This is a genomic window from Streptomyces malachitofuscus, from assembly GCF_055571035.1.
Map to the genome: position 1 here is coordinate 1 of NZ_JBVIGA010000032.1, position 83221 is coordinate 83221.

Annotated in this window: 72 protein-coding genes and 1 riboswitch; of the genes, 39 read left to right on the plus strand and 33 right to left on the minus strand. The window is 72.7% G+C overall.

All coding sequences use genetic code 11. The annotated features are described in order from the left end of the window. Positions 1-323 precede the first annotated feature (323 nt). The gene (locus tag ACZ44S_RS34245; RefSeq protein WP_466936351.1) at positions 324-854 is read left to right on the plus strand and encodes a DoxX family membrane protein; all 531 of its coding nucleotides are present in this window, start codon (positions 324-326) and stop codon (positions 852-854) included. Between the two features lie 7 nt (positions 855-861). On the opposite strand, the gene ACZ44S_RS34250 is transcribed toward ACZ44S_RS34245, so the two are convergent. Both ACZ44S_RS34250 and ACZ44S_RS34255 read right to left on the minus strand, forming a co-directional pair. Beyond that, on the minus strand, positions 862-1074 hold the full coding sequence (locus ACZ44S_RS34250; protein ID WP_466936354.1) for a hypothetical protein: 213 nt from the start codon (positions 1072-1074) through the stop codon (positions 862-864). Continuing rightward, positions 1061-2377 (minus strand): PspC domain-containing protein, encoded by a 1317-nt coding sequence (locus ACZ44S_RS34255; RefSeq protein WP_466936357.1) that lies wholly within the window; start codon positions 2375-2377, stop codon positions 1061-1063. The genes ACZ44S_RS34250 and ACZ44S_RS34255 overlap by 14 nt, the downstream gene beginning before the upstream one ends. Positions 2378-2556: 179 nt before the next feature. On the opposite strand from ACZ44S_RS34255, the gene ACZ44S_RS34260 reads away from it, so the two are divergent. Further along, the gene (locus ACZ44S_RS34260) at positions 2557-3849 is read left to right on the plus strand and encodes an ATP-binding protein (protein ID WP_466936360.1); all 1293 of its coding nucleotides are present in this window, start codon (positions 2557-2559) and stop codon (positions 3847-3849) included. Then, on the plus strand, positions 3846-4577 hold the full coding sequence (locus tag ACZ44S_RS34265; RefSeq protein WP_466936363.1) for a LuxR C-terminal-related transcriptional regulator: 732 nt from the start codon (positions 3846-3848) through the stop codon (positions 4575-4577). The genes ACZ44S_RS34260 and ACZ44S_RS34265 overlap by 4 nt, the downstream gene beginning before the upstream one ends. 22 nt (positions 4578-4599) lie before the next feature. Here the strand turns inward: ACZ44S_RS34265 and ACZ44S_RS34270 are convergent, their stop codons facing one another. Beyond that, complete coding sequence (locus tag ACZ44S_RS34270) at positions 4600-5652, minus strand: C40 family peptidase (protein WP_466936366.1); 1053 nt, start codon at positions 5650-5652, stop codon at positions 4600-4602. Between the two features lie 344 nt (positions 5653-5996). On the opposite strand from ACZ44S_RS34270, the gene ACZ44S_RS34275 reads away from it, so the two are divergent. Continuing rightward, complete coding sequence (locus ACZ44S_RS34275) at positions 5997-6350, plus strand: hypothetical protein (RefSeq protein ID WP_466936369.1); 354 nt, start codon at positions 5997-5999, stop codon at positions 6348-6350. Positions 6351-6393: 43 nt separating this feature from the next. Here ACZ44S_RS34275 and ACZ44S_RS34280 read toward each other — a convergent pair whose 3' ends face one another. Beyond that, a complete protein-coding gene (locus ACZ44S_RS34280; protein ID WP_466936372.1) occupies positions 6394-7569 on the minus strand; it encodes a C40 family peptidase in 1176 nt (391 codons plus the stop codon). Positions 7570-8047: 478 nt separating this feature from the next. Between ACZ44S_RS34280 and pcrA the strand changes: the two genes are divergently transcribed. Further along, positions 8048-10531 (plus strand): DNA helicase PcrA, encoded by a 2484-nt coding sequence (gene pcrA, locus ACZ44S_RS34285; protein WP_466936375.1) that lies wholly within the window; start codon positions 8048-8050, stop codon positions 10529-10531. 31 nt (positions 10532-10562) lie between these two features. Here the strand turns inward: pcrA and ACZ44S_RS34290 are convergent, their stop codons facing one another. Both ACZ44S_RS34290 and ACZ44S_RS34295 read right to left on the minus strand, forming a co-directional pair. Then, the gene (locus tag ACZ44S_RS34290; protein WP_466936378.1) at positions 10563-12155 is read right to left on the minus strand and encodes a M23 family metallopeptidase; all 1593 of its coding nucleotides are present in this window, start codon (positions 12153-12155) and stop codon (positions 10563-10565) included. Between the two features lie 178 nt (positions 12156-12333). Then, positions 12334-13203, minus strand: coding sequence for an esterase/lipase family protein (locus ACZ44S_RS34295; RefSeq protein WP_466936381.1), 870 nt, complete (start codon positions 13201-13203; stop codon positions 12334-12336). 395 nt (positions 13204-13598) lie between these two features. Between ACZ44S_RS34295 and ACZ44S_RS34300 the strand changes: the two genes are divergently transcribed. Next, positions 13599-14015: a cobalamin B12-binding domain-containing protein gene (locus ACZ44S_RS34300; protein ID WP_190161176.1), complete on the plus strand. Its 417-nt coding sequence runs from the start codon at positions 13599-13601 to the stop codon at positions 14013-14015. A gap of 134 nt (positions 14016-14149) precedes the next feature. Here ACZ44S_RS34300 and ACZ44S_RS34305 read toward each other — a convergent pair whose 3' ends face one another. Together ACZ44S_RS34305 and ACZ44S_RS34310 are read right to left on the minus strand one after the other, a co-directional pair. Continuing rightward, complete coding sequence (locus tag ACZ44S_RS34305) at positions 14150-15778, minus strand: DUF5691 domain-containing protein (protein ID WP_466936384.1); 1629 nt, start codon at positions 15776-15778, stop codon at positions 14150-14152. Positions 15779-15878: 100 nt separating this feature from the next. Further along, the gene (locus tag ACZ44S_RS34310; protein ID WP_466936387.1) at positions 15879-17243 is read right to left on the minus strand and encodes an SWIM zinc finger family protein; all 1365 of its coding nucleotides are present in this window, start codon (positions 17241-17243) and stop codon (positions 15879-15881) included. A 132-nt stretch (positions 17244-17375) separates the two neighbouring features. Here ACZ44S_RS34310 and ACZ44S_RS34315 point away from each other — a divergent pair, with 132 nt between their 5' ends. From ACZ44S_RS34315 to sucD, 6 genes are all read left to right on the plus strand, one after another. Next, complete coding sequence (locus ACZ44S_RS34315; protein ID WP_466936390.1) at positions 17376-18473, plus strand: ATP-binding protein; 1098 nt, start codon at positions 17376-17378, stop codon at positions 18471-18473. Then, positions 18470-20833 (plus strand): DUF5682 family protein, encoded by a 2364-nt coding sequence (locus ACZ44S_RS34320; RefSeq protein ID WP_466936393.1) that lies wholly within the window; start codon positions 18470-18472, stop codon positions 20831-20833. The genes ACZ44S_RS34315 and ACZ44S_RS34320 overlap by 4 nt, the downstream gene beginning before the upstream one ends. A 29-nt stretch (positions 20834-20862) precedes the next feature. Beyond that, the gene (locus ACZ44S_RS34325; protein ID WP_466936396.1) at positions 20863-22026 is read left to right on the plus strand and encodes a VWA domain-containing protein; all 1164 of its coding nucleotides are present in this window, start codon (positions 20863-20865) and stop codon (positions 22024-22026) included. A 154-nt stretch (positions 22027-22180) separates the two neighbouring features. Next, a complete protein-coding gene (locus ACZ44S_RS34330; RefSeq protein ID WP_466936398.1) occupies positions 22181-23122 on the plus strand; it encodes a hypothetical protein in 942 nt (313 codons plus the stop codon). A 932-nt stretch (positions 23123-24054) separates the two neighbouring features. After that, a complete protein-coding gene (gene sucC, locus ACZ44S_RS34335) occupies positions 24055-25233 on the plus strand; it encodes an ADP-forming succinate--CoA ligase subunit beta (RefSeq protein WP_351997486.1) in 1179 nt (392 codons plus the stop codon). 21 nt (positions 25234-25254) lie between these two features. Next, the gene (sucD, locus tag ACZ44S_RS34340) at positions 25255-26139 is read left to right on the plus strand and encodes a succinate--CoA ligase subunit alpha (protein WP_466936401.1); all 885 of its coding nucleotides are present in this window, start codon (positions 25255-25257) and stop codon (positions 26137-26139) included. An 81-nt stretch (positions 26140-26220) separates the two neighbouring features. Here the strand turns inward: sucD and ACZ44S_RS34345 are convergent, their stop codons facing one another. Further along, on the minus strand, positions 26221-27411 hold the full coding sequence (locus ACZ44S_RS34345) for a helix-turn-helix domain-containing protein (protein ID WP_466936404.1): 1191 nt from the start codon (positions 27409-27411) through the stop codon (positions 26221-26223). 96 nt (positions 27412-27507) lie between these two features. On the opposite strand from ACZ44S_RS34345, the gene ACZ44S_RS34350 reads away from it, so the two are divergent. Next, positions 27508-29274 (plus strand): cell division protein PerM, encoded by a 1767-nt coding sequence (locus tag ACZ44S_RS34350; RefSeq protein WP_466936408.1) that lies wholly within the window; start codon positions 27508-27510, stop codon positions 29272-29274. Positions 29275-29308: 34 nt separating this feature from the next. Here ACZ44S_RS34350 and ACZ44S_RS34355 read toward each other — a convergent pair whose 3' ends face one another. Continuing rightward, complete coding sequence (locus ACZ44S_RS34355) at positions 29309-30097, minus strand: hypothetical protein (RefSeq protein WP_466936411.1); 789 nt, start codon at positions 30095-30097, stop codon at positions 29309-29311. 383 nt (positions 30098-30480) lie between these two features. Here ACZ44S_RS34355 and purN point away from each other — a divergent pair, with 383 nt between their 5' ends. Together purN and purH are read left to right on the plus strand one after the other, a co-directional pair. Further along, a complete protein-coding gene (purN, locus tag ACZ44S_RS34360; protein WP_466936414.1) occupies positions 30481-31119 on the plus strand; it encodes a phosphoribosylglycinamide formyltransferase in 639 nt (212 codons plus the stop codon). Next, the gene (gene purH, locus ACZ44S_RS34365; protein ID WP_466936417.1) at positions 31116-32678 is read left to right on the plus strand and encodes a bifunctional phosphoribosylaminoimidazolecarboxamide formyltransferase/IMP cyclohydrolase; all 1563 of its coding nucleotides are present in this window, start codon (positions 31116-31118) and stop codon (positions 32676-32678) included. Before purN ends, purH begins: the two co-directional genes overlap by 4 nt. A gap of 49 nt (positions 32679-32727) precedes the next feature. Here the strand turns inward: purH and ACZ44S_RS34370 are convergent, their stop codons facing one another. Continuing rightward, positions 32728-33477: an ALF repeat-containing protein gene (locus tag ACZ44S_RS34370; protein ID WP_466936420.1), complete on the minus strand. Its 750-nt coding sequence runs from the start codon at positions 33475-33477 to the stop codon at positions 32728-32730. A gap of 334 nt (positions 33478-33811) precedes the next feature. On the opposite strand from ACZ44S_RS34370, the gene ACZ44S_RS34375 reads away from it, so the two are divergent. Then, positions 33812-34840, plus strand: a complete 1029-nt coding sequence (locus ACZ44S_RS34375; RefSeq protein WP_466936423.1) for a MarR family transcriptional regulator — start codon at positions 33812-33814, stop codon at positions 34838-34840. A 104-nt stretch (positions 34841-34944) separates the two neighbouring features. On the opposite strand, the gene ACZ44S_RS34380 is transcribed toward ACZ44S_RS34375, so the two are convergent. Then, positions 34945-35535: a hypothetical protein gene (locus tag ACZ44S_RS34380; RefSeq protein ID WP_190161193.1), complete on the minus strand. Its 591-nt coding sequence runs from the start codon at positions 35533-35535 to the stop codon at positions 34945-34947. Positions 35536-35830: 295 nt separating this feature from the next. Between ACZ44S_RS34380 and ACZ44S_RS34385 the strand changes: the two genes are divergently transcribed. The 9 genes from ACZ44S_RS34385 (at position 35831) to ACZ44S_RS34425 (ending at position 48027) form a co-directional block, all read left to right on the plus strand. Beyond that, positions 35831-36685 (plus strand): bifunctional methylenetetrahydrofolate dehydrogenase/methenyltetrahydrofolate cyclohydrolase, encoded by an 855-nt coding sequence (locus tag ACZ44S_RS34385; RefSeq protein WP_466936426.1) that lies wholly within the window; start codon positions 35831-35833, stop codon positions 36683-36685. After that, positions 36675-37190 carry a DUF3017 domain-containing protein gene (locus ACZ44S_RS34390; protein WP_466936430.1) on the plus strand — a complete coding sequence of 172 codons (516 nt, stop codon included), beginning with the start codon at positions 36675-36677 and terminating at the stop codon, positions 37188-37190. The genes ACZ44S_RS34385 and ACZ44S_RS34390 overlap by 11 nt, the downstream gene beginning before the upstream one ends. Positions 37191-37736: 546 nt before the next feature. Further along, complete coding sequence (locus ACZ44S_RS34395) at positions 37737-38891, plus strand: helix-turn-helix domain-containing protein (RefSeq protein ID WP_466936433.1); 1155 nt, start codon at positions 37737-37739, stop codon at positions 38889-38891. A gap of 411 nt (positions 38892-39302) precedes the next feature. Next, complete coding sequence (locus ACZ44S_RS34400; RefSeq protein ID WP_466936436.1) at positions 39303-40292, plus strand: malate dehydrogenase; 990 nt, start codon at positions 39303-39305, stop codon at positions 40290-40292. A gap of 277 nt (positions 40293-40569) precedes the next feature. Further along, positions 40570-42090 carry an aldehyde dehydrogenase family protein gene (locus ACZ44S_RS34405; RefSeq protein WP_466936439.1) on the plus strand — a complete coding sequence of 507 codons (1521 nt, stop codon included), beginning with the start codon at positions 40570-40572 and terminating at the stop codon, positions 42088-42090. Between the two features lie 146 nt (positions 42091-42236). Continuing rightward, complete coding sequence (locus ACZ44S_RS34410; protein WP_466936442.1) at positions 42237-43778, plus strand: GMC family oxidoreductase; 1542 nt, start codon at positions 42237-42239, stop codon at positions 43776-43778. Next, positions 43775-44854, plus strand: a complete 1080-nt coding sequence (locus ACZ44S_RS34415; protein ID WP_466936445.1) for a quaternary amine ABC transporter ATP-binding protein — start codon at positions 43775-43777, stop codon at positions 44852-44854. Before ACZ44S_RS34410 ends, ACZ44S_RS34415 begins: the two co-directional genes overlap by 4 nt. A 70-nt stretch (positions 44855-44924) precedes the next feature. Beyond that, on the plus strand, positions 44925-46943 hold the full coding sequence (locus tag ACZ44S_RS34420; protein ID WP_466936448.1) for an ABC transporter permease: 2019 nt from the start codon (positions 44925-44927) through the stop codon (positions 46941-46943). Between the two features lie 106 nt (positions 46944-47049). Beyond that, positions 47050-48027 (plus strand): ABC transporter substrate-binding protein, encoded by a 978-nt coding sequence (locus ACZ44S_RS34425; RefSeq protein ID WP_466936451.1) that lies wholly within the window; start codon positions 47050-47052, stop codon positions 48025-48027. A 91-nt stretch (positions 48028-48118) separates the two neighbouring features. Here ACZ44S_RS34425 and ACZ44S_RS34430 read toward each other — a convergent pair whose 3' ends face one another. Further along, positions 48119-48619 (minus strand): carboxymuconolactone decarboxylase family protein, encoded by a 501-nt coding sequence (locus ACZ44S_RS34430; RefSeq protein ID WP_466936454.1) that lies wholly within the window; start codon positions 48617-48619, stop codon positions 48119-48121. Between the two features lie 46 nt (positions 48620-48665). On the opposite strand from ACZ44S_RS34430, the gene pdxR reads away from it, so the two are divergent. The 5 genes from pdxR (at position 48666) to ACZ44S_RS34455 (ending at position 54158) form a co-directional block, all read left to right on the plus strand. Next, the gene (gene pdxR / locus ACZ44S_RS34435) at positions 48666-50066 is read left to right on the plus strand and encodes a MocR-like pyridoxine biosynthesis transcription factor PdxR (RefSeq protein WP_466936457.1); all 1401 of its coding nucleotides are present in this window, start codon (positions 48666-48668) and stop codon (positions 50064-50066) included. A gap of 113 nt (positions 50067-50179) precedes the next feature. Continuing rightward, entirely contained in the window at positions 50180-50824 is a 645-nt protein-coding gene (locus tag ACZ44S_RS34440) for a dihydrofolate reductase family protein (protein WP_466936460.1), read from the plus strand. Positions 50825-50962: 138 nt separating this feature from the next. Then, positions 50963-51301 carry a hypothetical protein gene (locus ACZ44S_RS34445; RefSeq protein ID WP_466936463.1) on the plus strand — a complete coding sequence of 113 codons (339 nt, stop codon included), beginning with the start codon at positions 50963-50965 and terminating at the stop codon, positions 51299-51301. Positions 51302-51308: 7 nt separating this feature from the next. Continuing rightward, the gene (locus ACZ44S_RS34450; protein WP_466936466.1) at positions 51309-52493 is read left to right on the plus strand and encodes a glutathionylspermidine synthase family protein; all 1185 of its coding nucleotides are present in this window, start codon (positions 51309-51311) and stop codon (positions 52491-52493) included. A gap of 79 nt (positions 52494-52572) precedes the next feature. Then, a riboswitch (ZMP/ZTP riboswitch) is annotated at positions 52573-52677 on the plus strand. A gap of 32 nt (positions 52678-52709) precedes the next feature. Further along, the gene (locus ACZ44S_RS34455) at positions 52710-54158 is read left to right on the plus strand and encodes a glycine hydroxymethyltransferase (protein ID WP_466936469.1); all 1449 of its coding nucleotides are present in this window, start codon (positions 52710-52712) and stop codon (positions 54156-54158) included. A 62-nt stretch (positions 54159-54220) separates the two neighbouring features. On the opposite strand, the gene ACZ44S_RS34460 is transcribed toward ACZ44S_RS34455, so the two are convergent. From ACZ44S_RS34460 to ACZ44S_RS34470, 3 genes are all read right to left on the minus strand, one after another. Next, complete coding sequence (locus ACZ44S_RS34460; RefSeq protein ID WP_466936472.1) at positions 54221-54949, minus strand: hypothetical protein; 729 nt, start codon at positions 54947-54949, stop codon at positions 54221-54223. Between the two features lie 160 nt (positions 54950-55109). Continuing rightward, the gene (locus ACZ44S_RS34465; RefSeq protein WP_466936475.1) at positions 55110-55985 is read right to left on the minus strand and encodes a hypothetical protein; all 876 of its coding nucleotides are present in this window, start codon (positions 55983-55985) and stop codon (positions 55110-55112) included. Then, a complete protein-coding gene (locus ACZ44S_RS34470) occupies positions 55978-56538 on the minus strand; it encodes an RNA polymerase sigma factor (protein WP_466936478.1) in 561 nt (186 codons plus the stop codon). Before ACZ44S_RS34470 ends, ACZ44S_RS34465 begins: the two co-directional genes overlap by 8 nt. Positions 56539-56669: 131 nt before the next feature. On the opposite strand from ACZ44S_RS34470, the gene trpS reads away from it, so the two are divergent. Together trpS and ACZ44S_RS34480 are read left to right on the plus strand one after the other, a co-directional pair. Next, positions 56670-57683: a tryptophan--tRNA ligase gene (gene trpS / locus ACZ44S_RS34475; protein ID WP_466936481.1), complete on the plus strand. Its 1014-nt coding sequence runs from the start codon at positions 56670-56672 to the stop codon at positions 57681-57683. A gap of 187 nt (positions 57684-57870) precedes the next feature. Beyond that, positions 57871-58449, plus strand: coding sequence for a 2'-5' RNA ligase family protein (locus ACZ44S_RS34480; protein WP_466936484.1), 579 nt, complete (start codon positions 57871-57873; stop codon positions 58447-58449). Positions 58450-58464: 15 nt separating this feature from the next. On the opposite strand, the gene ACZ44S_RS34485 is transcribed toward ACZ44S_RS34480, so the two are convergent. Next, complete coding sequence (locus ACZ44S_RS34485; RefSeq protein WP_466936487.1) at positions 58465-59220, minus strand: decaprenylphospho-beta-D-erythro-pentofuranosid-2-ulose 2-reductase; 756 nt, start codon at positions 59218-59220, stop codon at positions 58465-58467. Positions 59221-59228: 8 nt separating this feature from the next. Continuing rightward, entirely contained in the window at positions 59229-60596 is a 1368-nt protein-coding gene (locus ACZ44S_RS34490) for an FAD-binding protein (RefSeq protein ID WP_466936490.1), read from the minus strand. Positions 60597-60729: 133 nt separating this feature from the next. Between ACZ44S_RS34490 and ACZ44S_RS34495 the strand changes: the two genes are divergently transcribed. Genes ACZ44S_RS34495 through ACZ44S_RS34510 form a run of 4 tightly spaced genes read left to right on the plus strand, consistent with a single transcriptional unit; the run spans position 60730 to position 63534 of the window. Next, positions 60730-61263, plus strand: a complete 534-nt coding sequence (locus tag ACZ44S_RS34495) for a phosphatase PAP2 family protein (protein WP_466936493.1) — start codon at positions 60730-60732, stop codon at positions 61261-61263. Beyond that, positions 61260-62195, plus strand: coding sequence for a decaprenyl-phosphate phosphoribosyltransferase (locus ACZ44S_RS34500; RefSeq protein WP_466936497.1), 936 nt, complete (start codon positions 61260-61262; stop codon positions 62193-62195). The genes ACZ44S_RS34495 and ACZ44S_RS34500 overlap by 4 nt, the downstream gene beginning before the upstream one ends. Then, positions 62192-62629, plus strand: a complete 438-nt coding sequence (locus ACZ44S_RS34505) for a GtrA family protein (protein WP_466936500.1) — start codon at positions 62192-62194, stop codon at positions 62627-62629. The genes ACZ44S_RS34500 and ACZ44S_RS34505 overlap by 4 nt, the downstream gene beginning before the upstream one ends. Beyond that, complete coding sequence (locus tag ACZ44S_RS34510) at positions 62617-63534, plus strand: YihY/virulence factor BrkB family protein (RefSeq protein WP_466936503.1); 918 nt, start codon at positions 62617-62619, stop codon at positions 63532-63534. Before ACZ44S_RS34505 ends, ACZ44S_RS34510 begins: the two co-directional genes overlap by 13 nt. On the opposite strand, the gene ACZ44S_RS34515 is transcribed toward ACZ44S_RS34510, so the two are convergent. Further along, complete coding sequence (locus ACZ44S_RS34515; RefSeq protein WP_466936506.1) at positions 63482-64756, minus strand: D-alanyl-D-alanine carboxypeptidase family protein; 1275 nt, start codon at positions 64754-64756, stop codon at positions 63482-63484. The genes ACZ44S_RS34510 and ACZ44S_RS34515 overlap by 53 nt on opposite strands. A gap of 79 nt (positions 64757-64835) precedes the next feature. Here ACZ44S_RS34515 and ACZ44S_RS34520 point away from each other — a divergent pair, with 79 nt between their 5' ends. Continuing rightward, positions 64836-65087 (plus strand): SCO4848 family membrane protein, encoded by a 252-nt coding sequence (locus tag ACZ44S_RS34520; RefSeq protein ID WP_190161219.1) that lies wholly within the window; start codon positions 64836-64838, stop codon positions 65085-65087. 24 nt (positions 65088-65111) lie between these two features. Continuing rightward, the gene (locus ACZ44S_RS34525; RefSeq protein ID WP_466936509.1) at positions 65112-66440 is read left to right on the plus strand and encodes a metallophosphoesterase; all 1329 of its coding nucleotides are present in this window, start codon (positions 65112-65114) and stop codon (positions 66438-66440) included. Positions 66441-66552: 112 nt separating this feature from the next. On the opposite strand, the gene ACZ44S_RS34530 is transcribed toward ACZ44S_RS34525, so the two are convergent. The 4 genes from ACZ44S_RS34530 to ACZ44S_RS34545 form a co-directional block, all read right to left on the minus strand. Continuing rightward, positions 66553-67875, minus strand: a complete 1323-nt coding sequence (locus ACZ44S_RS34530) for an MFS transporter (protein ID WP_466936512.1) — start codon at positions 67873-67875, stop codon at positions 66553-66555. Then, positions 67872-71165, minus strand: a complete 3294-nt coding sequence (locus ACZ44S_RS34535; RefSeq protein WP_466936515.1) for an AfsR/SARP family transcriptional regulator — start codon at positions 71163-71165, stop codon at positions 67872-67874. The genes ACZ44S_RS34530 and ACZ44S_RS34535 overlap by 4 nt, the downstream gene beginning before the upstream one ends. Before the next feature lie 181 nt (positions 71166-71346). Then, positions 71347-71544, minus strand: coding sequence for a hypothetical protein (locus ACZ44S_RS34540; RefSeq protein ID WP_466936518.1), 198 nt, complete (start codon positions 71542-71544; stop codon positions 71347-71349). A 15-nt stretch (positions 71545-71559) separates the two neighbouring features. Next, positions 71560-72432 carry an alpha/beta fold hydrolase gene (locus tag ACZ44S_RS34545; protein WP_466936520.1) on the minus strand — a complete coding sequence of 291 codons (873 nt, stop codon included), beginning with the start codon at positions 72430-72432 and terminating at the stop codon, positions 71560-71562. A 63-nt stretch (positions 72433-72495) separates the two neighbouring features. On the opposite strand from ACZ44S_RS34545, the gene ACZ44S_RS34550 reads away from it, so the two are divergent. Beyond that, positions 72496-73029 carry a cysteine hydrolase family protein gene (locus ACZ44S_RS34550; protein WP_466936523.1) on the plus strand — a complete coding sequence of 178 codons (534 nt, stop codon included), beginning with the start codon at positions 72496-72498 and terminating at the stop codon, positions 73027-73029. Between the two features lie 16 nt (positions 73030-73045). On the opposite strand, the gene ACZ44S_RS34555 is transcribed toward ACZ44S_RS34550, so the two are convergent. From ACZ44S_RS34555 to ACZ44S_RS34600, 10 genes are all read right to left on the minus strand, one after another. Beyond that, on the minus strand, positions 73046-73435 hold the full coding sequence (locus ACZ44S_RS34555; RefSeq protein ID WP_466936525.1) for a PPOX class F420-dependent oxidoreductase: 390 nt from the start codon (positions 73433-73435) through the stop codon (positions 73046-73048). Continuing rightward, on the minus strand, positions 73432-74949 hold the full coding sequence (locus ACZ44S_RS34560; RefSeq protein ID WP_466936528.1) for an FAD-dependent monooxygenase: 1518 nt from the start codon (positions 74947-74949) through the stop codon (positions 73432-73434). The genes ACZ44S_RS34555 and ACZ44S_RS34560 overlap by 4 nt, the downstream gene beginning before the upstream one ends. Continuing rightward, entirely contained in the window at positions 74946-76514 is a 1569-nt protein-coding gene (locus ACZ44S_RS34565; RefSeq protein WP_466936531.1) for an MFS transporter, read from the minus strand. Before ACZ44S_RS34565 ends, ACZ44S_RS34560 begins: the two co-directional genes overlap by 4 nt. A 60-nt stretch (positions 76515-76574) precedes the next feature. Beyond that, the gene (locus ACZ44S_RS34570) at positions 76575-77612 is read right to left on the minus strand and encodes a beta-ketoacyl-[acyl-carrier-protein] synthase family protein (protein ID WP_466936534.1); all 1038 of its coding nucleotides are present in this window, start codon (positions 77610-77612) and stop codon (positions 76575-76577) included. Further along, positions 77599-78390: an HAD family hydrolase gene (locus tag ACZ44S_RS34575; protein ID WP_466936537.1), complete on the minus strand. Its 792-nt coding sequence runs from the start codon at positions 78388-78390 to the stop codon at positions 77599-77601. Before ACZ44S_RS34575 ends, ACZ44S_RS34570 begins: the two co-directional genes overlap by 14 nt. A 2-nt stretch (positions 78391-78392) precedes the next feature. Further along, a complete protein-coding gene (locus ACZ44S_RS34580; RefSeq protein WP_466936539.1) occupies positions 78393-79367 on the minus strand; it encodes an aldo/keto reductase in 975 nt (324 codons plus the stop codon). 17 nt (positions 79368-79384) lie between these two features. Further along, a complete protein-coding gene (locus tag ACZ44S_RS34585) occupies positions 79385-80617 on the minus strand; it encodes a beta-ketoacyl-[acyl-carrier-protein] synthase family protein (protein ID WP_466936541.1) in 1233 nt (410 codons plus the stop codon). Then, the gene (locus ACZ44S_RS34590; RefSeq protein ID WP_190161231.1) at positions 80614-80853 is read right to left on the minus strand and encodes an acyl carrier protein; all 240 of its coding nucleotides are present in this window, start codon (positions 80851-80853) and stop codon (positions 80614-80616) included. Before ACZ44S_RS34590 ends, ACZ44S_RS34585 begins: the two co-directional genes overlap by 4 nt. A 94-nt stretch (positions 80854-80947) precedes the next feature. Then, positions 80948-81967: a beta-ketoacyl-ACP synthase III gene (locus ACZ44S_RS34595; RefSeq protein ID WP_466936543.1), complete on the minus strand. Its 1020-nt coding sequence runs from the start codon at positions 81965-81967 to the stop codon at positions 80948-80950. Further along, positions 81964-82947, minus strand: coding sequence for an AfsA-related hotdog domain-containing protein (locus ACZ44S_RS34600; protein ID WP_466936545.1), 984 nt, complete (start codon positions 82945-82947; stop codon positions 81964-81966). Before ACZ44S_RS34600 ends, ACZ44S_RS34595 begins: the two co-directional genes overlap by 4 nt. Between the last annotated feature and the right edge of the window lie 274 nt (positions 82948-83221).

Consider the following 83221-nt stretch of genomic DNA (forward strand, 5'->3'; position numbering starts at 1 on the left):
GGTGCGGGGCCGGGGCGGGGGTGTCCGTCCTCGGACTGGCGCGATGGGGCTTGTTGGTGGGGGTGCGGGGTGCGGACGCGCCAGCCACTGCGGGCGAACACCCCCGTCCCGTCCCCTCCCCGCCGTAGGCGTAAGCGCCGGGCTGCGCAACCGACCCCCCCGGTCGGCACCCACGTGCGGCACTTCGCCGGCGCCGGTTGGGAAGCTCCGCCCGCACGGGACACGCAGAAAAACCCTGTGCACAGGGTTGAGCCGCGCCAGATGGTCGTACGTATGGTCTTTGGAGGAGGCCCGGGCACGGCAGTGAAGGGCGGCACACAGCGATGACCCACGGTATGCGCGCGCACACGCACTCACCGCACTTCGACGGCGACAGGGACTGGCGGGACCTCGCCTCCCGCTATGCCCTGATACCCCTACGGCTCTTTCTCGGCATCACCTTCATCTACGCCGGCCTGGACAAGCTCACGGACAGTGCCTTCATGAAGGACTCCGGCGCCGGTTCCATCGGCGACATGATGCGCGGCGTCCGGGACTCCTCCGCCATCCCCGCGATGGTCGACATGGCGTTGGAGAGCCCCGTCGCGTTCGGTTACGCCATCGCCTTCGGGGAGCTGGCCGTCGGCATCGGCACCCTGCTCGGTCTGCTCACCCGCCTCGCCGCGCTCGGCGGTGCGCTGATCTCCCTCAGCCTCTGGCTGACCGTGAGCTGGGCCGCCGAACCGTACTACTACGGCAACGACCTGCCGTACCTCATGGGCTGGATCCCGCTGGTGCTGGCGGGTGCTCCGCTGTTGTCCGTGGACGCCGCGCTCCGGGCGCGGCGACGGCGTCGGACGGGCGACTACCGGTAGCTCCTCGTCAGACCGGGTGCGCCCTGCCACGGCGGCGGCGTACGAGGCCGGTCAGGAAGCCCACCGCGCCGGCCAGGCAGAGGCCGCCCGTGACGACGGGGATCACCACGAACCACGGGGTTTCCCAGGCGCCGCCCGCGTCGCCGGCGTAGATCACCGCGGCGAGGGTGAGGGACGCCCCGGCGATCAGCCTGCCGGGCTGGAACTCATGACGCAGCACGGCTCACCTCCGCCTGTCCCGCACCGACCTGGAGCTCGATGTCGAGCGTGCCCGCCTCCGTGGCGCCGGGGGGCGGCTCCAGGGTCACCTCCTTGTGCTTGCCCGGAGCCACGTCCACGTCCTTCCGCTCGTCGCCCGGCAACTGGATGTCGCCCACGCCCACGTCGATGCTCAGCTTCACGGTCACGTCCCTCGGCACGATCACATGGATCCGGCCCAGACCGACGTCGGCCCGAGTCGTCACGGTGTCGTTCACGGGGACGCGTACCGCGGACAGGTCCAGCTCGCCCTCGCCCGCCCCCAGGTCGTAGGCGGGGCGTATCTGCGCGACCGAGGTGGGCTCCCACGTGGTGCGTCTCCAGTCGGTGCCGATGTCGCCGGGGATCGCGGCCGAGCCGGCGAGCAGGCCCGCCGTGATGACCGCCAGGATGATCGATCCCGCTCCGGTGCGGCCCAGGAACGCGCTCACGGCCACGCCGACGCCGAAGACGGCCAGCGCGCAGGCGAAACCGGTCTGCAGGCTGGTGCCGAGAGGGTGCGCCTCCCAGGTCAGGCCGGTGCCGAGACCCCCGGCGAGCAGGGCGAGCAGAAAGATCCGGCCGCCGATTCCACGGGGGCCGCGCGGCTTCGACGGCCGCGGTGCGGGGGCCTTGGCGCGGGTGTCGAGGCTGATGTTGACGGCGGCGGCGATGTCCAGGTCGCGGGAGTCACGGGGCCCCCACAGATAGCCCGTCCCGCCGACGTGCGTGCCGTCCTTGACGATGGGGTCGCGCCACCAGGAGGGGAACGCGGTGGGCGCCGGCGGTGCCTGGGGCTCCGGCGGGGCGTCGGCGGCGGCCTGCGCGGCGATGTGGTCCGGGCTGGGGGCGCCGCGCCGCCGCGACCAGTACCCCGCGCCGGCGAGCAGCAGGGACAGTATGACGGCGAAGCTCAGCACGCCGTCGTTGCTCAGCATGGTGAGGAAGACGCCGCAGCCGACCAGTGCGAACAGCACGGCCGTCAGGGTGTGGCCGTCGACCCGGCCGGTCAGCAGCCGGCGGATCTCGTTCTCCTCCTCGTCGTCGTAGGGGACGAAGAGCCAGGCGAAGCCGTAGAAGATGAGGCCGATGCCGCCGGTGGCGGACAGGACCGCGAGGGTGATCCGGAAGATCACCGGGTCCATGTCGCACTGCCGGCCGAGCCCCGCGCACACCCCGCCGAGCATCTGGTGCCGGCGGTCGCGCCGGAACCGCTCGCCGGAGTCCGGAGGACCGGATCGGTCCCGCGGCGCGGCGGTCGCCCCCTCCGTCTGGTGATCGGTCATGGGTCCATGGTGACGGGCGAGTCGCCGTGGCGGCAGTCGGTACGACCCTGGCCGGACCCTGATATCGGTCCCTGAGGGCGGACCGGGGAGCGTTCGACGGGGGAGGGGCGCGGAGATCAGGGGAGTCTCCGGGGCCGACCCTGATGCTCCGGCACTGCGGGCGTGTGACCATCGGTGGCATGTCGGAAGCCGCAGCAGCGCCCCTCGCCGAGCCGCGGCCGCCGCGCAAGCTCTACCGCAGCAGTGACGGACGCTGGCTCGGTGGCGTGGCGCGGGGGCTCGCCGGGCATCTCGGGCTGCCCGTCATCTGGGTGCGCCTGGTCTTCGTCGGCCTGTTCATGGCCGACGGTCTCGGCGCCCTGCTGTATGCCGCGTTCTGGTTCTTCGTACCGCTCGGTGTCGGCGGCGTGGACGCGCAGAAGCCGCCCTCGCTGGTGACCGCCGAGACCTCGCCGGACGGCCGGCGCAGACTCGTCGCCCGCAGACCGGACAAGGGACAGATCGTCGCCCTGCTCCTCATGGTCGTCGTGGCGATGGTCTTCGTGGGCAATGTGAACCTGAGCAACGGCGCCAGGGCCTACCTCTGGCCGACCGTTCTGGTCGGCGCGGGCGTCGCCCTGGTGTGGCGGCAGGCGGACAACGCGCGCCGGGCCCGCTGGATGGAGGTCGGCCGGCGCCGCCGCACGGTGACGCTGCTGCGGGCCGTGGCCGGCGTGCTGCTGGTGACGGCGGGCGCCTCGGGCATCTTCGTCCTGCGGGGCTCCGGCAGCCACCTCGGCTCGGTGCTCCAGGCCGCCCTCGCGGTGCTCGTGGGCATCACGCTGCTCGCGGGCCCCTACCTCGTGCGCATGACGCAGGACCTCTCCGAGGAGCGCCTGATGCGCATCCGGGCGCAGGAGCGCGCGGAGGTCGCCGCCCACGTCCACGACTCGGTGCTGCACACCCTGACCCTGATCCAGCGCAACGCCGACAACGCGGGCGAGGTGCGCCGCCTGGCCCGCGCCCAGGAGCGCGACCTGCGGGCCTGGCTCTACAAGCCCGAGGGCAACGGCAAGGAGGAGGACGACGAGCCCACCACCCTCGCCGAGGCCGTGAAGCGCAATGCCGCCGAGGTCGAGGACAAGCACGGCGTCCCTCTGGAGGTCGTGGTGGTCGGCGACTGCCCGCTCGACGACAGAATCGGCGCACAGATGCAGGCCGCGCGGGAAGCAATGGTCAACGCGGCCAAGTACGGTGGCGAGGGAGGCGCGGTTCAGGTCTACGCCGAAGTCGAGGGAAGGACGGTGTTCGTGTCCGTCCGGGACCGGGGCCCGGGCTTCGACCTGGACTCGATACCCGCCGACCGCATGGGCGTCAGAGAATCGATCATCGGCCGCATGGAGCGCAACGGCGGCACGGCGCGGCTGCGCGCGGTGCCCGACGGCGGCACGGAGGTCGAACTGGAGATGGAGAGGGCGGAGAAGACGTCATGAGCGAGCCGACCGAGGCGAACGGGACACAGGGGGCCGAGTCCGCGGAGCCCGCCGGGAGCACCGCCGGCCGTCGTGTGCGCGTCGTCCTCGTCGACGACCACCGCATGTTCCGCACGGGGGTCCAGGCCGAGATCGGGCAGACCGCGCAGACGGGTGTCGAGGTGGTCGGTGAGGCCGCCGACGTCGACCAGGCGGTCACCGTCATCACCGCGACGCGGCCCGAGGTGGTCCTGCTCGACGTGCATCTGCCCGGCGGCGGCGGTGTCGAAGTACTGCGCCGCTGCGCCCCGTTGATGGGGGACACGGAGCGGCCGGTCCGCTTCCTCGCCCTGTCCGTGTCGGACGCGGCGGAGGACGTGATCGGGGTGATCCGGGGCGGTGCCCGCGGCTACGTCACCAAGACGATCACCGGGACCGACCTGGTCGACTCGATCTTCCGGGTCCAGGAGGGGGACGCGGTCTTCTCGCCGCGCCTGGCCGGCTTCGTGCTGGACGCCTTCGCCTCCACGGACGCCCCGCCGGTCGACGAGGACCTCGACCGCCTCACCCAGCGCGAGCGGGAGGTGCTGCGGCTGATCGCCCGCGGCTACGCGTACAAGGAGATCGCCAAGCAGCTGTTCATCTCGGTGAAGACGGTCGAGTCCCATGTCTCCGCGGTGCTGCGCAAGCTCCAGTTGTCCAACCGGCACGAGCTGACCCGCTGGGCGACGGCGCGCCGGCTGGTCTGAGCCGTCACCTCGCGCGGGCCGCTCAGCTCACGCGCGTCGCGCCCGCGAACGGCATCTCGTCGATCGGGGCCACGCGTACGGGGGCCGAGGGGTTCGGGGCGTGGATCATCCGGCCGTCGCCGACGTAGATGCCGACGTGGCTGATGCCGGAGTAGAAGAAGACCAGGTCGCCGGGGAGTAGTTCGGCGCGGCCGACACGACGGCCGGCGTCGATCTGGGCGTAGGTCGTGCGGGGCAGGGAGACACCGGCGGCGCGGTACGCGGCCTGGACGAGGCCCGAGCAGTCGAAGGCGTCCGGGCCGGTGGCGCCCCAGACGTAGGGGCTGCCGAGCTTCCGGTAGGCGTAGGCGACGGCCTCCGCGGCGCGCGGGCCCGGGGCCCGGGAGGTGGCGGAGCCGGGGGCCGTCCGGCCGCCGCTGGGGTCCGCCGAGGCGCGGTCGGTGCCCCCGGTGAGGCCCGCGCGCTGTTCGGGGGACAGCCGGGCGAGCAGTCGACGGGCGGCGGTCAGCTTGCCGGTGATCGTCTCCTTGTGACGCTTCATCTCGGCGCGGCGGGACGTCAGCGACTTCGCCTCGACCCGTGCCGCGCCGCGCAACTGCTCGATCTCCCGGAGCTGTTTGCGTACGCGCCCCACCTCCGCCCGGTGGCGGGTGCCCGCGCGTTCGGCGAGGGCGGTGCCGTCCAGATAGCCGTCCGGGTCCTCGGACAGGACGAGTTGCAGGGCGGGGTCCAGGCCCCCGCTGCGGTACTGCGCCGCGGCGACCGAACCCAGGGCGGCCCGGGCGTCGTTGAGCCGGTCCTTCCTGCGGGCCGACTCGTCCTGCAGATCGCGCAGCCGCCGCTGGGCGGACTCCGCCTTCTCCTTCGCGCCGTTGTACTTCTCGGTGGCGGCCTCCGCCTGGCGGTGGAGCCGGTCGACATCGGCCCCGACCTGTTCCGGCGCCGGACGGGGCGCGGCCTGTGCCGGCCCGTCGAGGCCCGTCGCGGTGGCCGCGCCGGCGAGGGCGACGGTGGCGACCGTGCGGGCCGTGTGACCGCCCGCCGAGCGCTGTCGGGACCTGCGGTGCGCTGCCACCTCGACTCCCGTCCTCGTGCACGACCGCCCCGGGCGGTCCGGCGGCGGGGTGCACAGGGGGAGCCGTCCGCCGCCGGACCTCTTCGGCGGTGGTGTCCGGCTGCCGCCCCTGGTCCGGGCGGCGATGGAGAGCCGGTCACCTGGGGGAGGACGCTAGGCCTCGCCGCGCGGCCGGGGTAACGGGTTGTGCGGAAGTGGCGCCGGCGGACCGACAAGTGACCGTAAGTGACCGGTACGGCACTTCGGCTTCGTCGTCTTCACTCTGGGTGATGACCGATGTGGTGGACCGGGAGGAGGCGAGGGTGCCGGAGTGCTATGAGGCGCGTGTGGCTAGGCTCCGGCCCATGGACGTACTCATCCACCTCTTCGTCGGTCTGCACATCATCGGCATCGCGTCGCTGCTCGGCGGCTTCCTCACCCAGATGAAGGCGATGGGCGAGGGCACCGCCCGCTTCAGCCCCGCGATGCTGCACGGTGCGCTGACGATGCTGGTCACCGGTGTGGCCCTGGTCGGTCTCAACCAGGCGCAGGACTACTCCGTCGACAACGTCAAGATCGGCGTGAAGCTGGCCCTGCTGATCGTGATCCTCGGCCTGGTCTATGTGAAGCGGGACGACGAGAAGGTGGACAAGGGCCTGTTCGGACTGGTCGGCCTGCTGACCGTGACGAACGTCTTCATCGCCGTGCTGTGGACCTGACCCCCTGGAGCGGGGACACACCCGCCTCCGGCCGCCGGGCCGGTCAGGCGGGGCGCACCACGCTGTGGATCGAGGACTCCCCGTCGTAGAAGATCGACTCCTCGCGGACGTAGGTGCCGGGCTTCGGCGCGTGGATCATCATGCCGTTGCCGATGTAGATCCCCACGTGGGTGACGTCGTCGTAGAAGAAGACCAGGTCACCCGGCTGAGCCTGGGAGACGGGGACCGTGGTTCCCGCGTCGACCTGGTCGTAGGTGGTGCGCGGGATGGTGACGCCGGCGGCCTTCCAGGCGGCCTGGGTGAGGCCGGAGCAGTCGTAGGAGCCCGGGCCGGTGGCGCCCCAGACGTACGGCTTGCCGATCTGCGCGCGGGCGAAGGCGAGGGCCTTCTCGGCCTTGGTGGCGTACGAGGAGTCCGTGGACGTGGACGGCGGGGTGGTCGAGCCGGAGGATTCCGAGGTGCCCGTGCCGCCGCTCTCCTGCTGAGCGGCCTCCTCCTGGGCCTGCTGCCGCTCCGCCTGCTGCCGGGCGAGCTCGGCGGCCTTGCGGGCGGCCTCCTCCTGCTTCTTCTTCTCGATCGCCGCGAGCCGCGCCTTCTCCTCGGCGGTCAGCTTCGACATCAGCTCACGCGCGTCGGTGAGCTTCTTCTGGACGGTGGCCTTGGCCGTCTTCAGATCGCCCTGCGACTCCGTGAGCGTCTCGAGGCCCTTGGTCGCCTCCCGGCGCTTCTTCATCGTCTCGGACTGCTCGGTGACGTAGTCGTCGACCGCCTCCTTCTGGCGGCCGGTCATCCGGTCCATCACCTGGCGCTGGTCGAAGATGTCCTGCGGCGTGTCCGCGAGCAGGAAGGTCGCGGTGTCGGGGACGCCCGCGCCGGTCCGGTACTGGGCGGCGGCGAAGGAACCCAGCTCCTCCCGCGCGTCGTTCAGCTTCTGGGTGCGCTTGGCCACGTCGTCGAGGAGGGTGTCGACGCGCTTGCGCTGCTTGGTGGTCTTCTCCTTGGCCGCGTTGTACTTCTCGGTCGCCGACTCCGCCTGGCGGTAGAGGTCGTCGACCTTCTTCTCGACCTCCTCCAGGCTCGGCTTGTCGTCGTCCGACGGGGCGGCGTTCGCCGTCTGGGAGAGCAGGGCGACGGAGGTCAGGGCGGCCGTTGCGAGGGCCGGGGTCCGTATGCCTGCCACGCGGGTGCCGGGGGTGCGCGACTTGCGGTGCGACGCCAAGGGAGGCGACTCCTTCCAGTGCTCCGCCTACCGGGTTAGCGGTGGGGGTCCCTCCCAGGCCGTTCAGGCTCTGGGGGAGGGTTCGGGCGGTGGTGCTTGGAAGGGTTGCCCTACGGCCGCTCCGCGAGGGAGTGGGCCGATTCACCCCATGTGTCTCGGTGGGTCCCCGGCTCCGGCTGCCACGGCGGACAGTGACGGACTCGGCGGGGGCCGCGCGGCCCGGCGAGGTTCGCCGGTGGGGGTCGTACGGCCCGCCCGCACCGTAGCCAACTCGTGTGGCGCCTGTGAAGGTTGATGGGTGATATGCCCGATACATTTTTGTGACCTTGTGCGGCGGGTCACTCAGGGTGAGGTGGTCGTGCCGGGGGGTGTGCGGTCGGGCGGTGACCGGGGGCCCGGCGGGTGTGCGGCCGGAAACCGGGGGATGTTCCCGGGGCGGGCCCGGGTTGTCGGTGGGGCGCCCTAGACTCGGAGAGCGATGAGCAGCCTCTTTGACGACAGCTTCCTGGCGGACCTCCAGGCCCAGCGGGGCCCCGCGGACGAGCCCCCGCCGCCGCCCGAGGACGATCATGTGCCGGAGACCGTTCCGGACGATCTGTTCGGCGGGAAGTTCGACGTGCCGCCGGACCGGGACACCCACTACCGCGACGGCGCCCCGCGCCCGGTGATCGACGCCGCCGCACTGCTGGAGGGGCTGAACGACAACCAGCGTGCCGCCGTCGTGCACTCCGGCAGCCCGCTGCTCATCGTGGCCGGCGCCGGTTCCGGCAAGACGCGTGTGCTCACCCACCGCATCGCCCACCTGCTCGCCGAGCGCGCCGTCCACCCGGGCCAGATCCTCGCGATCACCTTCACCAACAAGGCCGCGGGCGAGATGAAGGAGCGCGTCGAGCATCTCGTCGGCCCGCGTGCGAGCGCCATGTGGGTCATGACCTTCCACAGCGCGTGCGTCCGCATCCTGCGCCGCGAGAGCAAGAAACTCGGCTTCACGTCGTCGTTCTCGATCTACGACGCGGCCGACTCCAAGCGTCTGATGGCCCTGGTCTGCCGCGACCTGGACCTCGACCCCAAGCGCTTCCCGCCGAAGTCGTTCAGTGCCAAGATCAGCAACCTGAAGAACGAGCTGATCGACGAGGAGGATTTCGCCGCGCAGGCGAGCGACGGCTTCGAGAAGACCCTCGCCCAGGCCTACGCGCTCTACCAGTCGCGGCTGCGCGAGGCGAACGCCCTCGACTTCGACGACCTGATCATGACGACGGTCAATCTGCTGCGCGCCTTCCCGGACGTGGCCGAGCACTACCGCCGCCGCTTCCGGCACGTCCTGGTCGACGAGTACCAGGACACCAACCACGCCCAGTACGCCCTGGTCCGCGAGCTCGTCGGGAGCGCCTCCGAGCACCCCGTCGACGTGCCGCCGGAGGCCGAGGTGCCGCCCGCCGAGCTCTGCGTGGTGGGTGACGCCGACCAGTCGATCTACGCCTTCCGCGGTGCGACGATCCGCAACATCCTCCAGTTCGAGGAGGACTACCCGGACGCGACGACGATCCTGCTGGAGCAGAACTACCGCTCCACCCAGACCATCCTGAGCGCCGCCAACGCCGTCATCGAGCGCAACGAGTCGCGCCGCCCGAAGAACCTGTGGACCAACGCCGGCTCCGGCGCGCGGATCACCGGATACGTCGCCGACACCGAGCACGACGAGGCGCAGTTCGTCGCCGACGAGATAGACCGCCTCACGGACGCGGGCGAGGCCAAGGCGGGTGATGTCGCCGTCTTCTACCGCACCAACGCCCAGTCCCGTGTCTTCGAGGAGATCTTCATCCGCGTCGGCCTGCCCTACAAGGTCGTCGGCGGGGTCCGCTTCTACGAGCGCAAGGAGGTCCGGGACGTCCTGGCCTATCTGCGGGTGCTCGCCAACCCGGAGGACTCGGTGCCGCTGCGCCGCATCCTCAACGTCCCCAAGCGGGGCATCGGCGACCGCGCGGAGGCCATGATCGACGCCCTCGCCCAGCGCGAGAGGATCAGCTTCCCGCAGGCCCTGAAGCGCGTCGACGAGGCGTACGGAATGGCCGCCCGGTCGTCGAACGCCGTGAAGCGGTTCAACACGCTGATGGAGGACCTCCGTACGGTCGTGGAGTCCGGCGCGGGGCCGGCGACGGTCCTGGAGGCCATTCTGGAACGCACCGGCTATCTCGCCGAGTTGCAGGCGTCCACCGACCCGCAGGACGAGACCCGCATCGAGAACCTCCAGGAACTCGCGGCCGTCGCCCTGGAGTTCGAGCAGGAGCGCGGCGAGGGAGAGCCGGTCGCCCTGTCCGACTTCCTGGAGCAGGTCGCCCTGGTCGCCGACTCCGACCAGATCCCCGACGAGGACGAGGACGGCTCCGGCGTCATCACGCTGATGACCCTGCACACCGCCAAGGGCCTGGAGTTCCCGGTCGTCTTCCTGACCGGCATGGAGGACGGCGTCTTCCCGCACATGCGCGCCCTCGGGCAGACCAAGGAGCTGGAGGAGGAGCGGCGACTGGCGTACGTCGGCATCACGCGCGCGCGGGAGCGGCTGTACCTCACCCGGTCGACCCTGCGCAGCGCGTGGGGCCAGCCGTCGTACAACCCGCCCTCACGGTTCCTGGAGGAGATCCCGGCCGCCCACCTGGAGTGGAAGCGGACGGGGCCGAGCGCGCCCGTGTCCTCCGGCCCGGCCTCGGGTGTGGCGGCCTCGCTGTCGTCGTCCCGCTCCCGCTCGTCCGCGTCGGGCGCCTCCGGGTTCGCCACCCGGCGGACCGCGGAGAAGCCCGTGGTGGCGCTGGCGGTCGGGGACCGGGTCACGCACGACCAGTTCGGCCTCGGCACGGTGGTCGCGGTGAAGGGCTCGGGGGCGAACGCGGAGGCGACGATCGACTTCGGGGACACCAAACCCAAGCGTCTGCTGCTGCGGTACGCGCCGGTGGAGAAGCTGTAGCCGCAGGCGGCGGCCCGTCGTGGGGAGGACCCTACGACGGGTCGAGGCCGTGGCTGCGCAGCCAGGCGAGCGGGTCGATCGCCGCGCCGCCGCCGGGCCGCACCTCGAAGTGCAGGTGCGGGCCGGTCGAGTTGCCCGAGTTGCCGGAGAACGCGATCTGGTCGCCGGCCTTCACGGTGGAACCCGAGGGGAGCTGGTAGCTGGAGAGGTGGCAGTACCACGTCTCCGTACCGTCCTTCGCCGTGACGATCATCATGTTGCCGTAGGCGGCGTTGTACTGCGTGCGGACGGTGCCGTCGGTCGCGGCCAGCACCGGGGTGCCGTACGAGACGGGGAAGTCGATGCCGGTGTGGACGGACATCCAGTTGATGCCGGACTGGCCGTAGTAGGCGCTGAGGCCGTGCCGCGCGACCGGGAGCGCGAACTTCGGACGCAGCCGCTCCTTGCGGGCCGCCTCCTCCGCCGCCCGCCTGCGTTCGGCCTCCTGCTGCGCCTTGAGGTCGATGCGCTCCTGGGTGCGGCTGGCCCGGTCGGCGAAGTCGTCGGCGCCGGCGGCGAGGCTCTCCAGCTGGGTGTCCAGTTTGACGTTGGCGGCGGACGGTTTCACCGGCTGGGCGTCGGCCGCGGTCGTCTTCGTCTCCGGGCCGCCCTCCTCGGTCAGATTGCCGACCGAGGCAGCGGCGATGCCGGCGACGCCCATCACGCACGCCGAGGGCACGGCGACCGTCAGCAGCGCGGAGCGCTTGGCGGGCGCACGGCGGCGGGAGCGGGACCCGGCGCGTGATGCGGCGCGCGGCTGCGGGACGGGCAGGACCTCCTCCTGCTCGTCGAGCAGGGCCACCGCGGGCAGTTCGCCGGTGTCACCCGGCTCGCCGGGCGCGGGCTCGTCGGCGGCGGCCGACTCGTGGGTGTCCTGTTCGTACGGGCTCTGCTCGTACCCGTCCTGGCCGCCGTACGTGTCGTGGCCGCCGTCGGAATTCCACTGCGTGGCGTCGTAGACGCCGCTGTCGAAGGTCTGTGCGCTCCAGTCCCAGTGCTGCGTGCGGTCCGCGGGGTCGTCGGCCTGGTCCGGCTGGAGCCAGGCACCGGCGTCCCACTGGCCGCTCGTCTCGGGCGAGGTGCCCTGCGCCGGGATCGCCGACATCGGCTGATGGCCCGTGGTCCAGGCGGTCGCGTCGTAGCCGCCGGTGTCGTACGCGGCGGTGTGCTGGGCCGCGTACGCGTCGTACTGCCCGGTGTCCTGGCCGGCCGTGGGCCACTGCCCGGAGTCGTAGGCGCCCGTGTCGTGGCCGCTGCCCGGGAGGTCTCCGAAGAGGGGGTCGGTGGCGAAGCTGCCGGTCGTGTGGCCGGTGCCGTAGTGCGTGGCGCCGAAACCGGTCGCGTCGTAACCGCCGTAGGCGGTGAAGTCACCGTACGGGGCTTCCTGCGTGCCGTACGACGCGTAGGGCGCCGAGACGGCATCGGAAGCCGGAGCCGGGGCCATGGTCCCCGACGGGTGACGGTCGTTCACCAACTTCTCTTTCGCCTCGACAACAGGGGCTGCCAGAGCAGTGCGGCGACTGTACCCGGCGGTACGCGGGCACGACAATCTTCCCCAGGTTTCGCGCGCGCAGGAAACGGGCATTCGGTCGTGTTTTGGGGGACGGCGGGCGCGGTCTTGGCTCTTTGTTCGAACTCTGTTCGAGATTGTGGGTGTGTCGCGGCCGTAACTCGGCCGTGTCGGACCGTTGTTGTTCGGATGTGGAATCTTGCGGTGCTCGTGTCACGGCGGACGGGTCTCGGGCGTGTCGCGCCGTGCCGTCCTACGCCACCGTCAGGCCGTTCGCGCGGCCGGTGGACGGCTCGCCGGGGTGCGCCGTGTCCAGCGCCTGCCGTATACCGGTCGCCACGGCGGGGTGCACGGGCAGGGCGAGGTGGCCGACGCCGCTCACCCGGACGTTCACCGCGGTGAGGTCCGGGTGCTCGATGCACGCCGCGTCCAGCGGGTCCATGATGTGGTCGAGGTCGCTCCAGAAGGCGACGAAGTGTGTACGGCAGCCGGGCGAGGGCAGCGAAAGCTCCTCGAGCACCGGTGAGCCGGGGCGCATCTGGCGCACGATGGGGTGCGCGTTGGCCAGCGGCGCGACGCGCGTGCCGGAGTGCGGGGTGCCGAGCGTGACGAGCGTCCGCACCCTGCTGTCACCGCCCAGTCGCTGGACGTAGTACCGCGCGATCAGCCCGCCGAGGCTGTGTCCCACCACGTCCACCTGATGGCTGCCCGTGCGCTCGCACACCTGCTCGACGTGCCGTCCGAGCAGTTCGGCGGCGATGCGGATGTCGCAGGTCAGCGGGGAGTAGTTGAGCGACTCGATCTGCTGCCTGCCGTGCTGGGACAGGCTGCGGCGCAACAGGACGAAGACTGAGCGGTTGTCGATGAAGCCGTGCAGCAGCACGACCGGGGGTTTGGCCTCCGTCGGCAGCTGTGCGGCGTTGTCCGGTGCCGGCAGCGCGGGGCGGCCGGGGCCCCGCCGCTCCTGGACGATCCCGGCGGGATAGAGCAGGAGGTGGCCCGCGAGGATCGCCAGCTCCAGGGCGGTCGCCTTCAGCAGGGCCAGGGAGAGATCCGCCAGCCGGGCCGGCAGAAGGCGCCGGCAGACCGGCAGAAAGGGAAGTGCTGCCTCGGTGACCTTCATGGCCGACCTCCTGTCGGCACGCGGAAGGACAGCCTCGTCCCCCGTGTGCCCTCATGGGATGTCGCTACGAAAGCGGTCGACGGCGCGCGCGTGCTGTGCGTAGAGGGGGCGCAGTGGTGCGTCGACCTCGGTGCGAATCCCTTATGCGCATGTTCCCACCGATGCCCATGAGTCGCACGAGCACACGGTGTGCGGGCCTCCGGGCCCGGGAACGCTGCGCGATGAACGTGTCCCACCGTGTGATTTCCCCCTCCCTGTACCCCGCGAAACTGCCGGTTGCGGGATGCTGGAGATAACGTTCGTTCACTTCTCGGGCCGGTTCGGGCCGGGGTGTCCGTGCGATGTGTGCGGTACTTGTCGGTACGGATGGATGTAGTCGCTTCATGGAGGCAGTGATGGGTGTGGCAGCCGGACCGATCCGCGTGGTGGTGGCCAAGCCGGGGCTCGACGGCCACGATCGCGGGGCCAAGGTGATCGCGCGGGCGCTGCGCGACGCCGGTATGGAGGTGATCTACACCGGGCTCCACCAGACCCCCGAGCAGATCGTCGACACCGCGATCCAGGAGGACGCCGACGCGATCGGGCTCTCCATCCTCTCCGGGGCGCACAACACGCTGTTCGCGGCGGTCATCGAGCTGCTCGAGCAGCGGGACGCGGCGGACATCCTGGTCTTCGGCGGCGGCATCATCCCCGAGGCGGACATCGCTCCGCTGAAGGAGAAGGGCGTCGCGGAGATCTTCACGCCGGGTGCGACCACGGCGTCGATCGTGGACTGGGTCCGCGCCAACGCCCGCCAGCCCGCGCAGGCGTAGGGCCGTCCCGCCGCGTTGGCGCCGGTACGGGTCGGGGGTGGGCCGTGCGGCCCGGCGCCCGCGGGGTGCCGGCGCGCCCACCCGTGCCCTCCCGCCGGCGCGACTGCCCGCGGTGGGCGTGGCCCGGTCGGGGGTCATGGGGCGGGCGGGGCCAGTTCCGCCAGCATGGCCGCGCGGAGGCGCAGGGTGGTGACCAGGCGCTGGAAGGCCTCCGACCAGTAGCCCCCGGCTCCCGGTGACGCGTTCTCCGGCTCGTCCGGCACCGCCAGGAGCGCGTCGAGGCGGCCGGCCTCGGACGGGTCCAGGCAGCGTTCGGCCAGGCCCATGACTCCGCTGAAACTCCATGGATAACTCCCTGCGTCACGCGCGATGTTGAGCGCGTCGACCACCGCCCGTCCGACCGGCGCAGCCCAGGGCACGGCACACACTCCGAGCAGCTGGAACGCCTCGGACAGGCCGTGCGTCTCGATGAACCCGGCCACCCACTGGGCCCGTTCGGCGGCGTTCAGCGTGCCGAGCAGCTTGGCCCGTTCGGCCAGGGACACCGCTCCGGGGCCGCCCGCCTCCGGTGCCGAGGGGTTCGCGAGCAGCGCCCGGGACCACGCCGCGTCCCGCTGCCGTACTGCCGCCCGGCACCAGGCCGCGTGCAGTTCGCCCTGCCAGTCGTCCGCCACCGGCAGGGCCACGATCTCCCGGGGTGTGCGCCCGCCGAGCCGCCGCGACCAGGTGTCCAGCGGGGCCGCTTCCACCAACTGGCCGAGCCACCAGGACCTCTCGCCCCGGCCCGCCGGGGCCTTGGCCACCACACCGTCGCGTTCCATACCCGCGTCGCACTCGTGCGGCGCCTCGACGGTGATCGTCGGTACGTCCCCTGTGTGGTCGACGGCCACACAGGCACCCGCTCTGACCGCCATGCGGTGAGCCAGTGCCGAGGCGGGCAGCGCCGACAGCAACTCCGCCGCCGTCGCCCGTACATTGCGGCTGCGGTCGCCCAGGGCCTGTTCCAGGAAGGGTTCGTCGTCCGGGCCCAGACCGGTGCGCAGCGAGTCCAGGAACATCAGCCGGTCCTCGGCCCGCTCCGTGGCCCAGGTCGACTCGAGCAGTCCGCGTGCGGCGTCGGGCCGGCGAGAGCGCAGCGCGGTGAGAAGGGCGACCCGTTCGGCGAAGAGGCCCTCCTCCCAGAGGCGCCGTATCCCGTCCGTGTCGTGAAGGCCGGGTCCGGACGTGCCGCCGCCCGGTGCGGAGCGCAGGGCGAACCGCCAGTCAGGATTGAGCCGGGCCAGCCACAGGGCGCGCGGACCGGCGAACCGCAGCGCCGCCGGACGCAGGTCCGTGCGTCCCCGGGCCGCGTCGAGCAGGGCGGGCAGCACCGCGGGCGGCGGGGCGTAACCGTGGGCGTTCGCCGCGGCCAGCCACTGCGGGAGCAGCTCCATCAGATCAGGTGCCGAGCCCCGGCGTCCGCCTCCGAAGGAGCCGGGGCGGTCGGCGAGCAGCATCGTGAGCCTGCGCGCCGCGGCGGACGGCAGCAAAGGGCGCGGGTCCGGCGGGGCGGGCCGCGGACGCTCGGCGGCTCGTGCGGGCAGCAGTCCCGCCCGTCGCCGCACGGTCGCCAGGGCCGCCGCGTCCAGCAGTGCCGACGCCGCCCGGGGACCGGGTGCGACGCCTGCCGGAGCGCGCCGGTCCGTCCCCAGCAGGGCCGTGGTGACCAGCTCCTCCCAGTCGTCCGGGAGGGGTGCCTCCACAGCGGCGGTCGTCCTGCTCATGAGCATCCCTTCCGACGGGTGTCCCGGTACGGCCGATGACTCAGGTGCACCGAGTGTCCAGTGGTGCCCGAAAAATTCCCGGGGTGGGCGGGGTGACGGCTCAGCACAGCGGCACCGCCTCCCCGGGCCCCTCGGGCCATGCCGCCAACGGGGTGAACCCCTGATGGCCGCACTCGCCGAAGACCCTGACCGGGGCGCCGCCCGACAGAGCCACCAGGCGCCACAGACCGGGGCGGGACCGCGCGGCTCGGGTGAGCGGCAGGGCCGCGCCCTCATCGGCGTCGGCCAGCTGCCAGCCGTCACCGTCCGGGACCGGTATCACCCGGTCCAGCGTCACCGGCACGGAGTCCAGCCAGGGGTCGTCGCGCAGCGCCTCGCCGTAGCGGGCGACCGCCCGGCCCGTCGTCGTGCCCGGCGGCCGCGCCGCCGTCGGCCCGGGCGGCGCGAACCGTTCCCCCAGGGCCACCCGCACCTGCCCCGCGCCCGGGTAGGCGGACACCTCCGCGTCCAGGGCCAGCCCGACCGGCAGGGCGAGCTCCGGGGAGCGGCCCGCCGCGCCGTAGGAGAGGAGCAGCGCCGTACGCCCCGAGCCGGTGCCGTACAGCCAGACGCGGCGGGTCGTGAGACGGCTGTCCGCCGTGTCGTACTGGGCGAGGACCAGCCAGCGGTCCCGCACCGGAGGGCCGTCCGCCGCGGCGGACAGGCCCATACGGGAACGGACCGTCGCGGCCAGCCCCTCCGGCAGTTCGTCCCGGTGCAGCCAGCCCCGGGCCAGGAGGTGGAGCAGCGCGCACTCCTCCAGCAGCCGCACCGGCCGGCCCGCTCCGGTCTCCGGGAGCGCCCCCAGCTCCCGCACGCGGGCGGCCAGCCCCTGCGCCTGGGCGTCCACCATGCGGGCCGCGGTCTCCTCCCACAGGCCGCATCCGGACTGCTCGGCCGAGGCCAGACCGCCGCGCAGCAGATCGGCCAGGCGCTGCTCCAGTTCCGCCGCGCCCGCGGTGATCCGCTCGGCCCGGCGCTCCGCCCTGCGCCGCGCCGCCTCCGGGTCCGCCGGTCCCGGCGGAGCGCCCGGAGCACCGGAGGAGCCCCCGGCCAGCCCGTCCTCCGCCCGGGCGCGCCGGGCGGCGATCCACCGCCCGGCCCAGTCCGGCTCCTGCGCCCGCGGCAGCGCCTCGTCCCCGCCCGCCCCCAGCAACATCAGACCGAGCGCGTGCTTGCACGGGAACGTGCGGCTCGGACAACTGCACATGTAGGCGGGCCCGGAGGCGTCCGCGAGGTCGACGACCGTCCTGTGCGGCGTGCCCCCGCCGCCCGTGCACAGCCCCCACGCCGTCCCCTCACCGGAACGGCCGGTCTCCGACCACGGCCCGGCCACGCCGAGTTCGCTTCCCGCCTTGCGTGACGCGGGGTCAGGTGCCAGTGCCAGCACCTGGTCCGCGGTCCAGCGCACCCCCTGCTGAGTCATGCCACCGAAACTAGATCCCGGCACTGACAATCGGCCTGTGGACCTCGTTCGTGCAGGTCGGAGTGATTGTCAGTGGCGTGGTGCACGGTTGGTGACAGATCCGAACCGGCCGAGGTGGAGGGGGACTCAGCCATGACTGTGTCTGTGGAGACGGAGAAGCTGCGGCCGCACGCCGAGGACGCCTTCGCCGCCGAACTCGCCGCGCTGGCGGCGCAGGACGACCGGCCGCGCCCCGCCCGCTGGCGGCTGTCGCCGTGGGCCGTCGCGACCTACCTGCTCGGCGGCACGCTGCCGGACGGCACGGTGATCACACCCAAGTACGTCGGTCCGCGCCGGATCGTCGAGGTCGCGGTGACCACCCTCGCCACCGACCGCGCCCTGCTGCTGCTCGGAGTGCCCGGCACGGCGAAGACCTGGGTCTCCGAACACCTGGCCGCCGCGGTCAGCAGTGACTCGACGCTGTTGGTGCAGGGCACGGCCGGCACACCGGAGGAGGCCATCCGCTACGGCTGGAACTACGCCCGGCTGCTCGCCCACGGCCCCAGCCGGGACGCGCTCGTGCCCAGCCCGGTGATGCGGGCCATGGCGGAGGGCATGACGGCCCGCGTCGAGGAGCTGACCCGCATCCCGGCCGACGTCCAGGACACGCTGATCACGATCCTGTCGGAGAAGACGCTGCCGATACCGGAACTCGGCCAGGAGGTGCAGGCGGTCCGCGGGTTCAACCTGATCGCCACGGCCAACGACCGCGACCGCGGGGTCAACGAGCTGTCCAGCGCCCTGCGCCGCAGGTTCAACACCGTGGTCCTGCCGCTCCCGGAAACCGCAGAGGCGGAGGTCGACATCGTCTCCCGCCGGGTCGGCCAGATCGGCCGCTCCCTCGACCTGCCGGCCGTGCCCGACGGCATCGACGAGATCCGCCGCGTCGTCACCGTCTTCCGTGAACTGCGCGACGGGATCACGGCCGACGGGCGGACGAAGCTCAAGTCGCCCAGCGGCACGCTGTCCACCGCCGAGGCGATCTCCGTCGTCACGGGCGGGCTGGCGCTGGCCGCCCATTTCGGCGACGGCGTGCTGCGGGCCGGGGACGTCGCCGCGGGCATCCTCGGCGCGGTCGTCCGCGACCCGGCGGCGGATCGCGTCGTCTGGCAGGAGTACCTGGAGACCGTCGTCCGCGAGCGGGAGGGCTGGAAGGACTTCTACCGGGCCTGCCGGGAGGCCGGCCCATGAGCCGCGGGAGGGAGGGAGCCGGCGGACCGCTGCTCCTCGGGGTGCGGCACCACGGTCCCGGGTCGGCACGGGCGGTGCGGGCCGTGCTGGAGGAGGCCCGGCCGGGCATGGTGCTGATCGAGGGCCCGCCGGAGGCGGACGCTCTGGTCCCGCTCGCCGCCGAGGAGGACATGCGGCCTCCCGTCGCCCTGCTCGCCCACGCGGTGGACGAGCCCGGCCGTTCGGCCTTCTGGCCGCTGGCCGGGTTCTCCCCGGAGTGGGCCGCGATCCGCTGGGCGGTGGAGCACGGCGTCCCGGCCCGCTTCATCGACCTGCCCGCCGCGCACACACTGGCCCGGGCGAGGGACGAGGAGGACGCCGACGAGGACGGTGGGACCGAGCCCGCGGCCGGTGCGGGCGACCCGGCGGGCGCCGACGTGCGGGTCGATCCGCTGGGGGTGCTCGCCGCGGCCGCCGGGTACGACGACGCCGAGCGCTGGTGGGAGGACGTCGTCGAGCACCGGGGCGTCGGGAAGGGGGACCCGGTCGCGCCCTTCACCGCGCTCGAGGAGGCCATGACCGCCCTCCGCGAGGCGTACGGCAGCGGGGGACACGAGCGGGACCTGGTGCGTGAAGCCCATATGCGGCTGCGCATCCGCGCGGCGCGACGGGAGTGCGGGAAGGGTGTGGCCGTCGTCTGCGGGGCCTGGCACGTGCCCGCGCTCCGGCGGAGCACCACCGTCGCCGCCGACCGGGCCCTGCTGAAGGGGCTGCCCAAGGTGAGGACCGACATGACCTGGGTGCCCTGGACCCACCGCAGGCTCGCCCGGGCGAGCGGCTACGGCGCGGGCATCGACTCCCCCGGCTGGTACGGACATCTGTTCGACGCCCCGGACCGACCGGTGGAACGGTGGCTGACCAAGGTGGCGGAGCTGCTGCGGGCCGAGGACATGACCGTGTCGTCCGCGCACGTCATCGAGGCCGTGCGGCTGGCGGAGACCCTTGCGGCGATGCGCGGGCGGCCGCTGCCCGGGCTGGGCGAGACGACCGACGCGGTGCGGGCGGTGATGTGCGAGGGCTCCGACGTGCCGCTGGCACTGGTGCACGACCGGCTGGTCGTCGGCGACGTCCTGGGGGAGGTGCCGGCCACCGCGCCCGCCGTGCCGCTGCAGCGGGACCTCACGCGGATCCAGCGCCGGCTGCGGCTGAGACCGGAGGCGGCCGAGCGGGAGCTGGAGCTCGACCTGCGCAAGGAGACCGACGCCGAGCGCAGCAGGCTGCTGCACCGGCTGCGGCTGCTCGGCATCGGCTGGGGCGAGCCCGCCGTCTCACGCGGCAGCACGGGGACGTTCCGTGAGACATGGCGGCTGCGCTGGGAGCCGGAGCTGTCCGTGCGGGTCGCCGAGGCCGGGGTGTGGGGGACGACCGTCCTCGCCGCCGCGACGGCCAGGGCCGAGGCGGACGCCGTCGCCGCGCGGGGCCTCGCGGAGATCACCGGGCTCGCCGAGCACTGCCTGCTGGCGGGGCTGTCCGAGGCGCTGCCCACGGTGATGCGGATCCTGGCCGACCGCGCGGCCCTCGACACCGACGTCGGCCACCTCGCCCAGGCGCTGCCCGCCCTGGTCCGCTCACTGCGCTACGGCGACGTCCGGGGCACGGACACCGCGTCGCTGGCCGGGGTCGCCGCCGGTCTCGCCGAGCGGGTCTTCGTCGGACTGCCCCCGGCCTGCGCCGCACTGGACGCCGACGCGGCCGAGGAGATGCGGGACCACGTCGACGCGGTGCACGGGGCGGTGGGCCTCCTCGGCGACGCCCCCGCACCGGGCCACGGGAGACTGCGCGCCCGCTGGCAGTCGGTGCTGCGGACGCTGGCCGCCCGGGACACCGTGCCCGGCGTCGTACGGGGGCGCTCCGTGCGGCTGCTGCTGGACGACGGAGGGCTGGCGCAGGACGAGGCGGCGCGGCTCATGGGGCTCGTGCTGTCGCCGGGCACACCGCCGGCGGACGCGGCCGCGTGGATCGAGGGGTTCGTCGGCGGCGGCCCCGGCGGCGGGCTGCTGCTGGTCCACGACGAGCGGCTGCTCGGGCTGGTCGACGCGTGGCTGACGGGCGTACCGGCGGAGGCGTTCACCGATGTACTGCCGCTGCTGCGGCGGACGTTCTCCGCCTACGAACCGGGGGTGCGCCGCACCCTCGGTGAGCTCGTCCGGCGCGGACCGGGGGCCCGCGGGAGCGCGCTCGTGGTGTCCGGCCTGCCCGGCTTCGGGCCCGGCCTGGACACCGGGCGCGCGGACGCCGTGCTGCCGGTCGTGCGGCTGCTGCTGGGCCCGCACGCGAACGAGAAGACAGCGGACGCCGGACCGGCGGGGGTGACGGCATGACGGGCACACGACCACCGGTGGAGGCGCCCATGGGGGACGCGACGACCGACCCGGCGCAGGAGCGGCTGCGCAGATGGCGGCTCGTGCTCGGCGGCGACGCGGCCGACGGGACCGGCCGCACCCTGTCCGGGCGGGACGCCGCGATGGACGGTGCGCTCACCGCGCTCTACGGAAGGGGGGACACACCACAGGCGGGGCGGGACCGTTCGGCGGGGCTCGGGGCGTCGGCACCGTCGGTGGCCCGCTGGCTCGGGGACATCCGGACCTACTTCCCCTCGTCCGTCGTCCAGGTCATGCAGCGGGACGCCATCGACCGGCTCGGGCTCGCCACGCTGCTGCTCGAACCGGAGATGCTGGAGGCGGTCGAGGCCGACGTCCATCTCGTCGGCACCCTGCTGTCGCTCCACAAGGCCATGCCGGAAACCACGAAGGAGACGGCGCGGGCCGTCGTGCGCAAGGTCGTCGAGGACCTGGAGAAGCGGCTCGCCACCCGCACCCGGGCCACCCTCACCGGCGCCCTGGACCGCAGTGCCCGCGTCAGCAGGCCCCGCCACCACGACATCGACTGGAACCGCACGATCGCGGCCAACCTCAAGCACTACCTCCCCGAGCACCGGACGGTCGTGCCCGAGCGGCTCATCGGCTACGGGCACGCCTCGCGGTCGGTGAAGAAGGAAGTGGTCCTCTGCGTCGACCAGTCCGGGTCGATGGCGGCGTCCGTGGTGTACGCGTCGGTGTTCGGGGCGGTGCTCGCGTCGATGCGGTCGATCGACACCCGGCTCGTCGTGTTCGACACGACGGTCGTCGACCTCACCGACCGGCTCGACGACCCCGTCGACGTGCTCTTCGGCACCCGGCTCGGCGGCGGTACGGACATCAACCGGGCGCTCGCGTACTGCCAGTCGCTGATCACCCGCCCGGCGGAGACGGTGGTCGTGCTGATCAGCGACCTCTACGAAGGGGGGATACGCGACGAGATGTTCAAGCGGGTAGCGGCGATGAAGGCGTCGGGCGTCAGGTTCGTGACACTGCTCGCCCTGTCCGACGAGGGGGCGCCCGCCTACGACCGGGAGCATGCGGCGGCGCTCGCGGCGCTGGGCGCACCTGCGTTCGCCTGCACGCCCGATCTGTTCCCGGAGGTGATGGCGGCGGCGATCGAGAAGCGGCCGCTGCCGATACCGGACGCGGGATGACGAGGGCGGACTCGGGCCGGTAAGAGCGGACATGACTGCCCATCGGCAACGGAGGGCTTGCGCAACCGCGGGAGGCGCGTGCGAGGATCGGCGCTGTTCGATGTGGGCCGCTGCCACATCCTCACTCGCCCCGCCGTCCGGGAGGAATCCCGCCTTGACCTGGTCCCCCGCCGTGTCCGATGCCGCACTGCGCGCGATGCGCGTGGCGGCCGGACGGCGCACGGTCCAGTTGGCGCTGCTGGTGGGCGCGGTGTTCGTGCTCGGCGTGCTGTGCGGGGAGCGGGCGCAGGCGGCGGACGGTGCGCCGGTACGCGAGGAGTCCCCGGTCGCGGTGGCGGCCGACCTGCGGACTCCGCCCGATGCGAACGCCGCCCGGTCCCTCGTCGACGCCCTCACCGTGCCGCGCCCGGAGACCGCCGACCCGATCCGTCCGCTGACGGAGACGGTGGTCCGGTCCGTGGACGAGCGGGTCGTACGGCCGGCCGGGGAGCTGGTGGGCACGGTGACCGAACGGCTCGGCCAGGCACCGGGAGGGGTTCCCGCCCTGCCCGCCCTGCCCGGACCGGAACAGTCCGCGCCGCTGCCGGAGATCCCGGGGCTGCCCGGCGACCCCGCGCACACCCTTCCCGAGCCGACCGCGCCCGGCCCGCAGCAGCCGTCCGCCCCGCCGGCCGCGGCACCTGACGCGCCCGACGCGCCCGACGCGCCCGCTCCGGACGCCTCCGACACCCCCGACGCCCCGGACGGACCGGCCCGCACCGCGGCCCCCGCTCACCACGGCCCGGCGCTCACCGGCGCCGGCGCAACGGCGCACGCCGGCCACGGGGACCCGGGCGGCCACGGACGCGGCACCCCGGACCGTGACGGTGTGACGGCCGGAAAGGCGCTCGCCCCCCACGCCCCCGCCGACGGCGGTTCGGACGGAGCCGTGGGCAGCCGCTCGGCGGCGGACCACGGCACGCAGCGACACGGTGACGCGTGCTCCGTCCCCGCGTTCCACCGGCCCGCGCCCCGGCTCGTACCCGGCCCCGCCGAGCGCGCCGAGGCGACCGGGACGCAGGACCGGTGCCGGGACGTGCCGGTCTCACCCGCCTAGGGCGGCGCCGCGCTCGGAGCGGGCGCGGGCGCGCGAAGGCGTGAGCAGGTATGCCTCCCGCGGCAGGCCTCACGCCACGGCGGGCACGGCAGGCAGGGCGGGAAACCCGGCGTGAGCCGGCGCGCAAGCCGACGGGCCGATGTGCGCCGCCCGGCAGGAACCAGCCGGAATGCGCAGAAACCGCCGTGGACCACCCCCGCGCTCGAGCCCCGCACCCCACCCCACCTCCCACCCGCTACTGACTCGCGGGTAACAAAGGACTCCGTGGGGCATCAGGACCCGGACAGCCGAAAGCCGTCGGCTCGTCCGGACGCAACCTCGCGGAGGGGGGGGGGGGGGGGGGGGGGGGGGGGGGGGGGGGGGGGGGGGGAGGGGGAGGAGGGGGGGGGGGGGGGGGGGGGGGGGGGGGGGGGGGGGAAAACAAAAAAAAAAAAAAAACCCCCCCTGCTCTCTACGTCATCCTGCTACGAATCGAAAGCGAAACAGCAGCGGCGGAGGGGGAAGGGGGACGGGGGGGGAAAGGAAAAAGAAAACAAGAGAGATTCTGCATCGGCGACACACAACTGGGGGGGGGGGGGGGGGGGGGGGGGGGGGGGGGGGCCCCCCCCCCCCCCCGCAACCCCGGAAACAGGGCGTCCACCGCCCTTCCGGGTTGTTCGAAAGGGCCTCACCGGGTCAACCCCAGCCCGGTGAGGCCCCTCACCTCAGGCACGCCGTGCCAGAGAAGGCGGCATCATGTGACAGGTATCACCGCTCACGTGTGACCCGCGATTTAGAGAGGTCACCCAAGCGGCGATAACCTGCGAGACGGACATGCCGCGCGCTCGGACACCGTGTGCGCCTCCCTTGTGACACAGCGGACGTCACGTTGCCCTTCGCGGCACGCCCACGCATCCAACGAACCGCGAGATCACTGATAGGGACGGAAGCGCGTGGACCTGTTCGAGTACCAGGCGAGGGACCTCTTCGCCAAGCACGATGTACCGGTGCTGGCCGGTGAAGTCATCGACACGCCTGAGGCGGCCCGCGCAGCCACTGAGCGTCTCGGTGGCAAGTCCGTCGTCAAGGCCCAGGTGAAGGTCGGCGGCCGTGGCAAGGCGGGTGGCGTCAAGCTCGCCGCCACCCCCGACGAGGCGGTCGAGCACGCGACCAACATCCTCGGCATGGACATCAAGGGCCACACGGTCCACAAGGTGATGATCGCCGAGACCGCCCCGGAGATCGTCGAGGAGTACTACGTCTCCTTCCTCCTCGACCGTGCCAACCGCACCTTCCTCTCCATCGCCTCCGTCGAAGGCGGCATGGAGATCGAGGAGGTGGCGGCCACCCGTCCGGAGGCCGTCGCCAAGACGCCGATCGACGCCAACGAGGGGGTGACCCCCGCCAAGGCCCGCGAGATCGTCGAGGCCGCGAACTTCCCGGCCGAGGTCGCCGACAAGGTCGCCGACGTCCTGGTCACCCTGTGGAAGACCTTCGTCGCCGAGGACGCCCTCCTCGTCGAGGTCAACCCGCTGGCCAAGGTCGCCTCCGGTGACGTCATCGCCCTGGACGGCAAGGTCTCCCTGGACGAGAACGCCGAGTTCCGTCAGCCGGAGCACGAGGCCCTTCAGGACAAGGCCTCGGCCAACCCGCTCGAGGCGGCCGCCAAGGAGAAGAACCTCAACTACGTCAAGCTCGACGGCGAGGTCGGCATCATCGGCAACGGCGCGGGTCTCGTCATGAGCACCCTGGACGTCGTCGCCTACGCCGGTGAGGCCCACGGCGGCGTCAAGCCCGCCAACTTCCTCGACATCGGCGGCGGCGCCTCCGCCGCCGTCATGGCGAACGGCCTGGAGATCATCCTCGGCGACCCGGACGTCAAGTCCGTCTTCGTCAACGTCTTCGGCGGCATCACCGCCTGCGACGAGGTCGCCAACGGCATCGTGCAGGCGCTGCAGCTGCTGAAGGACAGGGGCGAGGAAGTCACCAAGCCCCTCGTCGTCCGTCTCGACGGCAACAACGCCGAGCTGGGTCGCAAGATCCTCTCCGACGCCAACCACCCGCTGGTGCAGCGCGTGGACACCATGGACGGCGCGGCCGACAAGGCCGCCGAGCTCGCGGCTGCGAAGTAAGGAAGAGGGACTCAGACAGCCATGGCTATCTTCCTCAACAAGGACTCCAAGGTCATCGTCCAGGGCATGACCGGTGCCACGGGCATGAAGCACACCAAGCTCATGCTGGCCGACGGCACGAACATCGTCGGCGGCGTGAACCCGCGCAAGGCCGGCACCTCCGTCGACATCGACGGCAACGAGATCCCGGTCTTCGGCACCGTCGCCGAGGCGATGGAGAAGACGGGCGCCAACGTGTCCGTCCTCTTCGTGCCGCCGGCCTTCGCCAAGGCCGCCGTCGTCGAGGCCATCGACGCCGAGATCCCGCTCGCGGTCGTCATCACCGAGGGCATCGCGGTGCACGACTCCGCCGCGTTCTACGCGTACGCCGTGGAGAAGGGCAACAAGACCCGGATCATCGGCCCGAACTGCCCGGGTCTGATCAGCCCCGGTCAGTCGAACGCCGGCATCATCCCGGGCGACATCACCAAGCCGGGCCGCATCGGCCTGGTCTCGAAGTCCGGCACGCTCACGTACCAGATGATGTACGAGCTGCGTGACATCGGCTTCTCCTCCGCCGTCGGCATCGGTGGCGACCCGGTCATCGGCACCACGCACATCGACGCGCTCGCCGCGTTCGAGGCCGACCCCGACACCGACCTGATCGTGATGATCGGTGAGATCGGCGGCGACGCCGAGGAGCGGGCCGCGGCGTTCATCAAGGAGAACGTGAAGAAGCCGGTCGTCGGCTACGTCGCGGGCTTCACCGCGCCCGAGGGCAAGACCATGGGTCACGCCGGCGCCATCGTCTCCGGTTCCTCCGGCACGGCCGCCGCGAAGAAGGAGGCCCTCGAGGCCGCCGGCGTCAAGGTCGGCAAGACCCCGACCGAGACGGCGAAGCTGGCGCGCGCGATCCTCGCCGGCTGAGCCGGTTCACTCGCGCAGAGCACGGCACGGCCGGGCCCGTTCCCCGCAGGGGGGACGGGCCCGCCGTCGTCGGGGCGGGGGTCATCGCGCCTGCGGCATCAGCCGTTCCGGTCCTCCCGGCAGCTCCTCCCGCAGCTTGGCGCGCAGCTCCCGCTCCTCCTCCGACAGGGGGCCGGGCGCCACCCGCGGCGGCACGCCCTGGACCGTCTCGCCCGGTGGCACCGGCGGCTCGTACCGGGTGGGGGACGTGTGCAGGGTGAGAGCCGTGGTGCCGATCAGCGTGACGGTGAAGGCGATGGCCACCCGGGTCCAGAAGCGTGCCCGGCGCTCGCTGCCGCCCCGCACCGCGGGTGGCTCGGCCGCCCGCAGCCGTCCGGTGGACGCGAGCTCGGCCAGCCGCCGGTGCAGTTCCCGCGGGTCCGACAGCTCCGGCAGCCGGGCGGCGACGGTCTCCCGCGCGTGCATCAGCCGACCGGCCGCCGCCCGGGTGGTGGCCTCCGTCTCCGCCGCCGTCTCCGGCAGGCCCAGGCCGACCCCGTCGTACAGCACAAGCGTGCGGCGGTACGGCGGCGGAAGGCGCAGCAGGGCGTCGAGGAGCGTGCGGTCGTCCTCGTCGGGGGGCGGCGGTTCGGGCTCCCGGTGGCGGCGGCGGAACCGGTGCCACGGGGACAGCGCCCACTCGTGGGCCGCGGCGCGCACCCAGCCGGCCGGGTCCGGGTCGCGGGCCACCTCGGGCCAGCGGTCCCAGGCCAGCTGGAAGGCGCGCTCCACGGACTCGCGGGCGAGGCCGCGGCGGCCACTGAGCAGATACGTCTGCCGGACGAGCGCGGGAGCGCAGAAGGAGTACAGGGCGTCGAAGGCCTGAGCGGGCGTCAGCCCGGCACCGTCGTCCCGCGGTGCCGAAGCCGGCGGGGGTGCCGGCGCGAACCCGGAGGGATCCGGCGTGACCGCCGTGCGGCCGCCCGGCTGGTCCGGACACACCGTCACCACTGCTGGCGCCTCCTGTTGCTGACGACTCGGTACGGACATCCCGGCCCCGGCGTCGGGGGACGCCTCCGCCGCCTCCGCCGCCTCGGCCAGACCGGCCAGCAGCTTCGCGTAGGTCTCCCGGTTCCGGCCGCGCGGTGTGCTGCGGCCGGCCTCCCACGAACGCACCGTGTCGGGCCGTACACCGACCCGCTCGGCGAGCTGAGTACGCGTCAGCGCGTGTGCCTCGCGCAGTCGTCGGCGTTCCTTGGGAGGGGGGAGCGGGGTGGCGGGGCTCCGTGTCACTGGACGCCCCTCCGTACGGAAAAGTACATAAACGTATATTGAGCGACACAGCCGGGCTTCGCCCGTTACACCGGGAAAGCGCGTGTCGTTGGGAGCATGGCGGGCGTGACCCAGCTGACTGCTCGCCGTGCGACGCCGGCCGCCCTGCTCACCCGGATGCGTGACCGCTCGCCGGGGCTGGCCTCCGGCCTTCTCGGCGGCGCCCTCGCGGCCGGGCTCGGACTCGCGGCGTTCACGGTGCTCGTGATGCTGCTGTGGATCAGCTCGCCCTACCCCGACAGCGGACCCGGCGGCGCCCTGCACATCGCGGCGTCCCTGTGGCTGCTGGCGCACGGCGCCGAACTGATCCGCACCGAGACCCTCGCGGGTGTCCCCGCCCCCATGGGCCTCGCCCCGCTGCTGCTGCTCGCGCTGCCGGTGTGGCTGCTGCACCGCGCCGCACGGGACGCCGCGGACGGCGACGCGGGCGACGAGGCCCCGCTGGTCCCCGGCCGTACGGCACTGGCGGGCGTCGTCGTCGGCTACCTCGCCGTCGCCGCGCCCACCGCGCTCTACGCCGCCGGCGGCGGCGGGCTGCGACCCGCGTGGGCGGGGACGGGCGTGTGCGTGCCCCTGGTCGCCGTGCTGGCGGCGGGAAGCGGGGTGTGGTCGGCGTACGGCCGTCCCAGCGGGCCCCTGGAGCGGGTGCTGGGCCGGGTGCTGCCCAGACGCGTACGCCACCTGGTCCTGGGGCCGGACGGCCGCCCCGGTGTCGCCGCGCGCGCGGCGGCGGCCGGGACGACGGTGCTGGTCGGCGGCGGGGCGTTGCTTCTCGCGGTGTCCCTGGGGTGGCACGGAGGGGAGACCCGCGAGGCGTTCCTGCGGCTGACCGAGGGCTGGTCGGGATGGCTGGCCGTGCTGCTGCTCTGCGTCACTCTGGCGCCCAACGCCGCCGTGTGGGCGGCCGCCTATGCCCTCGGCCCCGGTTTCCTCCTCGGCAGCGGCACCCCGGTGACCCCGCTCGCCTCCGCGCCGGCCCCGCTGCTGCCGCCGTTCCCGCTGCTCGCGGCGGTGCCGGACGCCGGGACGGGCACGCCGGTGAACTGGGCGGCCGGGGCGGTGCCGATGGTGGCCGGGGTGGTGGCCGGGTGGTTCGTGGGGCGGGGCGCGACGATCAGCGGACGGGGGCCGGCCCCCGTCTGGACCCGCGGCCGGACCGCGGGCGCGGCGGTACTCGCCGCGGCGCTGTGCGCGGCCCTGCTGTCGGTGCTCGCCTCGCTCGCGGGCGGCCCGCTGGGGGTCGCGGCGCTGTCCCGGTTCGGCCCGGTGTGGTGGCAGGTGGGGGGCGCGACACTGGTGTGGCTCGCACCGGTGGCGGCCGCGACGTCGCTGGCGGTACGGGCCTGGCGGGCACGCCCGCTCACCGGGGCCCCGGCGGGGCGCATCCCGGGGCCCGGCAGCCCCGGACGGCTGCCCCGGCGGCGCCAGGGTCCCGCGGACGGCCGCCGGTTCGGCTCCCTGCGTTCCTTCCGCTTCGGCACGGAAGGTGTGGAAGGAGCGGAAGGTGTGGAAGGCACGGAGAGCACGGACGGCAAGAAGGCCGCCACGGCCGCACGGGCCACGCGACGGCACCCGGCGCCCGCCATCCCGGACGACGACCCGGACGAGCCGTACCTGCTCCCCGACCACGACGTCCCGGACATCGGCACGCACACCTCGCCCCGCGACGGCCGGCGCCCGGGCGGGGGTCCGGAAGCGTGGCACGGGGGCGGTCCGGTTCCGCCGGTGTCCCCCGGGTCACCGGAGGCCGACGGGCCGTACCCGCCCCCGGATCGTGACGGCCCGGACGGGACCCGCGGAGGCGCTTCGGCCGGTGATCAGTGAAGCGGTGTGTGCGGTCGGGTCCCGGGCCCGGGTGTCACTCGCCCTCGCCGAGCAGGCCGCGGAGTTCCTCCGGCAGGAGGTCGCTGCAGCCCTGGCGCGCCTCCTGGGTGAGGGCGTCGTTGGTACAGGTGTAGTAGTCGCTGTACACCAGCTGGGCGGCGAAGGACGCGGCGACCAGCGCGAGCGCCAGCGATGCCGTGACCAGACCGCTCACCGCGGCCGTGGTCTGCGGGCGGCCCTTCTGCTCGGGCGCCGGCGCGTCCGGGTCCTGTCCGCGGGGCTTGGCGCGCAGGGCGCTGATGGCCCAGTACATGGCCAGGGCACCCAGCAGCAACACGACGTACGGCCAGCTGAAGAGGGCGAAGAAGAAAGCCCACATGCCGGACAGCAGGGCGTACCGCGCCCTGCGCTGGGCCGGGTCCGTGGGGTCCCAGCGGGGTCCCGGGCTCTGGGGCCCGCCGCCCTGTCCCTCGGGGCCGCGCGGGCGCTCGCCGAAGCCGCCGGGGGAGCGGCCGGGCTGGCGGTCGCTCCAGTTGCGGCCCCAGGGGGAGCGGCCGCCGCCCTCCCCGCCCGAGGGGTGCCTCGGCTGCCAGGGCCGGTCGGGAGTCCCCTCCGGCGGCGGCGCGAACGGGTTGTCGTCCTGGGTGCCCTGCGTACCCTCGGAGTCCTGGGAGCCACGGCGCCGGTCGTCGCCGCTGCCCTGGCCCTGGGGGGCGTCGGGCGGGGAGGAGGGGCGCTCCCGCAGCAGCACGGCGCCACGCTCCCCTCCCTGGGCCGACTGCTGGGGGAACGTGAGGAGTCGCAGGCTGCGGTACGGCGTCAAGTGAGCGTCTTCCCCTTAATGAAGCACGGCGTGGTCCGGCGGCAGCCGCCTCGCACGACGTATCGACTACGACTGAGCTGTGAGCCGGTGCGTTCCCTTCGGCTCTCCGCGGCCCGGGTCCGTCATCCTGTGAACGCTCGGTGCGCGGTTCGCGTTCCCCGCGCCCGAGGCGTCCCGGTCCCGCTTTCCCGGACCGGCTCTTCCCAGACGCTACCTTCCGGCCACGCCCCCGTCCCGCGGGGGCCGCCCGGTGTGCCGGTATCGTTGCTGACGGTCGGCCGCTTCGTAGGCTTCCCCGTATACGGGACCCCGAAGCATTCGTATGAATGTACAAAGCGCTGTGCCGCCGACCGTGCAGACGCTCCCCGAGAAAGGGCCCCACCGTGGCCGCCAAGCCCGTCGGCCAGCGCGCCAGGCGTCTCGTCGTGCTGGTTTCCGGATCCGGCACCAATCTGCAGGCGCTTCTCGACGAGATCGCCGCCACCGGCGCCGAGGCGTACGGGGCCGAGGTCGTGGCCGTCGGCGCCGACCGTGAGGGCATCGAGGGGCTGGCCCGCGCCGAGCGCGCCGGGCTGCCGACCTTCGTCCGCAGGGTCAGGGACTACCCGACCCGCGAGGAGTGGGACGCGGCGCTGGCCGAGGCCGTCGCCGCCCACGAGCCCGACCTCGTGGTGTCCGCCGGGTTCATGAAGATCGTGGGCAAGGAGTTCCTCGCGCGCTTCGGCGGGCGGTTCGTCAACACCCACCCCGCCCTGCTGCCGAGTTTCCCCGGCGCCCACGGCGTACGGGACGCGCTGGCGTACGGCGCCAGGGTCACCGGCTGCACCGTCCACTTCGTCGACGACGGCGTCGACACCGGGCCGATCATCGCGCAGGGCGTGGTGGAGATCCGGGACGAGGACGACGAGAGCGCTCTGCACGAGCGCATCAAGGAAGTCGAGCGAAGGCTGCTCGTCGAGGTCGTGGGGCGGCTCGCCCGCAACGGCTATCGCATTGAGGGACGAAAGGTAGTTATCCAGTGACCGCCGAGAGCAACAAGCGGGCCATCCGACGGGCGCTCGTCAGCGTCTACGACAAGACCGGCCTCGAGGACCTCGCGCGCGGCCTGCACGAGGCCGGCGTGGAGCTCGTCTCCACCGGATCCACCGCCGCGAAGATCGCCGCCGCGGGCGTCCCCGTCACCAAGGTGGAGGAGCTCACCGGCTTCCCCGAGTGCCTGGACGGCCGCGTCAAGACGCTGCACCCGAAGGTCCACGCCGGCATCCTCGCCGACCTGCGCCTGGACGACCACCGCCGGCAGCTGACCGAGCTGGGCGTGGAGCCGTTCGACCTCGTGGTCGTCAACCTCTACCCGTTCCGCGAGACCGTCGCCTCCGGCGCCACGCCCGACGAGTGCGTGGAGCAGATCGACATCGGCGGCCCGTCGATGGTGCGCGCCGCCGCCAAGAACCACCCCTCGGTCGCGGTCGTCACCAGCCCCGCCCGTTACGCCGACGTCCTCGCGGCCGTCCGCGACGGCGGCTTCGACCTCACCACCCGCAAGCGTCTGGCCGCCGAGGCCTTCCAGCACACGGCCGCGTACGACGTGGCGGTGGCCTCCTGGTTCGCCTCCGAGTACGCCCCGGTCGACGACTCGCGGTTCCCCGACTTCCTCGGCGCCACCTGGGAGCGCAAGAACACCCTCCGCTACGGCGAGAACCCGCACCAGCCCGCCGCGCTCTACGTGTCGGGGACGGGCGGTCTCGCCGAGGCCGAGCAGTTGCACGGCAAGGAGATGTCGTACAACAACTACACGGACACCGACGCCGCGCTGCGTGCCGCGTACGACCACGACGCCCCGGCCGTCGCGATCATCAAGCACGCCAACCCGTGCGGCATCGCGGTCGGTGCGGACGTCGCCGAGGCGCACCGCAAGGCGCACGCCTGCGACCCGCTGTCGGCGTTCGGCGGGGTGATCGCGGTCAACCGCCCGGTGTCCAAGGAGATGGCCGAGCAGGTCGCGGAGATCTTCACCGAGGTCATCGTCGCGCCGGACTACGAGGAGGGCGCCCTCGACGCCCTCACCAAGAAGAAGAACATCCGCGTCCTGCGCGCCCCCGAGGCCCCGAGCGCTCCGGTCGAGGTGAAGCCGATCGACGGCGGCGCCCTCCTCCAGGTCACCGACCGTCTCCAGGCCGAGGGCGACGACCCGGCCACCTGGACGCTGGCCACCGGCGAGGCCCTGTCCGAGGCCGAACTGGCCGACCTGGCCTTCGCCTGGAAGGCGTGCCGCGCGGTGAAGTCCAACGCGATCCTGCTCGCCAAGGACGGCGCCTCCGTCGGCGTGGGCATGGGCCAGGTCAACCGCGTCGACTCCGCGAAGCTGGCGGTGGAGCGGGCGGGCGCCGAGCGCGCGGCCGGTTCCTACGCCGCCTCGGACGCGTTCTTCCCGTTCCCGGACGGCCTGGAGATCCTCACCGAAGCCGGAGTGAAGGCCGTGGTCCAGCCCGGCGGCTCGGTCCGTGACGAACTGGTCGTCGAGGCCGCCGAGAAGGCCGGCGTGACCATGTACTTCACCGGCACGCGGCACTTCTTCCACTGACGGCTGTCGTCCGCCCGGCCGCTCATACCGGCGGCCGGGCGGAGGTGCCCTACTTGTCCACCTCGTACTGGCCGGTCTCCAGGAAGTGCCGCAGTTCCTCCGGCGTACCGTCGATGACCTCTTCCGCGGCCGCGCGCAGCGCGTCGCTGATGTCCGGATCGGCCAGCATCCGCGCGACGGCGACGCGGTCGTCCTCGGCCTGCGCGAGCCGGTAGCCGGTCTCCAGCCAGGTGCGGAGCTTTTCGGGGGTGGGCGCGTCGAGGAGTGCGTAGATCTCCTGCTTGACGCGCTTTCCGGCGTAGGGCTTGCCCAGGATCGTGAAGAGGGTGACCCGGTCGTCCTCGTACTGGGCGAGCCGGTAGCCGGTTTCGAGGAAGGCGCGGGCGGCTTCCGGAGTGCCTGCTTCGAGGGCTTCGGTGGCTTCGCGTATGACGCCCTTGCCGGAGTCGGGTTTGCCGAGGATGGTGAAGATGGCGACCCGGTCGTCCTCGAACTGCGCGAGCCGGTAACCGGTCTTGAGGAACTCGCGCATGTCCTCCACGGTGCCGTCGAGGGCCTCGTTCGCCTCCCGCTCGACGCCCCTGCCGGAGTCCGGGTCGGCCAGGATGCGGGCGATGGCGGCGCGCAGCTCCTCCTCCGACATCTCGTCCACCGGTGTACCGGGGTCGTCCGTGGCGGCCGGCGCCGTGACGGCGACGGGAGCCGGCGCCGAGTCCGCGGCAAACGCCGGACCGGTGAGGAGGAGGGCCGGCGTGAGCGCAGTGGCGGCCACCGCCAGAACACCGCGGGTCAGTCTCATGCGTGAACCTACCTGTGGGGTGTGGGCTTTCACGGAAGACGGCGACTGCCGTCGTCCGACATCCTTGCACCGCCCCGGGCCGGAGATCACTGCCGGATACAGGCAGTCCTGACGCCCCGTCATTGCCGGAACTGCCCGCCGCGTGTCGGTCACCGGCCGGCGGTCCTGCGCGAAGGATGTGTCCCGGCAATGCGGGTGAGAGCAACGCGCCCACATCCCGGCCGCATGCCCGTTGAACCCCTGTTTATCGCATCTTGATCCCGGCTTCCTACGATCGTCCGGCCGACCGCTGGTGCGCTGTAGAGCACGATCCGAACTCACCTGGGGGAACGACATGCTCCGCATTCACTTCACCGATGTGGATCTGGCCAGGACCCGGCTCGCCCCCGCCCCGGACCCGCTCTTCGAGGTCACCGCGAGTCTGCACCGGTTCCAGTCCCGGCGGGGGCGGTGGGCCTACGCCGGGTGGTACCGCGCGGCACGGCAGCGGATACGGGAGAAGGAACTGGAGCGTGCCGTGCGGAGTGTGCTGCTGCCCCTGTACCCGAGAGCCGCCTACTTCCCGGACTTCCTCACCCCGGTCGACGCCGTGAACGGTCTGGAGGCGGGCGTGGAGGCGATCCTGGCCACGCCGGCGGCCCGGGTCAGGGAGGAGATCGGCATCCTCGACCGGACCGTCGGAGCACCCGCCTGGAGCCGGCAACTGGGCGAGTACACGGTGCGCAAGGAGCTGGCGGGGGTGCTGCGCGCGTACCACGAGACCGTCGTCCTCCCCCACCGGGAGCAGGTCCAGGCGCGCATCGAGGCCGAGCGGGCGGCACGGTGCCGCGGGCTGCTCGACGGCGGGGTGGAGGGCATGCTCGCCGGACTCGGCCCCATGCTGCGCTGGCGCCCGCCCGTCCTGGAGGTCGCCTACCCCCGGCAGGCGGAGGACCGGGACCTCCATCTGAACGGCCGCGGGCTCACGCTGGTCCCGTCGTACTTCAACTGGGGCGAGCCGGTCGCCTACGCCGACCCCGGGCTGCCTCCCGTGCTCTGGTACTCGTTGCTGCACGAGCCCGAGGCCCGCAGACCGGTTGCCGACGACCCCGGGCGGTCCCTGACGAATCTGCTCGGGCGTGCCCGCGCGGTCGCCCTGCACGCGGCGTCCGGCGGCGCCACGACCGGTGAGATCGCCCGCGCCGCCGGCGTCTCCGCCTCGGCCGCGAGCAGACACGCCACCGCGCTGCGCGACGCGGGCCTCGTCACCACGGTCCGCAACGGCCCGACCGTGCTGCACACCCTCACCCCCGCGGGCGCCTCCGTGCTGCGCGCGGCCCTGCGGACGGCGGCGGACCGGGGCACCACGGGAACTCCCGCGTGAGCCGACGCGCGCGCCGGCCGCGACCACGCGCAAGGGCCGTGTCCCCCGGGTACGGGTGGGACACGGCCCTTGCGGCGGTGAACGGCGGGTATCCGCTCAGGGGTTCAGTACCTCGGTCGCCTGAACCATTCCGCGCTGGTCCGCTTGGCCGCGAAGACGATCACCAGGATCGAGACGATCATGATGACCAGGCCGAGGCCGTACAGGGCGAGCGAGAAGATGCCGCTGACGATCGCGAACGAGGCGTACACGATCGAGCAGACCCGGACACCGTTGCCGCCCTTGGCGTACTGCAGCAGCAGCACCAGGCCGAGGATCGCGAAGACGGCGGCCAGGCCGAGGAAGAAGACGACGACGCCCTTGCCCAGGTCGGCGTAGCGCTCGGCCTCGGCGTCACCGGTGATGCCGGCCTCGAGCATCGTCTCGTCCCACTCGCCCAGCGCCTTGCCGTAGGCGGCCGCGATCAGGACGTGGGCCACGGCGATGACGGCCAGCAGGATCTGCGCGGCGCGCGTGATGCCGGGCATCTGGGTGGGGACGTAACCGCCGCCGTACGGCTGGGACACCGGCGGGGCGGAGGGGTAGCCGTAGCCCTGCTGCGGGGCGCCGGGCTGCTGGGGGTAGCCGTAGCCGGGGCCCGCCGGGGGCTGCTGGGGCGGCTGCCCGTAAGGGTTGTTCGGGTCGCCGAAACTCATGGCGGTTCTTCCTCCGTTTGCGCTCCAGGTGCGGGGACGACGCGAGGGCCGGCGCGGAGGAAGTTCTACAGGTGCGGTCCGTCCCCCCGGTTCTGCCCGCGGCACCGTGCCACTCATCGTTCTTGACCGTTCCTTTCCTTGTCCAGCCGTACGCCGTATGTGTTGTGCAAGTGCAACATCACTGATCTTGGGCGGATTCGGACGGAAGGGCCCGGAGAGAGGGCCGCGTGCGCGGCCGTGGCCCGGAATGCGGGCTGATTGGAACCCGGGCCCGGTCATCCGCGAGGATGGGGCCATGACCGCCCAGATTCTCGATGGCAAGGCCACCGCAGCCGAGATCAAGTCCGATCTGACCGCCCGTGTGGCGGCGCTGAAGGAGAAGGGCGTCACGCCCGGCCTCGGCACGATCCTCGTGGGGGACGACCCCGGCAGCCAGAAGTACGTCGCAGGCAAGCACCGTGACTGTGCCCAGGTGGGCATCGCCTCCATCCAGCGCGAACTGCCGGGAACGGCCACGCAGGAGGAGATCGAGGCGGTCGTCAAGGAACTGAACGAGGACCCCGCCTGCACCGGCTACATCGTCCAGCTGCCGCTTCCCAAGGGCATCGACGAGAACCGCATCCTCGAACTGATGGACCCGGAGAAGGACGCCGACGGCCTCCACCCGATGAACCTCGGCCGTCTCGTCCTCAACGAGCCGGCCCCCCTGCCCTGCACCCCCAACGGCATCATCACCCTGCTCCGCCGCCACGGCGTGGAGATCAAGGGCGCCGAGGTCGTGGTCGTCGGACGCGGGGTGACCATCGGCCGTCCGATGCCGCTGCTGCTCACCCGGCGCAGCGAGAACGCCACCGTGACCCAGTGCCACACCGGCACCCGTGACCTCGCGGCTCATCTCCGGCGGGCGGACATCATCGTGGCCGCGGCCGGCAGCGCCCATCTGATCCGTCCCGAGGACGTCAAGCCGGGCGCCGCCGTCCTCGACGTCGGTGTCTCCCGCAGCGCCGAGGGCAAGATCGTGGGCGACGTCCACCCGGGCGTCGCCGAGGTGGCCGGCTGGGTCGCTCCGAACCCCGGCGGTGTGGGTCCCATGACCCGGGCCCAGCTGCTGGTCAACGTGGTCGAGGCGGCGGAGCGCAGTGTCGGCTGAGCAGAACGCCTCCGACGCCCCGGACGTCACCGACGCCACCGGGGCGCCGGAGCGGCCCGAGGACGTCACGGTCCGCGATCCCGTCAGCGCGCCCGACGCGGAGGGCCGGCCGCGCCGCACCACCCGCCGGTTCCCGCTGTTCACCCGGGACACCGCGCGCCCCGAGGGCGGCGGCAGGGCGGCGCCGGGCGACGCCCCCGCGCCCGCCCGTCAGTGGCCGATCCTGGCCGTGCTGCTCACGGTCGGACTGGGGCTGCTGGTGACCGCGGTGGACCAGTTCCGGCTCGGCACCCTGCTGGTGGGCGTGGCCCTGGTGGCCGGGGCCCTGCTGCGCTGGCTGGTGCCGGACGTGGGCATGCTGGCCGTGCGCTCCCGCTTCACGGACATCGTCACGTACGGCGGGCTGGGTCTGGGCATCGTGCTGCTGGCGCTGATGGTCCAGCCGGAGCCGAAGGTGAGGATTCCGTTCCTGGCGGACCTGCTGCACTTCACGATCAGCGGTTGAGCCGGCGGACCGACGCGGAATCGCCGCGAACGGCGGCCCGTCCACACCCCCGTGAGAGGACGGGCCGCCGCCGTGCACCACACTCCTGCACGGCGAAGTGCCTGTTCAACGGCTGTCCGGCCGCTGTGGCACGGAAGTGACCGTTCCGCTACGTCCCCCGGAATCCTCGTACAGGCCTGCGATGCCGTCACGACGTGTCCGCGACAGATGGGTGTCGGTCTGTGTCGATGTATTGACAAGTTCGGGGATGTACGACGAAGTAGGGGGACGGTGGGGTCAGCATGAACAATGGGGACAGTCCCGGACATCCCGCTCACCAGTTCCGGGTTCTGTTCGGTCGAGGGGGCGACCGATGGGACACTGGAGCGCAAGCAGGCAGGCGTGCGACGTTGCACGCCTGCGGCCCTGATGCTCCCGTGCGCCCCCACCCCGGGAACTGAGACCCTTCCCTGTGGCATCCCTGTGGGTAGCAGGACGGGGACTCGGCAGAGGGCACCATGCGCGAGGGAAGAACCAGCACGAACCGGGGGGAAGAGGGGGGAAGCAATGCCTCGTTGGAAGGCCTTGCCGGATGAGCTCGATCCGCAGATCAGGGAGTTCACGAGCCAGCTCAGGCGGGTTGTGGACCGCAGTGGGCTGAGCGTCGCGTCGGTCTCCGACCGCACGGGCTACAGCAAGACGTCCTGGGAGCGATATCTGAACGGCCGGCTGCTCGCGCCCAAGGGGGCGATCGTGGCCCTGGCCGAGGTCACCGGGACCAACCCGATGCACCTCACGACCATGTGGGAGCTCGCCGAGCGCGCCTGGAGCCGCTCGGAGATGCGGCACGACATGACCATGGAGGCGATCCGGATCTCGCAGGCGCGTGCCGCGCTGAGCGAGCTGTCCGGGCCGTCGGGCGGCAGGTCCCGCAAGGGCGGGGCCGCGGTCCGTCCGGGTGTCGCGGGACCGGCCGGTGTCGCGCCGAGCGTGCCGCCGCAGCCGACGGCCTCGGACGTACGCGACGCCGTCGGCGGTGCCCGGGAGGACGGCGCGTCCGGCAACTCCTGGGGCGTCTCCGGGCCCGCCGGGTCGCAGCCGGGCCGTCGCGGCCCCGGTGCCGCGACCGCACCGCCCGCCGGTGGCGGCCGTACGCCGGGAGCGCACGGCGCGCCGCCCCGGGGCACGTCCGGTCACGGCCGCTCGGGAGGCTCCGGCCGCTCCGGCGGCAAGAAGCGGACGTCGACGTTCATCGCCGGTGCGGTGGGGGCGCTGGTCCTGGTCGCCGCGGCGTTCTACGTCGTCGGGACCGAGGGCGACAAGAAGAAGGACGAGTCGCAGAAGTCCCCGTCGCCCACCGTGACCACCGACGCGAACCTGCCCCCGGGTGTGGAGTGCAGCGGCGCGAGCTGCGACGGCAAGGACGCGGAGGTCATGGGGTGCAGCGGTGACCTCGTCACCACGTCGCAGACCGGGACCGTCGGCACCACCACGGTGGAGGTCCGCTACAGCAAGACGTGCGGCGCGGCCTGGGGACGCATCACCCAGGCCACGCAGGGCGACACCGTCGAGATCACCGCGGGCACGTCGAAGCAGAGCGACACCATCTCCGCGGCCGGTGACACGGTCACGTACACGATGATGGTGCCGGTCAAGAGCGCGACCGAGGCGAAGGCCTGCGTGACCCTGGCCGCGTCCGGCGAGAAGGGCTGCGCCGAGTAGGACGCGCCGCGTGTGGGCCGTACGGGCCCATATGTGTGGGGGATTCGTGGGGACGTGAATGGGGGCGCGAAAGGCGGGCACGCGGAGAATACCCCCACGGGAGTCCGGCACGGTCGGTCCCCGACGGCGGCCGCCCCGCCCCCACCTCTCCCGGACGGAGCGGCCGCCCCTTTTGCGCCCTCCCGGATACCCGAGTACGCGTACGGTCACTCTGTGGGGCGGGCCACAGGGAGCCCGGCCGTCTGCGGTCACGGATGCGCGATAGCCTGACCGCTGGATCTCTCTTGACGCCAAGAGATCGATCATCCGAACCGATGATCGATCATCGTGGACGCCGGTCACGAGCCGGAGCGGGATCCCGCACCCCGGGGCAGGGACCGCCCCACCGCCAGCTGTCATACGGAGAACGCCATGACCCGCACTCCCGTGAACGTCACCGTCACCGGCGCGGCCGGCCAGATCGGTTACGCCCTGCTCTTCCGCATCGCCTCCGGCCAGCTGCTCGGCGCGGACGTGCCGGTCAAGCTGCGCCTGCTGGAGATCACCCCGGCGCTCAAGGCCGCCGAGGGCACCGCCATGGAGCTGGACGACTGCGCGTTCCCGCTCCTGCAGGGCATCGACATCACGGACGACCCGAACGTGGCCTTCGACGGCGCCAACGTCGGCCTCCTCGTGGGCGCCCGTCCGCGCACCAAGGGCATGGAGCGCGGTGACCTCCTGGAGGCCAACGGCGGCATCTTCAAGCCGCAGGGTCAGGCCATCAACGCCCACGCCGCGGACGACATCAAGGTCCTGGTCGTCGGCAACCCGGCCAACACCAACGCCCTGATCGCCCAGGCCGCCGCCCCGGACGTGCCCGCCGAGCGGTTCACCGCCATGACCCGCCTGGACCACAACCGCGCGCTGACCCAGCTCTCGAAGAAGACCGGCGTCCCGGTCTCCGAGATCAAGAAGCTGACGATCTGGGGCAACCACTCCGCCACCCAGTACCCGGACATCTTCCACGCCACCGTCGCCGGCAAGAACGCCGCCGAGGTCGTGAACGACGAGAAGTGGCTGGCCGAGGACTTCATCCCGACCGTCGCCAAGCGCGGCGCCGCGATCATCGAGGCCCGAGGCGCCTCGTCGGCCGCCTCCGCCGCCAACGCCGCCATCGACCACGTGTACAGCTGGGTCAACGGCACCGACGAGGGCGACTGGGTCTCCATGGGCATCCCGTCCGACGGCTCCTACGGCGTGCCGGAGGGTCTCATCTCCTCCTTCCCGGTCACCGTCAAGGACGGCACGTACGAGATCGTCCAGGGCCTGGAGATCAACGACTTCTCCCGCGCCCGCATCGACGCCTCCGTCAAGGAGCTCGAGGAGGAGCGCGAGGCGGTCCGCGGCCTCGGGCTCATCTGATCCGACCCGCCCAGGGTTTCGGGCCCCGTACCGGTTCCGCCGGTGCGGGGCCCGCGGCGTTCAGCGGGACACCCGTCGTTCTCGAACCAGTGCGCCTTCTTGAACCAGTGCGCTCTGGGGGATCTGTGGCGGTTTCTCCTTCGATTCAGTGACTCGGCGCACTTCAGGCCATGAATTCGGCATGCATTCAGGGCCCCCGGGCAGGAGCACCCGGTCCCGTGGATGACACCTGTGTGATGCACGGACGCTGAACAGGAACGGAAGGCAGTCACCGATCATGGCGGACAGTACAGAACTTCGGGTGCGCGGCACCATCCACGCGGGGGGCGAGTGGCGGGCCGCCGTCTCCGGGGCCACCCGCGAGATCCTCGACCCCGCGGACGCCCTGCCGTTCGCCGTGGTCGCCGAGGGCGACGAGAAGGACACCGACCTCGCGGTGGCCGCCGCGCGACGCGCCTTCGACGAGGGGCCGTGGCCGCACACACCCGTCGCCGAACGGGCCGCACTGCTGCGCCGCGTGGCCGAACTGCTGGTGCGCGACCGCGAGGAACTCGGTCTGCTGGAGAGCCGGGACGCCGGCAAGACCGTCGAGGAAGGCCGCGTCGACATCGACTGCGTCGCCGACGCCTTCCGCTACTTCGCCGACCTCGTCGCCGGGGAGGCCCCCGGACGGGTCGTCGACGCGGGCTCGCCCGACATCCACAGCGTCGTCGTGCACGAGCCGGTCGGCGTCTGCGCGCTGATCACGCCCTGGAACTACCCGCTGCTGCAAGCCAGTTGGAAGATCGCACCGGCACTCGCGGCCGGCAACACCTTCGTGGTCAAGCCCAGCGAGATCACCCCGCTCACCACCGTCGCCCTCATCGACCTGCTGATCGAGGCCGGGCTGCCCGCCGGCGTCGCCAACATCGTCACCGGTCCCGGCCACACCGTCGGTGCCCGGATGGCCGAGCACCCCGACGTCGACCTCGTCTCCTTCACCGGTGGTCTGGTCAGCGGCACGAAGGTCGCCCAGGCCGCCGCCCCGAGCGTGAAGAAGGTCGCCCTCGAACTGGGCGGCAAGAACCCCAACGTCGTCTTCGCCGACGCCTGCGCCACCGAGGAGGGCTTCGACACCGCCGTCGACCAGGCCCTCAACGCGGCCTTCATCCACAGCGGCCAGGTCTGCTCCGCGGGTGCGCGGCTCATCGTCGAGGAGTCGGTCCGCGACCGCTTCGTCGCCGAACTCGCCCGCCGTGCCGGACGGATCAGGCTCGGCCGCGGCACCGAGGACGGCGTCGAGTGCGGGCCGCTGGTCTCCGCACAGCAGCGCGCGAAGGTCGAGGCGTACGTCGAGTCCGCGCTCCAGGAGGGCGCGGAGCTGCGCTGCGGCGGCAAGCGGCCCGAGCCGTCCGCCGAACGCCCCGAGGCCGGCTACTTCTACGAGCCGACCGTCCTCGACCGCTGCCACCGCGAGATGCGCGTCGTGCGCGAGGAGGTCTTCGGGCCGGTCCTCACCGTCGAGACCTTCCGCACCGAGGACGAGGCCGTCGCCCTCGCCAACGACACCGAGTACGGACTCGCCGGCGCCGTATGGACCGCCGACGCGGGCCGTGCCCGGCGCGTGGCCGGACGGCTGCGCCACGGCACCGTATGGATCAACGACTTCCACCCCTACCTCCCCCAGGCGGAGTGGGGCGGCTTCGGCAGGAGCGGAGTCGGCCGCGAACTCGGCCCGGCCGGACTCGCCGAGTACCGCGAGACCAAGCACGTCTACCAGAACCTGGCACCCAAGCCGGTGCGCTGGTTCACGGGCTGAGCCCGCGGACCGCCGGGCGGTGTCCCCGCACCGCCCCGCTCCCAGCGGCACCGCCGCCCTCCGGCGGTACCGCTGCCTCCACGAGTACCGCTCGTCGCGCCGCGCACGACACATCTGTCCCGAGTCCCCGGAGGAGTACCACCCAGATGACCGCTCACACCCCAGAACGCGCACATGAGTACGACTACGTCGTCATAGGCGGCGGCACCGCCGGATCCGTCATCGCCTCCCGGCTGACGGAGAACCCGGACGTGACCGTCGCCGTCATCGAGGGCGGCCCCAGCGACGTCGGCCGGGACGACGTGCTGACCCTGCGCCGCTGGATGGGCCTGCTCGGCGGCGAACTGGACTACGACTACCCCACCACCGAGCAGCCGCGGGGCAACTCGCACATCCGGCACAGCCGCGCCCGCGTCCTCGGCGGCTGCTCCTCGCACAACACGCTCATCGCCTTCAAGCCGCTGCCGTCCGACTGGGACGAGTGGGAGGCGGCCGGCGCCGAGGGCTGGGGCGCGGTGCCGATGGAGGCGTACTACGCCCGCCTCAAGAACAACATCGTGCCGGTCGACGAGAAGGACCGGAACGCCATCGCCCGCGACTTCGTCGACGCCGCGCAGACGGCCCTCGAGGTCCCCAGGATCGAGGGCTTCAACAAGAAGCCGTTCTCCGAGGGCGTCGGCTTCTTCGACCTGGCCTACCACCCGGAGAACAACAAGCGCTCGTCGGCGTCGGTGGCCTACCTCCACCCGGTGATGGACGAGCGCCCCAACCTCACGATCCTGCTGGAGACCTGGGCGTACCGGCTGGAGCTGAACGGCACGCGCGCCGAAGGCGTCCACGTGCGCACCAAGGACGGCGAGGAGATCCTGGTCAGGGCGCGCAACGAGGTCGTGCTGTGCGCCGGTGCCGTCGACTCGCCCCGGCTGCTGCTGCACTCCGGCATCGGCCCCAGGGCCGACCTCGAGGCACTCGGCATACCCGTGGCGCTCGACCTGCCCGGCGTCGGCGAGAACCTGCTCGACCACCCCGAGTCGGTGATCGTCTGGGAGACGAACGGACCCCTCCCGGAGAACTCCGCGATGGACTCCGACGCCGGACTGTTCGTGCGCCGCGACCCGGAACACGCGGGCCCCGACCTGATGTTCCACTTCTACCAGATCCCGTTCACGGACAACCCGGAGCGACTGGGCTACCGGCGGCCGGAGTTCGGCGTCTCCATGACCCCGAACATCCCCAAGCCGAAGAGCCGTGGCCGGCTCTACCTCACCAGCGCCGACCCGGACGTCAAACCCGCCCTCGACTTCCGCTACTTCACCGACGAGGACGACTACGACGGCCGCACCCTCGTCGACGGCATCCGCATCGCCCGCGAGATCGCGAAGACCGAACCGCTCGCACACTGGCTCAAGCGCGAGGTGGCCCCCGGACCGGACATCACCGGCGACGAGGAACTCGGCGAGTACGCCCGCAAGGCCGCCCACACCGTCTACCACCCGGCGGGCACCTGCAGGATGGGCGCGGCCGACGACGAACAGGCCGTCGTCGACCCCGAACTGCGGATCCGCGGCCTGGAGGGCATCCGCATCGCGGACGCCTCCGTCTTCCCGACCATGACCGCAGTCAACCCGATGATCGGCGTCCTCATGGTCGGCGAGCGCGCCGCCGACCTGATCGGTGGTGCCGCGTGACCACCACCGACACCACGACCGGCACCACCACCACCCCCGTCTTCTCCGTCGACGGACTCTGGAAGGTCTTCGGCCCCAAGGCCGACCGCGTCCCCGGCGACCCGGACCTCGCCGCCCTCGACCCGGCCGAACTGCGCGCCCGCACCGGCTGCACGGCCGCGGTGCGCGACGTGAGCTTCGACGTCCGCAAGGGCGAGGTCTTCGTCGTCATGGGTCTGTCCGGATCCGGCAAGTCCACGCTGGTGCGCTGTCTGACCCGGCTGATCGAACCGACCGCGGGCACCATCGCCATCGACGGCGAGGACGTCCGCGCCATGGACAAGGCCCGGCTGCGCGAACTGCGCCGGCACCGCGCCGCCATGGTCTTCCAGCACTTCGGTCTGCTGCCGCACCGCACCGTCCTCGACAACGTCGCGTACGGCCTGGAGATCCAGGGCGTGGGCAAGGCGGAACGCCGTGAGAAGGCCGCCCAGGTCGTCGCCAAGGTCGGTCTGGAGGGCATGGAACAGCGCAGGCCCGCCCAGCTCTCCGGCGGCCAGCAGCAGCGTGTGGGGCTCGCCCGCGCCCTCGCCGTCGACCCCGAGGTCCTCCTCTTCGACGAGCCGTTCAGCGCGCTCGACCCGCTGATCCGGCGCGACATGCAGGAGGAGGTGATCCGGCTGCACCGCGAGGAGGGCCGCACGATGGTCTTCATCACCCACGACCTCCAGGAGGCCCTCAAACTCGGCGACCGGATCGCCCTGATGCGCGACGGCCGCGTGGTCCAGCTGGGCACGCCCGAGGAGATCGTCGGCTCACCCGCCGACGACTACGTCCGCGAGTTCGTCCGCGACGTCCCGCGCGAACAGGTCATGACCGTCCGTACCGCCATGCGGCCCGGGGACTGCGGCGGCCCCGAGCACCCGGGCTCCCTCGCGCCCGACACCGTGGTCTCCGCCGCCATCGAGACGGTCGCCCGCACCGGCCGCCCTGTCTGCGTCGTCGAGGACGGCCGCTGCCTGGGCCAGGTCGGCGACACCGACCTCCTGCGGGTCGTCGCCGGCATCGGCGGCAGCCCGGCGAAGGAGGCCGCCTGATGAGCACCGGCGTCAGAACCATCGCCCGGCCCTCCGTCACGGCCTCCGGGACCGCACGGGGGTGGCGCATATGAGTGCCGTCACCACCCCCGCCCCGCCCTCCCCGTCCATGGAACCGGCCGAGGAAGAGACCTCGGGAGCGTCCCGCGCCCGGCCGGCCCACCCGCTGCTGCGCCTCCTGCTCCCGCTGGCCGTCGCCGCGGTCGTGCTCGTGCCGGTCGCCGCGGCCCTCTGGGGCAGCGGAGCCTGGCCGTCCGACCTGACCGTCGACGTCAAGACACCGCTGGACGACGCCTACGCCTGGGTCGTGCGCAACCGGGAGACCAACCCGGTCTTCCTCTACTTCCTGCTCCACCTGAGCAACTGGGCCGACGACTCCGTCAGCTGGATGACGGACCTGCTGCTGACCGTCGGCTGGTTCCCCGTGACGGTGGCGGCGGTCCTGTTCTCCTGGCGCGTCGGCGGGCTGCAGAGCCGGCGCGGAACCAAGCTCGCCGCCGTCACGCTGGGCTCCTTCGCGCTGTGCGGCGTGCTCGGCATGTGGGAAGCCACCATGGAGACCCTCGCCCTCATGGCGGTCGCGGTCACCGTGTCCGCGGTCATCGGCGGCCTGCTCGGCCTGGGCGGCGGACTGTCGGACCGCTTCCAGAAGATCCTGCGCCCGGCACTGGACACCATGCAGATCATGCCGGCGTTCGCCTACCTGCTGCCGCTGGTGCTGCTGTTCGGCATCGGTGTGCCCTCCGCGCTGATCGCCACGATCATCTACGCCGCCCCGCCCATGGCCCGGCTCACCGCGCTCGGCCTGCGCGGCGCCGACGCGGGTGTGATGGAGGCCGCCAAGTCCCTGGGCGCGAGTCCGTGGCAGCGGCTGGCGACCGCACGGCTGCCGCTGGCCCGCAGGGAGATCCTGCTCGGCCTCAACCAGACGATCATGATGGCCCTGTCCATGGTCACCATCGCCTCCGTGGTCGGCGCCGGCGGCCTCGGCGAGGAGGTCTTCCAGGCCCTGTCCACGGTCGACGTCGGCGAGGCACTCGCCGCGGGCATCCCGATCGTCCTGCTGGCCGTCTGGCTGGACCGTGTCACCGCCGCCGCGGGCGACCGGCTCGGCGAGGGATCCGGCCCGTCCCCGCTCCGGCTGCTGCACGGATGGCGCGGCTGGAGCCTGACGGCCGGTGTGGGCGCCGTGGTCGCGACCACGGGCGCCCTGCTGCTCATCGAGGAGTGGCCCGAGTTGTGGGTCGTGGACATCTCCGAGCCGGTCAACCGGGCCATGGGCTGGTTCACCAGCCATCTCGCCGAGGGCGTGCCCGTCCTGGGCGGCACCCGCACCTGGGCCGACGGCTTCACCACCTGGGTGCTCGACCCGCTCCGCGACGGCCTGACCGCCACCCCGTGGTGGCTCCTGGTGCTGCTCGCCGCGGCGCTGGGCCTCCTGGCGGGCGGCTGGGGCGCCATGGCCACGGCCGGCTTCTCCATGGCCGGTCTGGGCGTCATCGGCGTGTGGGACAACTCCCTCGACACCCTGTCGCAGGCCATCGCGGGTGTCGTCGTCACCCTCGTCCTCGGCTTCGTCATCGGCGTGGCCGCCGCCCGGGTCCCGGTGGTGGAGCGGCTGCTGCGGCCGGTGCTCGACACCATGCAGACCCTGCCGCAGTTCATCTACCTGATCCCGGTGGTGGCCCTGTTCAACGTGGGCCGCTCCGCCGCCGTCGCGGCGGCGGTGCTCTACGCGCTGCCCGCCGTCGTCCGGATCACCGCGCAGGGCCTGCGCCAGGTCGACCCCGCGGCGCTGGAGGCCTCCCGCTCCCTGGGTGCCGGCACCTTCCAGCAGATCCGTCAGGTGCAGGTGCCGCTGGCCCGGCCGGCGCTCATGCTCGCCCTCAACCAGGGCGTCGTCCTCGTCCTCGCCATGGTCATCGTCGGCGGCTTCGTCGGCTCCGGCGCCCTCGGCTACGACGTCGTCTACGGCCTGCAGAAGAGCGCTCTGGGCACCGGTCTGACCGCCGGCGTCGCGATCGTGCTCCTCGGTCTCGTCCTGGACCGCACGACCCAGCGCACCCGCGAGACGACCGGCTCGCCCTGACCCTCACCCCGGCGCCCCGCGGGGCCGCGGCCCCGCACCCGACCCGGCACCGACCGTCCGACCACAACCCGACCGAAACGAGACATCGCTCATGCGGAGGAACACCATGAACAACTCGCACGCCCAGCCCGGCAGAGGCAGAAAGCACCTCGTCCGGGCCGCCGCCGTCGCCCTCGGCCTCACCACGCTGAGCGCCTGCGGCGCCGCCGAGACCGGCTCCTCGTCGTCCAAGGGCTCCTCCGACAAGGTCACCATCGCCGTGCCGTCGTGGGTCGGCGCGGAGGCCAACGCCGCTGTCGCCCAGTACATCCTCGAGAACGAGCTGGACACCAAGGCCGAACTCACCCAGCTCGACGAGTCGGTCGCCTTCGACGCCCTCAACAGCGGCAAGGTCGACGCCATCCTGGAGGACTGGGGCGGCGCCCCGAAGAAGGTCGACCTCTACGTCAACGACAAGAAGACCGTCGTCGAGGGCGGCGACCTCGGCGTGGTCGGCCACATCGGCTGGTTCGTGCCGAAGTACCTGGCCGACGAGCACCCGGACATCACCGAGTGGAAGAACCTCAACAAGTACAAGGACCTCTTCAAGACCGCCGAGAGCGGCGACAAGGGCCAGCTCCTCGAGGGTTCGCCGTCGTACACCACCAACGACGACGCGATCATCAAGAACCTCGACTTGGACTACAAGACGGTCTACGCCGGCTCCGAGGCCGCCCAGATCACCCAGATCCGGGAGAACTACAAGGCCAAGAAGCCGTTCATCAGCTACTGGTGGACCCCGCAGTGGCTGAACGCCCAGCTCGACCTGGTGGAGGTGAAGCTGCCCGAGTACAAGGAGGGCTGCGACGCCGATCCCGAGAAGGTGGCCTGCGCCTACGCCCAGACCCCGCTGCAGAAGTACTTCAACGCCGACTTCGCCGAGGACGGCGGTGACGCGGCCCAGTTCCTGAAGAACTTCAACTGGACCGCCGAGCAGCAGAACGAGGTCGCCGCGATGATCGCGGGCGAGAAGATGAGCTCGAAGGCCGCCGCCGAGAAGTGGGTCAAGGCCAACGAGGACGTCTGGAAGAAGTGGCTGCCCTGACCTGACACGAGCGGCCCGGATCCGACACGAGTGGCCCCTCTCTCACCCGGCGGTGAGCGAGGGGCCCTCGTCGTCCCACGGCGCAGGGCCGTCAGTGGCGCCGTCCCGGCTGGTAGTGGCCCGGCGTCATCCGACACGTCACACCGAACCGGTTCCACGCGTTGATCACCGTGATCGCCGCGACCAGCTGGGACAGCTCCGCCTCGTCGAACCGCTTGGCGGCCCGCTCGTACACCTCGTCGGGCACGAAGCCCTCGGTCAGCACGGTGACGGCCTCCGTCAGCTCGATCGCCGCGAGCTCCTTGTCCGTGTAGAAGTGCCGCGACTCCTCCCACGCGGCGAGCTGCACGATCCGCTCCACGCTCTCGCCCGCCGCGAGCGCGTCCTTGGTGTGCATGTCGAGGCAGAAGGCACAGTGGTTGATCTGGGAGGCACGGATCTTCACCAGCTCGTAGAGCGTGGGGTCCAGGCCCTTCCTGGCGGCGGAGTCCAGCCGGATCATCGCCTTGTACACCTCGGGGGCGTGCCGGGCCCACTCCAGCCGGACGGGCGGCTCGGCGGCGTACGTCGTGGTCGTCTCGTGGTCGGTCATGCCTCGACCCTAGGAGCGGGGCAGCCCAGGAGTATGGTCCATTTCCATGATAGAACGCCGGGCCACTTCACGAGGCGGTCTGCAGGGCATCGACCTCCATCTCGAGCCGGCAGGACCCGGCCTGCGCCGCGGCCTGACCGACGCCCTGCGCGAGGCCGTCCGCACCGGCCGGCTCTCCCCGGGCACCCGGCTGCCCTCCTCCCGCTCCCTCGCCGGCGACCTGGGCATCGCCCGCAACACCGTCGCCGACGCCTACGCCGACCTGGTCGCCGAGGGCTGGCTCACCGCCCGGCAGGGCTCCGGCACCCGCGTCGCCGACCGTGCGGTACCCGCGCCGCCCGCCCGTCCGGTCCCCCCGGGGCGCACACCCGGCCGGCTCCCGTACAGCCTCGTGCCCGGCAGCCCCGACCTCGCCTCCTTCCCCCGGGCGGAATGGCTCAAGGCCACCCGCCGCGCCCTCGCCGCCGCCCCTCACGACGCCTTCGGCTACGGCGACCCGCGCGGACGCCCCGAACTGCGCGCCGCCCTCGCGGACTACCTCGCCCGTGTCCGGGGCGTACGCGCCGACCCCGAACACCTCGTCGTCTGCGCCGGCTTCGCCCACGGCCTCCAGCTCCTCTGCGACGTCCTGCGGGCCCGAGGCGCCGACATCCTCGCCGTGGAGTCCTACGGCCTGGACGCCCACTGGGAGCTCGTGACCCGCGCCGGTCTGCGCACCGCACCGCTGCCCTTCGACGCCTCCGGCACCCGCACCGAGGACCCGGGCGAGGCGGGCGCGGTGCTCCTCAGCCCCGCCCACCAGTTCCCGCTGGGCGGCGCCCTGCGTCCTCGGCGCCGCGCCGCCGTGGTCGACTGGGCGCGCCGCACCGGCGGCCTGATCCTGGAGGACGACTACGACGGCGAGTTCCGCTACGACCGCCAGCCCGTCGGGGCGCTGCAGGACCTCGACCCCGGCCACGTGGTCTACCTCGGCACCGCCAGCAAGGCCCTCGCGCCCGGCCTGCGCCTGGGCTGGATGGTCCTGCCCCCGTCCGTGGTACCGGAGGTCGTCGCCCACGGCGCCGGGCGGTCCGTCGGCGTCGTCGAACAGCTCGCCCTCGCCGAGTTCCTCACCTCCGGCGCCTACGACCGCCACGTCCGTGCCGCCCGCCTGCGCTACCGCCGCCGCCGCGACGCCCTCGTCGAAGCCCTCGCCGAACGGGCACCCGACGTCCATGTCACCGGCATCGCGGCGGGCCTGCACGCGGTGCTGCGGCTCCCGCCCGGCACCGAACAGACCGTCGTCCAGGCGGCCACCTGGCAGGGCCTCGCCGTCCTCGGACTCTCCCGCTTCCGCCACCCCGACGCCGATGCCACCCCCGGCGACGGCCTGGTCGTCGGCTACGGAACACCGCCGGACCACGCCTGGACCGGCACCCTCGAGGCGCTGTGCAGGGCCCTGCCGTAGGACGCCGCGCAGAAAGTCGTGGGCGTGTGTCGATCCGGACCCGTCCCGTTCGACGTCCCTACGAGAAGCGCATCGCCGTACGGGGCGGGCGCGACAACCGACCGGGAGCACGGATGAACCAGCTACTGAGGGTCATGAACTTCAACGTCTCCAGTGACGGCATCGGCGCCGGTGAGCACCAGAGCCTGGAGAACCCGTTCGGCCTCCCCGGTGCCGAGAGGCTGTTCGCCTGGGCGGGCGCCACGGCCAGCTGGCCCAACCGCACCGATCCCGGAGGCACCCGCGGCCTCGACGACTACTTCACCCGCGACTTCGCCCGCAACATCGGCGCCGAGATCATGGGCCGCAACAAGTTCGGTCCCCAGCGCGGGCCCTGGCAGGACCACGACTGGCGCGGCTGGTGGGGGGACGAGCCCCCGTTCCGCACCCCGGTGTTCGTCATGACCCACCACGAGCGCCCGTCGTTCACGCTCTCCGACACCACGTTCCACTTCGTCGCCGGCAGCCCGCACACCGTCCTCGAGCGGGCGCGGGAGGCGGCGCAGGGCAAGGACGTCCGGCTCGGCGGCGGGGTCACCACCGTCCGGCAGTTCCTCGACGCCGACCTCGTCGACACCCTGCACGTGGCGGTCGCGCCGGTGAAGCTCGGCTCCGGCCTCCGCCTCTGGGAGTCGCCCGACGCACTGCTCGACCGCTTCCACCTGGAGGTCGTGCCCAGCCCGAGCGGCGTGACACACCACCTGTTCTGGCGAAAATGACATGAAAAGGCCTCCGGGCCGGGCGTGGGGGCGGGGGGCTCCTGTGCGTGCGCGGCGGACGGTCCCTAGGCTGTCCGCCGCGAGCCGGGGAGCGGGCCGAGGCCCCGGCGGACGGCGGAAACAGTCCAAGGGGGAGTCATGGCGGAGTCGCGGCGGCGGGTGCGGTCCAGCACCGTGGTGCTGGGCGGCATGGGGGTTCTCGCCGCGGCGCTGACCTCGTGCGGGTCGGATCCGGACCGGCGGTGCGTGGACCGGGACAGCTACGACTACATCAACGGCTACAAGGTCGTCGCCGACAAGAACTGCACGTCCTCCTCCTCCGGTTCGCTCGGCAGGGGCGGCACGTCCCGCACCGGCGACGCCGACTGGTACTACGACGCCGACGTCAGCGCCGGTTACGCCGACGACGGCACCTTCAGCCGCAGCGAGGCCGTCGACCGCGGCGGCTTCGGCTGCTCGGGCAGCGCCGGCGGCTGAGCGGACCATGGAACGGCGCACCATCGAGCCCCGCCCCGGCTGGCAGGAGACCGTCGAGGAGCAGGGGCTCATCTACCCGCTCACGCGCTACCCCGACGGATCCCTGCGCCCCTACTGGGACGAGAGCGCCTACTACGTCTTCTCCCTGGACGAGGTCGAGGCACTGGAGGAGGTCGTCGAGGAACTGCACTGCATGTGCCTCGCAGCGGCCGACCACATCGTCACCACCGGTCGCTTCGCCGACCTCGGCATCACCGATCCGCGGATCGCCGAAGCCGTCGCCGAGGCATGGCACCGGCGCGCCGAACTCCCCTCGCTCTACGGCCGGTTCGACCTCCGCTACGACGGGACGGGTCCGGCGAAGCTGCTGGAGTACAACGCCGACACCCCCACGTCCCTGGTGGAGGCCGCCTCGCCCCAGTGGTTCTGGATGGAGGAGCGCTTCCCCGGCGCCGACCAGTGGAACTCCCTCCACGAACGCCTCATCGACGCCTGGAAGAAGCAGGCCGCCCTCCTCCCGCCCGGCAGCCCCCTGTACTTCGCGCACTCCTCCGCCGACGAACTCGGCGAGGACCTCATGACCGTCGCCTACCTCAAGGAGACCGCCGAGCAGGCCGGCCTCGACACCGACTGGATCTCCATGGAGGAGATCGGCTGGGACCGTCTCTCCCGCCGCTTCGTCGACAACCGGCTCCGGTTCATCCGCAGCATCTTCAAGCTGTACCCCTGGGAATGGCTCACCACCGACCGCTTCGCCGACCACGTCCTCGCCACCCTCGACAACGGCGGGGGCACCGGCTCCACCCTGTGGATCGAACCCGCCTGGAAGATGCTGCTCAGCAACAAGGCCCTGCTGGCGATCCTCTGGGAGCTCCACCCCGGCCACCCCCATCTCCTGCCCGCCTACCTCGACGGCCCGCGGGAGTTGGCGGACAGCACCGGATGGGTCGCCAAGCCCCTGCTCGGCCGCGAGGGCGCCGGCGTGACCGTCCACCGGCGGGGGACCGCCCCCGTGCTCCGTGACGAACCCTGCTGCTACCAGCAGCTCGCCCCGCTGCCCGACTTCGACGGCAACCACGTCGTCCTCGGCACCTGGGTGGTCGAGGGCGAGTCGGCGGGCCTCGGTATCCGTGAGTCCTCGGGCCTGGTGACGGACGAGTACGCCCGCTTCCTGCCCCACGTGATCCTCTAGACGGGCTTCCGCCCGGCAGACGCCGTCGCCCGCATGGTGGACGCAGGCCTTTGACACTCCGTGCCGCCCGGGTACCCTGACGTCGGGCCGTGACTGGCGCGCTGGGATGGAGCAACCATCAGGAAGCGGCCCCCGCCCCCGCCACCCGGGGACCGGACATGTGCCGTGCGCCTGGGCCGTACCGTGAACGCTGAACGCCACGTCCGGAGGTCCCTCATGTCTGCCGAGCCCCTCTCCACCGCTTCCACAGCCTTCCGCTCCGCCCTCGACGTGATCCGCGCCGTCGAGCCGCGCGTCGCCGACGCCATCGGCCAGGAGGTCGCCGACCAGCGCGAGATGCTCAAGCTGATCGCCTCCGAGAACTACGCCTCCCCGGCCACCCTCCTCGCGATGGGCAACTGGTTCAGCGACAAGTACGCCGAGGGCACCATCGGCCGCCGCTTCTACGCCGGCTGCCGCAACGTCGACACCGTCGAGTCGCTCGCCGCCGAGCACGCCAAGGAGCTCTTCGGCGCCCGCCACGCCTACGTCCAGCCGCACTCCGGCATCGACGCCAACCTCGTCGCCTTCTGGTCCGTCCTCGCCCAGCGGGTCGAGCTGCCCGCCCTGGAGAAGGCCGGAGTCCGCCAGGTCAACGAGCTCTCCGACGCCGACTGGGCGGAACTGCGCCGCGCCTTCGGCAACCAGCGCATGCTCGGCATGTCCCTGGACGCCGGCGGCCACCTCACCCACGGCTTCCGCCCGAACATCTCCGGCAAGATGTTCGACCAGCGCTCCTACGGCACCGACCCGGCCACCGGCCTGATCGACTACGAGGCCCTGCGCGTCTCCGCCCGCGAGTTCAAGCCGCTGATCATCGTCGCCGGCTACTCCGCCTACCCCCGTCTGGTGAACTTCCGGATCATGCGCGAGATCGCCGACGAGGTCGGCGCCACGCTGATGGTCGACATGGCGCACTTCGCCGGTCTCGTCGCCGGCAAGGTCCTCACCGGCGACTTCGACCCGGTGCCGCACGCGCAGATCGTCACCACCACCACCCACAAGTCGCTGCGCGGCCCGCGCGGCGGCATGGTGCTGTGCGACGACTCCCTGAAGGACCAGGTCGACCGCGGCTGCCCGATGGTCCTCGGCGGTCCGCTGCCGCATGTCATGGCCGCCAAGGCCGTCGCCCTCGCCGAGGCCCGGCAGCCCGCCTTCCAGGACTACGCCCAGCGCATCGTCGACAACTCCCGCGCCCTCGCCGAGGGCCTGATGCGCCGCGGTGCCACCCTGGTCACCGGCGGCACCGACAACCACCTCAACCTGATCGACGTCGCCACCTCCTACGGCCTCACCGGCCGCCAGGCCGAGGCCGCCCTGCTCGACTCGGGCATCGTCACCAACCGCAACGCCATCCCCGCCGACCCCAACGGCGCCTGGTACACCTCCGGCATCCGCATCGGTACTCCCGCGCTGACCACGCGCGGCCTGGGCACCGCCGAGATGGACGAGGTCGCCGGCCTCATCGACCGCGTGCTCACCACCACGGAGCCCGGCACCACCAAGTCCGGGGCTCCCTCCAAGGCGGCCCACGTCCTCGACGCCAAGGTCGCCGACGAGATCTCCCGCCGAGCCACCGACCTGGTCGCCGGCTTCCCGCTCTACCCGGAGATCGACCTCGGCTGAGCGCCTCTTCCGCACGCGGCCCACGGCGGTCCGGTCACCCACCGGGCCGCCGCGCGCCGTCCTCAGGCGTCCAGCAGCTCCTGCCTCGGTCCCGGGTCGTCCTTCCGCCGGCCGAGGCGCGGCCACCGCGTCGCATACCGGCGCAGTACCAGAGCCGCCGCCGCTCCGGCCACCAGGCCCGGTATCGCCCACCACCAGTCGGCGCCGCCGCCCGTCGCCGCCGCGGCGCGGGTCTCGGGCGCCGCCGCAGCCGCCTCCTGGTCCGCCTCCGTCGCCGACGGTTCCGTCTCCCACGGTGCCGGGTAGATCCCGGAGCTCGCCGGCGAGCCCGTCGTCTCGCCCATCACGCCCAGCTCGAACAGGAACTTGTGCACGTCCGACGCGTGTTCGGCGCGGTGCCAGAGCCCGTTCGGCGACTCATGGAACTGCGACGCCGTGTGTATCCACACGTCCTGGCCCATTTCCCCCAGGAAGACCCGGTCCACGCGCCACGGCGTCACGTCGTGCACCAGCCATGTCACATTGATCATCCGGGCCGAGGCCGAGACCGCCTCCGGCGGCCGCTCACGGGTGCCCTCACCGACCGGGCCGAGCAGTCGCTCCAGCACGGCGTACTCCTTGTCGGCGTAGTACAGCGAGGCGGTCTCCTCGCTCTCCGGCGACACCACCAGCACGCTCGTCGGCCCCCCGGCGAAGGCCGGCGACGCGCCCCACATCGTCAGGGCCAGCGCGGCCGCCAACGCGCCCACCCCCGCCGTCAGTCGTCGAACCCTGCCCTTCCAGCCACGCATCCGGACCCCCACTCGGCCGGTCGATCCCCGTGCGGCCCGCCCTCGAGCCGCCTGTCACTTCTGGTACACCGCCCGACCCGCCGGGGTTCCCACCCGGCCACGACGGATTCCGCGGCCGGGATGTCCGGCTACCGGGGCCCCCCTGTTATCGGGGCGACTGTTATCGGGGCGACTGCTCGACCGATCCCGCGATCTCCAGCGCCCGTGCCTTCGACGCCACCCCCTCCAGCCGCAGCGTCACACCGTCCCCCGCCGCCCCCTCACCGTCGGCCGCACCCCTGTGGCCCCACAGCAGCGTCGGCCCCGCCGTGCGCTCCGCCCGGGTGAACCGGTGACCGTCCGTGTCGACCATCCAGAAGCTCAGTACATGCGGCCGCGCGAACCACAGGACCGGCTCCGAGCCCCCGGCCTCCGTGTCCTCCCCGCCGAGCGACAGCCACTCCGGCTGCTCGCGCACGCTCTTGGTGAAGGCGATGTCCAGGCGGCCCGGGAACGCGTCGAGCCGGATCGTCCGCGCCCGCTCCCGCCAGCACAGGCTCACCAGGAACCGCCCCCGCGGCAGCCCGCTCACCGTCACCGCGTCCGGAGCGCCCAGCGCCTCGGGCACGAGCGGCGCGAACCCGGCCCGCCGCTCCGCCTCGCCGAGCGACAGCGACCGCCCGCAGCCCGGCACCCGCGCGCCCGGCGAGGGCACCGCCGACGGGTCGTACCGCACCTCGACGCCGCCGAAGCCGAACCAGTCGGTCACCGCCGCCCGCACCTCAGGGGTCAGCGCCAGTACCGTCAGCAGCCCGCACAGCGCCGCCACCAGCGACCGCCACCGCGCCCGCGTCCAGCGGCGCACCGGCCGCAGCCGGACCCGGGCGCCCGCCGGCCCGGCGGAGGGCACCGGCAGCTCCTCGGCGAGTATCTGCCCCAGCACCCGCTCGACCATCGACTCGGACCCCGCGGCTCCAGCCGGCCCGTCCAGGGACCGGCCGAGGGCCCGCAGCTCCTCCCGCAGCCGCTCGGCGTCGCCGTCGTACCGCTCACTCACGCCGCTCACCCCCTTCCCGGGGCCGGAAGTCCGGCAGCAGGCGCTCCAGCTTGCGCAGGGCGCGGTTCAGACGGGACTTCACCGTCCCCCGGGGCCAGCCCAGGGCCTGGGCGGTCTCCCGCTCGTCCATCTCCAGCAGATAGCGGTAGGTGACGACCAGCCGGTGCTCCTCGCTCAGCTTCTCCAGGGCGGACACCAGGGCTCCGCGGCGCTCGGTCTCCAGCGTCGCCACCGCCGGGTCGGCCGACTCCGGTATCACCGGCACCGCCTCCACGAACGCCGCCTCACGGCCGGCGAGGGTGTTCCGCCGCACCGCGGCGCGCACTGTGTTCCTCGTCTCATTGGCCACGATCGACAGCAGCCACGGCCGGAACGCCATGCCGTCCCGGAACCGGCCCAGCGCGCAGTACGCCTTCACGAAGGCCTGCTGCACCACGTCCTCCGCGTCCGCACCGGCCCCGAGCGCGGTGGCCGCCCTGAGCGCGATGCCCGTATGAGCCCGCACCAGCTCCGCGTACGCCTCCGGCTCCCCGGCGCGTACGCGTGCGATCACCGCGGCCTCATCGACGATGCGGCCCCCCTCCCGCGTCCTCACACCTTTGTTACACCGCCGGGCACGGATCGGTTCCCACCTGTTTCCGGTCGGTTCCCGACCGGCCGGCGGGACCTGAGAGAATGGTGAGCATGGCGACTGACCGACCTCGCGTGCTCTCCGGAATCCAGCCCACCGCAGGCTCGTTCCACCTCGGCAACTACCTCGGCGCCGTCCGTCAGTGGGTGGCCCTGCAGGAGACCCACGACGCGTTCTACATGGTCGTCGACCTGCACGCGATCACGCTTCCGCAGGACCCGCAGGAGCTGCGCGCCAACACCCGGCTCGCCGCCGCCCAGCTGCTGGCCGCCGGACTGGACCCGGACCGCTGCACGCTCTTCGTCCAGAGCCATGTGCCCGAGCACGCCCAGCTCGCCTGGATCATGAACTGCCTCACCGGCTTCGGCGAGGCCTCCCGCATGACCCAGTTCAAGGACAAGTCCGCCAAGCAGGGCGCCGACCGGGCCTCCGTCGGACTGTTCACCTACCCGATCCTGCAGGTCGCGGACATCCTGCTCTACCAGGCCAACGAGGTGCCGGTGGGCGAGGACCAGCGCCAGCACATCGAGCTCACCCGCGACCTCGCCGAGCGTTTCAACGGCCGGTTCGGTGCGACCTTCACCGTCCCGAAGCCGTACATCCTCAAGGAGACGGCGAAGATCTACGACCTGCAGGACCCGTCGGTCAAGATGAGCAAGTCGGCGTCCACGCCGAAGGGACTCATCAACCTCCTCGACGAGCCGAAGGCCACCGCCAAGAAGGTGAAGAGCGCCGTCACCGACACCGACACGGTGATCCGCTACGACGTCGCGGAGAAGCCCGGGGTGAGCAACCTCCTCACGATCTACTCCACCCTCACCGGGACGGAGATCCCCGAACTGGAGGAGAAGTACGCCGGCAAGGGCTACGGTGCGCTCAAGACGGACCTCGCCGAGGCCATGGTCGACTTCGTCACCCCGTTCAAGGAGCGCACCCAGCAGTACCTGGACGACCCCGAGACGCTCGACTCGATCCTGGCCAAGGGCGCGGAGAAGGCGCGCGCCGTCGCCGCGGAGACCCTCGCGCAGGCGTACGAACGCGTGGGTTTCCTGCCCGCCAAGCACTGAACCGGCGCTGAACCGGATGGCGGGGGCGATCCGTACCACCCCGCAGCGCCGCACATCACTCCGGTTGCGCCTGCCCGCATCCGTGCCGTGGCCGTACAGTCGATAACCGGGTGACCGTCGCGACGGTCACCCGGCGCCCACCGCAGCTTCACCACCGCGCTTCACCACCACTACGACAGGAGACGACGTGGGGACCGTAACGATCGGCGTGTCGATCGCGGTCCCGGAGCCTTACGGCAGCCGGCTTCAGCAGCTGCGCGCGGGCTTCGGCGACGCCGCGGCTCACGGCATCCCCACGCACGTCACCCTGCTGCCGCCCACCGAGATCGGCGACACCGACCTGGCGGCCGTCGAGGCGCATCTGAGCGAGGTCGCCGCGGCCGCCCGCCCGTTTCCCATGCGGCTGTCCGGCACCGGCACCTTCCGGCCGCTGACGCCGGTGGTGTACGTCCAGGTCGTCGAGGGCGGCGCGGCGTGCACCTGGCTGCAGAAGCAGGTCCGTGACGCCTCCGGGCCCGTCGCCCGCGAGCTGCAGTTCCCGTACCACCCGCACGTCACCGTGGCGCACGGGATCGACGAGGCCGCCATGGACCGCGCCTACGAGGACCTCGCGGACTACGAGGCGCAGTGGGCCTGCACCGGCTTCGCCCTCTACGAGCAGGGCGCCGACGGGGTGTGGCGCAAGCTGCGCGAGTTCCCGTTCGGCTCCGTGGTGGTGCCCCCGCAGGGCGGGAGCGTGGACCGGGGATCGGTCTCCGCGCGCTGACCGCTTGGCCGCGTCTCAGACCGGCAGCCGCCGGAACAGCCCGCGCGGCAGATGCCGCAGCGCCGACATCACCACCCGCAGCGCCCCCGGCACCCACACCGTCTCCGCGCGGCGCCGCAGCCCCAGCTCCACGGCCGCCGCGACCGCCTCCGGCGTGGTGGCCAGCGGCGCCTGAGGCAGCCCCGCCGTCATCCGCGTCCGCACGAACCCGGGGCGTACGACCATGACGTGCACGCCCGTGCCGTACAGCGCGTCGCCGAGGCCCTGGGCGAAGGCGTCCAGGCCGGCCTTGCTGGAACCGTAGATGAAGTTCGCGCGGCGGGCCCGCTCGCCCGCGACCGACGACAGCACCACCAGCGAGCCGTGCCCCTGCGCCTGGAGCGCACTCGCGCACACCAGGCCCGCCGAGACGGCGCCGGTGTAGTTGGTCTGCGCGACCCGTACCGCGGCCCCCGGGTCCCGCTCGTCGTGCGCCTGGTCGCCCAGGGTGCCGAAGGCGAGCAGCACCATGTCGACGTCGCCCTCGGCGAACACCTTGCCGAGCGCGTCCTCGTGGGCGGCGGGATCGAGCGCGTCGAAGGCGACCGTGCGCACCACGGCGCCGAGGCCCCGCAGCTGCTCGGCGGCCTCGTCCAGGCCGGGGGAGGGCCGGCCGGCCAGCCACACCGTGCGGGTGCGGCGGGCGATCAGCCGCCGCGCGGTGGCCAGCGCGATCTCGGACGTACCGCCGAGGACGAGCAGGGACTGGGGGAGGCCGAAGGCGTCCTTCACGACAGCTCCTAGAGGGGTGCCTGGAGATGGAGGCGGCGGGACAGGTCGGAGGTGAACACCCCGCGCGGGTCCAGTTCGGCGCGCAGCGCGCGGAAGTCGTCCAGGCGGGGGTACATGGACGCCAGCAGCTCCGGGCGCAGCCGGGAGTCCTTGGCGAGGTAGACACGCCCGCCCGCGCCGGCCACCTCCTCGTCGAGCTCGTCGAGGAAGCCGCCGAGGCCGGGCAGCGACGCCGGTACGTCCAGGGCCAGGGTCCAGCCGGGTACCGGGAAGGACAGCCAGCCCGGGTCGGCCTCGCCGAAGCGCTTGAGGACGGCGAGGAAGGACGGGCAGCGACGCTCGGAGATCCGGCGCACGATCCGGCGCAGGGAGTCCTCCCGGCCGTGCCCGACGACGAACTGGTACTGCACGAATCCGCCCCGCCCGTAGACCCGGTTCCAGTGCGGCACGCCGTCCAGGGGGTGGAAGAAGGCGGGGATCCGCTGGAGCTGCCCGGTCCGGGCGCGGGGCGCCTTGCGGTACCAGAGCTCGTTGAAGAGCCCCACGGTGGTCCGGCTGAGCAGACCCTCGGGGACGAAGGAGGGGGCCGCCGGGAGGCGGGAGGTGCGGAAGGACAGCGGCTCCCGGCGCGCGCGGGAGCCGCGGGGCAGCGCGTCCAGGGGCGCGTGGTCGCCGCGCGTGAGCACCGCGCGGCCGGTGGCCCGGCCCCGGGCCAGCAGATCGATCCAGGCGACCGAGTAGCGGTAGCGGTGGTCGGTGTCGGCGAGACGGGCCATCAGGTCGTCGAGGTCGTCGGCGCGTTCGGTGTCGACCGACATCAGGGAGGTCTCGACCGGCTGCAGCCGGATCGTCGCGGTGAGGATCACCCCGGTCAGACCCATGCCGCCCGCGGTCGCCTCGAACAGCGGTGTGCCCGGCACGACCGTGGCCACCTGCCCGTCCGCGGTGAGCAGTTCGAAGGAGAGCACATGGCGGGAGAAGGAGCCGGAGACGTGGTGGTTCTTGCCGTGGATGTCGGCGCCGATCGCCCCGCCGACCGTCACATAGCGGGTCCCCGGGGTCACGGGCACGAACCAGCCGAGCGGCAGCAGCACCTCCATCAGCCGGTGCAGGGAGACACCCGCGTCGCACAGCACGGTGCCGCCGTCGGCGTCGACCGCGTGGATCCGGTCCAGGCCCGTCATGTCGAGCACCGCGCCGCCCGCGTTCTGCGCCGCGTCCCCGTACGCCCGTCCCAGGCCCCGTGCGATCCCGCCGCGGGCGCCGCACTCCCGGACGGCCAGGGCGGCCTCCTCGTACGTCCGCGGGCGGATCAGCCGGGCCGCGGTGGGAGCGGTGCGGCCCCACCCCGTGACGGAAACGGTGTCGGCAGACATGACGGCGACCGTATCGCCCTTATGTGACTCATTGGATTTGAAACGTCACTCCCGTCCCCGAAACGGGTGATTAATGGGATGTCGCCCAATAGTGACGGAAATACGGCCCGCCGGGGGTGAACAGTGGGTCCACATGGACGACCACCACGACCTTCCGCACCCCCGGGGCCTCCACGGCCTGGACCACCGGATCGTCGCCGCGCTCAGAGCGTGCGGCACGGACCCGCGGGTGGCCGGCGCCGCGCGCTCCCTGTCCTGGGCGGGGGAGCACGGGGCGCTGTGGCTCGCGGCGGGCCTCGCCGGTGCCGTCGTGGACCGCCCTCGGCGCGCCGCCTGGCTGCGCGGCACCGCCCTCACCGCGGGCGCCCACGCCGTCAGCATGGGAGTGAAACGCGTCGTGCGCCGCCCCCGCCCCGCCCACGTCGAGCCGTTGGTGCGCACGGCCGGCCGGCACTCCTTCCCCAGTTCGCACGCCTCCTCCGCCGCGGCCGCCGCCGTCGCGTTCGGCGCGCTGGGCGCCCGCGCGGTGCCACCGCTGGCCGCCGCCGTGTGCGTGTCCCGCCTGGTGGCCGGCGTCCACTACCCCTCGGACGTGGCGGCGGGCGCCGCCCTCGGCGCGCTGACGGCCCGGCTCGGGGCCCGCTGGATGACCGGAGGCTCCGCGTGACCCTCCTGCGCGAGCGTTCCGACCGGCGCCAGAGCACACCGTCCGGCAGGCGCGGCCTCCTCGGGGGCCTGCTCAGGACCGCGCGGCCCAAGCAGTGGGTGAAGAACGTCCTGGTGATCGCCGCCCCGGCCGCCGCGGGTGAACTGTTCTCCACCCGCGCCCTGGCCCGACTCGCCCTGGTCTTCGTCCTGTTCACCGCCTGCGCCGCCGCCGTCTACCTGGTCAACGACGCGCGCGACGCCGAGGCCGACCGCGCCCACCCCACCAAGTGCCGCCGCCCGGTCGCCGCCGGCCAGGTCCCCGTACCGGTCGCCTACGCCACCGGGATCCTCCTCGGTGTCCTCGCCCCGGTCGTCGCGGCCCGGCTGTGCCCCCCGGAGGTCGCCGCGCTGCTGACCGCCTACCTCGGCATGCAGCTGGCCTACTGCCTCAGCCTCAAGCACGTCCTCGTCGTGGACCTCGTCGTCGTCACCACCGGCTTCGTGATGCGCGCGGTGATCGGCGGACTGGCCCTCGGCATCCCGCTGTCGCGCTGGTTCCTGATCACCACCGGGTTCGGCGCGCTGTTCATGGTGGCCGCCAAGCGCTACTCCGAGGCCGTGCAGCTGGCCGGCACGAAGGGCGCCACGCGCGCGCTCCTCACCGAGTACACCACCGGCTACCTCCGCTTCGTCTGGCAGCTCGCCGCCGGCGTGGCCGTCCTCGGCTACTGCCTGTGGGCCCTCGAGGAGGGCGGCGTCCCGCACACCAGCGTGCTGCCCTGGCGGCAGCTGTCCGTGGTGGCCTTCGTCCTCGCCGTCCTGCGCTACGCCGTCTTCGCCGACCGCGGCACCGCCGGCGAACCCGAGGACGTGGTGCTGGGCGACCGGGCGCTCGCCCTCATCGGCGTGGTGTGGACGGCGATGTACGCCCTGGCGGTGGCGGACTGGTGAGACACCGTCTGCTCCGGCACCGGAGGGAACTCCTCGGCTTCGCCGCCGCCGGTCTGCTCGCCTACGCCGTGGACCTCGCCCTCTTCACGTATCTGCGCGGCCCCGCCGGACTCGGCCCGCTCACCGCCAAGGCACTCTCCTTCCTCGCCGGCTGCACGGTCGCCTACGCCGGCAACGCGCACGGCACCTACCGCGACACGCGCGTGCGGGGGGCCCGCCCCTACGCCGTGTTCTTCGCCGTCAACCTCGCCGGCGCCGCCGTACAACTGCTCTGCCTGGCCGTCAGCCACTACGGGCTCGGCCTCACCTCGCAACGCGCGGACACCGTCTCCGGGGCGGTCGTCGGCATGGCGCTGGCCACCGGTGTCCGGTTCTGGGGCACCAGGACATTGGTCTTCCGCGATGCGGGCAGAGTCGGCTCATGGACTGGCTGAAAAAGCTCCCGGGTGCAGGGCCGTGGCTGGCGCGACTGATGCTCACGCACGCGTGGCGGTCGTACGAGCGTCTGGACCGCGTGCACTGGACACGCCTGGCCGCCGCGATGACCTTCCGGAGCTTCGTCGCCCTGTTCCCGCTGCTCACCGTGGCCGCCGCGATCGGCGCCGCCACCCTCAGCGAGGACCGGCAGACCACCCTCCAGGACAGGATCACCGACCAGGTACCGGGCATCTCCGACCAGTTGAACGTCGAGGATCTGGTGCAGAACGCCGGCACCGTGGGCCTCATCGCCGGCGCCGTCCTGCTGTTCACCGGCATCAGCTGGGCCGGAGCCATGCGCGACTGTCTGCGCGTGGTGTGGGAGCTCCCCGACGAGGAGGAGAACCCCGTCCTGCGCAAGGGCAAGGACGCGGGCATCCTCGTCGGGCTCGGCGGCGCGCTGCTGGTCACCCTCGTCGCCTCCACCGTCGCCTCCGCGCTGGTCGGCCGGATCAGCGACGCCATCGGGCTGGAGAAGGGCGGCTGGGGCGGGATCGTCCTGCACATCGCGGCGTTCACCGTCGCCGTCGGCGCCGACTTCCTGCTCCTGCTGTACGTCCTCACCCTGTTGCCCGGCGTGGAACCCTCCCGGCACCGGCTGATCGTCGCCGCGCTCACCGGCGCGATCGGCTTCGAACTGCTGAAGCTGCTGCTCAGCGGCTATATGCAGGGCGTGGCCGCGAAAAGCATGTACGGCGCGTTCGGCGTCCCGGTGGCCCTGCTGCTGTGGATCAACTTCACCTCGAAGCTGGTCCTGTTCTGCGCCGCCTGGACGGCCACGCCGAGCAAGCAGGACGAGACGGCCGGTGTCACGGACGTGAACGGCGGCGCACCAGGTCCGGCAGCGGCCAGCGCCGGTTGATCAGGAACGCACCGCCCGCGAGCAGCACCAGCACCCCGCCGGTGATGCCCAGTGCGACCCCGACGCCGTCGGTGCCGCTGCTCGTCGGGGCGCTCGCCACCGGCTTCGACCCGGCCCCGGCGCCCCCGGCCTCACCGGGAGAGGCGGAAGGACCCGGGCGGGCACCGGCCTGCTCGGCGCTCTTCGGCGGCACCAGCTCACCGACCGGCTCGACCTTGCCGGCCGCCTTGAAACCCCAGTCGAACAGCCGCGCGGTCTCCTTGTAGACCTCGTTCGACTCGTCCTTCTGCGGGTTCATCACGGTGACGAGCAGCACCTTGCCGTCCCGTTCGGCGACACCGGTGAAGGTGGCGCCGGCGTTGGTGGTGTTGCCGTTCTTCACGCCTGCTATGCCCTGGTAGACGGGCACGTCGGAGTCGCCGCTCAGCAGCCGGTTGGTGTTCTGGATCTCGAAGGACTTGCGGACCTTCTTGCCCTTCTTGTTCTTCTTCGTCTCGCCGGGGAACTGCGCCCTGACCGTCGAGCAGTACTCGCGGAAGTCCTTCTTCTGCAGCCCGGAGCGGGCGATCAGGGTCAGGTCGTAGGCGGAGGACACCTGGCCCTCGGCGTCGTAGCCGTCCGGGCTGACGACCTGCGTGTCGAGGGCCTGGAGCTCCTCGGCGTGCGCGTTCATCTCCTTGACGGTGTCCTCCACACCGCCGTTCATCGCCGACAGCACGTGCACCGCGTCGTTGCCGGAGCGAAGGAACACACCCAGCCACAGGTCGTGGACCGTATAGGTCTCCTCCTCCTTGATCCCGACCATGCTGGACCCGGCCCCGACCCCGGCCAGGTCGGAGACCTCCACCTTGTGCTTCGTCGTCCGGGGCCACTTGGGCAGCAGCGTGTCGGCGAACAGCATCTTCAGCGTGCTCGCCGGGGCCAGCCGCCAGTGAGCGTTGTGGGCGGCGAGCACCTCACCGGACTCGGCGTCGGCGACGACCCAGGACCGGGCCGAGAGGTCCTTCGGCAGCACCGGCACCCCGCTCGCGAGATTGACCTGCGTCCCCGGCCGGCCGAGCCGGGCACCGCCGACGACCGACATCTGCGCCGGGGGAGTGGCCGACGGCGTCGTCGAGGGCTTGGGGGCCGCCGAAGCGGCGGGCGCGGTCAGCGCGGTGGACATCAGGACGGCGGAGGCGACCAGCAGTGAGCGCCGGACGGTGTTCTTGGGTGCGGGCACGGTCGGAAACGTACATGCCACACCTGAGGAAGTCCCACCCCGGGCAAGGAACCGGACAGGGGCCGGTGATACTGGACGCATGAAGCTCAGCCGCCCCGTCTCCTTGTTCCTGCTCGCCTTCGGGGTGTGGAGCTGGATCATCTGGATCACTTTCGTCAACAACCTGGTCAAGGACGGAAGCGGACTCGCGTTCGAGGACGGGAATCCCACGGCCTACTTCTTCGTTCATCTGACGCTCGCCGTCGTCTCCTTCGTATGGGGGACGGTCATCGGGGGCATCGGGTTGCGCGGGCTGCGCGCACTGAGCCGGACGTCACGAACGACGTCGTAACGGAAAGCAGGGGAACTCCGCACCGTGGCCATCGTCTTCGTACTCATCGCGTTGCTGGTCCTGGCCGTTCTGGTGACGGGCAACTGGTACGTGTGGCGGCGTCTGTTCCGGGACACCACGCGGGGCCCGGGCGCGGTGCGCCGCGCGGGTGCGGTGGCCATCGCGGGCGGCTGGGCGCTGGTCGTCGGCGCCCTCGTCGCCGAGCGCGCAGGGGCTCCCTTCTGGCTCCAGCAGGTGCTCGCCTGGCCCGGGTTCCTGTGGCTGGCGCTCTCCATGTACCTGCTGCTGGCGGTGCTCGCGGGAGAGCTCGTGCGGCCGGTGCTGCGCCGGATCCTGGAGCGTCGGGCGAGGACGGCGGAAGCGGGGACCGCGCAGACCGCGAACGCTCCGGCGAAGCACCAGCCCATACCGGCCGGGCAGGGCGCCGGACCCGTCAACGGCGGCACGCCGGACGCCGGAGCGGGCGGCGAGGATGCCGCGTCCGGCGCGGGCTCCCGTGTCTTCGAAGCTCCGGCTCCGTCCTCCGGGCCCTCCCGGCGCCTGTTCGTCTCCCGTGTCGTCGGCGGGGCCGCCGCCGCGGCCGCCGTGGGGACCGTCGGCTACGGGACGTACGGGGTACTGCGCGGGCCGGGCGTGAAGCGGGTCACCGTGCCGCTCGCCAAGCTGCCCCGCGCGGCGCACGGTTTCCGGATCGCGGTGGTGAGCGACGTCCATCTGGGGCCCGTGCTGGGGCGCGGTTTCGCGCAGAAGGTCGTCGACACGATCAACTCGACCCAGCCGGATCTCATCGCGGTCGTCGGGGATCTGGTGGACGGCAGCGTGAAGGACCTCGGCCCGGCCGCGGCTCCGCTGGCGCAGCTGAAGGCGCGTCATGGGTCCTTCTTCGTCACCGGCAACCACGAGTACTTCTCCGGGGCCGAGCAGTGGGTCGAGGAGGTCCGGCGGCTCGGGCTGAACCCACTGGAGAACGCGCGGACGGAGCTGCCGCACTTCGATCTGGCAGGCGTCAACGACGTGGCCGGGGAGGACGAGGGGCAGGGGCCGGACTTCGCGCGGGCGCTGGGGGACCGGGACCGGGAGCGGGCGTGTGTGTTGCTGGCACATCAGCCCGTGCAGATTCATGATGCTGTGGACCATGGGGTGGATCTGCAGTTGTCCGGGCACACGCATGGGGGGCAGCTGTGGCCCGGGAATCTGATCGCCAAGGGTGCGAATCCGACGTTGGCGGGGCTCGAGCGGTACGGGGACACACAGCTGTACGTGAGCCGGGGGGCCGGTGCGTGGGGGCCGCCCACTCGGGTGGGGGCCCCTTCCGACGTCACGGTGATCGAGCTGGCGTCGCGGCAGGCGTGAGGGCGCGTCCGGTGCGGGCGGGGGGTGCTGTGCTCACCCGCGCTTGCGGAGTGCCTCCCCCACTCTCGACTTCGCTCGAGCGGGAGGTACCCCCACCGCCCACCCGTGCCGCTCAAGCGGTGCGACTGCCCGCAGCTGAGGTGACCGCGGTCAGGTCCACGTGTTTGGTCTCCTTGTAGCGGGTGAAGGAGATGGCGCTGGTCAGGCAGAGGGCCGCCACGTACCAGGGGTACCAGTCGGCGTGGCCGTGCGTGGTGAGGTACTCGTTCAGGTAGGGGGCCGTGCCGCCGAACAGGGCCACGGTGACCGCGTACGGGAAGCCGACACCGCTGGAGCGTATGGCCGTCGGGAACATCTCCAGGGTCGCCGCCGGTGCCGCCGCCGCATAGCAGCCGAAGAGCAGCAGGGCCGCCGCCATCACCGCGAACAGCCGCACCGCCGAGCCGGACAGCAGGCCCAGCAGCAGCGGTGACAGCACGGTGAAACCGAAGCCGAACACCAGCAGCAGCGGACGGCGTCCGAACCGGTCGGCCGCCATGCCGAGCAGGGGCAGCGCACCCATGAACACCACCTGTGCGGCGACGGCGGCCCACAGCGCCTCGTTCGCCGGGACCTTGTACCGCAGTTGCGCGTACAGCGGCAGGTACGAGGCGAAGGTGTAGTAGACGACCGTCGCGCCCAGCGTGAAGGCGACCACCCGGAGGGCCGCCCGCGGATGCGTGCGCATCACCTGGAGCGCCGGGTTGCGCGGACGCTCGCGCACCGTGCCGAAGACGGGCGTCTCGTCCATCCGGCCGCGCAGGTACCAGCCGTACAGCGCCAGCAGCGCCCCGAGCGCGAACGGGACGCGCCAGCCCCAGTCGGCCAGCTGCGCGGGAGTGAGCGTGGAGTGCAGCAGCAGCGCCAGCAGGGTCGCGGCGAGGGCGCCGAGCGTGGTGCTGATGTAGATGGCGCTGGAGTACAGGCCCCGGCGCCCGGCGGGAGCCATCTCGTTGACGTACGTGCTCATCGCCGCGCCCTCACCGCCCGCGGACAGCCCCTGCAGGGCCCTGGCCACCACCAGCAGCACGGGCGCCAGCACGCCGACGGACCGGTACGGCGGAATGAGCGCGATCAGAAGGCTGCCGGCCGCCATCATCAGCAGCGACAGGCGCAGTGCGGCGCTGCGGCCCCGGCGGTCGCAGTAGGCGCCGATCAGCGCCCCGCCCAGCGGCCGGAAGAGGAACCCGACGGCGAACACCGACAGCGTGCGCAGCACGTTGGCGGCGCCGTCGCCGGCCGGCTGGAGCTGCGCCCCGAGCAGCGCCGCGAAGGTCACGAACGCTCCCCAGTCGAACCACTCCATCGCGTTGCCGACCGAGGCGACGACCACCGGGCGCATGCCGCGCCGTCCTGTGGCTGCCGCGGACGTCACGGTGCTGACGGGGCTGTTCATGAGGCCCTCCCGGCCGTCAGGGGCACCGCGCCGAGGCGGACCCGTACGTCGTCGGCCTCGCCCGCGCCGGTCTCGGTGAACACCTCCAGGGCCCGGGTCCAGTGCTCCCGCGCCCCCGCCGGATCGCCGGCGAGCGCCGCGACCGTGCCGAGGACGTGCTCGGCACGGGCGATGTTCAGGCGCTGGGCGGCCGGCTGCGACAGGGCGAGGGCCAGCCGCGCGCACTCCTCGGCGTCGTCCGGGGCGTCCAGGCTCAGATACAGCGGCGCCAGTTCCAGCAGCACCTTGCTGCGGGCGACGCGGTTGGCGCTCGACTCGGCGAGGGAGCGGGCCGCCAGGGCGTGCCCCGCCGCCTCGTCCCGGTCCAGCAGCCGGTCGATGACGGCGCGGCGGGCGAGCGCGTACGCCTCCCCGTCGACGTACCCGATCTGGCGGGCCGCGTCGAGCGCGGTGTCGGCGTAACCGGCGGCCTCCGTGGGCGAGTCGAGGTCCGCGCTGATGGCGGACAGCAGACACAGCGTCTCGACCTCGTAGGTGCGGTCGCCGCACTCCTGGAAGGAACTCAGCGCCCGGCGGGCGGACCGAAGCGCCGTCTCGGGCCTGCCGAGGTCGAGGTCGACCAGGGCGAGGCCGTACAGCGAGATGCTCCGGTCGTACGAGGAGTCGATGGACTCGGACGCCCGCAGCGCGCGGGTGAAGCAGGACCGCGCCTCGGACAGCTCCCCGGTGGCCTGCCGCACCAGGCCCAGGTTGCGCAGGCTGTAGCTGCTGATGTGGTGCAGTCCGAGCTCGCCGGCGGCGTCCAGGGACGCCGTGAGGAACTCGGTGGCCCGCGCCATGTCGCCCCGGGTCCAGTGGATGAAGCCCAGCAGCCCCTGTGTGGTGGCCGTCAGCCGCGGCGACCGGATGCGGTGCGCCACCTCCAGCGCCTTGCGTGCCGCCTTCTCGGCGGCCTCGCCCCTGCCCAGGCTGAGGTGGGCCAGGCCCATGTTGTTGAGCATGGCCGCGACCTCCTCGTCCATCCCGAGCCGGCCGTGCAGGACGAGGCTCTTCTCCTGGTGGGCGATGGCCCGTTCGTAGTCGCCGAGCGTGTTGTGCAGGTTGGCGAGGCTGCGGTGCATGGCCGCGATGCCGGGCTCGTCGGCCAGTGACTCGGCGGCGGTCAGGCCGACCCGGGTCGCCTCGTCCCACTCGGTGCGGTAGGTGCCCGTCCAGAAGAAGCCGCGCAGGGCGTCCGCCAGATGCCAGGAGAGGTGGTGCGGGCCATGGGTGCCGAAGTGCCGGATGCAGGCCAGCAGATTGCGCCGCTCCGCCAGCAGCCAGGCCATCGCGTGGCTCTCGTCGCCGAACCTCGGCGCGTCGAACAGGCCGTCGGGGCGGGCGGGTTCGGCCAGCCGCACGAACTCCGAGTACAGCACGTCGGCCGCCGCGCCCGCGCCCGCGAGATACCACTGGCCGAGCCGGTGCACCGCCGCTGCCCGTTCCCGCGCCGAGTGCTCCTCGGCGGCGCGGTCCCGGGCGAACTCCCGCAACAGGTCGTGGAACTGGTAGCGGCCCGGGGCGGTCTGCTGGAGCAGGCTGGCCGTCTCCAGCCGGCTCAGACCGGTCCGCGCCTGCGCCTCGCTGATGTCGGCGAGCACCGAGACGGCGGCGGGAGTGAAGTCGAAGCCCGGGAACAGCCCGGTGAGCCGGAACAGGGCGCGGTCGTCCGGGGCCATGGCGTCGTACGACAGGGCGATGGCCGTGGACACGGCGGAGGCGGTGTCGCCGTCGACGGACAGGGCGGCGAGGCGGCCGCGGCGCAGACTGTCCACGTACGCCCCGGTCATGCCGCCCGGCGCGCCGGCCAGGTTGGCGGCGGCGATCCGCAGCGCGAGCGGCAGGTAGGAGCACAGGGCGGTCACCTCGCGCACCACCTCGGGTTCGATCGCCACCCCCGCCTGCCGCATCATGCCGGTGACCAGATCGGCCGACTCGCGCGGACCGAGCGTGCCCACGCCGATCACCTGGGCGCCGTGCGTCACCGCGAGGGACCGCAGCTGCCGCCTGCTGGTGATCAGCACGGAGCAGCCCGCGTCCCCCGGGACGAGCGGGAGCACCTGGTCGACGTCCGCCGCGTTGTCCAGCACCACCAGGACGTTCTTGCCGGTCAGCTTGGACCGGTAGAGGTTCGCCTGCTCCACCGGGTCGACGGGGATACGGTTCGCGGGGACGCCCAGGCTGCGCAGGAACTGTGAGAGCACCTGGTCGGGCGGGATCGGCGCGTCCGCCCCGGCCCGCTCGTAGCCGTGCAGGTTGACGTACAGCTGGCCGTCCGGGAAGGCGGCGCGCACCCGCCTGCCGAGCCACACCGCTAGCGCCGTCTTGCCGACGCCGGGCGGCCCGGAGAGCACCACCACGGGCACTCCGGTGCGGTCCGGCGCTGGCGGCAGAAGTGCCTCGACCCGCCCGACGATGTCCTCCCGGCCGACGAACCCGAGGGACAGCGGCGGGAGTTGCGCCGGGACGGTGACGGCCCCCTCGGTGCCGGGGCGCGCGCCGTCCGGGGCGGCGAGGGCCGGGTCGGACTCCAGGATGCCGGTGTGCAGGGTGCGCAGCCGGTCGCCGGGCTCGATGCCGAGGTGCTCGACCAGCTCGCGGCGCGCCTGCTGGTAGACGTCCAGCGCCTCCGCCTGCCGCCCCGAGCGGTACAGGGCGAGCATCAGCAGGCTCCAGAAGTTCTCCCGCAGCGGATTGTCCATCGCGGCGGTGCGCAGTTCCTTGACCAGCTGGGCGTGCCTGCCGAGCTGGAGTTCCGTCTCGAAGTACGCCTCCAGCGCGCCGAGCCGCTCGTCCTCGAGCGCCGGTGACTCGTCGCGGCGCAGGGCGTCCGAGGGGACGTCCGCGAGCGGGGCGCCGCGCCAGCAGTTCAGTGCCTCGGCCAGCAGCCGCGCCCGCTCCTCCGGTGCCCCGGTCCGCCGGGCCCGGCGCATCAGGGAACGGAACCGGGTCAGGTCCAGTTCCTCCTCGGCCACGTTGATCCGGTAGCCGCCGGCTGCGGTCTCCACCAGGTCGGTGTCGCCGAGCTGCATGCGCAGGCGGCGGACGTAGGTGTGCAGTGTCCCGCGCGGGTTGGACGGCTTGCGCTCGTCCCAGAGCCAGTCGGCGAGACGGTCGTTGTCGACGACGGAACCGGACCGCAGCAGCAGTGCGGCCAGCAGGACGCGCAGTTTTCCGGAATCTATTACCTTTTCTTTGCCGGATACAGTTGTGGTCAGCGTTCCGAGAATGCCGAATTCATTCGGTGCCACGCTTTTCTTGCCTTCCCCCGTAGGCGTGTGCACAGCACAGCGGGCTGTGCGGTTGCCACCATAAAGGACGCCAACGGGGCGGCGACGGATGCACGTTGTTCGAAAAGTCACACGGCTGGGGCCGGTTCTTCTTCTTAATTCTTCAACGGATTCGGGTGCTCCGGGCAAGGAATCCACCCGCTCATCCCGTGCCGATGAACCGGGAAAGTGCTGTGGTCAGCGGGTCCGCGGACGCCGTGCCGTCGAGACGGCCCACCGGACGCGGACGGCGCAGCGCGCGCAGGAACTGCGTCCGTGCCTCCGCGGCCCCCGGCGCCGCCGTCCGTGCTCCCGGTCCCGCGTGCGTGGGGGCGGCAGGGGCCGACGGGTGACGACGCATCACGGTCTCCTTCGGTCAGCGGCCGGACCGGCTTCGGCGGAGGTGGTCGACGATCAGCGCGCACATCGTCGACGACCAGTGTGGAGGGAAGATGTGCCCCATACCCGCCATCCGCCACAGACGGGCCCGGGGGATCACCCGGCGCAGCTCCTCACCGTGCTCCGGCGGGAACACCGGGTCCTGCTCGCCGTGCACCACGAGCGTCGGTACGTCGAGGGCGGGGAGCCGGCCGGTCAGCGGGGGCGTGCGGTCCAGGGCGGTCAGATGGCGTCCCGAGGTGTCGGGATCCGACCCGCGGGCGCCGACCCGGCGCACCAGGTCCGCCCAGTAGGCGTGGTCGAACGGCACCGCGGGCCCCACCAGCACCCGCCAGCCGTCGACCGCGGCGGCCAGGGACTCCTCCGGGCCGCGCGGCGGCGACTCCGTGAGCCGGGCGACCCGCTCCAGCATCGGCCGGCGCGGACCGGGCAGCCCCGTGCGCGGCGGCCGCCGCACATCGCCGTTGGCGTCCGGCGAGCTCGACAACAGCACCAGCGACCGCACGAGCTCACGCCGCTCCAGCGCGAGCAGCTGCGCCACCATGCCCCCGAAGGACTGCCCCACCACGTGCGCCGCGCCCAGCCCCAGCCCGGTGATCACCTCGGCGGCGTCCGACGCGGGGGCCGACAGGTCGTACTCCCCCGGGGACTTGTCCGAGCGGCCGGTGTCCCGGTGGTCGTAGCGCACCACGAAGAACCCCTGGGCGGCGAGCCGGCGGCACAGTTCGTCGGGCCATACGATGCCGGGCGCCGTTCCGCCCATCACCAGCAGCACGGCCGGATCGCGGCGGCTGCCGAACGTCTCCGCCCACAGCCGCAGACCGTCCCGGGTCGTGATTGACGTCTCCACCGGTCTGTTTTGTCCCCTTGGTAATGTGCCACGGACCGCTGATCAACGTCCCTGGGGGAAGCAATGACCCATGCCCGTACGGCACTTGTTCTGATCGATCTGCAACGGTGGATCGTCGACATGCCGTGGCGGCCGGTCGGCGGCGACACCGTCGTCGAGGCGTGCGGCAGGCTCCGCGACCACTTCGAGGACCACGATGCCTCGACCGTCGTCCTCGTCCGGTACGTACGCGCCGACGGTGCGGACGGCGGTGTCCTCGCCGCCCCCAACCAGCTGGTCCCCCGCTGCGCGCCACGCGACGGCGACCACCTGGTGACCAAGAACGGCCTGGACGCCTTCGAGGGCACCGAACTCGCCGAAGTGCTGCGCCGCGAGCAGGTCACCGAAGTGGTGATCGCCGGACTGTCCACCGCGCACGGAGTCGCCGCGACGGCCGCGACCGCGCTGCGGCTGGGCTACGACGTGGTGGTCGCCGAGGACGCCACCGCGAGCGTCGACGAGGCCCAGCACCGCGAGGCCCTCGGCCGGCTCACTGCCCTCGGCGCGCGCACCGCCGAGGTCGCGGACCTCACGGCCGCGCGGGCCGCCGGGGAGTGACCCGGCGGCCGTCGGCTCACTGGCAGCTGACCGCCGTCGGCTTCACCACGTACACGATGCGGTGCTCGGCGTCCGGCGGCGGACCGTCCAGCTTCATGCCGTACCGCTCGGCGAGCTGCGCGAAGAACTCGGCCGAGGAGTCGTCGTCGATGCGTACCACCTCACCGCGGATCTCCAGATAGCGGTAGGGCTGCTCCGGGTCGTTGACCGACACCGCGACCTGCGGGTTCGCCGTGATGTTCTTGTACTTGTAGCGGACCGTCGTGTTGGTGAAGCGGATGTACTCGCCGTCCCAGGAGAACCACATCGGATTCACCTGGGGTCCGCCGGCCGGGCGGATCGTGGCCAGATGGCCGAAGAGCGGCCGCTCCAGCAGATCCCGGTGGCTGTCCGGAATGAGACTCATGCCGTGTGTGCCTTCGCTTTCTTCTCGCTCGCATCCTGCCCGGCCCCGAGCAGGGGCCGGAACAGGCCGGTCAGTCGTGCCCGCATGGCGCGGGCGTCCCTGGCAATCGTGTCCACATGGCCGTCCGGCCGAACCAGGATCAGCGCCGGGCGGCCCCGCCGTGCCTCGGCGCGGACGTCGAGCACCTCGCCCAGCCGGTCCGCGCACCACCCCGTCAGCTCCCGCGCGGACCGGTCCGGCCCGCCGGCGACGATCAGCGTGTGCCGCAGGTCGTCGAGTTCGCCGCGCAGCCGCCGCGGTGCCAGCGCGCCGGCAACGAAGCCCGCCGCCCTGCCGCCGCCCGTCGTACCGGTCCGGTACCGGGTCCGCAGACCGGCCAGCCAGGGGATGTAGGCCAGGTCGAACAGGCGCAGCCCGGAGGCGAGCCGCAGCGCGTTGTCCCGCAGGGCGACCTGGTGCGGTCTGCGCAGCAGCCACAGCCGGGTCTGCACATCGGCCTGGCGCACCACCGCACGCGCCACCTCCCCGCGCTCGCTCACATAGGTGTCGAGCAGCGGCTCCTCCACCCGGCCGTGCCAGACGAGGGCCAGCTTCCACGCCAGGTTGTGGGCGTCGTTCATCCCGGTGTTGAGGCCCTGGCCGCCCGCCGGACTGTGGATGTGCGCGGCGTCCCCGATCAGGAACGCCCGGTCCACCCGGGTCGTCTCGGCGTGCCGGGCGTGCACGTTGAAGACGCTGATCCAGTCGGGGTCGCTCAGCCGGATGCCGCCCGGCCCCCGCTCGTCGACCAGCCGCTGCACCGCCGCCAGGTCGATGTCGTCCTGCGACACCCCCTGGGGCGCCGAGGTGAACACCCGCCAGCGCCCGTCGGGCAGTCCGCAGGCCACCAGGATGCCCCGCGGCGAACAGAAGTAGTGCGTCATCCGGTGGTCGAACGCGGTGTCGACCCGCACATCGGCCACCACGAACCGCAGTTCGTACGTGGAGCCCTCGAAACCGACGCCCAGCCGGGCACGGACGGTGCTGCTCGCCCCGTCCGCCCCCACCAGGTACGCGAACTCCTCCTCGCGCTCGCTGCCGTCGGGGCCGCGCAGCCTCGCCCGCACCCGGTCGCCGAGCTGCTCGAAGGAGAGCAGCTCGGTCGACCACTCCACGGTGCCGCCGACCCGGACGAGGTTGGCGCGCAGGACCGCCTCGATGTCCGGCTGCGGGCAGATCAGCGGCCGGGTCGCGGGCCGGTAGCGCAGATCGGCGATGACCTTGCCGTCGGAGTAGTACCGCATCTGCGACTGGGGCAGCGCCCGGGCGGCGAGCAGGTCCCGGCCGCCGACCCGGTGGATCAGCTCGACGGTCCGCGGCCACAGGCCCAGCGCCTTCGACAGCGTGCTCGGCCCGTCGGCCCGGTCCACACAGCGGACGGGGACACCCCGCCGCAGCAGTTCCGTCGCCGCGGTCAGCCCCGCCGGGCCCGCGCCGGTGACCAGGACCGGCAGTGCCTGAGCCGCGCCGCTCATACGGCCGCCTCCTCGACGGCCGGCTCGGCGGGCGCCGCCTGCGGGGCGCGCTCGCGCAGCATCACGCCCACCAGGACGGCGCTCGCGGCGCAGATCGCGACGACCACCCAGAGCACCGTGTGCATGCCGTCGGTGTAGCCGCCGGTCAGCAGACCCTCGACGTCGGAGCGGGTGGCATCCGCGACGGAACCCGCCGCGCCGGCCAGATCGCCGCCGACCACCCGGTCGGCCAGCGCGCCCGCGTCGGCACCCTCGGCGCCGCGAACCCCCGGCAGGCCGTCGGCGATGCCCGAACGCGTCACGTTCAGCAGCACGGCGCTCATCACGGCGATGGCGAACGCCTCACCGGCCAGCCGCATCGTGTTGAACATCCCGGCGGCGGCACCTGCCTGCGCGGGCTCCACGGACGTGATGGCCACACCGTCGACCAGACCGGCCGTCATGCCCATCGAGACACCGAGCAGCAGCAGCGGGCCGGCCAGCGCGGCCACCGACACGTCCGGGGCGATCAGGGTGAGCCAGGCGGCGCCGACCGCCGCGACCACCAGGCTCGCGGTGAGCACCAGCCGGGTCGGCACACCGTTCTTGACCAGCCTGCTCACCAGGATCGGCACGACCAGGACGGGCAGCGTGAGCAGCATCATCGTCGCCCCGGAGGCGTTGGTGCTCATCCCGGCGGCGCCGGTGAAGTACGTGGGCAGCAGCACCAGCAGGCACACGAAGCTGAACGACAGCGCGACGGGCACCAGCGACACGGCCATGAAGCGTCCCTGGCCCAGCAGGGACAGCTGGAACATCGGTTGGCGCTGGCGCAGTTCGGCGACCGCGAACAGCGCCATCAGCACCGCCGACACGGCGAACAGCGACAGCGTCGTCCCGCCGGTCCAGCCCTTCTGGGGGCCCTGGACGATGGCGTACATCAGACAGAACAGGGACAGCGTGAACGTCGTGGTGCCGGCCCAGTCGACCTTGGTCGCCGCCGGGTTCCTGGACTCCGGCAGCAGCGGCACCGCGATCAGCACGAGCACCGCGACGACCAGGTGCGACAGGAACACCGCCCGCCAGCCGAAGGCGTTGACCAGCAGACCCGCGGTCGACGGGCCGAGCGCCAGACCGGCACCGGCCGAGGAGCCGAGCACCGCGAAGGCGCGGGCCTGCGCGGCGCCCTCGAACGACGTGGCGAGCATGGCGGCACCGGCGGTCATCACCGCCGCCGCCCCGAGCCCGGCGAGCGCACGGGCGACGTCCAGGACGACGATGTCCGACGTCACCGCACTGACCAGGCTGGACACGGCGAACAGAACGGTGCCCGCACCGAACATCCGTCGGCGGCCCAGGATGTCGGCCAGGGAGCCGCAGCCCAGCATGAAGCAGGCGAAGGCGAGGTTGTAGGCGTTGACCACCCACTGCAGCGGGGCGAGCCCCACGTCGAGTTCGGAGCTGATGTCCGGCAGCGCGACGGACGTACCGGTCAGCGAGGCGGGCAGGACGAGTACGGCGAGACACACCGCGGTGAGAGTCAGTGCCGGATTGCCCCGGGCGGTACCCGGACGGGCCGTGCTCATGAGAAGTCCCTTTCAGGGGGTGTGGGTTGAGCCTTCATGGACGTGAGGTGCGGCGAGGACTCAGCGGGCGGGCCGGGCGACGACCGCGCAGGTGAAGCCGAAGCCGCCGCCCGCCGACACGGCGAGGGCGATCTCGCCCGGCGCGAGCAGCTCCTGCTCCCGCACGGCCGCGAGATTGGCCGCCATGTCACCGGCGCCCAAGTGGCCGGTGCGCTCGCCCAGTTCCACGATGTGTGCCTTGGTCAGGCCCTCCACCGCGGGGTGGTAGGTCTCGCGGCGGACCTTGCGACCGACCCTGGGCAGGGCGAGGAGCCGGATGCGGGGGTCGTCGGGAGCGATGCCGGCCTCCTCCAGGGAGGTGGTGACGATGGACCGCAGGGCGGTGTGCACCTCCCGGTAGAAGCCGTCCAGGCCGGTGTCGGTGATGTACGCCTTCTTGGTGCGCCGGACGTCGATCCGGTCGCTGATCCACTGGGTCGCGGGGGTGAACTCGTCCCGCCCGCGGTGCAGTCCCTCGGCCGAGGAGACCGCGGCGCTCGACAGCCCGAGCAGCGTGAACGCGTCGGCTGCGTCGTCGCGTTCGTGCAGCAGCAGGGCGGTGGCGCCGTCGCCGTAGAACACGCCGTAGTCCCCCGCCCAGCGGTCGAACCCCTCGTCGGGGAAGCGGTCGCCGGTGGTGACCAGCGCGGAGCCGGTGGACGGGTCGGCCAGCAGCCGGGCCGCGGCCGCCTCGAGGGCGGTGCCACCGCCGTTGCACATGACCTGGATGCCCAGCGGAACCCCGCGCGCCGCGCCCACGAGATGCGCCACGTAGTGCGCGGGCGACCAGAAGTCGTGACCCTGGTGGTGGATCCAGGCGTGCGTGGTGAAGCCGAGGTCCGCTCCGTCCCAGCCGGCCGTGGCGAGCGCCTCGTGGGCCGCCGCCACCGCCATGTCCGGCGCCGAGATCCGCTCGGCGACGGGAACCTCGACGACGCCGGTGTTGTGCAGGTCCTCCTCGCTGATCCTGCCCTGCGCGAGGGCGTCCTGGGCGGTCGCGACGGTCCGGGGCAGCCAGGCCGTCACGGCCCGTATGCCCAGCCCATTACCGAGTCGCATCGTTGAGTTCCTCCGTGGTCGGGGGGAGCGGGACGGACACCGGATCCGCAGCCGCGGTCCCCTGTGCTGCGGCTGCGGACCCGGCTGCTGCGGGAAATCTCGTCCAGCCGAGACGGCCGGCGTGCCCGGCCAGCACCGGGTCGTCGCCGACGACCCCGGCCCGGCCCGTGCAGGTCAGCAACGGCAGGTCCGAGGCGTGGTCGCCGTACGCGGCGCAGTCCTCGGGGCGGGCGCCCCACCGGTGCATCAGCGCCCGGGCGGCGGTGGCCTTGCCCTCGCCGATCACGGTGCTGAGCACCTCTCCCGTGTAGCGGCCCGCCGCCGTCACCGGCTCGCTGCACAGCACGTGATCCGCGCCGAGGTGCTCCGCGACCGGGTCGAGGCAGGCCCGGAAGGAGCCCGACACCAGGGCGATCCGGAACCCGTCGCGCTTCAGCCGGTCCAGTTCGGCCACCACCGACGGCAGGAAGAACCCGGCGCGCCGCCGCTCACGGGCGAACCAGCGCCGCCCGCTCGCGGCGACCGCCGCCACCTCCATACCGGCGTACGCGCGGTAGTAGGCGCGGTTGGTCTCCTCACGGGGCACCCCGGCGCGCGCGGCCCGCGTCAGCGCGCCCGCGGTCTCCCGGTAACGGTCGGGGTCGGCGAGATGGAACTCCAGGAAGGAGAACATGCTCTTGACGGCGATGAGCGTCTCGTCGACGTCGAAGAACGCGATGCGCGTCCGGGGGGCGGCAGGGTGCTTCCCCGGGGTGGCAGGGTGCGGGTGCGTGCCCATGGTCAGTACCTGCTTCCCTGCGCCGGCGGCAGCGCGTCCAGGTCGGCGAGGTCGTCCTCGGTGAGGTGGACCTCCGCCGCGGCCAGGTTCTCCCGCAGGTAGCGCGAGTTCTTGGTGCCGGGGATCGGCACCACCCGCTCGCCCTGCGCGAGCGTCCACGCGATGGCGACCTGGGCGGGCGTGACCGCACGCCGGTCGGCCACCTCCCGGACCCCGTCGACGATGCGCTGGTTGGCCTCCATCGCCGCGCGGTGGAAACGCGGACTGGCGGCGCGGAAGTCGCTCTCCTCGAACTGGCCGCTGTGCAGGGTCCCGGTGAGGAAACCGCGGCCCAGCGGGGCGAACGGGACGAAGCTCGCCCCGTTGCGCTCGCACCAGCCGACCATCCCGCCCTCCTCGCCCCCGTCCGTCCGGAGCGCGTCCCGGGTCCACAGCGACAGCTCGGACTGCACGGCGGTCACCGGATGGATCGCGTGCGCCAGCCGGGCCTGCGCCACGGTCGCCTCGGACAGGCCCAGCCAGCGCACCGTGCCCTGCTCCACCAGCTCGGCCATCGCGCCCCAGGTCTCCGCCAGCGGCACGTCCGGATCGATGCGGTGGACGTAGTAGAGGTCGATGACGTCGACGTCCAGCCGTCTCAGGCTGGCCTCGACCGCCTTGCGCAGATACGCCCGCGAGTTGTCGCGGTGTGCCTGCCGCGCCTCCAGGTCGTCCAGGACGATCCCGAACTTCGTCGCGACGACCGCCTCCTCGCGGCGGCCCGCGATCGCCCGTCCCAGCAGCGTCTCGTTGTGGCCGGCCCCGTACAGGTCCGCCGTGTCCAGCAGGTTCCCGCCGAGGTCGAGGGCCTCGTTGATGACCCGGACCGACCGCTCGTCGTCCCGTGCGGACTCCTCGTAGAGCCAGCTCATGCCCATGCACCCGAGGCCGACGCTGCCGATCTTGATTCCCGTGTTGCCCAGATTCCTCAGGCGCACTGTTCCTCCTTCTCCTGTCAGGCGGCCGCGAGGACCAGAGCGGCGTTGTGGCCGCCGAAGCCGAGTGAGGTGCTCACCGCGACCTCCAGGTCCTTCCGGGCCGTCGTCTCCTTCGCGATGTCCAGGTCGATCTCCGGGTCGAGCTCGGTGAGGTTGGCCGTCGCCGGGACCACCCCGTCGCGCAGCGCCAGCGCCGTGAACGCGGCCTCGATGGCCCCGGCCGCGGCCAGCGCGTGTCCGGTGACCCCCTTCGTCGAGGTGACCAGCGGCCGCTCGCCGAGGACCCGGCGCAGCACGCGCCCCTCCGTGACGTCGTTCAGCGGCGTCGACGTGCCGTGCGCGTTCACGTGGTCCACCTCGCCCACGCCGACCCCCGCGTCGGCGAGAGCGGCACGCAGGGCACGCTCCATTCCGGCTCCGCTCGGATCGGGCGCGGTGGCGTGGTACGCGTCCGACGACGCCCCGAAGCCGACGACCCGCGCGTGGACGAAGGCACCCCGCGCCGCCGCGTCCTCGGGCCGCTCCAGCACGAGGATCCCCGCGCCCTCCGCGGCGACGAACCCGTCCCGCGCCGCGTCGAACGGCCGGGACGCCCCGGCCGGATCGTCCCGGCGGGCCGACAGACCGCCCATCCGGGTCAGTCCGGTGATCGTGGCCGGGGTCAGCGCCGACTCGGCGCCGCCGGCGAGTACGACGTCACACGTGCCGGACCGCAGCAGGTCCCGGGCCACACCGATCGCGTTCGCGCCGGACGCGCACGCGGTGGCGGTGACCATGCTCGGCCCGTGCGCGCGCACGTCGATGGCCAGGTGGCCGGCCACCATGTTCGACATCCCCATCGGGATCATCAGCGGGGACACGGCCTTCGGCGCGTCCTCCCGGAACCGGCGGTGCTGCTCCTCCAACGTCGCCGTCCCGCCGAGGGAGTTGCCGACGACGACCCCGACCCGCGTGCCGTCCCAGGTCTCCGGGTCGAGCCCCGCGTCCGCCAGCGCCTGACGGGCGGCGACGATCGCCAGCTGGGTGAAGCGGTCCAGCCGCCACGCGCTGCCCGGACCGAGCAGGCGTCCGGCGTCGAAGTCCGGCACCCGGCAGGAGAAGTCGACGGAGAGGCCGGCGAGTTGGGGATCGGGCGCCGCGGTCGGGCGGCCGGAGCGCACCCGTTCCCAGCTGGTCCGCGTGTCGGCGCCGGCCGCCGTCACGAGCCCGATGCCCGTGATCGCGACGGCTCCCCTCGAGGGTGCGGTCACGCCCGCACGCCCTGGGACTCGATGAGTTCGACGGTCTCGCCGATCGTCGTCTCGGCGAGCAGCTGGTCGTCGCCGACCTCGGTGCCGAGTTCACGGTTGACGATCATCGTGAACTCGATCAGGGCGAGGGAGTCCAGGCCGAGGTCCTGGTAGGTGATCTCCGGCTCGATCCGCTCGGCGGGGACGCCGAGGTGGGTGACGAGCAGGGTGGTCAGCTGGGTCTGTATCGCACTCATGGGTTCTGGGTCGCTTTCTGTTCGGTTCTCTGGTTTCTGTGTGTGGGGGGGTGAGGGTGGGGGAGGGGCGCGGGGGGTGTGGGGGCGCCTTCTCTCACGCGTGCGTCGGCAGGGGTTCCACCGAGAGGTGCGGCAGCTCCAGTGCCGCCGCACCCCAGGTGAGGCCGCCTCCGAAGCCGCACAGCAGCACTCGGTGGCCGGCTGCCAGGGAGCCGTCGTGGACGCCGTCCGTCAGCGCCAGCGGGATCGAGGCGGCCACGGTGTTGCCGACCCGGTCGAGATTGACGACGACCTTCTCCTCGGGCAGCCCCAGGTCCGCCCCGACGGCGGTCAGGATGCGGATGTTCGCCTGGTGGGCCACCAGCCGGTCGACCGACTCCAGCGGCCAGTCGAGGTTCTTCGCCAGCCGTCGCGACGACTCGCTCATCCGCGTCACGGCGTGCCGGAACACCGAACGGCCCTGCATCGTGAAGAACTCGTCGCCCGGATCGGCGAGGCCCTGCGAACGGTGCTCGGAGCCCCCTCCCGGCACCGTGATCAGCTCCGCCTGCGAGCCGTCGCTGGCCAGGTCGAAGCCGAGCAGCGCGCCGCGCTCCCCGCGGTCCCCGGCGCGCAGCACCACCGCGCCCGCGCCGTCCCCGAAGATGGCCCGCGTCGTACGGTCCCCGGGGTCGAGAATCGTCGAGAAGGTGTCGGCGCCGATCACCAGGGCGCTGTCGGCCACGCCCGCCGTGATCATGCTCGACGCGGTGGCCAGCGCGTACACGAACCCCGTGCACACGGCCGCCACGTCGAACGCGGCGATCTCACCCAGTCCGAGCCGGCCCGCCACCTCCGGGGCGGTGGCCGGGCACGGGTGGTCCGGGGTGCTGGTCGCCAGCACCAGCAGGTCCACGCGCTCCGTGCCGGCCGAGGCCAGTGCCCGCGCGCCCGCCTCGACCGCGACGCCCGAGGTGGACAGGCCCGGAGGGACGACGAACCGCTGCCGGATGCCGGTGCGGGTGGTGATCCACTCGTCGCTGGTGTCGAGCCGACGGGCCAGGTCGTCGTTGGTGACCCTGACCGGCGGGAGCCAGCCGCCGAGCCCGGTCAGTACGGCCGCGCGTCCGGTCAACGTGGCCTCCGGTGCGACGCGGGCACGGCGGCGGTGTGCACCGTGCCGGAGGCGATCTCCTCGTCGTGCTGCCGGAAGACGACGCGGAAGCTTCGGCCGTCCGTGGGGAACGCGCCGACCGTGGTCGGTGCGTCCAGCTCGGCGAAGCGGGCGAAGTCCAGGTCGAAGCCGGTCAGCGCCGTCTCCGCCGCGGGCCGGCCGAGGAGCCTCTGGCCGGCCAGCAGGGCCGCCTGCCGCGCGGCCTCGGTGAGCACCATGCCCGGCAGGTGGTCCTGCGCGTGGTCGAACATGCTCGGGTTGTCGTTCGCGGTGCGGATACCGGCGGTGATGCCGTCGCCGTCCTGTACCGGGTCGATCAGCAGGGCGTTCACCGGGGCGGACCGTCCGACGTCGTGTGCGGCGACCGTCGCCGGTACGGCGGGGACGTCGTCGGAGGAGACGGGCGGGCTGCCGCGCCGCTTGGTGCGGATGAAGGAGTACGTCGCCGAGGACAGGTAGCCCACCGCCATGCGGACCTCGCCGATGTCCTGTCCGGCGATCAGGAAACGTATGCCGTACGTGACGGAACGGGCGGGGGTGGTCGCGTCGGCCGGGCGGTCCGTGGTGACCTCCATGACCAGCTCGGCCGGGTCGCCGGCCTGCGCGCTGAACAGGCCGGGCAGGCTCATCGACCACGACTGCAGGACGAACTTGGTGTCCTCGTCGACACCGAGGTGGCGGTGCGCGCCGTAGGTCTCGGCCTGGCGGGCGCACTCGAGCAGCAGCACCGGGTCGACGGTCGTGTGCCCGATGTGGTCGGTGAAGTATGCGTGCGAGGAGGGAAGTTGTGCGCCGGCGAGGAAGCGCTGCCCGTCCACCGCCGCGGTGTCGGTGAGGAAGACTTCCGACAGGGCCCGGCGGTGGAGCAGACGCCGGTCGACGGACCGGACGAACTCGAGCTCCCGGACACCGGAGGCGAAGGCAGTTGTGGACACCGTCATCGGTGGGTGACCCTTCTCTCGGCTGATGAGAAGGACGCTAGTGAGCGCCGCTTTCGCGGCACTGTCGGCCGATGAAAGCGCGCTGTGCCTGCGGCGCAGGTGCGGGTGGGGTGGTGTGGGGGCGTGGGTAGCGCCCACGGTGGGTGGGTGGTGCGGGGCCGGGGTGGGGGTGTCCGTCCTCGGACTGGCGCGATGGGGCTTGTTGGTGGGGGTGCGGGGTGCGGACGCGCCAGCCACTGCGGGCGGACACCCCCGCCCCGTCCCCTCCCCGCCG

Coding starts and splice junctions, on each gene's coding strand:
- ACZ44S_RS34245 (WP_466936351.1), top strand. CDS start 324: ATGACCCACGGTATGCGCGCGCACACGCACTCACCGCACTTCGACGGC.
- ACZ44S_RS34255 (WP_466936357.1), bottom strand. CDS start 2,377: ATGACCGATCACCAGACGGAGGGGGCGACCGCCGCGCCGCGGGACCGA.
- ACZ44S_RS34260 (WP_466936360.1), top strand. CDS start 2,557: ATGTCGGAAGCCGCAGCAGCGCCCCTCGCCGAGCCGCGGCCGCCGCGC.
- ACZ44S_RS34265 (WP_466936363.1), top strand. CDS start 3,846: ATGAGCGAGCCGACCGAGGCGAACGGGACACAGGGGGCCGAGTCCGCG.
- ACZ44S_RS34275 (WP_466936369.1), top strand. CDS start 5,997: ATGGACGTACTCATCCACCTCTTCGTCGGTCTGCACATCATCGGCATC.
- pcrA (WP_466936375.1), top strand. CDS start 8,048: ATGAGCAGCCTCTTTGACGACAGCTTCCTGGCGGACCTCCAGGCCCAG.
- ACZ44S_RS34290 (WP_466936378.1), bottom strand. CDS start 12,155: ATGCCCGTTTCCTGCGCGCGCGAAACCTGGGGAAGATTGTCGTGCCCG.
- ACZ44S_RS34295 (WP_466936381.1), bottom strand. CDS start 13,203: ATGAAGGTCACCGAGGCAGCACTTCCCTTTCTGCCGGTCTGCCGGCGC.
- ACZ44S_RS34300 (WP_190161176.1), top strand. CDS start 13,599: ATGGGTGTGGCAGCCGGACCGATCCGCGTGGTGGTGGCCAAGCCGGGG.
- ACZ44S_RS34305 (WP_466936384.1), bottom strand. CDS start 15,778: ATGAGCAGGACGACCGCCGCTGTGGAGGCACCCCTCCCGGACGACTGG.
- ACZ44S_RS34310 (WP_466936387.1), bottom strand. CDS start 17,243: ATGACTCAGCAGGGGGTGCGCTGGACCGCGGACCAGGTGCTGGCACTG.
- ACZ44S_RS34315 (WP_466936390.1), top strand. CDS start 17,376: ATGACTGTGTCTGTGGAGACGGAGAAGCTGCGGCCGCACGCCGAGGAC.
- ACZ44S_RS34320 (WP_466936393.1), top strand. CDS start 18,470: ATGAGCCGCGGGAGGGAGGGAGCCGGCGGACCGCTGCTCCTCGGGGTG.
- ACZ44S_RS34325 (WP_466936396.1), top strand. CDS start 20,863: ATGGGGGACGCGACGACCGACCCGGCGCAGGAGCGGCTGCGCAGATGG.
- sucD (WP_466936401.1), top strand. CDS start 25,255: ATGGCTATCTTCCTCAACAAGGACTCCAAGGTCATCGTCCAGGGCATG.
- ACZ44S_RS34350 (WP_466936408.1), top strand. CDS start 27,508: ATGGCGGGCGTGACCCAGCTGACTGCTCGCCGTGCGACGCCGGCCGCC.
- ACZ44S_RS34370 (WP_466936420.1), bottom strand. CDS start 33,477: ATGAGACTGACCCGCGGTGTTCTGGCGGTGGCCGCCACTGCGCTCACG.
- ACZ44S_RS34375 (WP_466936423.1), top strand. CDS start 33,812: ATGCTCCGCATTCACTTCACCGATGTGGATCTGGCCAGGACCCGGCTC.
- ACZ44S_RS34380 (WP_190161193.1), bottom strand. CDS start 35,535: ATGAGTTTCGGCGACCCGAACAACCCTTACGGGCAGCCGCCCCAGCAG.
- ACZ44S_RS34385 (WP_466936426.1), top strand. CDS start 35,831: ATGACCGCCCAGATTCTCGATGGCAAGGCCACCGCAGCCGAGATCAAG.
- ACZ44S_RS34395 (WP_466936433.1), top strand. CDS start 37,737: ATGCCTCGTTGGAAGGCCTTGCCGGATGAGCTCGATCCGCAGATCAGG.
- ACZ44S_RS34400 (WP_466936436.1), top strand. CDS start 39,303: ATGACCCGCACTCCCGTGAACGTCACCGTCACCGGCGCGGCCGGCCAG.
- ACZ44S_RS34405 (WP_466936439.1), top strand. CDS start 40,570: ATGGCGGACAGTACAGAACTTCGGGTGCGCGGCACCATCCACGCGGGG.
- ACZ44S_RS34410 (WP_466936442.1), top strand. CDS start 42,237: ATGACCGCTCACACCCCAGAACGCGCACATGAGTACGACTACGTCGTC.
- ACZ44S_RS34420 (WP_466936448.1), top strand. CDS start 44,925: ATGAGTGCCGTCACCACCCCCGCCCCGCCCTCCCCGTCCATGGAACCG.
- ACZ44S_RS34425 (WP_466936451.1), top strand. CDS start 47,050: ATGAACAACTCGCACGCCCAGCCCGGCAGAGGCAGAAAGCACCTCGTC.
- ACZ44S_RS34430 (WP_466936454.1), bottom strand. CDS start 48,619: ATGACCGACCACGAGACGACCACGACGTACGCCGCCGAGCCGCCCGTC.
- pdxR (WP_466936457.1), top strand. CDS start 48,666: ATGATAGAACGCCGGGCCACTTCACGAGGCGGTCTGCAGGGCATCGAC.
- ACZ44S_RS34440 (WP_466936460.1), top strand. CDS start 50,180: ATGAACCAGCTACTGAGGGTCATGAACTTCAACGTCTCCAGTGACGGC.
- ACZ44S_RS34445 (WP_466936463.1), top strand. CDS start 50,963: ATGGCGGAGTCGCGGCGGCGGGTGCGGTCCAGCACCGTGGTGCTGGGC.
- ACZ44S_RS34450 (WP_466936466.1), top strand. CDS start 51,309: ATGGAACGGCGCACCATCGAGCCCCGCCCCGGCTGGCAGGAGACCGTC.
- ACZ44S_RS34455 (WP_466936469.1), top strand. CDS start 52,710: ATGTCTGCCGAGCCCCTCTCCACCGCTTCCACAGCCTTCCGCTCCGCC.
- ACZ44S_RS34460 (WP_466936472.1), bottom strand. CDS start 54,949: ATGCGTGGCTGGAAGGGCAGGGTTCGACGACTGACGGCGGGGGTGGGC.
- trpS (WP_466936481.1), top strand. CDS start 56,670: ATGGCGACTGACCGACCTCGCGTGCTCTCCGGAATCCAGCCCACCGCA.
- ACZ44S_RS34490 (WP_466936490.1), bottom strand. CDS start 60,596: ATGTCTGCCGACACCGTTTCCGTCACGGGGTGGGGCCGCACCGCTCCC.
- ACZ44S_RS34495 (WP_466936493.1), top strand. CDS start 60,730: ATGGACGACCACCACGACCTTCCGCACCCCCGGGGCCTCCACGGCCTG.
- ACZ44S_RS34510 (WP_466936503.1), top strand. CDS start 62,617: ATGGACTGGCTGAAAAAGCTCCCGGGTGCAGGGCCGTGGCTGGCGCGA.
- ACZ44S_RS34520 (WP_190161219.1), top strand. CDS start 64,836: ATGAAGCTCAGCCGCCCCGTCTCCTTGTTCCTGCTCGCCTTCGGGGTG.
- ACZ44S_RS34530 (WP_466936512.1), bottom strand. CDS start 67,875: ATGAACAGCCCCGTCAGCACCGTGACGTCCGCGGCAGCCACAGGACGG.
- ACZ44S_RS34540 (WP_466936518.1), bottom strand. CDS start 71,544: ATGCGTCGTCACCCGTCGGCCCCTGCCGCCCCCACGCACGCGGGACCG.
- ACZ44S_RS34550 (WP_466936523.1), top strand. CDS start 72,496: ATGACCCATGCCCGTACGGCACTTGTTCTGATCGATCTGCAACGGTGG.
- ACZ44S_RS34555 (WP_466936525.1), bottom strand. CDS start 73,435: ATGAGTCTCATTCCGGACAGCCACCGGGATCTGCTGGAGCGGCCGCTC.
- ACZ44S_RS34560 (WP_466936528.1), bottom strand. CDS start 74,949: ATGAGCGGCGCGGCTCAGGCACTGCCGGTCCTGGTCACCGGCGCGGGC.
- ACZ44S_RS34565 (WP_466936531.1), bottom strand. CDS start 76,514: ATGAGCACGGCCCGTCCGGGTACCGCCCGGGGCAATCCGGCACTGACT.
- ACZ44S_RS34570 (WP_466936534.1), bottom strand. CDS start 77,612: ATGCGACTCGGTAATGGGCTGGGCATACGGGCCGTGACGGCCTGGCTG.
- ACZ44S_RS34575 (WP_466936537.1), bottom strand. CDS start 78,390: ATGGGCACGCACCCGCACCCTGCCACCCCGGGGAAGCACCCTGCCGCC.
- ACZ44S_RS34590 (WP_190161231.1), bottom strand. CDS start 80,853: ATGAGTGCGATACAGACCCAGCTGACCACCCTGCTCGTCACCCACCTC.
- ACZ44S_RS34600 (WP_466936545.1), bottom strand. CDS start 82,947: ATGACGGTGTCCACAACTGCCTTCGCCTCCGGTGTCCGGGAGCTCGAG.